This is a genomic window from Moritella sp. PE36, from assembly GCF_000170855.1.
GTDB lineage: Bacteria > Pseudomonadota > Gammaproteobacteria > Enterobacterales > Moritellaceae > Moritella.
Genome location: NZ_ABCQ01000003.1, coordinates 57,672 through 173,014, shown reverse-complemented (window position 1 = coordinate 173,014; position 115,343 = coordinate 57,672). Strand labels below are relative to the sequence as shown.

Genomic DNA, 115,343 nt, shown 5'->3' with positions numbered 1-115,343 from the left:
CATTCACGACCAATCGGTAAGAATGTTAAATGCGGGCTTAACACCAAAAGAAATAGCCGAAGAAATTGAAATGCCGCCAGAGTTAGCTAAGACTTTCTCTAGTCGTGGTTATTACGGCACTGCTAAACACAATGCCAAAGCAGTTTATCAGGCTTATCTTGGCTGGTATGACGCAAACCCGGTAAATCTTGATCCGTTACCTGAGTATGAATCTGCGGCGAAATACGTGAAACTAATGGGGGGTGCGAAAGCGGTTATTATTAATGCCCAAGCGGCCTATGATAAAGGTGAATACCGTTGGAGTGCTGAGTTATTGAATCATGTGGTTTTTGCCGATGCTGATAATGACGCGGCCAAAGAATTGCTGGCGAGCAGTTATGATCAATTAGGTTATCAGGCTGAGTCAGCACCTTGGCGTGATGTTTACCTTTCGGGGGCGTATGAATTACGTCACGGTGCGGCGGACAAAGTGATCGATTTAGCGTCAATGAAAGCGATTCTATTACAAACGCCTGTCGATAAGTTCTTTGAAAGTATGGCTGCACGCGTTATTGGTCCTGATGCATTCGGGGAAGAGTTTACCTTAAACATTAACTTCACTGACTTGGAGCAAAACTATGTGTTAACACTGAATAACGCTGTATTACGGCATAAACTGGCACCTAAAGATGCAGCGGCTAATGCGACATTAAATATTAATCATGAGCTATTCATTGATTTGGTGATTGGCGTGGCGGGTGTATCTGAAGTATTACTATCAGATGATTTAAGTATTGAAGGCAGTACACTTGGTTTAATTAGCTTCTTCTCACTACTTGACCAACCAGAAGGTGTGTTTAATATCGTCACGCCTTAACGGATATTGCTGTGCCACGATTGGCTAATAGAAAGCACGCTATGTAGCGTGCTTTTTTGTTTTCCGACTTTAATGACTAGTTAGGTTTTTGTCGCTGTATATTGAACATAGGCTGATCTGCTACATGACGACCCAACAGCAAGCTCTAATAAAATCCGGTTTTTTTGAAAACTTCTTTTATTGTTGTTGAAGTTTTATCTGAGTAACCCAGATCGGATGCAGAAAGCATTAATCCGTTAACGAAATCTTTGCTGCTTGTGGAGGTATTAGAATGTGGTTTCCAAAATGCTTTTTCAGCATTAATATAAACTTTAATTAACTCGTCAATAGTAAAAACTCCATACGAATTATCTTCAATAAGAAGATAAAAGGAATAGTTTAAGATATTTGCAATAATATGTATTTTTAGATCATCTATATTACCTTTATATTCACCAGAAATTGCATCACTAACATTTGTATATTTCGGGTTTTTAAAATCTCTAACATTAGTAGAGCAATCAGGATCAGGTAAAGTACATTTTAGATGATCTGCACCATGAATAAAATCTGTCTTACCCGTTGTTTTAAATTGGTAGTATTCTGCCATTATATCTGAAAAATGTTCTGACCAACCTCCTAAACTATTCCTCAAACCATCCATGACTTCGAATGAATGTCCTGTTTTAGATGTGTAAGCATGGGTCAATTCATGTACTAAAACATCACTTGTGGCAAATGAATAACTATATTCACTTCCACTACCATCATTATGTATACCATCGGCAATCAAGATATGATTCTTAAATTGTTGATGCTCTATTCCAATATCAGAGCGAACATACTGACCGCTACTGCCATACCAATAGTGCGATATGATTGTAATTTTTTCAGATATAGGAGTCTCGCCTGCTAAGTCTTCATAAAAAGACACGGCATCATTTAAAATAAACCAAGCATCATTAATAGGAGAAAAGCTGCCATTTCTTTGGTCTGGATGATGCTGAATAATCCCACCCTCTTTGGGACAAGGAAAAGTTACAATTTTGAGTGGATAAGATTTACTCCAAAAACCTTCAGGGATAGGTTTGTCAACCGACGCATGTTCCCATCCATTCCTTAGTTCAAAGTTTTTATTGCTCATCTTACAGGTACCGGGAGTATCATCTTTGACTACTTTTAATGGTTTATTGCCAAGTTCATCCAGACCATAAGTATAAATTCCCGTAACTCCATTTCCTCCATGGCCTGATACTTCAACAATAGAATCGATACTATTATTGTCAGTTAAAGGGGAAGAGTCAAAGCATCCAGAGAGTAAAAGCGGTAGACCCAAATAAAAATAAATAGGCAGAGACATATTTAAAAACCTTATATAAAATAATAATTGCTTGTTTAGTTATCAAGATAGCTTCATCTATCGTTGAATTTTGGCTAAACATGATGTTTTTTACAAATGAAAGGTTACCTCTAGGGCAACGACATTAAATTAACAATTTATTAACAATAAAACAACAATTACGTATTAATTAGATCGGTTATTCAAGTTGGTGTTTTTTATATGTTGGCAAATTACATATATATCAACTGGTAAAGTATAAGGCAACCTAGGTGTTGAGCATTTCAATGTGTTTATACTATATAACTTTTTGGTTTCATTACCCCGGCTTGATAACATGCTGTTAACTTTGTGGGTGGGGTGTTTAATGAAAAGACAAATGCCAGGTAGTTAGACTCAGCCTCTTCAAGCCTATAGGTTTGGACCTAAACGTTTAAAATCTGTTGATCCTAATACTGGTGTGAACGTTAGTATTAACTCGCAAGTAGCTCGAATATCTTCGCATTACAAGATTTTGCTAATTCATTAAAATTTCATCGAGTGGGTATTTGTAATGATGCAAAATATAAATTAACAAGCGCAAAAATTTAAGCCGGAAATGTCGCCATCATCATTGATTTATTCATTTTATTAAATAATGTATGTTTTACATATAATAGCGTTCAGCATCCCGGATTTTCTCTTACTCGTTTGTTTTTTTACCTTTGTCTAATTTTTAAATGCAGCACTACACTTCAGATGTACAAGGCATAAAAAAGCACGCCATCAGACGTGCTTGTTAGTTTTACTATTCGGGCATTAAATGACTAATACGTGTAGCTCACTTTAATACCAAAGGTACGTTCAGGACCAAACACACCAATGACGGGGCCAGATGTCGCACCTGAACCATAACCGTATTTAGCTAGCGTATATTCTTCATCAAGTAAGTTCTTAGCCTAAACGTTGACCGCCAGTTCACCGGTTTTTAAAGGTATTTCGGCCAGTGTTAAATCGAGGTTTAACAGCGAAAAACTGTCATTTTTTAAGATCTCTAAACCATTATTACTGCTGTAAAACGCACCGCGATAGATATTGGTTAGCAGTACCGTTGGTTGGCCAAAATCGGTTTTATCAAAGCGGTAAATAAACGAGGTCAATATAGTCTGCTCTGGTGATTGCGGGATCATATCAGGCACCTCGCGTGTTATCGGGTTAATGATCGTTACGCCATAACAGCAAAACTCAATTGGTACTGGCGTAGATAACTAAATTGGCGTTGGTATGTATGCTGAAGCATAAATTGTCACCGTATTAATGTTTGACATCTTATGCTTCAAATTGGACGGTTTGCATTATTGACACTATTGCTAAATTGAAATTAAGGCTTAAATCAGGTGCGTCGTATTGATCACTCGGATTTACTTGTTAATTCTGGTTCAAATTCGTACTGAGCATAACGGGCGATACACGCATCTAATAAATCATCATCATCATAAAATTCAAAGACCATTTCAGCAATTGTATGCAATGCATCTTTGTCTTCACTATGAATGGTAAACATTAGCGTTTCATCACCAAAACTCAGTTTTTCTAATAAGCTTGGATCCTTTTCTGAAAGCATATTTTCTAACAGCAACGCCCAATCTTCACCATCGCCTAAAAAGTCATGAGATTCAAAAGCTTTCCATTTTAAATCACTTAGCATCAGGCTATGATCTCGCTTGAAAGTTGAAAACAAAAACGGAAGGTAAGGATTTACTTGCTTCATAATATCTCTCTAATGTGATGGGAATAGTGATTAAATAACTTCTCCGAAACGAGCAAGAAGTTAGTCTCTCTCCACCTTACTCTCTGTATTTTAATTAAATGATAGATGCATCATGTTTTGCCTTATTGCCATTCAGAATGGCATATTGAAACAGCGCTATTTATGAAATTTGTGAGAGCAGTGATGCATTAACTAAAAGTGGGGAAGTGGTTCCCGCCTGATATTAAATTACTAATACGTGTAGCTCACTTTTATACCCAAGCTACTTCAAATGCACAATCAGCAAACCTAATGAAGGGTATATTAAACATTAAATGAATGAGCGATGATTACAGTTTAAGTGATCATCGCTTTTTTTATGGGAAAACATGATGTTAATAAGGAATCGAATGGTAATTTATATTAGACTCGTAAGTATATATTAGAGTGTTGAATTAACTCATGGAGTAATAATGGCTTTTTATGATAAACCAGCTGAAGTCTCAGCGTTTAATGCAAAGTTCGAAGCACAGAAGATTGCCTTTGCACCCGTTGCATTTCAGGTGGCGCGTTGCCTATTAAAGTTTGGTATTTTAAAAGCAGTTGATGACGCAGGTAAACAAGGCATCAGTTTATTAGCATTGACAGACAAGCTGGATACCAGTGAATACGGTATCAGTGTATTGCTTGATATGGGACTAAGCATGGGTTTAGTGTGGCAACAAGATGACAACTTTATTTTAGATAAAGTGGGTTACTTTTTGCTTCACGATGATATGGCATTAAAGAATCTCGATTTTACCCACCATGTTTGTTACCAAGGTCTGTTTGATTTAGATAAAGCCATTGAAACCGGTACGCCAGCTGGCCTGCATGTATTTGGTGATTGGAAAACGATTTACCCAGGTTTAAGTCAATTACCGGAAGAAGCGAAAAGAAGCTGGTTCGAATTTGATCATTACTATTCAGACCATGCCTTTCCTGAAGTACTGGCATTATTGTTCGAGCACAAGCCAAAACACATTTTAGATGTGGGTGGCAATACCGGTAAATGGTCATTAGCGTGTACCAAGCATGATGAAAACGTCAACGTTACTATCATGGATTTACCGGGGCAGCTTAATGTGGCGTTGGCAAATGCGAAAGAGGCGGGTGTTGACGATCGTATTCACGGCCATGAAACTGATTTACTTGATGAAAGCCGAACCTTCTTTGCTGGTGCCGATACCATCTGGATGAGTCAGTTTTTAGATTGTTTTAGCAAAAGCGAGATCTTAAGTATTCTTAAACGTGCTGCTGACGTAATGACTGCCGATAGCCGTTTATATATCTTAGAAACGTTCTGGGATAGACAACCCTACGAAGCGGGTGCTTATTGTGTTAATGCTACTTCGATCTACTTTACTGCTATGGCCAATGGTAATAGTCGTATGTATCACTCTAAAGATATGATGCGTTTGATCCAAGACGCGGGTATGTATGTCGATCAAGATACCGATGATTTAGGTCTCGGTCATACGCTTCTCGCTTGTAAGAAGAAATAATCGAGAATATTGACAGTAATATTTTGTAAGCGAAAGTAAGCGTTGTTATTGTTGCATTTACAATCAAATAGTCATTATCAGCTTATAAAATAGAATAAACCATCCTTTGTAACCAATTGATAGTTATTGCGTTTTAAATTTAGCTGTTGATTTATTGTTAACGATTAATTATTATGGCGGCATATTTATTGCCGCCATTTTAGTTTTAGGAGAAACCGTTGAAGTTACATCTAGAAAGTATTAGCTCTTGGTCAACTTCCTGCGCTGAAAAAACTAACAAATCCGACGGCATTCAACAAAAATCATCAGTTTGGCCAAAGTTAGAGTTTGTGCCTGCAATGCAACGTCGTCGTTTAAGTCCTTTCGCTAAAATTGCACTTTATACGGCAGAAAATGCGCTCTCTGCACCTTCTACATTGCCTGAAACATCAGAGTCTGAAACACCAGAACTTGAAATGTCAGAACTTGAAATATCAGAAAAATTAGCACAAATTGATATTGTATTCTCGAGTCGTCATGGTGATTTACACAAAACATCAGCATTACTGACTGATATTGCTGCAGAACAAGACATTTCACCCACCGCATTTAGTACTTCTGTCCATAATGCAGTGCCGGGTTTATACAGTATCCTCAAGCAAAACAAACAAGCAATTAACGCCATTTCTGCAGGTAAAGATAGCTTCTTTTATGCGTTTGTTGATGCCTACGCGCGACTAAAATCGGGTCGTGCGAATAAGCTACTTATCGTACATGTCGACCGTGAACTGCCAGAATTGTATTCCCAGTTCCAAGATGAACAGCAAGTGGACCACGCGGTTGCTATGGTGGTGACGCTAACACCTACGCCAGCGACAATTGCCAATATCGACATTAATTTTAGCGCCTTCTCGGGCTCTGAAAAAGGCGCTGAAAGCGGCGATAAGCAAGGCGTTCAACAAGATACGGCTGAATTGAACTTGCCCGCAGCCTTGTGTTTTATTAACTGGTTTGATACCAACTTAGGTTTAACACCAAAAATAGTACCAAAATCAACGTTACAGTATACGTCTGATCGCCATGTTTGGACTTGTGATTTAATCTCTGGAACGATGGATGTTTAAGGCGCTTAACTGTGTTTATAAAGCGCTTAATTATCTTTGGCGTTTATTTGCTACAGCCACGTGCTTTAGCTTATTTGGCGTGGGTGGGTTGATACTGACGGTGTTGGTATTTCCGCTACAGAAATTGTGTATTCGTGGTGAACAAGCACAGAAACGTGCTGCGCGTAAAACCGTACACTACAGTTTCCGGTTTTTTATTGCCATGATGGCGTTTACGCGGATCTTCAAATTTGATCTGCGCGATCGCGCTGAACTGGCGCAGCTACAAGGGCAACTGATTCTTGCCAATCACCCGTCATTGATTGATGTGGTGGTATTGCTTTCTATTATCCCCAATGCTGATTGTGTGGTTAAAGCGCATTTATTTAGTAATCCCTTTATTCGTGGGGTGATTAAAAATGCCGGTTATATCAGTAACGCCGACCCCGAAGCCTTGCTCGATGCGTGCAAATTATCATTAGAGCAGGGTAATAATCTGATTATTTTCCCAGAAGGCACACGTACCGTACCGGGAAAAGAATTAGTTTTTCAACGTGGCGCAGCCAATATCGCCTTACGTTGTCAGGCACCCATTACCACTGTATTAATTAATGTAACGCCAAGTACATTAACCAAAGCAGAATCTTGGTATCAAATTCCAAGCGAAAAAGCTAAATTTATGCTGCAGTTAACACGCAATGTGCCGTCAATTTCAACTGCAGCAGGAACACCCATGAGTAAACAAGTTCGCCATTATTGCCGTGAACTTGAAAGTTATTTTAAACAGGAACTACTGACCCATGACTGAATTAAAAACTGAGCTAAAGAAGCTTATTATTGCGGAACTAGACCTTGAAGATATTGAAGTTGAAGATATTAACGATGCGGATGCATTGTTTGTTGAAGGCTTAGGTTTAGATAGCATCGATGCGCTTGAATTAGGTCTGATCCTAAAGAAACATTACAACATCAAAATCGATGCAAACTCGGAAGAGATTAAACACCATTTTTCATCGATTAATGCATTAAGTGCATTCATTACTCAGACTCGCGCTGCGGCTTAATTAAGGATTTCCCATGCAATCTAGAGAACAGATCTACCAAACATTAGCCGATATCTTAGTTGAAGAATTTGAAATTGAAGCCGATGATATTAGCCTAGAAGCTAATTTATATACTGACTTAGATTTAGACAGTATTGATGCCATTGATTTAGTGATTAAATTACGCGACATTACTAACGAAAAAATTGAACCTGAAGTGTTTAAATTAGTACGTACAGTAGAAGACGTTGTTAACGAAATCGAAAAACTAACGTTAGCGAAATAATCGCTGTCTGCTTAGTTCATCGTGCTATGACATGTGAAGAAGCTATGTTGAAGACTTTATGTTGAAAAACTTATGTTGAAAAAAGTAGTTACTGTGCTGTTGGGATTGTGCTTATTACTCTATCCCTTTGCTGTCTATTTAGGACTAAATTATGTTAGTCCTTTTTGGCTTGCCTTGGGTTTGTTAGCCTTATTAATGTCGCGTTTAGTGATGTTACGTGGTGTCTTAAATAAAATGCCTTGGTTGTTACCTGCTACCGCACTGGGTGGCTTGGCGATAGTTACCTCGTTATTCACGGACTCTGATATTGGTTTTAAGCTATATCCGCTGATGGTCAATTTTGCCATGTTGGCGGTATTTGCGTATTCATACTTTAAACCGCCCACCGTTATTGAAACGTTTGCGCGATTACAAGATCCGAACTTACCTGAACATGCGGTGGGTTACACACGTAAAGTTACCTTGGTGTGGTGTGGTTTCTTCATCATTAACGCCAGTATTTCATTGTACACAGCGTTATATTGCTCATTTAAAGTGTGGACTATTTATAACGGTTTCATTGCCTATATTCTGATTGGCAGTCTATGTGCGGTTGAATTTGTTGTGCGCCTGTTTGTGCAGCGTCAACACGCTAAGAATAATGCCGATAACAGTGACAACCCAAGCATTGAAACTGCGAACAAGGAAGCTTAAGTAATGACGGGACAGTCGCTATGTCAGCGTGATATTTGCTTTTATCTTAACAAGCAAGCCTATAGTTTTGAGCAGTTTAGTGCTGATATTCACGATGCAAGGCAGGTGATTCGCCAAACTGATGCAGATAGTGTGTTGTTATTTCATCAATCCAGCTATCAGTTTAGTGTTGGTTTTTTTGCCCTCGCACTAGAGGGTCGCCACATTGTTATGCCACCGAATGCACAGCAGCAAACGCTCATGCATATCGCGCTGCAATGTCAGGCTACGTTAGGTGATATTAAAGTTGATGGGCTAGATGCGATAAATGTAGCATTAATCGACACGCCTTTAATTAATACGAACAGTATCGCCGGACATGATGTGATTGCTGCTCAGATCCAGCCATTACAAAATAGAACGGATCTGTTTACGCCATTAGACTGTCAAATTACCTTCTTTACCTCAGGCTCGACCGGACAGCATAAACCTATTGTGAAACAGTTTAGTCAGCTTAACTGCGAAGTTGATGTATTGATTAATACCTTTACTGCGCGTTTAGATACTTCACAGTTATTATTAAGCACGGTTTCCCATCAGCATATCTATGGCCTGTTATTTAAACTCTTGTTACCGTTAAAATCTGGCTTGGCCATTGTTAACGATACCTTTGAATACCCAGAACATATTAGTCAGCTGTTAACTGAAGAGTTAGGTGACAAGTTAACAGATGATAACCGCCAAACTGCATTATTGATCTCAAGCCCTGCGCATCTAAAACGGCTGAGTTTAGACAATGTCTTGATGGCTAACAAAGCGCAATTACAAGCTGTGTTTAGTTCTGGCGGCCCGTTACCGTTTGAAATTGCGAAAACGTTATTTAAGCAATTGTCACAAGCACCCATCGAAGTGTTTGGCAGCACTGAAACCGGTGGTATTGCCTGGCGACAGTGTCAAGGTACTACCCCAAGTGCGTGGCAGGTTTTCCCTGATATTAGTTATCGTGTGATGGCTGAAACTGCGCAGTTGGTGTTAACATCTCCCTACATTAATGAAGCGAATTACGTGACTGAAGATCGTGTTCAGCGCATTGATGAGCAGCACTTTGAAATGTTAGGCCGTGCTGACCGCACGATTAAACATGAAGAAAAACGTATTAATCTCGATCATATGGAACGCTGTTTACTGCAACATGTGCTGGTTAATGAAGTGCGTGTGATCGTACTTGATGGCGTCAAAAAACAAGTGTTAGCGGCAGTTGTTGAGCTGACAGCTGAAGGGCAAGCATTACTGAACGAACAAAGTAAAAAGTCATTGAATGATAGCTTTAAACAGCATTTACTCAGTGAGTTTGAACGTATCTGTTTACCTAAGAAATGGCGCTACCCAGCGCAAATGCCATTTAATTCTCAAGGTAAATTAGTGATTAAAGAATTGGAGAAATTGTTTGACTGAATTAGTAAAAGTGGATGCAAGGATCCTGAATAAAGTGCTAAGCGATGAAAGCGCTGTATTAACCTTGCATATCCCGGCAGACCTAGATTACTTTAAAGGTCATTTCGATCAAGCACCAATTTTAGCGGGTGTGGTGCAATTGCATTGGGCGGCAAAGTTCGCACAACAATACTTAGACATTAGCGCAACAGATGTGATGGATATTCAAGTGCTGAAGTTTCAGGAAATGATCTTACCGGGTCAAGAAGTCGTGCTCACGCTCACTAAAAAATCAACCGAAAAAGTGCTATTCAGTTATCAATCGACAACGCCAAACGGTGATATTAAATCCAATTCTTCTGGTCGACTTATTTTTGCTGAAACAGCGGTTAATCATGTTTTAGAAGAAATAACGCTAACTATTTCAGAAGACAATAAAGCAGGTGAAGTGTGAGTTATTGCATTGTCATTCCTAACTATAATCACACGGTCGTGATTGATAAGTTATTAGGGTCTTTAGCGGAATTCCAGTTACCTGTGATCATGATTAATGATGGCAGTGATGCTGATAGTAGCGCATTTATGCAGGCATTGGCGGAACGATACAGTTATGTGACGCTAGTCAGTCATCCCTATAATCAGGGGAAAGGTGCGGCGGTGCAAACGGGCTTAAAACAGGCTGATAGCATGGGATTTACCCACGCGATTCAGGTGGATGCCGATGGCCAGCATGATATTACTGATATTAATCAGCTGGTGGCATTATCACAGGCACAGCCAAATCAGCTCATTAGTGGCCGACCAATTTATAATGAATCGGTACCGAAGCATCGTTATTACGCCCGTTATTTAACCCATGTTTGGGTATGGATTGAAACGTTATCATTTGATATTAAAGATACCATGTGTGGTTTTCGGGTATATCCACTGGCTGAGACGTTAGGCTTGTTAGCGAAACATGGCACTCTTGGCCACTACATGGCGTTTGATACCGAGATCATGGTACGTTTATATTGGGATGGCGTAGAAACGACGTTCTTACCAACCAAGGTTAACTACCCTGAAAATGGCGTATCGCACTTCCGTTTATGGGAAGACAACGTGGCTATTTCATGGATGCACACCCGGTTAGTGTTTGGCATGTTAAAACGTTTACCGCAGTTATTATTGCGTAAATTTAGAACCTGATTTAGAGCTTATTTTAGAAAATTAGTTAGGAAAGAGTGGCAATATGGCAACCACAAAACACTGGTCCAAAATGCAAGAGCGCGGTACCTACCTTGGTATGAAAACATTACTGTTTTGCTACCGTATTCTAGGCCGTACCGGTTTATCTATTATTCTTTATCCCGTGATTGTGTATTTGTATTTCACCGGTGGGGAAAGTAAAAAAGCCTCGTTAAATTACCTTGGCAAAATTGCCAAGCGCAAAGGCAGTTCGAAACAGCCGGGTCATCGAGAAGGTATTAAACATTTCTATACTTTTGCCCAAGGTGCATTTGATAAGATCGATGCTTGGACTGGCAAGATCACTATCGATCAAGTGCAGTACAGTTATGACGAAAAATTTAAAAAATTACTCGAAGATAATAAGGGCGCGGTATTTATTGGCTCGCACTTGGGTAATTTGGAAGTATGTCGCACGCTCAGTGTGGGTAAGTATAAAACCCGTATTAATGTATTGGTTTTTACTCATCATGCGATTGAGTTTAATAAGATAATGCAAAAAATTAACCCCAATGTGAATGTTAACTTCATTCAAGTGTCAGATGTGGGTGTTGATTTAGCCATTTTATTAAAACAACGCGTAGAAGCGGGTGAGAAGGTCGTGATTGTCGGTGATCGCACCAGTACGACATCTCCTGGACGCGTGGTTTATGCCGATTTTTTAGGTCAGCAAGCGCCGTTTTCACAAGGGCCATTTATTCTCGCTTCGTTGCTGGAATGTCCTGTGTATTATCTGTTTTGTTTGAAAGACGGTAACAAATATCACCTTATTTTTGAGCATGTATCAGATAAGTTGAAGTTTGCACGTAAAACCAGACAAGCCGATATCGGCGAGTTAATTAATCAATATGCGCAAAGGTTAGAACACTTTTGTCTGCAATACCCGTATCAATGGTTTAACTTTTTTGATTTTTGGCAAGAAGACCATAAAGTAGAACGTAAGAAATAGTTTGGAGAAGTCAGTGGCTACCACTAAAGCAACAATTAAGTTTGGCGAATCACGTTTAACGATTGAAGATATCGTTGCAATTTCGAAACAAGAAAAGCATGTCAGTATCAGTAATGCACCAGAATTAACCAATAAGATTGATTCAGCGTTAGCCTTTTTAGACAGCTTATTAAAAGAAGATGGGGTTATTTATGGCGTAACCACTGGTTATGGCGATTCAGTGACAGTCAAAGTACCACTTCATCTCGTACATGAATTGCCATTACACCTTACCCGTTTTCACGGTTGTGGTTTAGGGCAGTTATTCAGTGTTGCCGAAGGCCGTGCTGTGTTAGCGACCCGTCTTACTTCGTTAGCACAAGGTTATTCTGGCGTAAGCTGGGAAATGCTGCATTTACTCGCAGCATACTTAGAACACGATATTATTCCAGCTATCCCACAAGAAGGCTCGGTAGGCGCAAGTGGCGATTTAACCCCGTTATCTTATGTTGCTGGGGCATTAATTGGCGAGCGTGATGTGTATTACAAAGACAAGATCCGCAACAGTGGTGAAGTCATGCGCGAGGTGGGTTTAACACCATTGGTATTGCGACCTAAAGAAGGATTAGCGATCATGAATGGCACAGCGGTCATGACGGCTGTTGCTTGTTTAGCGTTTGATCGTGCTAACTATCTTACTAAACTGGCGGCGCGTATTACCGCTATGGCGAGTCTGTCTATTCAAGGTAACAGCCATCATTTTGATGAGATCTTATTCTCGGTAAAACCACACCCAGGCCAGCAACAAGTCGCTACGTGGATCCGTAATGATTTAAATCATGCAGAACACCCGCGTAATGCTGACCGTTTACAAGATCGTTATTCTATTCGCTGTGCGCCGCACGTTATCGGGGTATTACAGGATTCACTGCCTTGGTTCCGTCAAATGATAGAGAACGAGCTGAACTCGGCAAACGATAACCCGATTATTGATGGTCAAGGTGAGCACGTATTACACGGTGGTCATTTTTACGGTGGTCATATCGCGATGGCAATGGACAGCATGAAAACTGCGGTTGCTAACCTAGCCGATCTTGCTGACCGTCAGTTAGCGTCTTTGGTTGATACTAAATATAGTAATGGCTTGCCATCAAACTTATCCATGAGCAGTGAAGAACGTCGTTATATTAACCACGGTTTTAAAGCCATGCAGATTGGCGCATCAGCCTACACTGCAGAAGCATTAAAACAGACCATGCCAGCCAGTGTGTTCTCACGCTCTACTGAATGTCACAACCAAGACAAAGTAAGCATGGGTACGATTGCCTCGCGTGATGCAATGCGGGTGTTACAGCTTACTGAGCAAGTATTAGCGACGACATTATTGGCGACAGTACAAGGTTTACGCATTCGTATTGAACGTAAAGAGTTAGATTTAGCCAGTTTACCTGTCGCTGTTCAAGCGATGTATAACGACATTTGCAGCTTCTTTGAACCGCTAGTAGAAGACCGACCAATGGAAAGTCTATTACGCTTTACAATTGACGCTATTCAAACCCAGCGTTGGGCGCTTTATCAATAATTCATGTAAAAGATATGAGCAGGTAATAAATAAATGAGCAAAAATAGTCTGTTATCAGAATCCGTTATTATTGACGTACCGTTTCATGATTGTGATCCGATGCAAGTCGTGTGGCACGGTAACTATGCGCGTTACTTTGAAGTGGCTCGCAGCGCGCTATTACGTAAAATGAATTACGATTATGAAGATATGAGTAAATCAGGTTACGTGTGGCCGATTGTCGATATGCGCGTGAAGTACATTGCTTCGGCGCGTTATGCGCAGAAGATCAAAGTGGATGCACATTTAGTTGAAGTGGAATCGCGCTTAAAAATGGAATACCTGATCACTTGTTTAGAAACGGGTAAGAAATTAACCAAAGCATCGACGATCCAGCTTGCCGTTGATTTAGAAACACAAGAATTGCAATTTGTGACACCTACTGTCTTTACTGATAAATTGAACGGTGAATTGAATGGGTAGTTGGTTACGACTACTGCTGTTAATGTCATTGGCCAGTAATGTGTTTGCTGGCGATGATGTTAAAGGCCTAAGCTCAGATTCAAGTAACGGTACGATTGAAGCGCCGCTGGTATTATTATCACAGTTTAAACCGCTGACAATAGCCAGTGGCACGTTTGTGCAAAACAAGTATTTTACGGTACTGAAAAACCCTATAACCTCAACGGGTGAGTTGTATTTAGATCAAGCCTTGGGTTTTGTTTGGCATACCAGCCAACCGATTGCCTCGACCATGATACTCAAAGACGAGGGGTTATTTTCCATTGACCATCGTCAGCAGCAGAAACAAATCAATAATGCCACGCCCATTGCAACTGTGCTCATGAGTGCCTTGTCCGGGGACCTTGCTGCGCTAGAAAGCCAATTTAGTTTGGCCGCTTCTTCATCAACAAAAGCATCATTAACAAAAACAGCATCTTCAAACCAAACCTGTATTGAGTTAACGCCAAAAGACGCGACGATAGCCAAAGTTATGCGGGTGATTGAGTTATGCGGGAAGGATACTGTCGAGCATTTAGTATTGTTTGAAACCTCGGGTAACCGTACCGAGATTACGATTAATTTGACAGCGGTTGATGAACTGCCAAAGGCTATTCGTGAGCAACTCTAATCTTAGCGCGAACAGTCGCAGTGACAGCCGTGGCAGTAATAACCGAGATCTTAATAAAAAGCTTGGGCTGAAATGTTACTTGCTGCAATTGGCTATGGTATTGCTGTTAGCAGGTTATCAGTTAGGTTGGGGGCAATGGCAAATAGAGACTAACATTCTGTCGTTATTACCGACCGACAGCCAAGCGCAAGCCAGCCAGCAATATAACATACAGCAAGCCAAGGCTGCATTATTCCAACAAGCTAATCAACGGGTGCTGGTGGCTATATCGGGTGAACAGGCGATCCCGGCATATCGCCAGTTAGCTAATGAAATTACGTCATTTGATGGCATTGAAAACGAATCAATGACAGTCCCTGATATCAGCGAGGTGATTGCGTTTTATCAGCCTTATCGTGACAGTGTCATGACCGATGACTATCAAGCTTTGTTAAGCACTCCTCAAGCCATCAATAACTTCGTGTTAGGTAAGTTAACCCAAGTAAGCGATCCGTTCGTTAGCGGTAGTTTAGCTATTTCCCCAAGACTGAATTTGGCTGATTTTTTGGCGACAGGTTTAACCCAGTTACAATCGTTTGAAACTGAACAGGGCATTATTGTCGTCAATAAAAATGGATTAAAGCATTACATCATGCCAATTAAGGTTGATGTTGATGGTTTCTCGGTGAAGCAAACTCAAGCATTTTCGCAGCAGTTGCAAGCAGAGTTCCGACGATTAGAAAGCAAGTTTGATGTGGATGTGCTTTACAGTGGGGTGTTATTCCACACGGCAGAATCCAGTCAGCAAGCTGAATATGAAATGTCGACCTTTGGTGTTATCTCATTACTCGCCGTGTTATTGATGATCTTGATGGTATTTCGCAGTGCAAAACCGGTGAATTTAGCGCTCATGGTATTAACCATTTCAGTGGTTTATGGCTTAACGGCAGTCGTTACTTTATTCAATCAATTGCATTTACTCACCTTAGTCTTTGCTGTGACCTTAATTGGTATTGTGATTGATTACTGCTTTCATGCCTTTGTGAGCTTAAATACTCGTGGTGGTATTAAATCGATCCGCACCGCCTTGTGTTTAGGCTTTATCACCACTGCGCTGGGTTATGCGGCCCTTATCATGTCGCCGTTATCCTTATTGAGTCAAGTGGCCGTATTCATGATCTTTGGCTTGTTCGGTGCACTGTTAACTGTGCTGCTATTACTGCCTTATTTTAATCTAACAGGCAAAATTAGCGTAACGCCAAGTGTTTGGGTGTTAACAGATAAGCTAAATGTTTGGTTAACAAAACTGCACCAGCAACGCCGACTCGTGTTTGTCGTATTGAGCTTAGGGTTAGTCAGCGCGATTGTCATCGATGACATTAATTTTAATGACGATATCCGGTTACTTAATTCCAGCCCCGCGTTTTTGATTGATAACGAGATCAAGATGGCGAAGTTAATGGGTTACCAACACAGTCAGCGTATTGTGATCACTGCTGATGACAGTGAAACCTTATTGCAGCGTCAAGAAGTCTTGCTTGCACGATTACAGAATTCACAACTGCAAGGTTTAACCGTGAAGAGTATTGCCAGTTTATTACCGTCGGTAGCCAAGCAGCAAGCAAATAATGAATTGCTTAAAGACGCTGAGCAACAACAGGTTTTCCAGCAGGGGTTAGCGATCTTAGGGTTAACCGATACGGTAGATGAATTTAAGCCGTTAACGTTAGCAGCGTTTAATGCAGGTCCATTGCAGGCTTTATCTGAAGTGTATATTTATCAATACCAGATTAGTGATGACAATGAGAAGTACGCCTTGTGGGTTGAAACTTCCGGTGTGGCATTAAATACTGACTTACAGCAATGGATCGCAGCACAACCTGACATGAGCATTGATAATAAACCAGCGGAAGTGTCTGCGGCATTAAGCCATTATCGCCAAGCGTTATTGTTACTGTTCGCAGGGGCAATATTAGTGGTGACGATGGTATTGTGTTTACGTTTTGGCTTGATGCAAGGCTTGTTAGGGTTATTAAGTATTGTGGTCAGTGCTGGCGGTGCCTTGCTATTAACGCAATTAACCTTAGGTCATCTTAATATTTTCAATTTGTTAGCGGTATTACTTATTCTCGCCTTAGCCATTGATTATGTTATTTTTTATCAAGAGCATGGATTACAACGTAATACCGTTTTAGCGATAACCTTGTCGGCTATTTCATCTGCGCTGGTATTTGGTGTGCTTGCGCTAAGTGTGACGCCTGCGGTAGAAAGTTTCGGTTTAACTGTTATGTTTGGCATTTTGTTAGTCTTTCTATTAGCGCCGCTAAGCGCGAAACAAGTAGCGTCACTGGGTGCTAAGCAGGTTGAAATGGAAGAAACTGACAACGATCTGAATAACAAGGAAATTGAGGTAGCAAAATGAAGTGGACCTGTTTACCGAGATTACGTGTACTGAGGTTAAGTGTATTGAAGTTAAATGCACCGCGATTAAGCGCTGTGTTATTCACGGCCTTATTATTAACTGGCTGTATTAGCATGCCACAAAGCCATTTAGTCACTATGGCTCCCGGTGTCACCTTACAACTGACTGCGCCGCCAGCAGCATTACAGATGCAGGCGAAAACACAGCTAATTGAAGCAGATTTTGATGGTGAAATTCACAGTTTATTAGCCCAAGTCGAGTTTACTGAAACGCAAATTAAATTAGTCGCAATGACACCATCAGGTATCCCGCTGTTTGATGTATTGTGGAGCGTGAATGACGAAGCTGTGATTAATCAATATGTGCCCGTACCGGGATTAGATATCAGTTATGTGATTGCAGATCTGCAATGGGTGAACTGGCCATTTGCGCAATTACAGTCAGCGACCAATGGCTTGTTCAAACAAGAGTTTAGACATAGTTCAGGTCAAACTGCAACGGATTGGACGCGTACATTAACCCAAAATGGTCAGGTTATTTTAACCGTCGAAAAGTTCGATAATCGTTATATCCTTAAGCATTTACTGCGCGATTATCAAATAACAATAACAGAATTAACTAAGGTGTCACTGTGAGTATCTGTCTAAAAGATTTTGGTGTGGTATGCGCATTAGGCGATTCGAAAGCATCTGTGACCGCAGGATTACTAACAGGTAGCCGTAGTGGTTTAGTACTTGATAGCGAGTTGCCAAACGCAGAGCCTCAATATGTGGGACGTGTACCTGATGCAGCTTTTGATAAAACAACTTTTAATAAAACAGGCTCTGGCTTAGAAGCGGATACTAACGGTAAAATGCTTACTCGTAATGATAAGCTTGGTCAGTTGGCTTATTTACAAATTGCCGATACGCTAGCGCCGTTAATTACTGAGTTTGGTCAACAACGTATCGCAGTAGTGATAGGAACCAGTACCTCGGGTATCGAATACGGCGAACAAGCATTAAAGCAAAAACTCGCGACAGGCAAATACCCAGATAACTACCATTACAAAATGCAGGAAATGGGCACCACAGCGCAGTTTATTGCTGATCTATGTCAGGCTAAAGGACCGGTTTACAGTATTTCGACAGCCTGTTCATCCAGTGGTAAAGCCCTGGTGAGTGCGCAAGCATTATTGGAAGCTGATTTAGCCGATGTAGTGATTGCGGGTGGTGTTGATAGCTTAGCAAAACTGACTGTTAATGGTTTTAAGGCATTAGCCTCAACAGCGACCACACAGACTAATCCGTTTGCGGCAGACCGTGATGGCATTAATATTGGTGAAGCGGCAGCGTTATTTGTCGTCACTAAAGAGCAGGGCGGTATTCAATTATTGGGGGCGGCTGAAACCTCTGATGCTCACCATTTATCGGCACCGCATCCAGAAGGTGAGGGCGCATTACGGGCGATGCAAGCAGCATTGGCCGAAGCGCAGTTACAAGGCTCACAAATAGATTATGTAAACCTGCATGGTACCGGCACGCCAAAGAATGATGACATGGAAGCCAAAGCCATGTTTAACGCTTGTGGTAGTGAGGTATTGTGCGGGTCGACTAAGGGCATGACTGGGCATACATTAGGTGCCGCAGGTGCATTGGAAGCGGGTATCTGCTGGTTATTACTGAATGATGAATATAACCCAGCGCATAAAGTGCCGGTTAATGTCAGCGATGGTGAGGTAGATAACAACCTTGCGACGATAAACTTAGTGAATGCCAAGGCCAATGCCGAGCGTACAGCTAAGAATAAGTTACAAACCTGCATGAGTAATTCATTTGCTTTTGGCGGTAACAATATCAGTTTAGTGATAGGAAAATAGCAGTGAAAAAGTACCCAATAGCGGACGTATTACCGCATAGCGCACCGATGATCTTAATTGATGAGTTGGTGAGTTATGACGACGAAAACGTCAGTTGCCGAGTGACTATTACGCCCACGAACCCTTTCTTTGATAGCGCCAAACAGGGCGTACCAAGTTATGTTGGCTGCGAATATATGGCGCAGACCATTGCGGCTTATGGTGGTGCACATGCATTAGATGATGCGGGTGAAGTGAAAATTGGTTTCCTGCTTGGCTCCCGTAAATATAACGCCGAAGTGGGTATATTTAAAGTAGGGAAGACCTTGTTAATCGAAGCCAAAAAACTAATTCAAGACGAATCAGGACTGTGTGTTTTTGATTGCGTTATAAAAGATGAAGATAATGCGGTACTAGCAAAAGCTAACATCAATGTATTCCAACCGCAGGATCCAGCACAATTTTTAAAGGATAATCATGAGTAAACGTATTCTAGTAACTGGCTCAAGTCGTGGACTGGGCAAAGCGATTGCGCTGCAATTAGCCAAAGACGGTTTTGATATCACCGTGCATTGCCGTTCGGGTGTTGAGGCTGCGCAGGATACTTGTGCTCAGATTGCTGAACTCGGTCAACGCACCAGCTTATTACAATTTGATGTGTGCGACAGAGCCGCGGCAAAAGCCAGTATCGAAGCGGATATCGCTGAACATGGCGCGTATTATGGCGTAGTCTGCAATGCCGGTATTACCCGTGATATGGCATTCCCATCCATGGAAGGCGAAGACTGGGATGACGTGATCCGTACTGGCTTAGACGGTTTTTACAATGTGATCCACCCAACGGTAATGCCGATGGTACGCGCTAAAAAAGGCGGTCGTATCGTTACTATGGCATCTGTTTCTGGCCTAATGGGTAACCGTGGTCAAGTGAATTACAGCGCTGCCAAAGGCGGTATTATTGCGGCATCAAAAGCGTTATCACTTGAGCTAGCAAAACGTAAGATCACGGTAAACAGTGTCGCACCTGGTTTAATCGAATCAGACATGACTAAAGATCTACCGCTCGATGAAATCAAAAAAATGATCCCATTAAGACGTATGGGCAAACCAGAAGAAGTGGCGGGTACCGTGTCATTCTTAATGTCTGATTGTGCGGCTTACATTACCCGTCAAGTTATCTCTGTAAACGGTGGACTGATCTAATGAGAAGAGTTGTTGTAACAGGTATGTCTGCGATCACCGCGCTTGGTGATGATTGGCCTACGTTTAAAGCTGGATTAGAACAAGGTAAAAATGTCGTTAAAGTGATGCCTGAATGGGATTATCTTGATGGACTTAATACCCGCTTAGCGGCGCCAGTGCTGCATTTCGAAAAACCAGCACACTATAAACGTAAACAAGTGCGTTCAATGGGGCGCGTATCGTTAATGTCGACACGGGCAACAGAATTGGCATTAGAACAAGCGCAGTTATTAGATCACCCCGCATTAACCGATGGCCGTACGGGGATCTCGTATGGTTCATCTGTGGGTTCTACTGAGCCACTGATTAATTTTAGCCGAATGATGGACACGGGTAACATGTCTGGCGTAACAGCGACCAGTTATATCCAAACTATGTCACACACAGCGCCAGTAAACGTAGGCGTATTCTTCGGTTTGACGGGGCGTGTTATTACCACCAGTTCGGCCTGTACGTCGGGTTCACAAGGCATTGGTTATGCGTATGAAGCGATTAAATTTGGTCGTCAGGACTTGATGGTTGCTGGTGGCGCTGAAGAGTTGTGTATTACCGAAGCGGCCGTATTTGATACCTTGTATGCGACCAGTGTGAAAAATGACACACCTGAATTAACACCGCGACCATTTGATGCTGATCGTGATGGCTTAGTCATTGGTGAAGGTGCATGTACGCTGATCCTAGAAGAGTTAGAACATGCCCTGGCGCGTGGCGCGAAAATTTATGCTGAAATTATTGGTTTTGGTTGTAATTCTGATGGTAAACACGTTACCCAACCAACCGCTGCTACGATGCAAATTGCCATTGAACAAGCGGTTGAAGATGCCAATATTGATATCGCTGAAATCGGTTATGTGTGCGCCCACGGTACCGCAACCGATCGCGGTGATATTGCCGAAACCAACGCCACCGCTGCTGCGTTAGGTAAAAAACCAATCAGCTCATTAAAGAGTTATCTCGGTCATACCTTGGGTGCTTGTGGCGCAATTGAAGCATGGGCATCAATCAACATGATGCAAGATAACTGGTTCGCACCGACTATCAATTTAGACAATATCGCGCCTGAATGTGGCGATCTTGATTATATTCGCGGTGAAGGCCGTGAGATCCACACTGACGTTGTGATGAGTAATAACTTCGCCTTTGGTGGCATTAATACTTCGTTGCTCTTTAAGCGTTGGAATAAGTAACGATCAGTCAGTCGTAATACTCAAAATTCAAAGCAAATACAAACGCGCCTTACTTTTCATTAAGTGGCGCGTTTTTAATATTGTTTACGATTATTTTTTTGCCATTAAATAAACAAAAAAACCACCGCCAATGACGGACGTTACTATGCCAACAGGTAAGTCTTGTGGGGCTATTAATGTCCGGCCTAAGGCATCAGCCCAAACTAACAGCAAAGCCCCGACCAAAGCACTGATGGGCAATACTTTGTTGTTATCGGCACCGACAAAGATCCGCACGATATGAGGCACCATTAAACCGACAAAGCCGATCGCACCACTAAAGGCAACCATGGTTCCCGTGACTAAAGCGGATAATAAGAAGACCATAAAACGCAGACCATTGACGTTAACCCCCAGTGTGATAGCAGTTTCATCACCCGCCATGATGGCATTAAGTGAGTTAGCCCAAGACAACATAATGGGCAATGCTAAACACAATGCGATAAGCGGATAAATAAGTTGCGACCATTGCGCAGCACCTAAGCCACCTAACATCCAAAATAACGCTGAACCCGCTATCTTTTGATCGCCAACAAAGATCAAATAATTAGTGATCGACATCAGCATGAAATGGATGGCGACACCGCTTAAAATGAGTTTGTGTTGTGACAATGATTGTCCTTGTTTAGCGAGGTATAGCACCATTAACATTGATATTAATGCGCCGATAAATGCGGCTACCGGGATACTCAGAGCATTGTCAAAGGGGGCAATAAAAATACCTGCATATGAAATAACTGATACAGCCCCAAGTGATGCACCTGCCGAAGCACCAAACAGGTAAGGGTCAGCCATTGGGTTACGCGTTACAGCTTGCAAACAAGTGCCAACCAAGGCTAAACCGGCACCAACAAGCACCGCCAGTAAAATGCGCGGTAAACGAATAAACCAAACTATGGATTCTTGTCCCTTGCTCCAAATAACAGGCATACTATCGGGTATTAATTTATTGATTATAATCGAGATGATCGTTTGCATCTTTAGATCGCTCGAGCCGAATGTAGTACTGACTACAACAGACATAAATAACAGAAAAGTTAAGATGAATAAGATCCACGCTAGCTTTATTACGCGTTTATCTTGGCATTGATTATGCTGCTGTGATCTTGGGCTTATCACGTTGTTACAAGGTTGATTGTTCATTTATTTAAAACGCTCTGGATGTAAGTCTCGGGCTAATTTATCAATCGCATCGATATTTTCGATGCCGGGTGTCGCAGCGGTGTAATCGATAATAGTAAAACGATTTTGTTGTACCGCAGTCAAGTTTGCGGTGGCAGGAAAGCGTTTTAAGAACGCAATGTTGTCTTCAGCTTTGGAGCTATTATAGTTAATTATAACGATGTGTTCAGGGTTTGCATCAACAACTGACTCCCAGCTAACAGCCCCCCAGCTAACGGCTAAATCACTGAGAATATTAACCCCACCGGCAGCTTCAATAATGGCATTTGGCGTGGCTAATTTACCGGCTGTAAATGGCTTGTCGATGCCACTGTCATAAACAAATACCGTGGTTTTATCAACGCCATTTAATTGTGCTTGGAGCACTGATAAGCGCTGCTTAAAAGAGGCAATTAATGCCTCCGCCTTGGCTTCAATCGCAAATATCTTACCCAACGCCCTAATATCGTAAAACGTATCGTCTAAGCTGGCGTCAACCTTGTGTTGTACGTGGGCACAAGACTCTTTAATCAGATAAGTTTTAATGCCAAATTGAGCTAATGATTTAGGTGTCGTCGGACCGCCTACAGGCATACCGTAATTCCAGCCGGAAAAGAAAAAATCCGCCTCGATATTAAGTAAATTTTCAACCGAGGGCTGTTTTATCGCTATCTCGGGTAAACCGGTAATTTGTGCCGCGAGTGTTGGTGGTATTGTGTTGTATGCTGTGACGCCGGAATAAGCGACCATATTGTCTTTGAGTCCTAGAGCCACCATAATATTGAGCATATTAATATCATTAGCTACGGCTCGAGTGGGGACGTTAGGGTAATCTACCATGTTACCGCATACGTCAATCGATACGGCTGCCCCTGCGATGGATGGCATGAGTAGAGCAATCATTCCAATTTTTTTTAAGTGCGCGTTAAATTTGTTCATAGTTAATTCTTTTTATGAGTGATGTTTAATAAGGGGTAGCAGAGGATTTAATCGGCGCTATATAACGAATGTAAGGTATATCGTTATGACTTTGTTGACGAACAATGGCGTCCATTGAAAAATAGCGTTGCAATGTATGCTCGGTTAGTACTTGATTTGGTGAACCTTGCATCACTATTTCACCATCATCTATTAGGTATAAATGATCGCAATAACGTGCCGCGATGTTTAAATCATGCAAGGTACACAACACCGAAATATCAAGTGATGCGATAAGATCAAGCAATTCATATTGATAATGAATATCTAAATGGTTTGTTGGTTCATCCAAAATAAGCAATTGTGGTTGTTGCACCAAGGCTCGCGCTAATAAACAGCGTTGTTTTTCGCCACCTGACAGTAGGTCGAAACATTGGTTTTTGTTGGCTGTTAAATTGACTTTATGTAATGCGTCATCAATACGGTGTTGGTATGTTGTGGCATTTGAAAACAACCCTTGGTGGGGGGTTAATCCCATCGCGATGACTTCTTTAACGGTGAAGCCAAATTCAGCAGGCATCTCTTGTAATACGACCGCGACATGTTGAGCGACGTATTTTGCAGATAAGGTATATATATCTACTTGATTTAACAATACCTGACCTGAATCTGGCTGGTAACGGCGATAAGCACAACGTAATAATGATGACTTACCAGAACCATTAGCGCCGATCAAACCGACAAATTGACCGTGTTTAACAGTCATATTTATATTTTTTAAAATGGCTTTATGGGTAACAGACCAATTAAGTTGATTAATCTGCAGGTGCATAAGCTCTCCCAATCATAATTAAAGGCAGTGAATTTTTATTCCAAGTAAGTGCTATTTGGAAATTGTCATGTGATAGTGAGTAAACGAAGCGTGGAATTATCACGGATAATATGCTGATTATAAGAACCAATATGGCGTAAATGTTTCTATCACCGACGTTTATCACTAAGTGTATTGAACAATAAAGTGATAAATTATGCAAGTTAAGTCAATCATTAGGAGGTAGTGTTGTTGTATTGCAAACGCTTCTTTCTTTTCAGCATTGCGAGTTGGAATAAAATTGCGATAAACTACAGGTATATATTGATACAGGTTATAAACACTAATGGAATCATTCGACAAAATATACCACCGAGCTGCTGAACGCAAAGGCGGGGAACAAGCATTAGCGTATTTATTATCGCAACCGCTGACAAATGCCGAGCTTGTTAATGTACAGAACAGCGATGTGTTGGCGGAATTTACCCGTGCCATCTTTAAATCAGGCTTTGTATGGCGGATTATTGAAATTAAGTGGGCCGGCTTTGAAGAGGTATTCTGGGGTTTTGATATCGATAAACTGATCTTAATGCCCGATGATATGTTAGAGCGTAAAGCGGCCGATACTAAAATTATTCGCAACTATACCAAAGTAAAAACAGTGCGTGATAATGCGATGTGGTTAAAAGAGATCTGTGATGAGTATGGGTCTGTGGCGAAGTGGTTAGCACAATGGCCTGCAGATGACGTGGTGGGTTTGTGGCAATACATGAAAAAACACGGCAGCCGTTTAGGTGGTAATACCGGCCCGTATGCATTACGCCGATTAGGTAAAGACACCTTTATTTTGAGCTCGGATGTTGAAGCTTATTTCCGTGGCCATCAGCTTATTGATGGGGGGTTAATGACCAAACGTAGCTTAACCGCGATCCAAAATGCTTTTAATCAATGGCAGAAAGAGTCTGGGTATAGCTTACAAGAATTGAGTCAAATTATTGCTTATTCTGTGGGTGATAATCGCGTTGGTTTTAGTGCTAACACGGAGAGTTAAAATGATGAATAAGCTAATACTAATAATATTTGTAATCTGCGCATCGATATTACCGGCACAGGCACTCACGGTTAAATTCACTGAAGCTGAGTTGCAAGAGAAAGTCGCTAAGGTGATGCCGCTAGTAAAGAAAACACCTTTTATAACGGTTGAGTTAACTAACCCGGTAGTCAAATTAGCAAAAGATAAAAATGAAATTGAATTACAACTCAATGTTAAGTTATTAATGGCGGGATTAGAAAAACGTGGTTATGCGCGTTTGACGGGGTCACTGAGCTATCAAGCTGAAGACGCTGCATTTTATGTCACCAATATGCAAGTGCATGAGGTGACTGTTGACGGCATGCCTGAATTTTTCACCCCACAAGTGATTCAAATAGCTGAACAAGTTGTTAATCCTGTACTTGACAAAATGCCAATCTACAAGCTTAAAGACGACTTAACCCAAACCATGGTTAAAGCCGTATTAGAGTCCATTGAAGTACATAATAAAGAATTAGTAGCGACGCTTAACGTTATTTAATTGACCACTATAGATGTCTGGTTGTAATACTGTATTACTGTGGCAGGTGTGTCACCTCCCAATACAGAGCGTTCAACCAGCTATAAAAATTGCTAGTGTTCTTTGTGCCGGTTATTCGTATCCGCAGCTGACCTTGCGTAGAAATATAGTGAGGGATATTCGTGCCGATAATCCAAGAGACCGTCACGTCATCCTCATTATCAACAATTGAGGTGTCAACGAGTTCCCAAGCGCTATCTTGAAAGTTATAGATATAAAAGCTTTGGGAAACACCAGCCAGTGAATATTGGCCAGTATTAATCACCTTGATCTGAGTGATATTTTCAGGCAGTTCGGTGATCGTGGTTGTCACATACCAGTCAATAGTCTGGTTACCTGAAACAGCGGTTGAATAAATGTCATAGGTATCACTATCTGGTGCGAGGAAGCTCGCCATCGTTCCCCAATCATAACTGCCGGTGATTATATTCGCAACATCCGGATAATAGAGCTTCGTTGAAGGTGCTGATTGAATATTGATCGTAACAGTGTGGGACACATTGCTGGTCGCAGTATCGTCATCGGTCACGGTAAGGCTGACCGTATATGCTCCCTCTGTCGCATAGGTATGATTCGGGTTCTGCAGTGTAGAGCTAGATCCGTCGCCGAAATTCCAACTCCACGCTGTGATGTTACCGTCATTATCGGTGCTCGCATCGGTGTAATTGCAGCTAAAGCCAGTGCAAGCCGAAGTGAATGCAGCTGTCGGCGCTTGATTCTCTAGTGGCACGGTGCTGACCGTAACGCTATTCGATACAGTGCTCGTCGCACCATTATTATCCGTTACAGTAAGGCTCAGTGTATAGGTTCCACTGCTGGTGAAAGTATGGGCAGGGTACTGTTGTATCGAGCTTTCACCGTCGCCGAAATCCCAGTTCCAGGCTGTGATACTGCCGTCAGTGTCGGTACTTATATCGGTGAGATCACAGTTGAGGTTTGTACACGCGGATGTGAACGCTGCGGTAGGTGCTTGATTCACTGGTGGTGCGGCGCTGACTGTGACGCTATGTGATACGCTGCTGGTACTGCCATCGTTATCGGTCGCGACAAGACTAACAGTGTATGTCCCCGCCGTCGCATAGCTATGGTTCGGGTTCTGCAGTGTAGAGCTAGACCCGTCGCCGAAATCCCAGTTCCAGGCGGTAATACTGCCGTCATTGTCGGTGCTGATATCAATGAGTTCACAGTTAAGGTTTGTGCACGCCGATGTGAATGCTGCGGTCGGAGTTTGATTTACCGGAGGTGCGGTGCTGACCGTGACGCTATGCGATACGCTGTTGGTGCTGCCATCGTCATCTGTCACAGTAAGATTTACCGTGTAGGTACCCTCCGTCGCATAGGTATGGTTAGGATGTTGTAGTGCAGAGCTGGATCCGTCGCCGAAATCCCAGCTCCACGCAGTGACATTGCCGTCAGTGTCGATACTTGTATCTGTGAGATCACAGTTAAGGTTTGAACACGCCGATGTGAACGCTGCGGTCGGCGGCGTGTTTGTTGGTGGTGTTTCGCCTCCAACCGACTGCGTTACCTCCCAGTACAGCGAATTAGACCAGCTATAAAAACTGCCTGCATTATTGGCGCCTGTGATTCGGACCCGCAGCTGACCTTGCGCGGAAATATAGTGAGGGATATTGGTGCCGATAATCCAGGACACCGTTAGGTCCTCCTCATTACCAACAATGGAAGTGTCGACGAGTTCCCAGACAGAATCTGTAAAATTATAGACATAAACGTTCTGGGAAACGCCAGCCAGTGAATATTGGCCAATATTAGTCATCTTGATCTGAGTGATATTTTCAGGATTTTCCGGGATCGTAGTCGTCACATACCAGTCTATAGTCTGGTTACTTGAAACTAATGCAGAATCAATATCATAAGTATCACTATCTGGTGCTAAGAAACTCGCCACAGTCCCCCAATCATAGCTGCCGGTGGTGATATTCACCGCATTCGGGTAATAGACCTTCGTAGAAGGCGCTGATTGACTATTGATCGTAACAGTATGGGTCACATTGTTAGTTGCACCATCGTTATCGGTTACGGTGAGGCTTGCTGTGTATGACCCCTCCGTCGCATAGCTATGGTTCGGATTTTGTTGTGCAGAACTGGATCCGTCGCCGAAATTCCAATTCCACGTGGTGATAGTTCCGTCAGTGTCGGTACTGGTATCAGTGAGTTCACAGCTAAGGTTTGTACACGCAGAGGTGAATGCAGCGCTAGGCGCTTGATTCAGTGGTGGCGCGGCGCTGACCGTGACGCTATGTGATACGCTGCTTGTGCTGCCATCGTTATCGGTCACGGTAAGGCTAACCGTGAACGTTCCGCCAGCGCTAAACGTATGGCTGGGGCCCGGTTGTGTAGAGCCGCTACTGTCGCCGAAACTCCAGTTCCACGCGGTGATAGTGCCATCAGTGTCGGTGCTTGTATCAATGAAATTACAGTTAAGGTTGGTACACGCAGAGGTGAATGTTGCGGTCGGTACTTGATTCACTGGTGGCGCGGTGCTGACCGTGACGCTATGCATTACGCTGTTAGTGCTGCCATCATTATCGGATACAGTAAGGTTTACTGTATAGAGTCCGTTGGCGCTAAACGTATGGATAGGGCTCTGCTGTGTCGAGCTGCTACTGTCGCCAAAATCCCAACTCCAGGCCGTCACGCTGCCGTCAGTGTCGGTGCTTGTATCGGTGAAATTACAGTTAAGGTTGGTACACGTAGAGGTAAATTGAGCCATCGGCGGGGTGTTTGTTGGAGGTAAGGTTTCGCCAGGGGATTGGGTGACTTCCCAATACAGTACATTAGACCAGCTTTGCAGGCCGTTAGTGTTCTTTGCGCCTTTTATGCGAACGCGAAGCTGACCTTGCGCAGAGATATAATTTTCTATTGCAGCGCTGATAACCCTGGATACAGGTACATCATCATCGATGCCAAAGATGGTCGTATCGACAAGCTCCCAGCTTGCCGCCTGGAAATTATAGACATAAAGATGCTGTTCAACACCGGCTTTCGAATATTGCCCAATATGGGTAACCTTGATCTGAGCGACGTTTTCAGGTTGTTCGGAGATAGTCACTGTTGCGTACCAGTCGGTTTCTCGACCACCTGAAACAGCCGCTGAGATAATGTCATAGGTATCATTATCGACCGAATTGAAACTTGCCATGGTTCCCCAATCATAACTACCAGTCGTGACGACCACGGCCTCTGGGTAGTAGATTGTTGACGATGGCGCGATATTGATATTGATAACGGCTGAATCGACACCGCCTTTACCGTCTGAAATGGCATAGCTCAAGGTGTCAGTGCCGACAAAATCCAGGAGGGGAGTATAAGTGTAATTGCCTCCCCCCTGATTCGTGAACGAACCATTTGTATTTGTCGAATTAACCGTTGTGATTGTTAAAGGATCCCCATCAAGATCACCATCGTTGGACAATAACATGGTATCTGTTATGACTAATGCAGTGTTGATATTGGTGTTAAAATCATCTTGTCCGGCGATCGGTGTGTTATTAAACACAGGCGTTTGCGCACCATCAAAAGACACGACCACTAATGCGTATTGGGATAATGACACATTAAATGTAACCTTTTGATTTGAAACTGTATAAGCAATAGGACTAAGTGCAGGTTGATCTGGTGAAGTTAACGCCACCCCGGTAACCTGTTTGCCCGCTGGAATGTTAAGGCTGGTAGAAAATGTGGTCGGCACTAACGAGAAGCTGCCATCGACACCAATGAAATTAACGAACTGCAGCACGGTCTCATCACCAAGGTGAGAAAGCTCAAAATGTACTCGTCGGTCGGCATTGGTGGTGAGAAGAAGGGTACTTGATGCCAGAATGCGAGAGGATAATATCTGCAGTGCGGAGCTGTTATTTGATACAAAATATGCTTTACCTAACAAGGCGGAAAAGAAACTCACTTTACCACCATTAGGGTGTAGCATTTCATGTTCGGCAGGCAGAGGTTCATTGTTATTAAACCCGAGTAGCTCAGCCAGAGCGTAGTCAGAACGCGATGTTCCATACCTATCCAATCCTGTCGGGTTTGGTCCTGTTACCAGTAAATTACCTCCATTGGTCACATATTGTCGTAGGATCGCGGCTTCTGAGTTCGATATTGCTTCGACATTCGGTAGGATCACCACGTCATAGCGCGAGAGCTCTTCTACATCAGCTGGGTTAACGACACTGTCGAAGGGAATATGTTCGTGTACCAGCATTTTAACCATACCACGGTATTCAGCGAGATATTGGCGCTGGTACGCACTCTCAATGGCATCGCCCGCCCACCAGAGTGGATCTCCGCCCGATTCCCACGTGGTAAACATACCTAGTCCCTGGTATTTATCGACATAATCTCGGCTTGGCGATGAGTAAAGTACAGCAACGCGTGCACCGGTTTGCGCTTCAAACAGATAAGGAGAGTACTTTTGTGCCCAGTCGAACATGCGGGTTCTGAAAGCCGCGCCGACAGTCGTTGTCATTTCTGGCACTTGTAATTCATAAGGGTTGTTACCTGTGGCAAGTGCCGCGGCCATCACTAGCCCAGCATCATCAACCTGCTTGCCATAATTGAACACCCAAGATGGCTTTTCGCCTGACGCGGCACGGGTATATTTAAATGCGGAAATAAATGAAATCCAGTCATCCTCTTGGGCATTCCTCATCCCAACAGTATTGCTCATTGTATCGACTTCCCATACGTGGGTAAGGCCTTCGATGTGTTTTAGATAACTGCCGTCAAGGCCGTAAATGGTTGCCCCGTTATAGTCGGTTGGAAGGGTTTCGGCAAAAATTGGAAATTCAGGGTCTTGAGAGCGTGCCGCCGTTGTTACATCACTCAGGAAGCGAGCGAGCTCCTCATGACGCCAAGTGATCCAACGTCGCCATACCGGATCATCCCAGTTTTCTACGGCGGGGGCAGTAAAACCTGTGTCTGCTAAAAATTTTGCCACCGCATGGGTATTAAAGCCACTCCATTTGGTCGGGCCGAAGTCGGCATAGATAGGTACATCAACCCAGAGTCCATCAATGCCCGTCGCTACTATCTTGCGAACGCGATCTAAAAAATAGTTACGATAGCCGGGGGCACTGGGTGACATCCAGGCGCTTTCATCGTCCTTTTCAACCCAGAATACCTGGCCACCGCCTCCATAGAAGACATTAGGCGTTCCATTCATCCCGATCTGTATCCAGTCCGGATGCTCTTTAGCCATTGTTTGTGAGATATTCTTGCCGTTCACTGTCACCACTTCCAGGCTCGGATAGTACCAAACGACTCGCAATCCGCGCTTATGTGCTGAGTTTACAAACGTGCGCATCAATGACAACTGCAGCTCGAACTGCGCATCAGTCAAATAGTTTGAAAGGGAGGAGTCAGCCTCAATGACGCTGACTTTCTGCGCCTGCAAATTCGAAAGAAGCAGATCGATTTCACCCTGTGTCATACCAGACCAGACCGCGGCGCCGCCAAGCTTGGCTGTTTTGGCCCAAGAACTGAAAGCAGAGGGTTCCGCTGCTAGGGCAATAGTAGAGAGACCCAAGGTGAAGATCTGCACAGACAATAGAAAAAATAGAATAAGTGATTGAATTTTCATTGGATTTCATCCTTAGTTACGGATTGAAATGCGCCTGAATTGAAATTCCAATTTTCACACTACTTCCAAATTATAACAACAAGCATCAATATTTATGCTCTTGAATTCCACAGATATAACACCACTTAATCAACCGCGGTTTATGGAGTAAAGAGATTAAACTGAATAAGTACATCGCTATCATGGCTAACGATACCAACGTCTGCAGAGTATAGGAGAAGAATCACGCTTTGTGAAAGTTAATGGGCTAGTTACCGGCATATCGGGTAATACTATGCTAAGGGGCGTTAAAGAGAAAATTAACCGACGATTAATAATGATCACATAATAATAGTTACATAATATGATTGAGATCTAGGTCACATTTAAGTATTATCCCTATAGAGGTAGTTTGGGTTTGCTGGTTAGCCAAGTACCACCTGTTATCGAGAATCTGATTTCTAAAGTAAGGATATTTTATTTTGACAATTCAACAGTCTACACAGGATCGTAATCGGCATTGTTCTGAACTGAATGGTGGCAATACTCAACAAGTTAACTGTAAGGGTGACAAGATAGAAAATATTGGTCAACTGTTAATGCATTTAGGCATGGATAATATAAAGAACAAGTGTGACGATTGTGATGCTAAAACCCGTCATGCTTGTTTAGAAAAACAAAGTCAGTCAGACAACCTGAATAGCGCTAAGCAGTTAAATGATAATACCATCAACGAGCGCCTGTTAACCGCACGTCAATGTCCTGAGCAGAACTTATTTCAGACTAAATGGACTAGCGACATTAAGCGGAAAGTCGAGCGTAAACTTATTTTAAGTAGTCTTTTCGCCAGTGTGCTCGTGGTGGTGATGACCTTACATTAGAGTGATGTCATTATATGAATAATAAGCCCGTATTACCGGGCTTATTGAGTTCAGCCAACCTGGCCGTTGTTATAATTTAAACACCCCAACCATGTCGCCAAGACGGACCGATAAATCACGCAGCTCGTGGCTTGATTTAGCTAAACCTTCAGCAGTATCCGCAGTACACTGCGTTATCTCATTAATCTCGACAATATTCTGGTTTATCTCATTCACCACCGTAGATTGTTCTTCAGTTGCCGTTGCAACTTGGGTGTTCATGTCAGAGATCAGGCAAATACGCTCACCAATAGAGACCAAGGCTATCGAGGTATCGGTTGTCGCAATAGTCCCCTGTGTGGTTAACTCACTGCTTCTCAGCATCGCCGCGACGGCACTGCTCGCTTCATTTTGTAAGTTATCAATCATGGTTTGAATTTCGTTGGTCGATTGCGCAGTACGACTGGCCAAATTACGCACCTCATCGGCAACTACGGCGAAACCACGTCCTTGTTCACCCGCACGCGCAGCTTCAATTGCTGCGTTTAAAGCAAGCAGGTTGGTTTGCGCCGAAATGCTGCTAATCACGTCTAAAATACTGCCAATCGCTTGGGTATTATTGGCTAATGAATCGATGACTTGGGTCACCTCTCCGACATCACCGGCAAGTTGGTTGATAACATTACTGGCTTGCGTGACCACCTGCTGACCATCTTTGGTTTCAGCTTCAGCATTTTGGGCTTCAACGGCAGCTGCTGATGCGTTATTGGCGATCTCATTCACCGTGGCGCCCATTTCATTGATCGCAGTGACCACCAGGAAGGTGCGGTCGCGTTGTTCATGACTATTATCTAAGGTAATCTGTGCTTGGCTGGCAACCTCTGCAGCGGCCTGCTGGAGTGCTTCACCAGTACGTGATACTTCTTGCATGGCATTGTGGATCTTAGTAATAAAACTGTTAAAACCTAATGATAGTTGCGCAATTTCATCTTGGCCTTGTATTTCAATACGCTGACGTAGGTCGCCGTCACCATTACCAAGTTCCGAAAACACGGTCGCGATACGTTCAATTGGGCGAGTAATGTTGTTACCTAACCAAATTGCGATAAACGTAAAGATCAGGGCAATAGCCAATGTCCATAGCATGATCTTGTTATTGGCTTGCGATAAGCTGGCGAATGCTTCCTCGGTTGGTAATTCAGCAACCACATACCAATCCATTGATGGAATATAACTACTGGCAATTAATGTTGCATGATCCGAAACGGTCGTTTCCGTCAGATTGAACGCCGTCTTTTTAAGTAGGGTCGTGGCCAATTGATTATCATATAGCTGGCTTAAGCTGGTATTTCCCATAAGCGCATTGTCATTATGTAAACGGATCATGCCAGCCGCGTCCACCAGATAAACAAAACCGCTCTGCTCTAGCTTAAATTGATTGATAAAGTCGACCATTTCATCTAGGGATTTTGACAGGCCAGACATGCCTTGCCCATTACGTTGCTGGTAGTTAATAAAGAGTTTCATCTCACCGTTACTTTCTCTAAATACACTCACAGACTGCTGTTGATTACTGTTGGTAAAGTCGAAAAACCAGCCATCTTGTTGACGATTCAGCTGACGTAAAAACCCGTTTTGATTCCAGTAGTCACCAGTCATACGGTTAGCAAAGGAAGCATCAATAAGCTGATATTGGCTTTTTACATCGTTAAGCACTTGCACTAGCTGAGCTTCTTGTGCAGTGGTACGTTCAGTTTTCAATAATTCAAGCATAAACCGATTGCTCGCCAGTTGCTGGGCGGCCTGCTGTAAGGTAGATATCTCTTTATCAACCTGATTGCGGATCTGCATTAACTTTGCTGGTAGTTCTGATGTGGTTAAGCGTGTTTCGATAACTTCTCTGGCTAAGTTTTGACTTACGAATCCGACGAGTAAGGTCGCGGTAATGACGGCACTAATCATGGTGATGATCAGTTTTTGTTTGATACTAAATTGACTGAAATTCATTCGGGTGTGTCCTAGCCTATCGATAAGGAAATGCAAGTGTCAAAAATGTTTAATAATTAACTAATGGCCATTATTTTTAACGTTGCAAGTGTATTTAACTGGTTAACGGCTGGAATGGAGAAACCTTTAGTTGTATAAGTCAGTTTTATAGGTCTTTTTAACTAATTAAGCCACCTGGTATTTAAAAAATGGCATATTTATAGTATAAGAGCGGGTTGAATTAAGAATATCCCAAAATTAGGAACTACAGATGTCTAAAATGTTTTTCAAAGGTCGTATCGACGCGAGACAAAATTACGTTAAAGCTGGCTATAATACTAAACGCGATATTAAGCTTGGGACTGACGAGTTACCTTTAAACTTGGTTGTGCAAACGGCAGAGCGTCAAACTGAAGTTGAGGCTATTTTAGCGGATACAAAATTAGTTGCGAACATTGAAGTGAATGCAGACAAAGAAGAAAACATCCGTGATTTAGACGGTATGTTAAATAAGCCAAAAACAACAGTATCTGAAAAAACGCCTAACCGTAATGAGCCTTGCCCATGTGGTAGTGGTAAAAAATACAAAAAATGTTGTGCATAATTAGTTTTCCCCATAAACTATTTTAGTATTTAAACTATTTATTATTAAGCCCTTAATTTTTTTGATTAAGGGCTTTTTTATTACTGTCAATAAATCTCCATATCGACCGCAGATTGCCGATAATAGCTGATGTTACTGGTAACATTGGCCACTTAACTTGCCATATCGCCGCTGACTTAATCAATCCTATTAATATGGTTTTATTTTACTAAAATCACGTGCATATAAATAAGGAGATCTATATGAGTTTGTTGTATTTTTTTTGGTGGCTGGCGGCTATCAATTAAACTCGTACAGCACTGTTGCTGACAAGGATGCAAAGAAGATTGGATATAAAGTCAGCCTGGCAGGGGTGAAAAGAAGTGCTTCTACACTTAAGTAATGTTTCTTTATATTCAGTCTTTAGCATAAAAATAGCCTTACTCACGCTAGTGGTAGGGCTATTTTTTTGTGTCAGTTTAGATAATGCCTAAGCTTTGTTTTAACAGTTTTAAATAACGGCGGCTAACGGGTAGCTTTTGACCACTGTTCGTTATTATCTCGGCTAAACCATTATCCAATAACTGGATCTCTTTAATGGCTTTTAGATTAACCAGATATTGACGATGGCAGCGGATCAGTGGCGTTTTTTCTTCCAATACTTTTAATGTTAACTGACTTGTCGCTTCTTGCTGGGCAGTATTTATATATACACCAGTCAATCCACTGTGTGCAAACTCAATATCTTGGGTGGCGATAATCAAAATACGATTATGACCAATACAAGGCACACGCTCTAAATATTCGAGTGTTATGGCGTTATAATTTGGCTGTTGTGTTGATTTGACCAAGCGCTCAACGGTTTTTTGTAAGCGGGCTGGATCAATCGGTTTAAGCAGATAGTCAAACGCATTTTCTTCGAACGCCTGTACCGCATACTGATCATAAGCCGTTGAAAATACCACTTTCGGCATGGTCTCAGTATTCAACATCGACAGCATTTCGATGCCGGTTATTTGTGGCATCTGAATATCTAAAAATATAATGTCAGGTTTAAATTTATTAATTAATTGTAAGCCTTCGATTGCATTTTCTGCTTGTTGAATTACCTGAACTAGTTTGGTTTCATGTAATAATTCGATTAACTCTTCACGCGCATATTGTTCGTCGTCAATGACGATGGCATTAAGCATGAGTTAGTGTTCCTTATTAGTTGTTATCGTGCTGGTTGGCAGTAAAAAGGATACTTGGGTCAGCTTATTTTTGGTCGTTGAAATCTGTAAACTTGAGTGCTCATTAAAGTGATTAATCAGTCTCTTATCTACTATTTTAAGTCCTAACCCCGTGTTTTCTTCTTTGCTAGTGACAAATGTACCGGCATTATCGGTGACAAAAATACGTGGACCCTCAGGCGTTATTTGACTGTATATCTCTAATTTACCCGCACTCAGCATGGTTGAAATACCGTGCTTAATCGCATTTTCGATGAGGGGCTGCAGGGTAAAACTAGGCAGTTTGATATCCATTAATTCAGGGGCAATATTAATACTAACGCTAAGACGATTAGTGAGTCGCGCTTGTTCTATGGTCAGATAAGCATTCACATGGGACAACTCTTCGCGCAAGCTAACCGATTCAATGTTTTGTTTTAGATTTTTGCGGAAAAATTGGGCAAGATGTTGGATCAACATCCGCGCTTTATCGGGTTCTCGGCGCGTAACGGCACTGATAGTAGTTAATGCATTAAACAGAAAGTGCGGGTTAACTTGCGCGTGTAATAATTTCAGTTCAGCTTGTGTTAATAAGGTTTGCTGCTGCTGATAATGGCCCAGTAATATCTGACTAGACAGGAGTTGGGCGATACCTTCTGCCATTGATATATTAATGTTAGACAGTAGTTTTCGGCGTGGTTCGTATAACTTAATGGTGCCTACAACCTTATTATCCCCATTACGTAAGGGTAAGATAAACGCTGAACCGAGTCGACATTTGTCATCAATTGAGCATTGATAAGTATTGGTTGTACTGTTTAAATCTATGATGCGATTTTCATCTATAGCTTGCTGAATATAGCTAGAAATAGGCACATTGACATGATGATGTTGTTCGCCGATGCCAATAAAGGCCAAAATATTGTTGGTATCCGTGATCGCGATGGCGCCGACATTGGTTTCTTCATAGATAATGTTAGCAATGGTCTTAGCACTTTCAGGATTTAGTCCTTGACTGAGAATACCAACACTGCGATCTGCAATTCTAAGTGCGCGTTGTGAAAATGCGGTTGAGTACTTTTCAAAAATTGATTTCCTATCTTCGATGATACTCATGAATAATACTGCGCCTATGGTATTTGCCGTGATCATTGGTAGTGCGGCCACACTCACCAGTGCATACGCTTGCTCATAGGGTTTTGCAACAACCAGCAGTATTGCCATTTGTGTCAGTTCGGCAAATAGCGTAACCAGAAAAATAATGTGTGGTTTAAATATGTAGTGGATCTTATTCTTGCGTAATAAATAGACATGTAACAAACCACCAATCAATCCTTCAACCGATGTCGAAATTGCACAGGCAAGGTCGGTAAAACCACCCATAAAGTAGCGATGTATTCCACCAGTCATACCGACTGCTAACCCGACAACCGGACCACCAAATAGACCGCCCATTACAGCGCCGATTGCGCGAGTATTAACTATCGCATCGCCATATTGCAGACCAAAATAACTGCCCATCATACAAAACATTGAGAATATTAAATAACAACTAAGCTTGTGCTCCCAACGTGAGGAGATATTTAATAATGGTATGAAAATGGGTGTTTTGCTGAGCAGATAAGCCAACACAAGGTAGACACACATTTGTTGTAATAGAGAGGGGATCAAATCCATCATGACATCTCAATTTTATTTATGTATAACAAACAGTAACGCCATTATTTAACGTTACCTGTCTAACATTAATGGGCTAAATGCGCTGTTTATTTATGAATTAATTAGCATACACACACTTACCAAAAAAACCTATTAAATATAAGCGTTTAGATGTTTTTTAGTGCTATTTTGAGTGAAAAATAACTGTTCGCTCAAATCAGGAACAGTGTTGTATGCTTTTTATATATAACAAAAGGAGTAATTGTAACCTTTTCAATAATATAACTGGATTTTTTATAGGGGATAATAACTATAATTGGTTATTTGATGTTATTTGATGTCATTTAATGTTTTCTGCTGGTTAGCATAGCTTGATGTACTTTATTCGGGAAGGAAGTCTGGTGGGAATGGTGAACAGCACATCAATATGCTGCTCACTTACATGATTAGAATGCTAATTCGATATCTGTCTTTAATTGTACTAACTCACTACATACCGATGGTGAGCCTTCATTAAAATCAAAGGTCTTATCGTTTAACGCGCAGATCGTACCGACAACTACGCCTTGATTTACTAACGGAAAACCCAGGTAAACGCCTAAGTTAAATTTTACGTAATCTTCGTTACCTTTCCATTCATCATCAATACTGGCATCTGGAATGAACACTGGCTGCGCCGTATCAACCACACGTTCGCAATACAGTTCGTGACAACCAGGCTGTCTACTTTTGGGGCCACAATCACCGACATGGTAAATAGGCTGTTCATTCGCCACGACAACTTCCATCGTATCGGGTTTTGACTCCATAATCAGGATGGAGTGTAAGCCTGAATGCTCCGCGAGCGTATTAAGGCGCTCTTGCCATTCAGAAAATGACTGTTTGATGTTAACAAATGGCATATTTAATTCCCTATATCCTTATGTGGAGTTATCGCTAATTATACGTTTTAGGTGTGAAATTTTAGTAGATTAGATCTCATTTTTACACACCAGAGAGTAAATTAATGTCAATGCAGAGACATATAATAAACATCTTAACCCTGCCTTAACCCGCTATTTTGTATACTTACCTCAGTAGAATTGAGGAGAAAAAAATGGCTATTTCAAGTCCATTACGATATTCAGCGTTATCACTACGATCGTCAGTATTAATACTTACTTTAGCAGCTGTTGTTGGTTGCAGCAATACTGCGGTTGATTACCAACAAGGTGCAGAAACAGCACTAACAGCAACAACACAGTGGCAATATCAACAGCAAAATGCGGTTGAACTTACGCAATTAACTGAATTGATTCAGATACCTGAACTAACTAGTTTAGTCGAACAAGCTATATTTCAAAACCCAAGTTTGCAACAAACCGCGATTGCGCTGCAAATTGCTTATGCACAACGTGGTGTGACCACAAGTGGCCGAATTCCGCAAGTGAATGCCGGATTTAATGCCGAGAGTGAAGAGGGTGATGCGAGTTATAAAACCGATAAGCTAACCACTCGCTTTAATTGGCCTCACGAACGGCTAGTTTGATACCCTGACGAAGGCTAAAACGGTGCAGGATAGCGTTTAAACACCGATTCTATATCCGCTAATGCTTGTGGTGTTAGCGGTGTTGCAAAGGCACTGATGTTTTCTTTTAGTTGCGGCAGTGTTGTCGCGCCAATAATCGTCGACGTGACACCATCAACTTGATCGCACCAGGCTAGGGCTAATTGCGCGGGTGTGATGCCATGCTGGTGGGCGATGTCAACATAGTCAGCTGTCGCTAAGTGCACGTTGTCAGTGTTTCTGTATAATTTATTGGGTTGCGAGAAAGTCCAGCGGCTGCCTTCCGGTCGCGCATTGTTCAAGTATTTTCCCGTTAATAATCCCGTTGCCAATGGCGACCAAGGTAAATAGGCGATATCTTCATGCACACAATTTTCGATTAAATACGGCCAGTCTTTAGCGTGCAACAAACTGAATTCATTTTGAATCGATACCATGCGTGGCAGGTCATATTGCTCACTGAGTTTAAGGTAGGTATTAATTCCCCACGTCGTATCATCAGACAGACCACAAAAGCGGATCTTACCTGCGTCTACACAACGTTTCAACCCTTGTAAGATATCGAGCATTTGCGCGGTATGATCAGCCGCGTTGATATCACTAAAACGGATCTTGTTAGGGTTATGCTGATTAAAATGCGGGTTAGGGCGGTTCGGCCAGTGCAATTGAAACAAGTCGATATAACTGGTCTGCAACCGCTTTAACGAGGCGTCTACCGCTTGTACGATAGCATCTCCAGTAATGGGGTCGCCATTGCGCACCCAAGGTAGCCCCGGACCTGCAATTTTAGTCGCTAATACGATGTCTTTACGGCGCTGCGGGTTTGCCGCTAGCCAATTGCCGATAATGGTTTCTGTTTTACCGTAGGTCTCTGCTGACGGCGGCACTGCATACATCTCTGCGGTATCGATAAAGTTCACGCCCTGTGACAGTGCGTAGTCAATTTGTTGGTTGGCGTCTTGCTGGTTGTTCTGAAATCCCCACGTCATGCTGCCTAGGCAGACTCGTGATACAGACAAACCGCTACTACCGAGTATTGAAAATTGCATTGTCATCCTTATGCTACTTGTTCTTTTTCATCATTATACGTTAAGGCAATACTAACAAACATTTGTTCACAATTAATAAATGCTTCTACCACCGCTGGGTCGAAATGACTGCCATTGCCAGCGAGAATGATCTCTTTGGCCTTATCGTGGCTAAATGCCGGTTTGTATACGCGTTTAGAAATCAGCGCATCATAAACATCGGCCAGTGCCATCAAGCGACCCGATAGCGGAATATCATCACCACTTAATTGATAAGGATAACCGCTGCCATCCCATTTTTCATGATGGCTTAAGGCTATTTCTCGGGCGATAGCCAGGAAGCTGTTGGTGCCCATTTGTTTTTCAGCCACCGCGAGCGAGTCCGCCCCTATCATGGCATGGGTTTTCATGATGGTAAATTCGTCATCCGTCAGCTTACCGGGTTTAAGCAAGATCGCATCGGGGATCCCGACTTTACCTATGTCGTGCAAAGGTGCAGATTTATAGAGTAACTCAACGGTCTCATTGGTTAAATAATCGCGGTATTTAACGTGGTTCTGCAGTTGAATTGCTAATGCGCGCACGTATTCTTGGGTACGTAAAATATGGCCGCCGGTTTCGTTATCACGGGCTTCTGCTAAGGCAGACAAACCCACAATCGCGACATCACGAGTTTGTATGACCTCGTCTTTACTTTCAGCCAGCTTATTGAGCATCTCATTGGTGTAATAAGCAATAATGCCCAGCTCACCTTGGTGTGAAACCGGTACCCGAGCAGTAAGGTCGCCATTTGCCGCCGCAATCAATACCCGTTGCTGGTTATCTAATAATAGCCGTAATAACTGCAACCAGTGGTACATGATAGTGCAGGTATAAATAATCAGTATCACAGCGACAAACACAAATTCTTTGACGATACTAATTAACGCCGCTTGTTCTTCGATTTTGCCTATGTTTTCGGTTAACCAGCGTACATCTTTTACCATGATCATCGTGAGAACCGTGGTGAGCATCATCACGATAAACACCACTAATGTGGCGAGTTGGCTGGCAATAGAATGACGCATGTGTGTCATCTGCTCTGGCAACTGTTGGTATTCGGTGTGTGGGTAATGTTTTACTTGTGCTTGTAGGGCTAAATCGAGACTAATGAGCGCCCCTAAACAACCAATACCAAACAGCACTTTTAAACTACTTTCGATTGGAAAGTCATAGTAAGCGATATACCAACTCGCCAGCGCGACTGCACCTAGGATAAATATACTCAGTTCGCGCAGTACATTTGTAAAACCCGCGCGATCTTGGATCACCTTATTTCTCACTGCAAACATGATGATGAAGACGACAAAAGAATAGGCGCTGGTCTGCCAGATTGAAATGGACTCAATAAATGGACATACGCGGCCACCATAAATACTGAAAATAACAGCAGCGAAGAAATAGTGTAGCGCAGCGCGTTGTTTTGTTAGTGTTAACATCGTCATAGGTGCATTCCTAGGCTTAAATTACAGCCAGTATACGGACTTTATATCGAGATACTATGCTCCTTGTGGACTATTGTTCTGTGCTTTTTTGGAAACGTTAGCGGTAACTTTATAAAATATACAATAGTCTTAAAAATCACTGTCTTACGTATTATTTTGTATGTATGAAATGGTCTTTTTTGCAACCTTGACAACTCCGACCTGATATTATTGATGTCCATTTTTTGATCTGCTGCACACAAACGTGAAACTGTGTCGCCTTATTTGTTCTCAATCTAATTAATACCTAGTTATCGGTACTTCTGAGTGTTCTAATGTTTGTCTAGTACTCACCATTACAGTATTGAATTTGAATATTTAACTGAGGTTAAGCTGTTAGCACTTTAGAGGATAGATAAATGGATATATCTTACGAATCAAACGCGCTGGATGCTTACCTGCAACAGGTCAATAAGAAGAGTAAGTTATTGACGAAAGAAGAAGAGTACGACATTGCAGTGGCGGTTGCGAATGGTGACTTACGTGCCAAAAATCGCATGATTGAGGCTAATTTACGTTTAGTCATTAGTGTTGCCAAACGTTATCAGTATAGCGTTATTCCGCTTGTTGATATTATTCAGGAAGGCAATACAGGGTTAATCCGCGCCGTTGAAAAATTTGATCCGAATAAAGGTTTCCGATTTTCAACATACGCAGTTTGGTGGATCAAGAATAATATTGAACGCAGCATTATGAACAGTGATCGAACCATCCGCATTCCGATCCATGTTGGTAAAATGCATAAAAGTATTGCTAAGGTAGCCAAAGAACTCGGGTTAGATGTTGGCAGTGATAATGACCTAGTTGTCATTGCCAAAGTGTTAGAAACGGATGTTGATGAAGTGATGGATGTATTGTCTTATTACTTCAGTGAATTAAGTTTAGATAAAGGTATTGTGACTGATAATGAATCTGTCACCACACTTGTAGATATCATTGAAGACCAATCGATTCGTACCCCCAGTGCTGAAATTGAAGGCGGTAGCACACGAGACTATCTATTGGCTTTATTAGAAAACTTGCCAGCATACGAACGTCAGGTCGTTGAACTGCGGTTTGGATTAACAGGCGAGGAGCCGTTAAGTTTGTCCCGTATTGGCGAACGGTTATCCATGTCGCGTGAAAAAGTACGTATTATCATTCGCACGACGCTTAGAAGGTTGAAACCTAAGTTATTAGTCAATGATGTACAGCGGCATGACTATATATCGTAACGTTTAGCTGAGTTGCGTAACATCTAACTGAGCTGCGTAATACCTAACTAAACAGTATAACGTCTAACTCATTTCCGCTTGGTTATAGCAAGCGGCATCATATTTGAGATAGCTAACAGCCTTATTCGACAGCGTTAACTGCGTTGTTCAAGCGACAGTAACTGTTGCTTTAACTCTAATCCGTACGCATAACCCACTAGCTTGTTATTAGCGCCAATCACGCGATGACAAGGGATGATAACCGGGATTGGATTTTTGTTATTGGCCATGCCAACCGCCCTTGACGCGTTGGGATTGCCTAGACCTGCCGCAATGTCTTTATAACGACGGGTTTCCCCATACGGTATTTTGATTAATTGCTGCCATGCATGGCGCTGAAATACCGTGCCTGCCGGGTTAAGTTTCAGATCAAATGTTTGTCGCTTATTATTAAAGTATTCACGTAATTGTTGCTTGGCATCATTGAAAAACGTACTGGAATGCATCCATTCTGCAGCAATATTGATGTCCTTGCTGCCGTTATCAATCATTAGTTGGGTGATACCTTCTTCATTACCGACTAAAATAAGATGAGACTCTTGTTCACCAGTGGCAGAGGTGTAGGAGACGATGAATTTATCGTAATACATAAAGGCTGACAACTTAAATTGTAGGATCATAGATACCTAAAGTTTAATTGAAATTTACAACATTTGTTGTTACCTAGGTCTGATTAATTACACTTAAATAGCGTTCGTAGTGAGCCTTCGGAAATCAGCGCTACCATCGATAGGTTATTGAATCGATCTATACAGTATGTTATTTTTCTTTATATTCAAAATACAGTATTTCCTCTTGCCTATATAACATATCGTAATAAGTTGATTCTTTTATGGATAATAATTTGAACAAAAAATTGTTGAGAATTATTCAGCTAATACCGATTATCTTAAGTACGGTATTTACGCTGATTATCATTGCGCAGCTGCTCATCGATAATAGAATCGAACTCAAAGAAAAGATCAGAAACTTGCGTACCGAGTTTAATGAGCGTCAAAAACAGCAAATTAAAAACCGAGTTGATACTATTTACCAGCAGGTCAGTTACGAACGAGACCGCACGGAAAACGTATTAAAGGCCGATATTAAAGAAAAAGTGTATCAGGCATACGATATTGCCCACGCTATTTACAGTGATAATACAGATAAATCGGCTGAGGATGTGCATGCGTTGATCGTAACCGCACTAAAAAACATTCGTTTTCATCACGGTCGTGGTTATTATTTTATCTATGATCTGGAGGGCAATAATATCATGTTGCCTCATCACCCGGACAAGGAGAAAACCTATCTAGGTGATATGCAAGACAGTCGCGGTACTTATTTTATCAGGGAATTCATTGCGCTGGTTAAAGATAAGCACGAGGGTTTTACTAAGTGGTGGTTTTATAAACCTAATAACAATAACAATAACAGTGTTGATGATCGGGAAAAGATTGGTTTTTTGAAACACTTTGAACCTTACGGCTGGATCATTGGCAGTGGCGAATATGTCGAGGACTTTGAGGCCTCGGTAAAGAAAGACCTACTGCATTGGATATCGACGATTCGATTTGGGAACAATGGATATATGTTTGTGCTTGATGCCCAGGGCGTGATATTGGCGCATCAAAGTAATGAGTTAATTACTCAGGATTATGGTCATTATCAGACCGAAGCGCAAGTTCTGGAAATGTTTACTACGGCAAAAAACAATGGCGGATATGTAAAATACTCCAGCGTGTACCAGCCTGATAATGTGCAGGGCCCGGATAAACTTAGCTATGTTAAGTGGTACCCCGACTGGGGATGGATGATGGGTTCTGGAGTATATGTCACCGCGATGGAAGAATATCTACAACAAAAAGAACAAATCATTGTGAAGCAGAACCGCAAGAAGCTGCATGCATTAATCGGTTTTAGTCTCGCACTTATCCTCGTCGTGGGCTTTTTGACCTATTATCTGAGAAAGTTAGTAGCGCGACGCTTCGCCCAATTTGAGCTGAAAATAGAAAGCAATTTTATTAAACTAAAAAGTGCGAACAATGCGATGAGCCATATGGCGCTGCATGATCCGCTTACCGGGCTTCCCAATCGTGCATCGCTGGATAAATTTGCCCAGCAGATACTGACCGGTGGCAATGAAAAATATATGGCTATCGCCTTTGTCGATATCGACAATTTTAAATATGTGAATGATCTATATGGGCACACAGTCGGTGATGAGCTGATTTGTGCCGTCAGTCGGCGTTTTGAAAAAATCTTAGGTACGGGCGATATGGTCTGCCGCTTTGGCGGTGATGAGTTTCTGTTTTGCTTTTCTGGGTTTAATACGCAAGCGGAGATCGCGACTAAGGTTACAAAAATTAATGATATATTTAACACGAAAATGCGATGTGGCGAGCGAGAAATAAAATCAAACTGTAGCGTTGGTGTATCGGTCTTTCCTGATGATGGGCAAACCCTAGAGGTGTTGATTGGTAAAGCGGATGTTGCCCTGTATAAAGCGAAGGGGCAGGGTAAAGGTAGGCTCTGTTTATTTGAAGCTGAGTTTGATGCTCAGCTCAAACGCCAGCGCGCCATGAAAGAAGAGCTTTATAAGGCGCTAGAGCGGGATGAATTTGAGCTCCACTATCAACCCCAGGTGAATGCAAAAAATAAACAGGTGATCAGTGTTGAAGCGCTCTGTCGCTGGAACAGTCCTGTTTTTGGCCAGGTTAATCCCGCGGAATTCATTACTATCGCTGAAAAATGTGGCGCTATCCATGCGCTGGGTTTATCGGTCATTAAGATCGCCTGTGATGAGATCTTGTCTATATCACCTAATGGTAATGGGGCTTTAGAGCTATCTATTAACATCTCGCCGATACAGATTATTGAACCTGATTTCTTTACTGATATAAAACGTGTCGTTAAAGCGACCGGTATAGACAGTTCGAGAGTGACTTTTGAGCTGACGGAAAGCGCCGCAATCGACAGCATATTAAGCCTGTCGCCGCTGTTTCATGAATTAAGACAGTGTGGTTTTGGTTTATCTCTTGATGATTTTGGTACCGGTTTTTCTTCACTCAGTTATTTGAGTGATCTGCCTTTTAACGAGATTAAAATTGATCGTTCATTTATCGATAAATTTTTAGACAGTGACCAAAGTGATGCCTTGGTAAAAACCATCATTGCTATCGGTAACTCATTTAACATGACAGTGGTTGCTGAAGGGGTCGAAACTCAAGCCCAATATGACAAACTAAGACATTATAATTGTGATTTATTGCAGGGCTATTTCTTTGCTAAACCGTTACGTTTGAATGAGCTTACACAGTATATTAGCAGAGTGGCTGTGGTGTTATAGAATAATCACATGTCTGCAGTTCAAACCATTGCGGATGAACTGCAGACACGGATGGCGAGCTATTGGTTTTAGCTTGCAGGAATAAAGGTTTTTGCCAGGTTACTAATGGTGTCGATATCGTTTTTCAATTCATCCATTTGGGTGATCACTGTGGTGGTATGTTGCCAGTTAAGCTCAGACCCTTGTTTAATGTCGATAACGTGATTATTGATCTCGTTTGATACCATGCTTTGTTCTTCAGCCGCCGTTGCTATCTGCATTGATAGCTGAGACAACTGCTGCATTTTTTCATGGATGATCGCAATCGCTTGATCGGATTGTTCTGCTTTATCAACACATAAATCGGCGTTTTCTTTGTTTTTCTTCATCATGATCAACCAATCATTAATGGTTTCTAACATGGTCGATAAACTGGTATGAATGTGTTTAGCGGTATCTTGGGTACGCGATGATAACGTACGGACTTCATCTGCGACAACCGCAAAACCACGGCCTTGTTCACCGGCTCGTGCGGCTTCAATCGCGGCGTTTAATGCCAGTAGGTTGGTTTGATCGGCAATCGCTTGAATGTCAGTCATCAAGCTACCCACATTTTGTGCTTCGGTGTTTAGTCGGTCTGCTGCGGAAGAGGCTTGTTGCACTTCATCGGCTAGCAGTCTAATTTCGATGGTGGTGGTATTGATGCCACTTTGGGCTTTTTCACACAGATTAAACGTGGCATTAATTTCGTCAGAGGTTTCCACACTATTACGGACAATTTCTTCGGTCGAAGTCAGCATTTGCGACATTGCTGCACTTACTTCGGTTAATTCTTGTTGTTGATGAACTAGGTTAGTTCGGATCTTTTCGGTACCAGCTGAAACCGTTTCAATGACGTTTTGTACTGGTTTTGTCGAATCTAATGTACGCTCTAAAATGGCTTTAATTTTGGTTTTAAGCATGCCCATATTAAAGTCAAAAACACTGGCAGTGCCTTTGCCGAAATAGACTTGGCGACTGACACTGTCAAATGTGGACTGCATGCGTTGGGCTTTTTGTGCCATGGGGATGATATCTTGCCAGAAGATAAGCATAGGCGTGATTGCAGCAACCAAGGCAATGACTGACGTAGCGAAACCAAAATTGATGTAGATAAAAACTTGCGCGATAACACTCACCAAGGTTAGCAACATAAAGCGTTGACTACGGGTAAACTCAAACAACAGCCCTTTGCCCTGCAGGTTTTGATAGACGTTATTCGCACGGCTGACCATTTGCGGGGTAGCGGGGGTGCTTACTTCTTGATGACCGACTATGGTACCGTTTTCAAACTGTGGGGTGATAAAGGTATCGACCCAAAAATCAGACCCACTTTGGGTTGTTTTACAGATAACACCTTGCCATGAGAAACCTTGCGCTAAGGTTTTTTTCACTTCTGCTATCACGGCAGCTGGTATGGTTGATGAGTCTAACTCGCGGCTATTGCGTCCTAATAATGCATCTTGCGAATAACCTAATGCGTCACAATAGTGATCGTTGACATAAGTGTATTCACCTTTGCTGTTTACTAATGAAATTAATTGCGCGGAGTTATTGGCCATCAAGCTACCTATTAATGTGTAAATCGTAATAAAAACAAAATAACATTGAAATTGCTCTTAGTCATCTGATTGTTAAATTTTATGTGGAGATTGTTGCGGTTTGATACAGATTCTTTGCGATAGAACACTTTTGGCTAAAGAGCATCAAGTTAAAGGGAAGTATAAGAAAAGCATACGAGGGCGAAATAGACCGCCGCTATCTATCGAATTACCAATAAGATATGGGCGGGTTATTAAGTAATGTGATGTTATTTTTTACGTTAATGACTCTATATAATCAAATAATCCTAACGTATCTAATAAGGCCATTAGCACAAACGCTAATCCAGCACCCGTAAATAACCAGTAAAACACTCGTGCCAGAATACGGTCAAATCGGGTGGTATGCGCTAATAATTCATCGGTATGAGCATACATCGATGATATCGGGCTTTGCTTTAGTTTGTCTGTGATAAACCGAGGCAGTGCAATTGCCTGTGCAACATTGAGAATACTCCAACCACTGGTAAACTCAATGCCAAGCTTGTCTTTGGTGGCAGGGTTTATTCTGAGTTTTCGAACGGTGACTTGACCAAAGATGACGTATAGAATTAAAGCCACAAAAAGGGCCGCTGCATTTAACGCAAAAAGTGTCGAAAGTAAACTCATGATTAATCAATCCAGTCCATTATGTTATCGTACCAAGCGCCCGCATCTTCTTTAGCGAAGTCATTTACCCACATAGAGGCACCTGCAGAAACGCCTACAACTACTAACCCTCCGACTATCAGACCCACCCAACCGATAGGTGTTGCAACCATTAAAAAGCCCAGCGCCGCAGTGCCCGCATTTACAGTGGCAATACCCGCACTCGCACTTAAAGCAAAACTGCTGGACTCTATAAACATCTTGCGCTCCCAGTTTTGTCCCGCTTTGTAACTGTTGTGAATATTACCGACGCGACTACCAACATCGATTAGAGCAAGGCCATTACCGAGGTATTTAGCATGTTGGCTAAATTTAACTAAGTTAGTGGTTTGAATTTGTGAGGTGATATTTAGCTTAGCAACGTTACGACTGCTTCTGGCTATGTTAGTCCCGCGAGTGCCACTGGTTAGCGGTGTGCCACGAGAGGATTTAACCGCACCGGTTACCGATTTTAATTCATGATGAAAGCCTTGTTGCATCTTTTGTAACGCTGCCATCGCTTTCTGTTTGGCTGCGGTTTTAAGTGCAGAGTTGGTTACTTTGTTCTCGATAACGTGGCGATATTCCATTAAGGCTGCTTGGTAGCTTTTTACTGCATCGGCAAAACCGCCAACTCTATTACCGTAAAAGCTGGTGGATGCCCCCATCGAACCGACACCTAATGCTTGTAGTTTTGCTGATATGTCTGCGATAGCAAGGGTATTGTCACCCCCGAAGGAAAGCGCAATATTAGTGAGTTCTCGATTCTTTGCGGTATTGGTCAGCTGGTTAACCATGCTTTTTGCGGCATTAGATGGTTCTGAACCAAGAAGGTAGGGGGTATAAGCACTAAGCATAGATGGTTGGCGGCATTGAGCGCCAAAAATCATACTGCTGTCGATGCCACATTGACTAGCTAGCGCATCGGCTTTAATTGGCTTGTTGCACAATAAGATCTCACTCATTTCAATTCCTTTTTGTCTTGTCTAATCAAGTCCTTTGATTAGCTGGGATTAGTTTAACTTAGATGTGAGTTAATATGGAAGTGAAGGGCTGTGATATAAGGGGAAAACCAGTCTTTGTTGGTGATTATGGTAGTTTCGATGACAGCGTTTAATCTAAATTTAGATTAAAAAATGTAGTTAAATAAGTTACTTAATGTTGAGTTATTGAGAATCATAAATTATATTGTATATCCTATGTAACACTTTGAAAAAAGGATGTTTGTTTTGAATGAATGGGAAACAGTTTGGAAATCTTATATGAATGATTGCACCAGAACGAAAATTCTAAAGGATGCTTATAGATCAATAAAAGCGTTACATAAGGTCTTATTGTTACTATCGCTTGTATCCTTCATAATATTTGTGACTGGAGCTTTTTATTCAATATTTAATCCGGAACAAATAGATAGGGATATGATGTTTTTATTGTTTGCTTTATTTGAAGGGATTTTTTTACTTATGGCTGAAAGAGCTGTAAAAAACTTAAGTATGACTAGTTACAGTTTTCAGGAGCAGGCTCAAGTCCCTCCTGAAGATACTAATCATCAAAAAATAAGGTATTTGAAATTCCGTTTTCAGCTTAAAAAGTCAAAAATAGAAGCAAAAAATATTACAACCTTAATTGATATTTTAAAGGCTCGTGAAGAGCTTGAAGAAGTTAAGGGGACATATGTAAATAGATTTTTTGGTTTTTTAATGGCTTTAATTATTGCACTTATTGTATCTGTTATTAAAGTCGTTGAATTAGATGTCTTAGTATTAATTTGTGCATATGGATTTTTTATCGGCTTCTTGGTTTTTGCTATAGCGTCGATGGTTCCTGCCAAAATAGAAAGGATTCGAGAACTTAAATATTTTCTAGTTATGTATGAGAAACAGGATCAATATGAAACTGTTTCATCTAATCAAATTAATAAGAATGACGATTTGGTGTCAATAGTATAGCTAATTAACTGTAATAACTTATTTTTTTACAATCCCTAATATGCTAATTTAACGATGGTTTTGATTGTGTTGTTCAGCCATTTGGAGTTGTAATGGAAATAAAAATTAATGATATTCTTAGATATAAAAAACCTGCGTGTCATGAAAATGCTTATGAAGATGGTCATCTAAACTTTCATTTCCTTACTAATGTACCCACCTCTAAAAAGTTACAGTTAGAAAAAGGAATTAACCCATCTGCAGCACTCAAAACATCGGATAAAGAGCTGGTTAGGCCTGTAATTTTAATATCAAGTAGTCCGAACAAAAAAGGTTCAGCCGAAACACCATGGCAGGATTTCTATGATACTGATAATGGTCACATTCGTTATTTTGGTGATAATAAAGAACCCGGTAAAGATCCTACTCAAGCACCTGGTAATAAGGCTCTGTTAGAAGCATTTCGACTTGCACACTCACATGATATTAAAGAGCGTCAGAAAACACCACCTATCGTATTTTTTAAACGAGTAACAGTTAATGGTGTACCCAAAGGCTACCCTATGTTTCAGGGACTCGGTATTATTAATAGTATTGAGCTAGTTACGCAATGGGATAATAACAAACAGCAGTCATTTACTAATTATGCATTTGATTTTACCGTCTTATGCATGGCTAAAGAGCATGATACTTTTGAATGGGACTGGATTAACTCAAGACGTCATCCAAACTTTTCGATTCAGGATACGAATAAGAAAGCGCCTGCCAGTTGGAATCAGTGGTTTAAAAGCGGTGCTAATGAGTTAAATACTGTAAGACGAAGAGTGTCTAAATTACAAATTGTTAAAAGTGCGGATCAAAAGCCAACAATAGGCTCAGAACAAGACGCGATTTTGAATAAGATTTATAAATTTTATGATGGTAGGAAACATCATTTTGAAGCGTTGGCTGAATTTATAACAGAGCGTGTGATTGGCAAAGAGTTAGGGATATATCACAAAGGCTGGATAACACAAGGTTCAAGTGATGGTGGTGCAGACTTTATTGGTAAAGTTGTACTGGGGAGTGGCTTCTCTAAAGTGGAGCTAATTGTGTTAGGCCAAGCTAAGTGTGAATCATTGACTACTCCAACAGGTGGGAATCATATTGCTAGAACTGTTGCTCGGTTGAAAAGGGGGTGGTTAGGTGCCTATGTTACAACTAGCTATTTTTCAGATTCAGTACAACGTGAAGTGATAGAAGATAAGTATCCTATTTTACTGATCAACGGCAAAAGAATCGCGGAAGAAGTATCACAATTACTTCACGAGAGCGATACATATTCTGACATCGATGAGTTTTTAGCTTATATGGCAGAAAGGTATCCTAAGAGGTTAAAGCAGCGCCAACCAGAAGAAATATTACATGTTTAGGTGTGTTCATCGCCATTGACCGCCCCTCAATCATAAGGCAAACTCACAGCCAATATAATTCAACACTGATTTAACAGGAAAACAAATATGAGCGGAACGAACAGATCTGATATCAAAAAGGGCTTAGCGGTATCAATTGTACTGAAACAAGATCAACGCAGTGGTAACTTGACTGACGGGATCGTGAAAGACATTTTAACGAATTCACCGAACCACCCGCATGGTATTAAAGTACGTTTAGAAAGTGGTGATGTTGGACGTGTTAAAGTGATTAACGACTAATCAAACGTACTGATCTACCTATATATATTTAGAATGCCTATTATGCTAATCTTCCTCAGTCTCCACGCATTCAAATCTGAGGTTAAGATTAGCTATGCACACCAACTTTTATGACGATCATGCTCAAAAACTTGCCGAGCAATACCTATCAAAAACCTTCGAAGAAGTGCATGCCGCGTGGTCTGAATTCTTACCGCCAATTTTAAACAAACCCAACGCACGTATTCTTGATTTAGGTGCTGGGGCTGGGCGTGATAGTCGATATCTCGCTGAGCAAGGTCAAGTAAACGACATTAGTATTGTTGCTGTCGAACCAGCCAAATTATTAGCTGAAATAGGCCAGCAACAAACACTGGGGTTGAATGTAAAATGGGTGGAAGATTCATTACCCGCACTGGATGTTGTCTGTCGTCAAGAAATCAGTTTTGATCTTATCCTGCTTAGTGCTGTGTGGATGCATATCCCAAAAAGCGAGCGACCTCGTGCAATTCGAAAACTAGCTAATCTACTCAAGCCCGGTGCTAAATTAGTTATCTCGCTTCGTCATGGCCCAAGTGGCGACGAACGTAAAATGCATGATGTCAGTACTGAAGAGCTAGAATTATTAGCTAAGACAGTCGGTTTGTCAGTCGTGCTAAAAACAGAGCATGATAGCGACAAACTTGGCCGTGATACTGTTCACTGGCAAACCGTGGTATTACAGCTTCCAGATGATGGCTCGGGGGCATTTCCTTTTATTCGTCATGTTGCGATTAATGATGATAAATCCGGTACGCATAAGTTGGCTTTAATGCGGGTATTATTACGTATCGCTGATGGTCATCCTGGTGCGGTTATTCGTCGTGAACATACTCCGCAGGGAAACCGAGTCATATTACCGGTTGGGCTGGTGGCTTTATATTGGTGTCATCAATACAAAGTGCTTATCGACGATCATGGTTTATACCAAACCCCAAACAAAAAACCGAATATGGGATTTATGAAAGACGATGGTTGGCATAAGTTAACCCATCGTTCTGCCTCGGATTATCGTATCGGTCATTTATTTGTTGGCGATGATGCAAAAGCATTACACCGTACGTTAACGAAGGCGGTTCAAAATATTAAAGAAATGCCATGTACACATATAACCTTACCTAATAGTGATGTCTGTGTATTTGAAGTTGAAAATAAAAAAGTACGTGCCAAAGAGAGTTTGTTTTTAGATATGGAATCTTTGTCGCAATGGGGAGAGTTCTCACTGCCAGAAACAGTATGGAATGCTTTTACACGTTATGCTTGCTGGGTTGAACCCGTACTTGTCAGTGAGTGGGTAAAAACCATGAAGGGCTATCAGGGTAATCAAAGCCCTAGGCAGCAGCTGGCTATCGTAAACTCTCTGGATTGGTTAGAAGCCAAGCGCTCAACAGTAGAGAGCCGAAATCGTTTTGAATTACTACGACAGCAACAAGAGCTGCAATGTGTCTGGTCTGGTAAGGTTTTAAAACAAGAGTTCGCAATAGATCACTGTATGCCATTTGCACGCTGGCCGAATAACGATCTGTGGAATTTACTGCCGAGTGATAGCAAAGTGAATGGTCAGAAAAGCGATAGTCTCCCCACAGCCAAAAAGCTAAAAGACGCTAAATTTCGTATTACGGACTGGTGGCAACAGGCTTGGACTGATGATGATACGCAATCGACCCGTTTCTTTGCTGAAGCTAATATTGCTCTGCCGGGACTGACTATCAACAACACGTCTATTGATGATCTTTTTGAAGCGTTGGAGTTACAGCGTGGACGGTTAAAAGAAATGCAGCAATTGAGGGAGTGGGGTTAGGATCGATGGCTTAAGTTCAAAATGTGAAATATGTCTTAGTGAGTATAAAAATACATATGAAAATAATGGTTAAGTATAAAGTAGTATTTTAATATGATATTATTCAATGAGTTAATATTTATTTTGGAATTAAAATGGAAGACTTACAACCTATCAATGACGATAAAGATTGTTCAGATACATTTTCTGGAAGCAAAAACTTAATTGTTCCCGAAATTACACAGCCGCAGACAACCCCTTTAATTCTGGTAAATCCAGAACAACTCCCTAGGGAAATTGAATTTCTCAGACGACATCGGAACAAGACTCGGCTGTGTGACCCGAAAGGCGTGTACGAATTCAGGCATATCCAACAAACTTGGCTTCAGTTTTTAATTCAGTTAATGACTTTGCTCATATCTATGGCCTGTATAGTGGGTTTGTATTATTTGTACTATCTCGAAAGTAAAGAGATTATGGTTGGGGTAGGTGAAGTATCTGAACTTACCTGGATTGATGCATTCGAAGTGGTCATGATTATAGGCATTATCTTTATGGCGATAAAAAATATTGCTAAGCAGTCCCAGCTACATCCTCAAAAACGGTATTGTTTAGCTATGTTTGCCAATTGCTTTAATCGAATGTGGCTTAATACTTTTTGCCTGCACTTATCTGTACTTGTGTTAATTCTTTCTATCAGCGCAATACAAGACCCAACATTACAATCGGTTAATATTGAAATGTTTGAAGAAGGCTCTGCAGCAGATTTAGCCAATGCAGTATATTCGTTGGTTCTTATTACTATTTGTTTTAGAGCATTTAGATTTTGCGGTAAGGAGCTAACAGCATGAAACAATTATTATTTTTAATCGCCCTTATGATTTCATTTAATAGCATGGCGAAGGTAAGAATACCTGTACGTTGTGAAGAGGGTATCGAGCAGATCAGTAAAACGAACCTTATGTTTTTTGATACGACTGAGGTGATTAAAGTCGGTGAGTGTGTAGGGATTGAACTTGCCAAGAAAGGTGCAATGAAACATTTACCAAAAGCTTGTGATGAAGTTGTGGAAAATAAAAATAATTTGCTAGGCGGCTTAAGTTTGAGTAAAAAAGAAGCGTTGCAAATAGGTCAATGTATGGGGGTTATTAATTATGTTTATGATCGCTATAACGGTGAACGGTACAACCTTAGTCGATATGACAGTTATGACTTAAGATACAAAAATTCTATTTACCAATGCGATACTGGTATGACAGCGGTGATTAAGTTGGCAGCTACGAATGCCACAGTAAGTTCACGCAGTAAGATCCGCGATGTGTTATGCGAAGCAGAGTTGGAAACGTATTGATGTCGAAAAAAACGGAAACTGGTTCAATAAACGACTATGCGAGACAATTTTTAAAGCTTGAGAATAAGACGTTACCGATAAAATTGCATAACGCATTAAACACGATTTTTACCAAAGAGAGAGATAATAGTACTGAGGCCACAAAGAAATTCAGACGGCAAGTTGTTACTGAAGTTAAAACTACTCACGGCAATCATTATGAGATTTTAGCAGGTAAAAGTAATGCGATTTATAATGCGTTATGTTTGATTGCTATTGTTGGCGTTGGACCGACAAAAAAAATATTCCAGTACCGATACCTAGAACCTAAAACTGGCCGTATTTCTAGTCTGCTGCAGCAAACGCAGGAGCAAGCATTGATCTTTTTTTGTCTTGGCATAGATACCCAAAATATGGCTGAAATTGCTAATTGCTTAGAGTCTAACAACTTTGATCTTTTCACTGAACGATTGCCGTCGCCTTTTGGTTACTATCAAAATGATAAATTCAACCTAGCACCGATGCTTGTTTTTTATGAAGCTAAAATCCCTTGGCAGCATTATGCCAGTCGTTATCAGGCTGCGGAATCACGCTATGCAGCCAAAGATATGAATGGTGCGATATTACAACTAGAGGCATTAGAGCAAGAAGCTCTGTTACCTTTACCCGTAGTAACGTCGTTAAAAGAAACAATCATTGCAAAACAAGCTGATGCAGAGGAAGCCGCGAGTTATTTACAGTCATTACTAAATTATAAATAAAATAACCCTTTTTTGTGCCCGGAACAAATTCATTATAACTCCTGTTAACCAAATAGGAGTTATTTAATGAAGACATATACAGCCTCATTAGCATCGTTTAATGATCTAGCGCTCAATATCTGCCTTATTAAATATTCGAAATCTATTAGTTAATAAAACTATATAAATTCAATTATTTTTTAAGGATAAATCAATGGAAGCATCAATAAATACAAGTGTAAACGGTATTCATTCATATGTGGAAACGCTAAATTTTGAACAATTGAAATGGAAGCTTTGCGAATCGAGTGAAGCTGAAATGACAAAAGAAGAATGCGCACTAGCCGAACAAGAATATCGTCGTTATTTAACGCTTAAATTACTCCACCCTAAAGATATCCTAGTACCTAATAAGCTTGTCGATAAATTTTGGCATGCGCATATTCTTGATACACGTTCATATCGTGATGATTGCGATAACGTGTTTGGTTTCTATCTCGATCATTTTCCGTATTTTGGCATATATGGCAAAGATGATAATGAGAATCTAGAGGCGGCATTTGAAAATACTAAAGCCAATTATGAACGTCATTTTGGTCAATATCCTGGTGAATTAGCTAATGCAACCCGTTGCAGTGGTCATGCTTGTCATGCACCTTCGACTTGTGCTTGTCGAACTCCTGGTGCATGTAAATAGTATTTTGGATTATCAAAGCCTGACGTAATAAAAGTGGGACAGACATGAACCATGAATCTATGACCGCAAAAGGCCGTGATATGTCTGTTCCCGTATTATCTTATCAAATAGCAATAAGTTGTTCCTCGTAAGATAAATAGCATAGATGGAACGAGAAGCGGTGTCGTTGCAAAGTACGATCATTAAGGATTTAAAATGAGTATATATTCGACAGCTGAAATTACAGCACTGATGAAAAAATATAATGAAATTGAAATGGATTCAATAATTCAATACGCCTCAAAACCTGAACAGTTTTTGTGTTATCGCCTTGATGGCATTAAGGCCAGTAAAAAATATTTAAAAGATACGTTATCGAATGAAAGATACAATCGAGGACTATCAAAAGCGACCAAGGAAGTGCATTACTCATTGAAAAATAAAAAAGCCGCAACTGATAGTAGCTTTTTCTATTGTGCGTTTTCCGCTTCTGATGAAGTGTCATTTGTTCTTAATCAGGGCGAAAATTATTATAACAACCGTATTTTTAAGATCGGTAGTATGCTTTCTGGAATACTATCAAGTGCGATGACTATTCACTTTGAATCATTGAATCCAAATAATAAAAAGGGTAAACGAAAACATCAGAAAAAAGAACCGCCACATAAAATGGCTTTTGATTCAAGACCATTAGTTTTAAATACAACGGAAGACGTAAAAGAATATATTAAATTTAGGTGTGCGCTAGCTTGTCGAAATGCCGCCTGTAAAGTGTTACGCCTTGAAAGTGAACTTGATATTTATGAAGCTGGTATCAAAGACGATGTAGAAGCTCTATTTTCTAAGATAGCAGAGTACGACTTGTTTGATTCATATAACAAGGTTATAGGATCTTTTTCATTGTATGTGCCAGACATCAATGGAAAATTAATAACCTTTAAACTTAATGATTATGAAAGTGTTGAGATTATGCTGTCACGTTTAGATGAGACTTTAACCGAGAATATGCCATGTTTTGATGATGTTAGTCAAACACGAATAGCGTGCTCAACCAAGAGTGAACAGTCTGCCGTTCTCGTTTAAATAATTAATAGTTAATTTGTTATTACAGACATTAAAATTAAGGATAATCATAATGAAAACAGAGTTAACTTTTGCGGTACTAGTTGATGCTGAAAATGCTTCACACAACGATTATTTAGCGATGTTAGAGGAAGTTGAAAAATACGGCACTGTCGCGATTAAGTGGGTGTACGCAGATTGGACCGACCCACATCAAAAAGCATGGAAAGATATTTTACACGAAACGGCATCAAGCCCTAAACAGCAGTTCCACTATGGTAAGGATGCTGCGGATCATGCGTTGATGATGGATGCAATTGAAGTCACTAATAATAACTCGCGTGTTAATGCTGTTTGTATCGTGTCTAGCGATGGCGGCTTTTATAGTGTCGCACAACGTATTAGAGAGTACGGCATACATGTGATGGCTATTGGTAAGAAAAATACCCCAGAACGCTTTAGAAAAGCATGTCACAACTTTGTATTCATCGATAACTTATTCGAAGTCACTCAAAACAATAATGATGATTTAGATACTTTATTACTGAATGCTTACGATCGCTGTGTAGAACGAGATGATCCTGTTTATCTTGGTGATATGGGCAGTATGATTAAGCAAATTAACTCTTCGTTTGATCCGCGAACTGAGGGTTTTCAGAGCTTAAAAAAACTGATTAAAAGTCGAGATTCGCTCTTTGATATTGTGCAAGAAACCAGTGATCGCTGTTTTATTGCATTAAAATCTAAAAGTACGGCAGGGGACTTGCGTACATACAGCGGTAAAGTACGTAAATGGGATCCTAAGAAAAGATTTGGCTTCATTAAATCGAAGGATGGAGACTATTATTTCAATGCCCGAGAATTACAAAGCAGCGTGCGTGATATAAGGGAAGGTATTACGGTTACCTTTAATGCTGTAAATGTATCTGAGGTAAGAGTTCAAAAAGAGAGTGCAAGCCCGTCTGCGTTTAATGTCTTTATTGCTTAATATTATGGATGTCCTATTTACAATAAATAGATCTTTTATAAGCTTTATTTTATAAACGAAATAGGCACACATTAGGATATTTGTAATACTGATGCGAACTGCTTGGGTTGTGGTTATGGTTATGTGTTAACTGACGATTAACTATCTGTTTTTATGTCCACTGCCTATTATAGTGTTTCCCCTGCATTTTAAATCATGCTTTTACCGTGCTTAGTTTATTTGTTTTTTTTATATAATGGATTAATTACAGGTCGTAACTAATTTAGTTTTTTGCTTGAAAATCAAAATAATCACGTTGCATATAAGGATATATAATGCCAACTAATAGCGGTAAATATTGGGTGTCATGGGCTAATACACATGCGAAAAATAGCATTAAAGTGGATGATTTAGATGTGCTATTTAAAGCAAATGTTAAAGCATTTATAAAAGCGTTAACTGATGCTGGTGCGCAAGTTGTCGTATCAACCACGAAAAGAAGTAATAAAAGAGCTTACTTATTTCATTGGTCTTGGAAAATATCTCAAGGAAAGTGCAAGCCTTCAGATGCAGCGAAAATGAGTGGTGTCGATATTGCTTGGGATCATGGAGAGCTAACCAAGAGCAAAGCTGGAGCGCTGGAGATGGTTAGAGGGTTCGGACTCGCTGTACCGCCTCGAAGTATCAATCCACCGTCATTAACAAGTAATCATATTGCTGGCAAAGCAATTGATATGACAATCACGTGGACGGGAACAATTAATGTCAAAAAAAAAGATGGCAATGAAGAAGCATTAACTTTTTATACAAATGCGAATACCAATATTGCATTGCATAAAGTCGGTGAATCTTTTGGTGTCAAAAAATTAAAAACTGATGCACCTCACTGGTCTTTTAATGGAAGGTAACATGAAAAAACAGTCATATTTCGGATTGCTCACTAGCGCTATGTTATTAACAGCGTGTGCTGAACCAACTCACATTCAGCCTACGGAAGTCATGGCTGATTTTGAACATAATGTCGGCTGGTTACATGGCAGCTGTTTGGCGATTAAAAATGATTCTATTGTTAATAACACGAAGTTAACGTTGGTGCCGCTGGACAATTCAGAGAACGTGATTACCGCTCGTATCGCTAGACCAGCCGAAACGGGTAAGGATTGTTTAGCATTACTAGAGGATCGCGCAACTGTTAATTTAACTAACGGTTATTCATTTTATGCCATTAATACAGATACTGATATCGATCTTGCTATAGGCGTAATCGATATGGATGTAAAGCTGTATGGTTTTGATTATTGCAGTACAACAGAAGGCCTCGTTTTTAAGCTGACAAATGCAGGCCAATCACAAGCGTTATGGCGCGGATATTACTATCTTGGTTACGATACAGAAACTACGTGTGAATAGTCAGAGTCATTCAATCCTTTTCTGGCAACACTTATTAAGCGGGCAATGCTGACACTGAGGTATCTTAGTGCAGTAGCGTTTAGCGTGTTCAACCAGCAACGCATGGTATTGCTGATAGGTGGTAATGTCTCGTGGGATGTTCTGCTCTAGCAGCAATCGGAGTTTGTCATAACCAGTTGGCAGTTCGAACCCGATGCGGTGCAGGATGCGGCGGGTATAATTGTCGATGATGAAAAAAGTCTTATCCAGTGCATAAACCAAAATACTGTCAGCCGTTTCCGGGCCGATACCATTAACGGCGAGCAGTTCATTACGTAAAATAGTCCCCTCGATACAACGGGCTTGGCTGATGTCAAAATCATACTCTTGATACCAGAGTGTCAGCGCTTTTAGTTTGATGGCCTTTTGATTGTAATAACCACTGGAACGGATAAGTTGTGCCAGCGTATCGACGGGCATCGCCAGTATTTGTTGCGGTGTTAACTTTCCGGCTAAATTCGCCAGTGCCTTTTCCACGTTTTTCCAGTTGGTATTCTGGGTCAATATCGCGCCCACCATCATTTCATATTCCGTATCCGCGGGCCACCAGGGCAGGTGCCCATAGTGCCGCATTAGCTGAATGAAGATATCGTTTAACCTTGTTGGATCCGCTGCTTTCAAATTATTATGTATCGTGTTGTGGCCTGTTGTTTTAAGCATAGTCTGTAAGACAGTTTTGTTTTATTTGAGGGCTGTGAGCATATACTGCGGTGCTATCCTGACTGGGAACATGACATGAATAGAGAGTGATTGTTAAGTGTTTAAATCATTGTAATAAAACAGCCTCACGTATGAGGCTGCTGGTTATCTTGTATGCTTAAAGGAGAATACCTTCAGCTTTTGCTATTTCATGAATTGGCTGCATTTCTCGTTCACGATCATGGTAAACCAGATCTATTTTTTGATAACCGAGTGCATCTTGTAACGCTATTTTGAGGTAAATACGAGATTCTAACGGCTTATTGATAGGATCACTTTCAATATAAAGATCGATATCACCACCAGATTTAGAGTCGTCACAACGTGAACCAAACAGCCAAACTTTAGCGTCGGAGGCAATGTATTGATGAACATTTGTAACGATAATATCTCGTTCTTGACTAGATAAGCGCATCAATATCTCCATCTAATTCAATATCAATTGTTTGTAAATATCGTTTAAGATTAGACAGAATAAGCAGTAACTGGTCTGCGTGCTGCCAAGCTAAATTAAGTGCTTCAGAGCGTTCATGTTCTGATTCAGGATAGTCATGTGAGAATGCATTTCTGACTTCTCTTAATAACTTCCACTGTTGAGGGGAAGATAGAACAGAACGCTTCTCCATCATATTTAAGACATCAACCATACTAATCGGTGTTTCATCTTCTAACTTCAATAAGTTACGAAATAGTTTATGCCTAATACAATCTAGTAAATCAGTAAACCGGATTCTAAAAGCATCGATTTTATCTTGTAGATCTTCATCGGCACTCGTTAATTTTTCCGATGAAATTGGGAAGTCGTTAGATAAACGCTGTAGTGATGAATGTAATCGCTTCGCGGTTCTTAAGGCTTCTGACCAATTCTTCTGATATAAGACAACATATTTTGAATTTGCGTAACTCATTTTTTTCTCTATTTGGTTGCAAGTTTATGCATTGCTCTTAGTTTACGTGATGGGAGGGAAACCCACAATTTGTCAAATTATATCTCTGTCTAAACTCGACAGTTGAGAGCTGATTTGATTTTATTACCTCGGCATATACCGTAGAGTAGTCATATCAAACAACAGAAATAGCGAGAACCCATGGACGGTATTCACGGAAAAGTCATCATAGTTACAGGCGCGTCAGAAGGGATTGGTCGTGCACTCGCCATTAAGCTGTCCCGGGCTGGCGCAAAATTAATGTTAGCTGCGCGTAATCTGGAACGGTTACAACAAGTGGCGGATGAATTAGACGGTGACGTTGGTATTTATGCTTGTGATGTCAGTGACCAAGCACAATGTAAAGCACTGGTCGCGGCAACCTTGGAACAGTATGGTGGTCTCGATATTTTGGTGAATAATGCTGGGATCACCATGTGGGGGCGGTTAGACGAAATGGAGGACTTAGCCATTTACGAACGCATGATGCAAGTGAACTACCTTGGCGCTGTTTATCTGACCCATGCTGCGTTACCTGCACTAAAAGCGAGTAAAGGCAGTATTGCAACGGTTGCCTCGATAGCCGGATTGACAGGCGTTCCTTATCGTACCGGTTATGCGGCATCGAAACATGCCGTTATTGGTTTCTTTGATTCATTACGCATTGAATTAAAAGATGATGGCATTGATATTACCGTTATTTGTCCAGACTTTGTGGTAACAGAAACACATAAACGTGCCATTGGCACTGATGGTAAACCCTTAGGCGCAACGCCTATGCAGGAAAGCAAGCTGATGACTGCAGAGCAGTGTGCACAATTATGCCTGCATGCAATTAGTCACCGACAGCGATTACTGATCACCTCGTTACGTGGTCGGTTAGGGCGCTGGTTTAAATTGCTGGTGCCGAGTTTAATTGATCGTATCGCCGATCGCGCAATACGAAATCGACATTAAGCATGATGGTCGCGACTCTTTCTACTATCTCTACTCTCGTGTAATCAAATTACTCTAATCCGGGGAAATGGCTTAGCGCGAGATCGGCAATGTTCTGTAACTCTGCTGCGCTGCTGCAGTTCGTTGCCTGGATTGTCATGCCCTGAATAATGGTCGCTAAGTATTGAGCAAGCGATTCAGCACTGTACTCCGTGGTCAAATCCCCTTGTTGTTGGGCAAGTTCCAAGCGTATTTTAAGTTCGTTTTGATGATCCCGGCGGCGACTTATCAATGCCTGCTTGACTGATTCACAGTCATCACTGCCGGTTAACGCACTTTGAATAAGCATGCAACCTTGGGGGTTATTGTGATCGGCTAAACTTTTTGCCGCCCCATTGAGCATGGCTGCAATAACCGCTTTGGCAGTCGCTTCTTCTAATGCTGGACGAAAATAACCACAGGGTCTTTGTTCATATAAATCCACTGCTTTAAGGAATAATCCTTCTTTATTACCAAATGTTGAATACAGGCTGGGCTTGTTGATCCCCATTGCTTTGGTGAGATCACTCAGTGACGCGCCTTCATAACCTTTAGCCCAAAATACTGCTAATGCCTTCTCTAAGACGTCATCAACATCGAAGCCCTTAGGGCGACCAACGCAACTTGTTTTAGACATATTTTTTAGACCTTTTATTACCTTCATTTATGCGCATAGGATAGACAGAGTGTTGTCTTCTGTCCAGTGTCTTTACAGACGAAAACTATTGACTCTATTTGAAAAATATATACCATACCGATCGGTACGTAACAATTTGTACCAATCGGTATGTAATAATGCGTACCAATTGGTATGAAATGATAGACCAATGCTGCGTAATAAGCGCTGTATCAACTGACACTCATTATCTTGATTTGCTGATTGCAAAACAATGTAACGAAGGGACATCATCACATGACAACAAGTAATATATTTCGCACATTTATGATCACCAGCTTAACAGCGCTGGTATTAACCGCATGTGGTAGTGAACAATCGCCACAATCCCAAGTCCAGAGTAGACCCGCACCAAAAGTAAGTGTTGCCAAGGTGATAAACGAACCTGTCACGGAGTGGGACGAATTTACTGGCCGCTTAGAAGCGCCAGAACAGGTCACCTTGATCCCTCGGGTGTCTGGTTATATCAATTCAGTGAATTTTGATGAAGGGGCCTTAGTGAAAAAAGGCGCTATTTTATTTCAAATTGATCCCAGTGTCTTTGCGGCAGAAGTACAGCGCTTAAAAGCGAAATTAAGCAGTGCGACAGTGGCTGAGAAATTGGCGAAAAATGATTATCAGCGTGCCTTTAAATTATTTAATAAAAATGCTGTTTCAGAAGAGTTAATCGATACCCGCCAAGCGAATATGCATCAAACTACGGCGGAAGTCGCGTCGGTTAAAGCCGCGCTGATGAGTGCCGAACTCGATCTTGCTTATACTCGCGTTAAAGCGCCTATTTCGGGGCGTGTTTCTTATGCCAACGTCACTATGGGTAACTATGTGACAGCGGGAAAAACACAGTTAACCAGTCTGGTGTCTACCGCGCATATGTATGCCTATTTTGATGTTGATGAACAGACTTACCTTAAATATGTGCAGTTAACGGCGCAGAATAAACGTAATGATCAACGTTCTGACGGCAACCCGGTATTTATGGCGCTGGCGAATGAAAGCGATTTTACCCATACCGGTGTGATTGATTTTGTTGATAATGCGATTAACCGCAACACGGGTACTATCCGGGTCAGAGCGCGTTTTGCTAATCTCGACAGTGATTTGTTACCGGGTTTATTTACCCGTTTACGTATTGCCGGCAGTGCAACTTACGATGGTATTTTAATTGACGATAAAGCCATTGGTACTGACTTAAATAACAAATTTGTGTTAGTTGTCGGTGCTGACAATAAACTGCAATACCGTGGTATTTCACTGGGTGAAAAAGTGCAAGGCCTGCGGATCGTGACCCAAGGCTTATCTGCTGAAGATAAAATTGTGGTGAATGGATTGCAAAAGGTACGTGCAAATATGGTCATCGAACCGAATATGGTGGAGATGGCCACCGCCGATAATTTATCGGCATTACGCCATGACCAAGCGGTATTAGAACAAGCGCGCGAATTAGTATTAACACGAGTAGCGAGATAAATATGTTTTCTCAATTCTTTATTAAAAGACCCATCTTTGCGGCAGTGATCTCATTGCTGTTTTTCATCTCGGGTGCGATATCCGTCGGTTTAATGCCGATCACTGAATATCCCGAAGTGGTGCCACCAACTGTAGTGGTATCGGCAAGTTATCCGGGTGCGAATCCGAAAGTGATTGCCGAAACCGTCGCATCACCCTTAGAGCAAGCCATTAACGGGGTGGAAAACATGTTGTACATGTCTTCACAAGCCACCTCGGATGGTCTGTTAACATTAACGGTCACGTTTGAGATCGGCACCGATGTTGATAAAGCCCAAAGCCAGGTACAAAGTCGCGTTGATCGTGCGGTACAGCGATTGCCTGAAGAGGTACAGCGTTTAGGGGTTGTAACAAAAAAATCATCACCGGATTTAACCATGGTGGTGCATTTAATTGCGCCTGATAACCGTTATGACATGTTGTATTTATCCAACTATGCCGCATTAAACGTAAAAGATGAATTAGCGCGTATTGAAGGCGTCGGCGCAGTAAATTTGTTTGGGGCGAGTGAATACAGTTTACGTATTTGGCTCAATCCCAATAAAGTGGCATCGCTGGGACTTTCGCCAGCAGATATTTTAAAAGCGGTGCGTGAACAGAATAAACAAGCGGCAGCCGGTAGTTTAGGTGCGCAGCCAAGTGGCGCAGATTTTCAGTTACTGATCAATGTGAAAGGGCGTTTATCGACGCAAGAAGAATTTGAAGACATTATCATTCGTGTGGGCGGACAAGGCGAGATCATCCGCTTAAAAGATGTAGCCCGCGTTGAGATCGGTGCGCAAACGTATGCACTGCGTTCATTACTCGATAATAAAGAAGCGGTTGCTATGGGCGTGTTCCAAGCATCCGGCTCTAATGCGATCCAGATATCGGATGATGTACGCGCCACTATGGAGCGTTTATCACTGAACTTCCCGGATGGTTTAGACTATGCCATTGTTTATGATCCGACAGTATTTGTCCGTGGTTCGATTGAAGCGGTAGTGAAAACCTTGTTTGAAGCGGTATTGCTGGTGGTATTAGTGGTGGTGCTGTTTTTACAAACATGGCGCGCGTCTATCATTCCATTAGTTGCCGTGCCTGTGTCCTTAGTCGGTACGTTTGCATTCATGTATCTCATGGGCTTTTCATTAAACGCCTTATCCTTATTTGGGCTGGTGTTAGCCATTGGTATCGTCGTCGATGACGCCATTGTGGTGGTGGAAAACGTCGAACGTAACATCGAAGAAGGGCTTGATCCTGTTGCGGCAACGCAAAAAGCCATGAAAGAAGTAACCGGACCGATTGTGGCAACAACCTTAGTGCTTGCAGCGGTATTCATTCCTACGGCATTCATGAGTGGTTTAACAGGGCAGTTCTATAAGCAATTTGCGTTAACGATCACTATCTCGACCTTTATTTCGGCGATTAACTCACTGACATTAAGCCCAGCATTGTCGGCGTTATTGTTAAAAGGCAGAGATGAGCCGAAAGACAGATTAACCCGTGCGATGGATAAGCTGTTAGGCGGTTGGTTATTTACCCCCTTTAACCGTTTGTTTAATCGTGCCTCGAATCGCTATACCTGGCTAGTGCGTAAAGTCATTCGTTTTGGCGGCATTATCGGCATCTTGTATTTTGGTTTAGTAGCGTTAACGGGTGTGCAATTTGCGCAAACGCCGACGGGTTACGTACCGGGACAAGACAAACAATACTTGGTGGCATTTGCCCAATTACCCGATGCATCATCGTTAGATCGCACCGAGGCGGTGATCCGTAGAATGTCCGATATTGCCCTTGATCATCCTGGGGTATTACATTCGGTGGCGTTTCCTGGATTAAGTATTAACGGTTTCACTAACAGCCCTAATTCAGGCATTGTTTTTGTTACTTTGGATGAGTTTGAAAATAGAACCACGGCTGATCTGAGTGCCAATGCCATTGCCCAGCAACTGAACGCAAAATTTGCCGGTATTGAAGATGCCTTTATTGCCATCTTCCCACCACCGCCAGTGCAAGGACTTGGGACGATTGGTGGTTTCCGTTTACAAATTCTGGACAAAGCCAATTTAGGCTATGAAGCCTTGTATAAAGCCACGCAAGCGGTGCAATATAAAGCGTGGGCAACGCCAGAATTGGCCGGGATATTCTCAAGTTATCAGGTAAATGTACCGCAACTTGATTTAGAGATTGACCGTACCAAAGCCAAGCAACAAGGGGTATCGTTGGATCAGATATTCCAAACCTTGCAAACTTATATGGGCTCGACATACGTTAATGATTTTAACTTGTTTGGCCGCACCTACCAGGTGACGATGCAAGCCGATGAAGCCTTCCGACAAACACCGGAGCAGGTCAGTCAGCTTAAAGTCCCTAATCAACAGGGTGATATGGTGCCACTGGGTTCATTTATTACTATTACGCAGTCATCAGGTCCTGATCGTGTGATGCGCTATAACGGGTATACCACCGCCGAGATTAATGGTGGACCAGCACCGGGTGTCAGCAGTGGTCAGGCGCAGGCGGCGATTGAAAAGATCCTCGATGAGACCTTACCGGTTGGGATGAGCTATGAATGGACTGAAATTACCTACCAGCAGATCATCGCCGGTGATACTGGTATGATCGTGTTCCCATTGATTATCTTGTTAGTATTCTTGGTGTTAGCTGCGCAATATGAAAGCTTGAGTTTACCATTGGCGATCATCTTGATTATTCCGATGACGATATTGTCAGCCATCAGCGGGGTACTTCTGTATGGCGGTGATAACAATATCTTCACTCAAATTGGCTTGATTGTATTAGTCGGACTGGCCACTAAAAATGCTATTTTGATTGTCGAATTCGCCAAAGAGAAACAGGATTCGGGGATGAATACCATAGATGCAATTTTAGAAGCGGCAAGATTGCGTTTACGCCCTATCTTGATGACGTCGTTTGCATTCATTATGGGTGTTGTGCCTATGGTGTTGTCAACCGGTGCCGGTGCTGAAATGCGCCAGGCGATGGGCGTTGCGGTATTCTCCGGGATGATAGGGGTGACCGTCTTCGGTTTAATTCTGACCCCGCTATTTTATTATGCGTTGGCCAAGCGTGGTGAACGGAATAGTCTAGTAACTCGTACTACGAAGGATGTCGAGTTAAGAACTGATTAAGATTCAACGGCGTAAAGTAAAACGGCGATATACTATTTGTATCGCCGTTTATTGATCTTGGTGTAAGCGAGCATTAATGTGAACTTGATGTGCGCATTTAGTACATATACTTAGATTTGTTTAAAGTATATACATAAATAAAACAGAGATGCAGGCTGGGCCACAAAGTTATAAATTAACAAATAATAGTATAATAATTATTATTGCGTTCAAATGCGTCACATCCTGTTTAATACACCATTGTAATGTCTTTAGTTAATAATTGGTTATCAAAATCCCCCATATCTAGGTATGAAAATCCTTGTCGAAAAGCATTAGAAAAGTACCAACCCTCAGTTTGACTCAATTTATTCTTTTCCATACCGTGCACTAATATTATTTTTACTATTTTTGAACATTTTAGGAATCGACAGGATGAAAAAAAAGGATTTAGTGATTGCGCTAGGACTCACTAGTAGCATGGGGTTAGTCGGTTGTGGGGGGGATTCATCTTCTGATACATCTTCTAATATACCTGCTGTTCAAACAACCTATTCAGTTAAAGCAATCGATGGTTATTTAAGAAATGCTATCGTTTGGTTGGATTTAAATGGTGACTACCTGCTCGATAGCGACGAACCACAAGCCATTTCTGGTGAGGGCGGTATTGCAAACCTGAACGTGGAAGGTATCGACAACCCTAGTCAATATAACGTAGTGGTCCAGGCAACCACAGAAACTGTCGATGAAGATACCATCACAGAAAATAATCCGGACGGCGAAAAGGTTGCTTCACCTTATATGATGTCGGCACCAGCAGGTACGCAAACAGTCACTCCGCTGACAACAATCGTAAACCTGGTATTAGAAAAGAAAAAAGCAGAAGCGACCTTTGCCGATCCAACGACTGAACTTACAGATGAAGAAATTGAAGTTCTGAAAGAAGCCGCAATCTATGAAGTCGCCGGTGATAAGCTTGACCCAGAATTAATAATGGGTGATTACGTTGCAAATAAAAAAACGGATGATAATGCAGCCCGTCTAGCGTATGAAGCTAAAGTACTGGTTGAATCAAATGTACTGCCTTCAACTCCTGAAGAACTGGACCAAGCTATTAATGCAGTGAAACAGGCTGCTAGAAATAGCTCAACAGATGATGCCACTTTCGACTTGCTTGAAAAACTTGATGCGGTAAGTGAGCAAACACAACTTTCGATCGAACGCGTGATCAAAGACGCCGAAACCAATGATGCAGCAACCAATCTGGATTACAATGCTTTAGAAATACCTAAATTCATCGAACTGGTGGCAGATTTCACTGATGACCGAGACGGCGATGGCGTACCAAATGCTTTGGACGCGTTCCCTGATGATGGCTCTGAATGGAAAGATAGCGATGGCGATGGTATAGGCAACAACGCGGATCCTGATAACGATAATGACGGTTTCACCAACGATAACGATGCATTCCCACTTAATGCCAAAGAATATATCGATACTGATACTGATGGTATTGGTAACAACGCGGATCCTGATGATGACGGTGACGGCACACCAGATGAGTTAGATGCATTCCCATTAGACGCAGCTGAATTTGTCGATACTGACCGTGATGGTACAGGCAATGTTGCTGATGACGATGATGATAACGACGGCATCTTGGATGACGATGACCCATTCCCACTTGACAGTGACGAGTCCGCTGATTATGACCGTGATGGTATCGGTGACATTGCTGATGACGATGATGATAACGATGGTGTTAGCGACGCTGAAGATGCCTTTCCGTTCGATAGCTCAGAAACTCAGGATACAGATAAAGATGGTCTTGGTGACAATCAAGATCTCGACGATGATAACGACGGTTTTGCAGATGATGTTGATGCGTTCCCGACAGATCCTTCTGAATATCTGGATAGTGATGGTGACGGCACTGGTAACAACGCGGATAAAGATGACGATAACGATGGCGTAAACGACTTGCGTGACTACTTCCCTTTTGACAGTTCTGAGTCTATGGATACTGATGGTGACGGCATCGGTAACAACGAGGATACTGATGACGACGGTGACGGCACACCAGATGAGTTAGATGCATTCCCATTAGACGCAACTGAATCTGTCGATACTGATCGTGACGGCACTGGTAACAACCAAGATGAAGATGACGATAACGACGGAATATTGGATGACGTTGACCCATTCCCATTTATCAGTGACGGTCTGGGCGATTTTGATAACGACGGCATCATAGATCGTGATGATCCCGATGATGATAACGATAATGTTGCCGATGAGATCGATGCATTCCCATTTGACAGTGACGAGTCTGCTGACTTCGACCATGATGGTATCGGTGACAACGCGGATAAAGATGATGATAACGACCGTGTACCAGATGATGTCGATGCACTACCAAATAATCCAACCGAATATCTAGATAGCGATGGTGACGGTATTGGTAATAATGAAGATACCGATGACGACAATGACGGCACAGTCGATGACGAAGATGCGTTCCCATTTAACCCAAATGAAACTGCAGATAGCGATGGTGATGGTATTGGTGATGTCGCAGATACGGATGCGGACGGTAATGGTATCAAGGATGCTGTTGAAGCCGCTGCACTTGAGTTTATCCGTGATGCGGACTCTCTGTATGAGCTCCATTCTAATGATTACCACGATGAAAGTGGTACGGCGCATGAAAAACTGTATGTTAGTGCAATCCTAGTCAACGACAACATCGGCGTAACTCAACCTGCTCAGGAAGTTAACTCGGATGGCAGCCTGACAAATATTACAGAAGAAAACGAAGATCTGATCCTTACCTCTGAAGGTTGGGTACAGGTCAAAAGTTATAGTATGGATGTGACTACTGATATACCTGTAGCATACCCAACAAATGTGCCTGCAAGCACACTGGCTATTACGCTGGAACTCGTCGATCTTGAAGGACAAGCTATTTCTAAAGCAACTGTACCATTCTGGTCTGAATTCAAGTCGACCTCTGCTCTTGTTCCTGTTCCTGTTCCTGCTCCTGCTCAGTTCCCACCGGGTTCTCGCGCTGTTAAGTTTACTCCGGTAGCAAACCAGGATATCTATTCTCTTTGGACTGGTTCTGAAGTATACGTAAGTACGGCGGTGGAACCATATCACGCTCTAGCAACGACTCTGGAACAGGTGATCTCTACAACCGCTGCCGACGTTTCCAATGGTGCAACACATCCAAACCTGGTGTACTTCGGCTGGAATGTCGGGGTTGAGCTAGTTGAAGATGGTACGGCAAACTACTATATGGAGAGCAATTTATCTAGCGCTACCACAGGGAGCTCTGTAACCAAGGTCGCTGCTGGTGAGTGGAGTCGCGCTACGACTGAAAGTGGTGTAGAAATTCTTGAATTCACGGTACCTTATTTGGCTATCATTGCCTTTGGTGAGAAGTGGGACCAAGACTCTCCAGCTATGTTCCTGAGCGTATTCGACGACGGAGATGGCAGCTATGTGCGTATGGGCCAAATCGAACGTCAGGGTTCGAGCTTTGATGAAGTGGTTTATCTGTATAGCGAAGCTGCGAAAACGGCCATTCTTGAACAAGTTGTTGTAAAAGCATCAGATATGGATAACGACGGCGTTATTGACAGTGAGGATGCGTTCCCTACTGATGCATCTGAAACCGTTGATACCGATGGCGATAATATCGGTAACAATGCAGATAGCGATGACGACGGTGATGGTGTTGCTGATGATATGGATGCATTCCCACTGGATGCGACTGAATCGTTAGACTCTGACGGAGACGGTATTGGCAATAATGCAGACCCGGACGACAACAATAATGGTATCCCTGATGTTGATGAAACAGTGCCAACCGCGTCTGATGCTATTCAGTTTATTCGTGACGCTAGTTCGCTCTATATACTGGATGCCGACGATGAGTATGACGATTCGACCAATATACGTCATGAGTATCTATACGTTGAGGCCATTCTAATCAGTGAAAACAAAGGGATAACTCAAATTCCGCAACTGGTTAGCACTGATGGAACCTTAACAACAGTAACAGCAGACGATGATCATGATGCTATTTTGACTAGCTCAGGTTGGACTACTAGCAACAGTTACACTATTGACGTAACCACAGATAATGCTGTTGCATACCCAACCAATATTCCAGCTAGCGTGCTGAATCTGTCTCTGGAACTGGTTGACCTTGAAGGCTTGGTCATTTCACCAAGTACAGTTCCCTTCTGGAGCGCTTACAAGTCTACGGATACTCAATTCCCTCCAGGCTCACAGGCTGTTAAGTTTACGCCATCAGCGGCTCAGGACATCTATTCCCTATGGATAGATTCTGAGGTACACGTAAGCACAAGCGTTGACCCATACCACGAAGCTGCCACGACATTAGATCAGCTGATTTCTGCAACAGATGCTTCTTCTAGTTCTGCCGACTCGGTAAATCCAAATCTGGTTTATTTCGGCTGGGATATGGGGGTTGAACTGGTTGAAGGTGGTAAAGCTAACTATTACCTAACTGGCAGCAGTACTTCTAAAGTCGGCACTGGAACCTGGACTCGCTCAACAATCTTCGGTGAGGATATCCTGCAGTTTACGGTACCGGATCCTGTGATCACAGCCTACGGCGAGAAGTGGGATGAAGATTCCCCAACTTTGTTCGTTAGTGTTTACGATGACGGAAAAGCCAGTTATGTTCGTATGGGTTCAATAGAGCAACAAGGTACAAGCTTTGATGAAGATATCTACCTATTTAATGAAACGGCGAAAACCGCCATTCTTGAGCAGGTAGTAATAACATACACTGACGGTCCCACCGATGGTTCTGACAATGGTGATAACTCCGGCGGTTCAGAGTCAGGCAATGATGGTTCAAATGACGGTAGCAATTCTGATGATTTCGGTGACAAAAAGACTATCGCAGACGGTGTCGGTATAACGGTTGACGCAACCAACGATGGCATAGTTCATTTTGTTGATGCGACCAGCGGTCTTCATGAGTTTGAAGAGGATGGTGAAAAAGGGTTGGATCTGCTAACCGTAGATACCTTTACTGTAAATGGTGATTTAGCAACATCACTGGGCTTTAAGGTTGTGCTGCAAGACGGCACGCTGGGTAGTGTCATCAATGACGGAGACCAGATGATACTGGCAGGCTCCAGCTGGGTAACTCCAACAGGTTACACATTGGATATTTCAGGTGCCACTGCTATCGCTTATCCGACTGGATACTCTGAACTGGTTTATTCTCTGGGGACACCAACGATCACCACCCTAGACGGTGAGACTATCAATGCGACTAACCTGCCGTTCTGGTCTTCTTATCAGACGGGCATTGCACAGTTCCCGGTAGATTCCAACGCGCTACAGTTTACCCCTGTTGCTGCTCAGGATATTTATTCTCTTTGGATAGATTCAGACGTCCATATGAAGGTAGTTGATGCAACGTCAGAACCATACCATGAGGTGGCAGTAACGCTGGATGATCTGACATCGAGTTCTGCCGCTACAGATTCGGATCAGGTTAAGCTTATCTATCTGGGATGGGATATTGGTGTCGAACTGGTTGATGACGGAGCTGTAAATTTCTATAAAGGGGAAGAAAATAGCGTTCAAGAGAGCGGAAGTAGCTATCAACTGTTCAAAGTAGGAGAAACAACCTGGAGTAACAGTGAGGTGGGCGATAAGACTGTCTACCAGTTCACTGTTACTGATGAAGCGATTGCTGCCTTCGGTGACCGTTGGTATGGTGATCCGGTAACCGTTCTGTTGGCAGAAAATGACGGCATGGTTATCCGCGGAACGGTAGAATTGGCTAACCAACCTAACGATTACCAGGTGACATTCTTTAACGATACGGCGTACCAAGCTATCTTGAATGAAGTTGATATCAGTTGTGAGTTTACTTACGCTAAAGGTGACAGCATCGATGACTTCTTCGAGAAGGTAGCACTCTATCAGGTTTGTTATGACTCTGCGTTACCCGCTATCTCTGAGACGTCTATTGCTGGCCTTGCACTAAACCGCTTTAACAGCGAAGGTCTGTATCGTCGCAAGTTTTTCTTCGAAGACAACACTATGCTAAGCAAGAAGAAGAAATTCGACGAGTTTGGTAACAAGTACACGGACAAAACTCGCAGAGACTGGAGCATTAAGTCTCAGGATGGTATCAATTATATTGAGACCAGGGTTACAGACACAACTGACCTGAACTCAATCCATGTAATGCTAAGTGAAGATGGTGATAAGAAGACATTTGCAGTCTACTCACCTGAAGGTCATGCAGCTGATGGTAGCTATGAAAGCAGTGAAACTGACCAAGTCACCTACATCGATGCGACCTATGCTGGTGAGCTAATGGAGTGTGTAGATGATACCAACGACTTATGGTGGGAAAATAGCAGTGATGCTAACTACAAAACCAAGGTGGACTATGATGAGCTGGCTAACGCATGTCGTGCTGATTCTGGCGTAACTGTAACCTACAAGGATATCAATCTTAATGGTAGCAGTTGGGTAATTGGTTATATCGACGTCCAGAAAAACAGTGCCGGCACTGATACAGTGAAAGCCTATGTTGCTGAAGACGAAGTAACTATGAACGCCGATAATAGCGGTTATGGTACGAGTCTGAGATATGTAAATGAGAGCTTTACTTTCGCTTGGTCAATTAACAGTGACGGACAGTTGGTGGTTACTTCGGATGGTGAGACTTCTCAGGATGTAAACACCATTACTGGCATGGAAGGTGACTTCTACACCCAAGAAGTTTACTGGCAGCATGACGGCGATGGTGAGGGTGAAATTTACACCTCAACTATTATGAAAAAATAAACCGATGAAAAAATAAATCCATGAAAAAATCAATCGTCATGCAGTGATTGATTAAACTCAATACTTAATCAAATGAATAAGCCCTGGTAACTTAAGCTAGGGCTTTTATTTCATTCACCAAGACCGGACATCGAATGTTCGATGTTGCTCATGCTGCGGGCACTGATTTTATGTATTGCGGTTATCGCAGCTCAATAGGAAAAGTATTTTAAATCGAAATTAATAGAGTTACTTCACAGTTAATGTAATAACAGTCTTTATTCATCTTGATATTTGTGTTTATGGAGGCAGTAGCTTGTTTTTCAACCTAGTCTAAATTGCATATGTAAATTATTTTGAAGAAAAACACAAAGTTCATATCAATGGGTTGTAAGTGTTAATCATCTGTATTTTATTGTTATTTAAGCGTTTTTAATTATTTTTTATGATGATGATACTATTTAACAATATACTATATCTCCTGCCTTTGTCGTAAATGACATAGTTTATCGTTTTTTAGCAGGGTAATATGTACTCAATATTGTTGTAATCTTGTACGTTTGATTGATCCTGCATTATCTATTCGGGCTAAAAGGTCACTGAAACTGTAAGATGAGTATTATTTTATTTATGATGAGGTGTTATAAGCAAATGAGCGATATCATGGGAACTGGTCCAAACACCAGTAAAGTTAGGGATGATGATGTTGATGACCTGGGCAAGCATAGTCGATTTTTACGTAGGATCGCCTGGTTAGTTGAGATTATTGTGGTATTTATCGGTCTTTGTATATCAGTATCATTAATGACAAGTGATAATGATTTAGCCAGTGCATTCACATTGGCTGCGCCTTTTGTGATGATCTCGCTGGTGGAATTAACCAAGATCCCTTTTGTGATAGGGCTTTGGCATTCACGTAAATCATTTCCTATGTATTTGTTGATCATTAGTTTCTTGTGTCTTATTACCTTTGAAACCTTACTCAATGGTTTTGAAAGAGCATTCTCATCGATTAATAGTCAAATTAATCTCAGTGAAATTGAGATCAGCAAAATTGAAAACCAGATCAAAATTAATGAAGATAATATCGTGATTGCCCTGCAAGATTACAATATTAAAACGCAGCAAATTGACAGCGATAAAACGGCGGTTAATGCGAACTATCAATCGCAATATGCCTATGAAGTACGACGTAATAAGTACTTATCAAAGAATGTCCCGCAGTTAAGAAAGGCGCTAGCAGAAAAAAGAGAGCAGTTAATTCAGCTTAAAGTGGAAAAGTCAGAGATGCTACAAGAGCTATCTGAAAAGAAAGAGCAACGTTTTAAATCATCGATGGCACGTACTCAAAATAGTAATGATTTAGTGCAGACTGAGCGTACCCGTTTATTAGCCCAGCTTGATAAGCTGAATGCCGATAAGATTGTCGCATTAGATGATTCGAACTTCTTTACTTCACCGGGAGTGAAAAAAGATTACGATGAAAAGATCCGTTATGTTGAAACACAAATAAACAACATCAATAACAACACCATTATTGCTAAAGATAATAGCCCAGATTTAGAGTCGGTTAAGTTCCTTGACGGTTATTATGCTGATTTACTCGGATTAAAAGATGACATGATCCAGCAGAAGAATGACGAAGTGCAACAACTTAGCCGTAGTTATAAAAATGCGGTGAGTGCGAGTAATAGCAATTTAGCCGTTAAACAAAGAAAACTGGCTAAGAATAAAACCACAGAGTTACGCAGTTTAGAGATTAAGCGTGATCAAGCGGATGTTCAGTTCTTAAGTGAGAAAGACTACATTAGAGAGATTAAGCAAAATAATATGAGCTTACGTTATGATATTCGCGTGATTGAAATCGAAGCGAACACGATGGCCTTATCTAACCAGGTTTATCGTATGGCGTCTTATATTGATAATGTTGACCACTACAAAGATGTGAAAACAGAAACCTTAACATTGGTTGGTTTGGTCTGGTTTGGTTCATTAGCCTTAATCGGTTCGATTACTGGTATCGCCTTGACCTTGTCAGGTTTACACCTTAAAAGCCTTGCTAAAAAACGTGAGCAAAAAGCAAGGGTATATATTGATAACGAAGCTTAACTAGCACCACTAAATGTAATCAATACAAATTAAGCCTGCACATATAATGTTATTTGTGCGGGCTTTTTTATTTCTTTCGTTATATAGATCACTAGCTTGATGCCTATAAAGAGGTGAATATTCAGTTTAAGTAGTAAATAACCATTAATTTCAACGATTTCCCTTATTTTATTCCATAATAGTAAATATAGTTGAGGATATGAAAGGGAGAGCGCATGAGTCAGACTATAAACCGTAATGACGATATGGTTCGCATTACAGTATTATCATTTATGGAACAACATCCTCTGTTGGTTGATCTCGAAAATAATGATGATATCGATCTGCAAACCATTACCGCTGAACATGAAGTCATGCGTGATAGCAATTTATTACAATCAGATTTAGTGGTGGTGATTTACCAGCACACGCATATGCGTTCTGCTGGTTTTACCTCTGGGCGTAAGATTATTGGTGATAACTACATCGCTACGATTTGGTTAAACCTTGATGAGCTAAATACATACCATACGCTCGCTGCACTGCGCTTTATTAATCATATGGCGTCGATGTTAAATCAAAATAAGCTACTTAAATTTAATATCAGTGACATTTCGTCATTAATATCAAATTCTAAGTCGTTACGATTTTTGGAAGCCAATGGTGAAGAAATTGCCGATGTACTAGCAGCAAATGATAGTACGATGAGTCAGAAGATGGTGAAAAACGTTATTCCGGATCCTACGATTGCTGATTCTGCTGCGATGATTATCGTCACTAAAGAGCCTATTTCAATACGCAAAATCAATGCGGGCTTTGATGTGATCAATCAAGTCTGTGAACACAAGGTGCCTTGTTATTACGGCGTCCACATGTCCCCCAAATACAGTGCTAAGCATACCTATTTATATTTGGTTGGCGAACGCTAATCGCTTGCTGCTCAGTAGAATAAATAAGTAGGTGCTAGTGGGTAACACCTACTTATAATTTAAGTCTTTAATATTGTTAATTAATACCTAACTCAGATTTAGTCGCTGGCGTTTGGCGAGTTGGTGCCGTGATCGTGGTTAAGAAGGTTTGTAATGCCTCTGCTTCCGAGACCGTCAGATTTAATGGTCTAATCTGTTTTGATAATACTGGATAAGTTGGATCGTATTTATTCCAACCAAACGGGGCATTATCTGCCATGCCGGCTGAGTACATTGAGATAACGCCTTCCATCGTATCGAGTAAACCATTATGAAACCATGGATGGTTGTTCATCACATCGCGTAATGACGGAGTTTTAAATTTACCGACACTGCTTGGTTTACCATCCACATTATACAATCCCAGATCTTCATAAAAACCCTGGTAATAAGTCAGTCCGACATTTTGCATTTTGTGGTCAGTAAATTCAGCCCCCATGTGACAATTAACACAACGGCCATTACGGCGGAAAATGTCTAATCCCCACAGTTCTTTATCAGAAAGTGCGCTAGTATTACCTGTGCTATCAGCCTGAGTAATGAAGGTATCAAAACGGCTGATGTTACTAATAATCGTACGCTGGAAGGTTGCGAGTGCCATCCCTAACTGCTGCTCTGTGATATCTCCATCTTCAGAAAATGCTTGTTTAAACAAGTCTGGATATTGTGGATGCATATTTAATCGTGAGAGTAATCGTGGCAGAGTCTCAGCCATTTCCACTGGGTCTTGAATTGGCATTAATGCTTGTTGCTCTAATGTTGCTGCGCGACTATCCCAAAACAACACAGGTAAGAATGCACTGTTTACAATCGTCGGGGCGTTACGCTTGCCACGTTGACGGTCATGGCCAATGGAAACCTCTTGCCCATCTCCCCAACCGAGCTTTGGATCGTGACAGGTAGAGCATGACACATCACCCGCACGCGATAAAAAAGGGTCAAAGAAGAGTTTCTCACCTAGCGATACCTTTAACTCACTATAAGGGTTGTCGTTAGGGAAAATTGGTTTAGGCATCGTGCCCAACTCTTGATAATTATCCGTATCATCGACAAACGGTTTTGGCCAATAATCACTATTACTGGCGTAATCTTGTCTTAGGCGATTGAAGTCAGGTTGAGCGTGGTTGTTAATGGAGCGGGGATCTTCTGTCGCTCTGTTTTCAAATTCAGTCGCAATAAATAATACACGTCCAGTATCTGCATCAGTCGTTGATTTGGGCTGTAAAGTTACAGTCATGGGTAAGCTATATAAGCCATAACCAGAGGCTGTTTTAACCCAATAATCACCGCTTTCAGGTTGATTTAGTGATGTTGCATATAACAAGCTGTAATCACTGTCTTGCTCGCCTTTATACAGTAACATCGCTAGTTCATCGGCAGTGGGTAGCCTCCAATCATTTCGACCACAAAATTGTGCTTGATTAACGTCATCAATAGCCTTAGGTACACCTGCTTGTATTGCTAACTGCTGGCTGGTGTTAGTGATATCTTGTGGATTTGGCGTTAACCAATATACATAGGAGAACTGCTTATCGCGTAAATAGAAATTATCACGTACTAATCCACGCATATCGTCTAAACAACGCCAAGGGCTATCAATGTAGTCAGCATCTTGTAGCGATTTAGGTAAGGGGCTACCGTCATTGTCTAAGCGGATGAAACTGTCTTTCTCTGCCTGTGGTTGTTTTTGCTCAGAAGGTAATGTGGTATCACGTTTGATACCACTAACAAGCATCACTGATTTAGGCTTACGCTTGTTTTGCATCACAGTCGTATGGCGACCAGTTGTAAAGTCTAATGTCGGTGCAATATTGTCAGCATGTGGTTGACTGTTATCATTTGCTAACCAGTAAGTCTCAAAACCAGTTGTAGAAAAAAAGTAAGGGTCAATGGCGGCTTGATTATTATCGAGAGCATAATCTTGTTCACTGACCAACCCTTTTACTTCATAGCTTTCGGGTAAGCGCCAATCATTACGATCACACCAGTTCTGTTGATTGGCGTATTCAACCAATCTGTCTGTCGAGCATGCTTGACTGTTACCGTCACTATCGGTGAACTGACATTGGGCTTGAAAAGCCGGTAAGGTCGGCGGCCAATCACCCCAAGCGTAAGTTTGTTTTGTTGGTTGTTGTGGGGTTGCCCAAATAACACCTTGATGGGTCTCATTATCGCTGATGCATTGCCATTCCTTATTCTGACTGTTGTCACCGAGCGCTAATGTTGCAAAGCGAGGCGTTGGCTGATTCACTCTAATCAGCCAGTTGATAGTCTCAATTTTATCATTTGATATTATGGCCAATTTTACATGGTCGGACCCCTGTGTGTCGGCATTTGCCTGATAGGTAAACGTATTGCCTTGCACACTGGCATTACCATACAGGCCAGGCTGAATCAGTCGTAATTCTTGCGTTGGCATTAAGGCGTACTGCTGAGTAGTCGTACGCCCTTGGGTTAGCTGTATACGAGGGTTCAATACCAGCGGTTTAGCTGTATTGGTATTATCTGTTGAGTCTGGACTACCAGTGCCAGAATCAGTGCTAGAACCAGAACCTGAGTCACTACCACACGCAGCTAGCAACGCACAGCCAGTGATGATCACTGACAGGCGTTGTATACTTTTTAATGTATCTTTTATCATTATGGTTGCAATCTCGTTGTTGAGATTAGGCGTACGTGATGCAGTTCTGTATTTGCTATACCACTGCTTTCTGAGAATGAATCTTGGAATGCAACCGCGATTTGTTTTGTTTCTGGCTTGTATGCATCAGCTATCGAAGTCCAGTAATAGCTATCATAGTCTACGTTTGTATCATCAAGTACACTGGTTATATAGCTTGCTCGTTGACTTGGAAATACCATGCCAGGCCCGTATGAGATTGGTGTATTCACAAGTAGGCTTTTTAATTCATTTTCTGTGGGTAAGCGCCAGTTAGTTTGTCCACACAGTGCAGTTTGGTTGACTTGTTTGGCGTACTCAACGGCTTGTGCGTAATCTTTCAGTGGTGCGTCTTTATTGATCCGTTGCCATAGGATCTGTGTATTCGCTAACACTGATCTGTATGCAAGGTCAGATGTACAAGTCCAGTTTGCTGTGTCTTGATCTGCAAGTGCTTGGCCTGAATTACCATGCTTAACAAAGCGTGATTGCCAATTAAGATTTTCGTCAACACCTTCGGCTATATTTTGCGGTGTTAATTGTGTTGATAATTCTGGCACGTCATTGTCTTTTATATCAGGGATAACAGTGCCGTTTACTAGCATGGCGAAATGAGGTTCGTTTGTTGAGCGGGGCGGCATGTTTGCGAAATCAAAATCTTCGCTCATCCACATCACGTGTGCATCACCAACAAGGGCATTTGAGCCTTGCCAATCACCAGCCGTTGGTTTGTTATCATGACCATTTGCATAAATAGTAAATGAATCAGTCCAGTACGCTTCATCGTAATTAGAATCAAGGTAAGGGAAGTAGAAGTTGTTAACTGGCGATTGTTTTGAGTCTTCATCAAACAGTTTTTTATCTAATAGTGTTTGCCATTCAGTACGGGTCGCTAAACGCCAGCCTGAGCGACCACAAAGTTGCTGCTTGTCTGCTTCTGCAACCAGATTATCGGTATTACAGTCACCGTCAAGTATACAGCTTGCTTCGCTATAGTCTCGGTTATTGATCGTGCGATCACCCCAGTAATAGGTTTCATTGAATGCATATGTACCATTGGCTTGCGGTGCTTGCCACATGAGTTCGCTGCTGTTATCTGTTACGCAACTCCAATCACTTGTATTGGCTGGGCGTGCTTGATCTTCTGGTGATAATAGCGTGCCATCTAGACTTATTTTGCTAAAACGTACTGCGGGTTGATTCGCTTTATCGTTATATAGCGGTAACACCGAACCATCAAGTTGATAAATGTTGTTATCAACTTTGTAGCTAATTTCAAACTTATAATCGTGCTGAGCGGCAATGATTTCAGCGCTTAATACGTTTGTTGCAGATGATGCATAAGGTTTGAAGGTCATGTCACCTGTCGTTTGGTCAATGCTCACATCACCAAAATTTGCTGTGATATCTGTTATTTTACTGGCATTGCTAGCGGTAATACCTGGGGCTGAAAAACTCACCATCGTTGTAGATACTGGCGCTATATCACTGGTTTTGATATGTGCAGTTATCGTAGAAATTTGTGGTGTAGTTATTTGTGGCGAAGTTGAATTAGAATCGTTACATGCACTGATGAATATACCCATGAAAGCGATAGATAATGCTGTTTTTTTCATTTTTTTTAGTTTATTTGTTATGTGAGGCGGAGGATAATAAAGAATCATCAACGAAGATGCAAGTGTAAATAATAATAATTATCATTTACACGTGTGGATTTGATTATGTAATTTAGGTGAGAGGGGTTATTTGGCTAGGTGCTGCTGTAATTCTGTGCCCGGGATCGAACTGGCGGTCGCGACTGCAATCGCGGCCCATTCAGCGCCTGTTTTCATAGCCTGCGCGATCTCTTGCTTGGCGAGTAGGCCATCAATTAACCCCGACGCAAATGCATCCCCAGCCCCTGTGGTATCGATAACTTGTGCTGCAATGGAAGACACACTCACCGATCCTTTTTCACTGTAAGCGACAGCGCCTTGATCGCCATCGGTAATGATAAAATAACGTAAGCTGTGACTGGCGATCTGCTGACCATACTGCCATAGTTCGTCACTGTTATTGACTTCTACGCCATGGTTTTTCATATCTGATTTTGACGAGATCAAGACATGGCAAGGACGTGGTCGATTATCTTTGGCTAACTGAGCAATCACTAAGGTATGTTCAAGTGCCGCTTGTGCCCACAGCTCGCAGCCGACTGCTGAAGAGTTAATATATAACACCTGCCATTGGGTAAAGTCGGGGGTTGGACCTAAAGTAAAAATAGGACGCTGTGGACGAATAATCGTGCGCTCACCATCCGGTGTCATGACTAATAATAATTCCGGTGTATCCAGATCATTGCGTTGTAGCAAACTACAATCTAGCCCCTGAATACTGGCTTCTGCCAATAACCAATCGGCGGTCTTATCATTACCAACTTGGCTCACTAAGGCCACTTTGTGACCCGCATAAATCAAACCTAACCCGGTATTGGCTCCACCGCCACCTAAGCGTCGACCATTATCGGCATAATAATGGCGGCCACCAGTGGATAACGGTCGATCCAGCTGTAACACCCGGTCACAGTTGAGGTTCGCAAGTAAGAGGATATTTGACATAGTTAGTGGCCTTGAATGATAGGTTGATGATAATTATCTATTAATCATGCCAAAAAGGAAATAACGCAACGCTGTCGAGTTATAAAATTGAGCGATATGACACAGTATAGCGGTTTGTTAGCGTATCACTACTTGTCGCGAGGCGGTTGATGCTGGAGAGTAAGTCATAGGACTGCCTGTCACAAAGCAGTGGTAATTAAATGTTCATTTACAGCGAGGGTGATACACTCATTTCCATGCTTTAGTATTATACCAATCACAATAAATAGATGATCATTCTTTCTGGTTAAAACTGCCACTAACTGCGTTGTACTTGTTGTTTAATAAAAGTTGCAATTAGAATAACTAGTTACGGCAATTAACGTCTTGATATTGTCAATTTTTCCGGCGAAATAATTGATCACTTATTTAATGCAATTGGTATTAGTCCTTCTCATGCTTGGTATTTACGACAGTTAAATAGGGCATTTGATTTTGACAGGGAGGTTGAATGAAAAGAATAAGGGCTCTGATGTTTACATCTATACGCGCGAAGTTGAATTTGCTGATGGGCATTTTTATATTTTGTTTGCTGTTTTCTATTTATGAAGGCTCTCGCCTGATTGATTATGGTAAAACCGCGGTTGATCAGCAGTCAAATGTTTACCGGCATGCCAGTACGCTTATTCTTAACGCAGACCGCGATGCGTATCAGGCTTACTCTGCTTTTCAGCAATACATTATTGATGGTGACGTTACTGCGTTCACTGTGATAAATGACAATTTAGATCAAATTAAAACCCGTTACGGCAAGTATATTGAGTTGGGCGCGACCACCGATAGTTATAATATACTGTCGCTGATGGCACAGTGGCGTCAATTAACCCAAGATTATATCGACAGTAATGATGAGGAAGAAAAGACTATCATCCACTGGGCGATAACCCAAGAGTTTCAAGTATTAAGACAGCGTTTGAACCAAGAGTACGATCAAATTAATGCTGAATCAGAGCAAGCCGTCAATGATTTTCACCTTCATTTATTTAAGGAGTTTACCTGGCTTTTGGTGGTATTTACGATCTTATTAGTAAGCATTACTTGTATTTATGGCCTGATTAAACGCAGTATTATTGCCCGCCTAAATGATTTGAATCGCCACATAAGTTGTATTGCTACTGGCGATTACGACACTTTTATTAACAACAATCGTATTACTAATAATACCGATGATGAAATGAGTGACTCTTTTGCGCATCTTGCGGTATTACAAACCCAGTTAAAGCAAAATATTGCCACAATCACTCAAGAGAAAGATAACGCTAATAAAGCCAACCGCGCCAAGAGTACGTTTTTAGCCAATATGTCCCATGAGATCCGTACGCCGCTTAATGGCATTATTGGTATGGCTGAGATCTTGAAAGACTCGCCATTGTCTCCCATCCAAAAAGACTATCTGATGACGATTGATTCATCATCACAAACCTTGCTGATGTTGATTAATGATGTGCTCGATTTATCTAAAATTGAATCGGGTAACTTGGTTATTTCGCCGCACACATCCAACGTTAAAGAAGTGATGTTTGATACGGCGTCATTAATTGCAGTCAAGGCACAAGAGAAAAATATTGAACTCGATATTCAAATCGACCCTGAATTACCTGAGTTGGTGAAATTAGATGAGCATAAGCTGAGGCAAGTGCTGATGAACCTGGCCTCCAACGCGGTTAAGTTTACAGCGAAAGGGAAAATTACGCTGACCTTGCAATCTAAAGTGGTGGATGCTGATCATATAGCCTTGTCGTTCTCGGTCAAAGATACCGGCATCGGTATTGAGTCAGGCAAGCATAGCAAAATATTTGAAGCGTTCCAGCAAGAAGACAATAACACCACGCGTCACTTTGGTGGTACTGGTTTAGGACTTTCTATTAGTGCTAAGATTGTCAGTTTGATGGGCGGATACATTGCGATCACGTCGATTAAGGGGCAAGGCAGTGATTTCCATTTTACCATTACTGTTGGCGTCGAGAAAATTCAGCCGAAACAACCGGTATCCCCGCATCAAGCAATTATCATTAATGCTAAAAATACCCAGTTTTTACAACTTGAACTCAATAAACTGGGGATATCGACAACAGAATGTCGCGACATTAACGGTGTTGCTGCCAGTGTGAATGCCAATTCGATTATTATTTATAATCAGCAAGAAGTCGAACTGGCAAAAATAGAGTTGCAAACACTGCGCCAAAAGGTCGGTAAAACACCGATTTTAGTGTCGCGTAGTAATCATCATGAACAGTTTAATTATGCTCACTTGGTTGATGGCTATATTCATCAGCCATTGTTAGGCCTTAGATTGATAAATATGATTAATGATCTGGATCTGAGCGTTAACGCTGAAACCGATGAGATCACGTACAAGACCAGCCGTGCTATTTTGTTAGTGGAAGATAATTTAATTAATCAGAAAGTCGCGTCGATTAATATTAACCAATTAGGGTTGGACGTCTTGGTCGCAAAGAATGGCCAAGAGGCGATCGATATTTATGCCGAAAACCATCAAAACATTAACTTAGTGCTGATGGATTGCATGATGCCAGTGATGGATGGCTTTGATGCGACTATCGGTATTCGGGAATATGAAGAGGCTTATTCTCTGTCTCGCATTCCCATTGTCGCGTTAACCGCGAGTATTTTAGAAGATGATATTCAGCGTTGTTTCGATTCCGGTATGGATGATTATTTGCCGAAGCCTTTCAAAAAAGAGATATTTAGAGAGAAAATTAATAAGTATAGCTAGAAACACTCGGGGTTGCTGTTAACTCATATTGCATTGTTGAGCATCTGCAAACCGTATTACGGCCTGCTGATTTAGCTTGATACAATGCCGTATCTGCCGCATTCATCATGGCATGGATTGACTGCATCGCCGCTGAAGATTGGACAATACCGATGGACGCGGTGAGTTGCAGATGTTGCTCTTTGTGGTCGATTTTCATTTTCGCGATGGTGTTTCGGAACAGTTCTGCAAGTGGTAAGCTTTCGTTGCAATCGGTATTGGGGAGTAGGATTGCAAATTCGTCACCACCGAGTCGCCCAAATATATCCCCACTGCGTAGTTCTGTTTTTATATTCTGCGCAAATGCTTTAAGCACCATATCGCCGGCAGCATGACCAAAGCTATCGTTAATGATTTTAAAATTATCGATATCGATGAGTAGTAACGTCAGAGGTTTTTGTCCGTGTTGCGCGTTGATGAACTCTATTTCAGCCATTTCATAGAAATTACGGCGATTGCTGATCACGGTCAGTTCATCGGTTGATGCTCGCGTATGTAGCTCTTTGGTTAATGCTTGTAATTGTATTTCTGTTTGTTTTTTTTCAGTTATGTCAATGCAGTTAAGATAGATGATGTTGCCATTTACTAGCTGTTCTGTAACCAAATGCCAGCGTCCATCTTGAGTGTCAACTTCGAAACTACGAAACGGTACACTGCGTCTTTTATGATTGGCGGCTTCTAGCCATTGTTCGACGTTATCGGATTCAATATTGATGCCTTTAGTGCCATTGAAACATTGTCTGACTAGTTCACTAAAGGTTCTGTTTAACGCCTGCTGTGCAGTGCCACCAAATAGCTTAGCCATGCTGTCATTGCAATATATGACAGTATCATTGGCATCAAAGATCGCAACGCCGTCATTGGTTAATGACAAGGCATCAAATATAATATCCTGCACTTGTTTTGCTGGAAGAGTAAACATCCATGTACTCCAAAGTGATTTTTAGTATTAGTTGTTGTTAAAGATACAATTATTCAAATTGTTTGTGGTGTTAATGGTAGTCATAACTCCCAAGATGGCAGATATTTAATGTAATTATGCGATCCAGATGCCTTATTAGTAATATGCTTATACATTACACAGAGAATTGGCTTTCACTTGCCAATAATATTAAGGCATTCAATAGCATGGCTGGTTACTAAAAAGTGGCTAGCGCCCGGTATCGTATACTGCTTGCTGTTGGGTAATTCATTACTAAGATGATCAACAATAGCTTGTGCCACCGGATTTGATGCCGAGCCACACACTAATTTTGTTGGTATGGTGAGTAAGTTGAGACTGGTACGTGGGTGATCGGTATTTTCACACAAGGTCCAGTGGCGATTATTATTCGCTGTTAACGGCTCCATCCCATCTTTGATAAAATCGGGCAGGGGTTCAAATGCACCTTCTCCGGCCCAAAAGTCGATCACTTTGCCGCATATATAAGGGGCATTATTACGGATCCCTTGACGGTAATTTTGAATAAATGCATTCACTTTCTGCGTCATTGCTTGGTCGCCAACGGATTCAAATACCCAGGTTGATACGGGTTCAAATAAGGTTAACTCTTGTATAGCGACAGAGCCTTTTAGCGCTAAGGCTAATGCCACAACACCACCAAAAGAATGGCCGATAAGGTGGATGGGCAATTCAGTCAGTTCGGTAATGACGGATTCAATGATCTTTAGTTCGGTATCGATGTTTGGCGCGGTGAAATCATCGGGGTCTGGCATGCCACAGTGACCGGGTAATTTTATCGAGATGCAATGATGTGTACTGGCGAGTTGTTGGACTATCTTCTTCCATGTAGACGTTGTTGCGTATGAGCCGTGAATAAACACAATCGGACTGCCGCTGCCTTGTTGTTCATAGTAACAAGGTGCGGTGATACTATTTTTACTATTTTTTTCAGTATGTTGCTCTGTGTTATTGCTCATGTGACGTCCTGTCTAAGTCTCTGTGAATACTAGTCAAGTGTAGCATGATGGTTAAAATCACGTACCTAGGCTGTGGTTTAGACAAAAAAATACCGCAGACTGGCTGCGGTATTACATGTTTACGTTTAATTTAATTAAGTTAAGCGTTACTTTTTGCTTTGTAGGTCTAAGCTGTATACCGCGAAGCCAAGTTTGTCTTCTTTAATAAACTGCATCGGGTATTGGCCTTTGTCCTTGATGAACTGCGCGGCTTTGTCACCTGGTGCTGTTTCGAAGGTAATGGTTAGTTTCTTATCGCTTTGTAATGGCGTGAAGTACCAGTTGTTATCGGCACTTGGTGTCACTTGACCTTGTTCTTTACTTACGCGGCTAATGTAACTAGCAAGCACTGTGCGGTTTTCATCTGGTGCAGCAAAGGCGACAAATGCTTCACCGGTACCGGCAAATTTAGCACTGTAAGCACGGTAGTTATTGGTCGCCACAATGAACGGCTGTGCAGGGTCTACTGCTTTACCTTCAAAGGTTAAGTCGGTAATACGATTTGAATTAGGGTTGATCAGTTTACAGTTACCGTCATAACGTGCAGGTTGCGATAAATCGATGCCGTAATTAACACCGTCAATCACATCATAGTTATAAGTGCGGAAACCTTCCCAGTTAATTAAACCTTGTGGTGCCGTGCTGTTTAGGTCGATTTGATTAAATTGTCCGGCAGAGCATTCCAGCCATTCTTTTACTTCTTTACCTGTTACTTTCATTGCCACTAGGGTATTCGGGTAAAGGTAAAGATCGGCAGCGTTACGGAAGGTTAACTGACCTGACTCTACTTCAGTAAAGTTAGTTGGATCGTTACCACGGCCGCCAGCTTTAAACGGTGCAGCGGCAGACAGCACTGGAATACCATCTAGATCTGGGTCGCCTTGAATAAAGCGTTCTACATAATCTTGTTGTGCCAGGTTAACAATTTGAATGGTTGGATCGTCTTGTACTAGCGCTAGGAAGCTGTACATCACGTCACTGGCTTTACCGATTGGTTGGTTTACAAAATTACGCGTTGCTTTGTGATCATCTTGTAATACTGCCAGCATTTTTTCATCAGCGGCTACTAATGGCTTTTTCGTGAACTTATCAAAAATAGGGCGCGCTTCTGTTTGTGCACTCGTCACTTTCCAAGAATCACCTTGTTTGTCTAATACCAGATCCATGATACCCACATGATCACCCCAGCGACCAGGCATAACAGCTGGAATACCATTGATGGTGCCTTTTTCGATATCGACACCCGGTATTTTAGCAAATGTTTTACTTGGGAATACGGCGTGTGCATGACCAAAGGCAATGGCATCAATACCCGGTACTTGTGTTAGATAGTACACCGAGTTTTCAGCCATTACTTTATACGGGTCTGCAGAGAGACCTGAATGTGGAATAGCAATAATAATATCGGCGCCTTCTGCTTTCATTTGCGGCACAAATTTTTCTGCGGTTTGTTTAATGTCTAACGCTTCAACTTTACCTTCTAGGTTTTTCTTATCCCAGATTAAGATTTGCGGTGGTACAAAACCGATGTAACCAATTTTAACTTGGTGCTCAACACCGTCTGTATCGGTAAAGGTATTGGTGTTGATGATGTAAGGGGTAAACATGTTTTTACCGGTCTTCAGATCGATAACGTTGGCATTGATATACGGGAAGTTCGCGTCATTTGTCGCTTCTTCTAAGAAATCTAACCCGTAGTTAAATTCGTGATTACCTAAATTACCGACGTCATAACCAAGCTGATTCATTGCTTTGTAAACCGGGTGTACATCACCGGGTTGCAGGCCTTTATCTGCCATGTAGTCGCCCATTGGACTACCTTGTAATAAATCACCGTTATCAACAAGTACACTATTCTGTACTTCTGCACGGGCTTCTCTTACCAGTGTTGCAGTACGTACCAGGCCGGTTTTCTCGGTTGGCTTGTTTTTGTAATAGTCATAATCCATTACGTTGGTATGAATATCCGTCGTTTCTAGAATTCGTAATTTGATGGTTTCGGCATAAGCAGGACCAGCCATGGTAAGTAGCCCGCCGAGTACTGCGATGGCAACTGGCTTGATAGATAACGACATGATTTTCTCCAAATTAAATAGAAGTAGATACAGAAAACGCCAAGGTAGCATAAATGCACTGCACTTGGCGTTTAATTGTCAATAATAGCTTGTTTTATCACTTGTTTTTATTGATTACGGGTAGGTTTTTATCAATCTATAAAATATAAAGCTGATTCGATATGGGTTATTTCGCTACACGAGTCGGTACTCTGTTAAGCATTGAGTGCATTACCGCATAAATATTCTTTTTACGTTCCTCGGTTGAGACTTTATTTTTGGCGATGCCTTGCGCTAATACTTGCCATTGGGGCTGCAGTGTCTGCGGTTGATAAAATGCAATAAATGCGCTGCCTTTTTGGAATTCTTTTGGATCAAGGTGATTAAGGACTAAGCCAACCTTATTACCGACTTTATCAAAGATTTCTTCATCAGATAGCTCGGATTCGATCGCTAAGCCATAACCGATAAGAAAGTCAGCTTGTTGGGGGGCGTCAACTAAGGTGTAGCCTTTATCTTGCATTATTTGGGTGATAGCACCTTGGGTATATTCAGTAAACAAGGTTTTATTGACACTGTCAGGCAGGAAGGTTTTGCTGCGGTTCGGGTACCAAGCAAAGGTATGTTGTTGCTGGGCAAAATTGCTCAGATCGCCAGTGACAATTTTGGTTAGTGGCGTGATTTTTACGTATTTAGTTGTTGTGCAGCCAGCTAACACTAACATTAAAATAAAGGGCATAATTTGTTTAATCATGAAATTACCTTTGACTATAAATGTTTGTTTGAGTTTTATTAACAATACCATTACAACTGTAATGGCACACGAAAAATAAACCCTTTAGTTGTTATAGCTAAAGTTCTGATCACCAACGCCGTGCAGCAAGTCTAATTGCTACTGCTGTTTAAATTCCCGATCCATTTTATAGGAAAAAGAAATAACATAATTTTCCATTTTCTGTAGACCGTTATCAATATCATCAAGCTCGGCGGCTATGTTCTCGAGCAGCTTCTCGGCAGAATGCCCTTGTTGCCATGGTTTGGTTTTCATCGAGTGGTTGGCATAAATACTTTGTTGTTGCTGCTTTTTAATTGGCATCTTTTCGAGCAGTAAACAGGCAATGATATAGATTAATATGGCAAGGAAAAAGCCAGTGAAGAAAAACAAGGAAACAAAGATCAATCGGACCAGCCAGACTTCAGCACCAAAGGTCACCGCTATGCCTGCGCATACACCACCTAACTTGCCATTTTCTGTGTCTCGATATAGTGGTTTTGTGCTCATCTGTCTCTCCATTTTGGCGATTCTTCGTCTAAAATCTGCTCTAGTGAGATAACGCGATCTTGCAATTGCTCGGTACGGCTAATTAAGGTTTGTAGCTTATCTTTGTCTTTCGGAGTCAAACCTTGATTGCTTTGGCGTCTACTGCGGTAGTATAAAACTAGCCACAGTGGTGCGACGAAGACTAAGAATACGGTGATAGGTATTTGTATAAAATCCATGGTGATTCCTTATTGAACACAGATAGCGGCAAGTTAACGAAACGGTAACGCACAATTAATTATGGTTTATTACTGTATTTTATACATATACCCAAACTACTTCAATGCTGATTGTACATCTTGAAGTAGCTTGGGTATATATGGGCAGTTTGTATTGCTTTAAAGTCTCTGGCTTGTACTTTCTGATGCTAATGTGATGATAATAAAGACACGGGGAATTGGATGGCGTGTTCAATAGAACCGAAAACGCACCTCTATTGCTCTTTTTGTAAGTAAGAAGAAGGTGCGTTTTGTTAGTCAATATAAAGGAAGTTATGAATCCAAATCTAACTCATCATAAGTATTATCAATATCTTCTAGAGTGGATAGTTCATCAACAAAATAATCGCGACTTGGCTTTTTTGCACTGCGCTTAGTGATTGAGTTGCGTAATGTATTGGGATGGGTGATCTTATGATTATATTTGCGCCAGCATCGGGCAAAATCAGAGGTTAATTCGAATTCACCATCAAGTTCTGCGAGAAAGAAATGTTCGTCAGCAGTGGCGGGTAAGATCTCGCCTTCTTGTAGCCGTAGCATTGTTAAACCGTAATTTTCTAATAACTGTGATTCATCTAGATTAAATGCGTTTTGTTGTTGAAAACCAAGCGGAAAATGCACTTCATCTAAAAATATACCCATGCTTCTCATATCGATTACCTTTCGTTAAATTATCCGTGTTTATCACTGCGCTGGAATTATCAGGCTGTCACCGCAATGTCATATTCACTCTTTATAATTTTTAACTACAGACTTAGTTGGTCTCTAAAGTAACGGCGGATGTTGACAGTTTAATGACAATGATAAATTTATTTGTCATCAGACGTCACAATTGTAATTAATGATTCTAATAAACGCACGCGTCGTGATCATCTTGGTTAAAAAGTAAGTGATCCTGTAAAATATAATCGATTATATTTCAACGTGTTAAATATTAATTTAAAAATATCGCGATTATTTACTTGAAAATAAACCTCAGCATCCACATCTATTATTTAGGCGCTTTCGAGGCCTAACCGAAAAAACTAAAGTCACAGCAACTGCCTAACGGAGTTAGTTGTGCTTAATGAAAACACACAGAAAAGAAATGAAATACATCATGACTAGGTGCAAACTAATTTGGCTTAGTGACAATGATGATATTGCTCAATGGAGAATATACTTATGCGTACTTTTGACTTTACTCCCCTATACCGCAGTGCAATTGGTTTTGAACGTTTAGCAGCACTTGCTGAAACGGCTGCATCAAATCGCCAGTCTGGCAATAACTTTCCTCCGTATAACATCGAACAGATCGATGACAATAATTACCGTATTACCATGGCTGTTGCAGGCTTTGATGAAGCGGAAATTGATATCTCAACCCAAAATAATGAGTTATTAATAAAAGGCACCAAAGCAACCGTGGCCAAAGAAGACGATCAACGTACTTTCTTACACCGTGGTATTGCCGAGCGTAATTTTGAACGTAAATTCGAGCTAGCAGATCATGTTTTTGTCAACGGGGCAGACATGAAAAACGGCTTGTTGTATATCGATTTAGAACGCCAACTGCCAGAAGCAATGAAACCACGTAAAGTTGTCATTAACGGCGCTAAAACCCTATCTGCAGAATAATACTGCATAAACACTGTTTATAGATTAACAGTGTCATGAACCCTTATAAATTATATTCGTCTTAGTGGGGATACTCTCGCTAAGCTCGTTACACCCAAGTACCTGAAGGGCTTGGGTATATAAGTGCTGCTCAGCAGGCTTATCGCTATCTATTGTTTGAGGAAAATAGAGATGACTACAATGACTACATTTGATTTCGCTCCCCTATATCGCCACGCTGTTGGCTTTGATCGCTTTGCTAATATGGCGCAAAAAATAGTTAAACAGCAAATAGTTGAACAACAATTAGCTACGCAGCGTAGGTCTGATGCGTGCAAGGCTAAAAAGTCGATGGCAAAAAACGCAGGTGTTAGCAGCAGAGCCACTGCTCCAGCGGTGAAAACACAGATTGATACCAACTACCCACGTTATAACATTACACACGTGGGAGAGTTAGATTATCAGATCACGTTGGCGCTAGCAGGCTTCTCACTTGAAGAGATAGATATTACCGTGACAGCTGATGAACTTGTTATTACTGGTAAAAGACAGCCAGTCGACGTCACATCAACATGGTTGCATCAAGGTATTAATCAAGCAGATTTTAGCCGCAAATTTGCACTCGCCGACCATGTACAGGTATTGGGTGCTGAGATGGCGCAAGGATTACTGACGATTAATCTACAACGTCAGATACCAGAAGCATTACAACCACGTAAGGTGACCATTGGCGCTTAACTTTAGCCAGTAACACTTTGTTTAACTCTTAATGTAAATAGTGAGTTTAAATAGACCTAGCGCATCAATCATGATGCGCTTTTTGTTTTTTAGGCTAGGGGGTAGCAAGCAATTATTGAGGATTAAACTAAACTATCAAACGCAGCCATCGTCGAATCACATTGGATCACACGGCCATGACCTTGTCCTTTCGTTGGTATTAGATTGATATTGCTGGCTGCATTCGCCGCTGATTCAGAGGTTGCGAAATCAGCAAATCTATCCCGCTTGTCATGCACAATAATGGTTTTATGCTGGCGAGAGATTAATTTTTGGTAAGGATTAATGGTATCTAAGCTGTATTGATATTTATCTTCAATATTCTTAACCATAGCGCCAAACAATTTCATTGAATAGCCTGATTTACCCACCATGTCATACAAGTTATCCACGTAGTTGAGTACCGGTGCAATTAATAACAGTGGCAGCGCATCTACTTTCGGATGACGGCTTTCGAGTACCGATGCCGACCCCATGCTGTGAGCAATAATACCCGCAACATCATCGACGTTATCAACAAGCTCATCAAAGGCTTGCACAAATGCAGGCAAGTGAGCATGGCGACCTTCGCTTTGCCCATGTGCGGGGTGATCATAAGCCAGAGCGGTAAAACCTTGGCTGGCGATGTGCTCCATTAACGGGAAGAATTGACTCGCACTTCCAGACCAACCATGGCTTAAGATCCAAACCGGACCGTTACCCATTTGATAGGTATTTAGACGACCTTCTGATGTCAGGAGTGTCGAGCGTAATAGACCCACAGGATCGTCATTCTTAGAGGTGCTACGTACTGGCGTTAGCAGTAAGTTTTGTGCTGTTTTTAACGCATGAGCGGGTGCAATGCTGTGATGTAATCGAGTACCAATATTGATCATGCTACGGCGGATAGTAAATTTGTTGCGGGTATTAAAATAAATATTACTGCTCATGATAAATTCCTCAAATAACACCTTAAAAGAACGGTCGTGCTATTTCAATTGTGTTTAAAAGGCGTCACCGCCCTTTATTTATTAAATCTAAGTTAGTTTATTGTGTCGGTGTTTTGCCACTGCTTATAAAGTTGTGTTACGCCTTGCCAAAATAGCGTTCGTTCATTGTTTTCAAGTTCAATCGAATGGAACAGGTGACTACTTAAATACAGGCCGTAAAATTGAAATACGGCTTGTCTTGGCACTAAGTCTTGGCGAAATAACCCACTTTGTTGGCCTTTGCTAATCTGTATTTCTAAATAACTGATCCAAGTTTGTAGTTGCTTACGTAATGTTTGCTGTAATACATCTTGGTTACTATTGCTTTCTTTCCAAGCATCCATAAACATGCAGCTGCCTTGGAACGAATGGTTCCAGTCTAACCAGTGGTGTAACAATGATTGTAAGCGCGTACTCACGTCGGTATGTTGCTCGCGTCTAACGGCCACTATTACACGTTCGTTAAAGCATTCTCCGGCATATTCAATCACCGCTACTTGCAGGTTTTCTTTGGAATTAAAATGTGAAAATAAGCCACTTTTTGACATGCCACACGCTTTGGCAAGTAGACCAATTGTTAAACTCTCTAACCCCGTTTCACTGGCAATGGTGAAGGCGATATTTAGGATATGTTCTCGGGTTATACGGCCTTTACTCATAAGCATCACTTTTATCGTTTTGGTGCGGTGAATCGGTTATTATTTTGATTAATTCTATTTCGTTTTTAGCGCTAAACACATTTTTAGCACGACCGTTCTTTTAATGCCAGTGTCTTGCTTAGTTATCGTTTAAATTATAACTAACGAGGTAGGTTGCAGGTGTGAATGAAGGATGGATGTTGCTTTTTTATTTTTACTATTCACCCTTACAGGTATTTATAGGGAGTATTTTGAGCGTTAATACATGGTTGGTTATGACTGATTCATCGTAATTTGTGTTGCTTTTGTGCTGGTTTTTGTTAAACGCTAGAAATTAAATAAGGAATTTTTCAGTTTTAATAAACATCTCCTCTACCCAGTTACAACGGGATCGTTTATGCTTAAGTCAATTTCAAATATGAATTAAGGAAGTCGTATGCGGATCACCGCCAATTTTGATGCTGGTAATATTGAAGTCATTAATTTAGATGACAAAAATGATGTACAACTTGCGATCCGTCCGGATGTGGGTGAAGAGTTTTTCCAATGGTTTAACTTCCGTATTGAAGGTGTAGTCGGTGAGCAATACACACTGAATATCCTAAATGCAGGTGAAGCGTCTTACCTAGAAGGTTGGGATAACTACCAAGCAGTAGCATCATATGATCGCCAGCACTGGTTCCGTATTCCGACTTTCTATAAAGATGGCAAATTAACGATCATTGCTGATATGGATTGTGAGTCAATGCAAATTGCTTACTTTGCCCCGTACAGCTACGAACGTCATCAAGATCTGCTAGCGGCAGTGCAAATGCACCCATTAGTAAGCCTAGAGCACCTTGGTGAAACGATTGATAAACGTGACTTAACCTTGGTTAAGATCGGCGATGGCGCTGAAGGCAAACGTAACATCTGGATCACTGCGCGTCAGCATCCGGGCGAAACAATGGCTGAATGGTTAGTTGACGGCCTAATGCATAGCTTACTTGATAGTGATAACCCAACGGGTAAAGCATTATTAGACAAAGCTAACTTCTACATCGTACCAAACATGAACCCAGACGGCAGCGCACGTGGTCATCTACGTACCAATGCACTGGGTGTGAATCTTAACCGTGAATGGTTAAACCCAAGCTTAGAAAAAAGCCCAGAAGTATTCCACACCATCAATAAGATGAAAGAAACTGGCGTTGATTTATTCTACGACGTACACGGTGATGAAGCACTGCCTTTTGTATTCCTTGCGGGTTCACAAGGTACGCCAAGTTATAACGACAGATTAGCGAAACTACGTGATCGTTTCTCTGAGGTGTTCAAACTAGCAAGTGCAGACTTCCAATCTGAATTTGGTTATGACGTCGATGCACCGGGTACAGCCAACATGACAGTGGCAACCCACTGGGTTGCAGAGACATTTGATTGTCTTGCTAATACCATGGAAATGCCATTTAAAGACAATGATAACTTACCAGATCCAATGATGGGTTGGTCACCAGAGCGTTCTATTAAGCTTGGTGAAGCATCATTAGTGGCAATGCTAGCCGTGGTTGACGATTTACGTTAATCCTAGCGTTATAAATATAGTGTTATAAATAGCGTTGCAAATGTAATGTTATGACTAATATCCCTGCAAAGGATCGTTCGCGATCTTTTCAGGGATTTTTTATATTCTCTACAGAAGCTTCTGCAGAGAATATAATGATTAATTTAATTAATGATAAGGTTATGAGCTTGCTAGGCCAATTACTTTTAGCTATAACGTTTGGCTTGGTGCTAATGTGAGATGACAATGTCGTGGGGGGATTTAAATGAAAATAGCAGTCATAGGGCTAGGGGCTATCGCTGAAAAAGCGCACTTACAGGTACTAACTCAGCTGGAAAATGTGGAGTTAGTTTTTTGTACCCGGAACCCAGAAAAGTTAAAGCAGTTAGTGGATAAATACCGTATTGCTGATTACTATACGAATTATCAAGATGTATTAAAGTCTTCTGTGGATGCTGTGATGATCCATAGCGCCACGTCTTCTCACTTTGAGATTGCTAGCTTCTTTCTAAACCACGGGATCCCAGTATTTGTAGATAAGCCTCTCGCGTCTACGTATGCCCATTGTGAAAAGCTCCACAACCTCGCGGAGCAGAAGAGTACGCCTTTGTTTATGGGCTTTAACCGACGTTATATTCCGCTTTACAAGCGATATTTACCTACGTTATCAGGCTCGGGTGACATTGATAATCCGCTACTTTCTTTGCGTTGGGAGAAAAACCGTCTTAACTTAACTGGAGACATCCGCACGTTTATCTTTGACGATTTCATCCATCCTCTTGATAGCGTAAATATTCACGCTTCGGTTCAAGCTGACGATCTCCACATCATGGCTCAATTCGATAAGCAAGGTCAGGTATCAAACCAGTTAGCGCGTCTTGATGTTCAGTGGCTGCAGCATAATGCTATTTTTCATGCGTCAATGAATCGATTGAATGGGGCAACTAATGAGACTGTTTCGGCACATTATCGTAACCAGAACTACAGGTTTGACTCTTTTGTTGAAGGCATTCATTGGCAAGATGATGTTGAGCGTAAAGTAAAACTCGCTGACTGGACGCCTATGCTGACCAGTAAAGGCTTTGCTGGCATGGCAGAACACTGGCTGTCTGTGATCAAATCAGGCAAGCAAGAACTGGCTTATACTCAGCGTAATCTACATTCGCATTTGTTAGTTGAATTAATCGCTCAGAGAGTCAGTCAATCGATTAAGTGAGATTTTAAACCTAAGAATACATGATATGGATAAGGCCTTTGGTCAGGGGGCTTATCCTATATGTATCCAGCTATAAGCCCATCTTTAAGCCTCCATTGATAACCTTGTTATAACCTTAATGTCATGTTTTAAATCTTGATTACTTGTCATATGGAAACAATATATCCACTTTCTCTATATTAATCTTGTTTCGACTTTCAATTAGACTGTATTCATTACAGTCGATAACGAGATTTTTATATGGAAATTCGAGCAACAACATCTACAACACCAACAACATCTACAACACCAACAACATCTACACCATTCGCATTTTGGCCATTTGTGATCTTAATGGCGATGATTTTTTCGTTATCGCCTTTTGCTATTGATATGTACTTACCGGCGCTGCCGAGTATGGCTACGTTTTTTAATACCAGTATTGATGCTATGGAAGCATCTGTTGCTATCTACCTTATTTTCTTTGCGATGGGGCAATTAGTCCTCGGAGCATTAGCTGATTCAATCAATAAAGCAAAATTGCTGATCAGTGGTTTAAGCTTATTTGCTGTCGCCAGTTGCATGATTGCTTTTGCGGATACTGTTGATGAGCTCTATTTCTGGCGCGCTATTCAAGCATTCGCCAGTGGTAGTTCTGTGGTTGTTTTTGCCTTGGTCTATCAATTTTACGGTAATCAAAAAAGTAACCAAATTATCAGTTATGTTATGGCATGTGTGGTTATTGCGCCGATGATCGCACCTATGATTGGCAGTTATATATTAATGGTTGGTACTTGGCAGTGGATATTTTTTGTTCTAGCCGGATTGGCCATTATCACTCTGTTGGCGCAAATACGTTTGATACCGCCAAAGAAGGTCACATCAAGTCGTCAGCCATTTAATTTAGCAGTATTGTTAAAGGGTTATAAACAGACCTTGGCAAATAGCATGACCATGGCTTATATCTTAGCGGGAGGCAGTGCGTTTGCTGGTTTGTTTGCTTTTGTTGCGGGTTCGCCGTTTGTTTATATTGAATATTTTGGTGTATCGCCGACACAGTTCAGTTGGTTGGTTGCATTGAATGCAGTGGCAATGATCGTGATGAACTTAATTAATGCGCGTTTATTAAAAGCTGTAGACCCAACGACAAAATTGATTGTTGCGGGGGGATTGTTGTTCATTGTCGGTATGTATCTCGCGATGGTAGCATTTTTAGAATTATCATTGGCTTATGTGGTGGTTGGGGTTGTCTGCTATGTCGGTTTATTAGGGCTGACCGCGGCGAATGCCATTTCTGCGGCGCTGGCTAATTCACAAGGTAATACTGGCGTTCTTTCTGGTGTAAACGGGGTATTACAATTTGGGTTAGGCGCGTTATCGAGTGCTGTCGTGAGTATTAGCCATAGCGTTGACGCAAGTACTATGAATTACACCATGGCTGTGTGCGCAGCGTCCACGTTATTTTTTGTCTCGGTGTTGTATTTCAAATCACGCTATTAAATTTCGGCTTTTTCGTATCTTAAATACATAATAAGCACATTTTTGTGAGTCATATCAGTTTGTTGAGTAAATTAATGTGGCCGAAATAGCGAAAGCAGACATATACTTAATAAATAGTGACCAAATTTGATAAAGGAAATGGGTTTATGTCACAACAAGGTAATCAGATTATTGTGCATGGTCGAGTGCAAATGGTTGGCTTTCGATATGCGACAGCGCAGCAAGCTCAGCAACTTGGCTTAACAGGGCATGCAATTAATCTGAAAAATGGTGATGTAGAAGTGCAGGTTTTTGGCGATAAAACGGAATTGGATAAGTTAATTATTTGGTTACGAGAAGGTCCAGATACTGCGCAGGTTGATGCGCTAGAGATTAGCGCCCTGGATTATAAAATGCTATCAAGCTTTACCCAGGGCTAGTTGCTCACATTCGGTATTTTTTTAATGAAATAGTACCGTGTGCGGATAATAGAATACCTTCTGCGGCGAGTTGCTGCCTTTGATAATCACCACGATCATCTTGTAGCGATATTTTGCCTTGGCTATTTACAATACGATACCAAGGCAATTTAGTATCGGCTGGTAAGCGACTGAGCACTTTACCAACCTGACGAGCATGGCTTGGCATTCCCGCTAATTTAGCGATATCACCATAGGTGGCAACCTTACCTGCTGGTACTTGATACACACAAGCAAAAACTTGCTGAGCAAAATAATTCACATTAAAAACGCAGTTTAGTCACCAATTGTTCACCTAACTGAACATTATTTGCTGAACCACTTAATGCTTCACGTGTATCACTAATCAAGGCTTCCATACCGCTTTGGATCGTGTGTGAATGGCTTAATTGCTGTTGAACCTGACTGATTGTTTGTTCAACTAAACTTGAGCTTGAATTCGCTTGTGATACCAACTCTTGTAAACTCTGCATTGTCACTGTCGCAATATCCACGCTGTCATCAATAATACTGGTTACTTGTTTTTGTTTATTGATGATCGCTGCCGAAATATCCATGATTTTTTTCATTTCACCTTGGATCTGATCGGCTGATTGGTTTGCGGTATTGGCAAGTGCACGTACTTCATCGGCAACCACGGCAAAACCACGGCCATGTTCACCCGCACGTGCCGCTTCAATGGCTGCATTTAACGCTAATAGGTTAGTTTGATCGGCAATGCCTTTAATAGAGTCAACTAATTGACCAATGTTCTTATTGTTCTCGTCTAGGTTCGCTAACAGAACGGTGAACTCAGCAATGAATTTAGCAGAGTCGGTAATGTTTCCTGTTAGTTCTTGAAGTTGTTGAATACCGGTCTGAGAGATACTGGCCGTATTTTGCGCAGAACTGAAAGAGTCATTAGAAAGACTTTCAATGCCTTTTGATTGTTCCATAAAACCCTGAACTAAATCGAAATTTTGTTCAATATTACCTAATCTTTTCGCTGATGAGGTATTTACCTGTTGTGCATTTGTAGTGATTTCTTGAGCAATCGACAGTGCGCCACTGCTCTGTAATTGTTCTAACATATTGGCTTTACTTTGCAGTGCCGCTAAGTTTGTTTCTGAGATAAGAACTTGTCCAAGAGGGACTTTATTTGAGTTGAAAAAATTAAACATAGCTTAAATCTGCCTTATTCTGGTCGTTTATAATTTATAGCGGCAAATTTTGCTTCCGCTGAATACTGTTAAGCAATAATTAGACCGTAATATTAAAAATCTAATATTTATTTTTGTTATTAATTATATAGTTATTTTTTATTGTTACCGTGACGTTTAATGACGAATCAGAGTGTCACATTGATTGCCACCGAATAGGTAAAGAGTATAGGTAAATAGTATCGGTAAAAAATGGACCAAGTATTGCTGTAGATATTATCGGCAGCCAGCGCTATTTGTTTAGCGCTATTTGTTTAGAGATAAGGTGCTATGTGTTTAATGATATGTGGATTAGCCGTTATAATGTTAACTGTGATGTCGTATGGATATTTCTGCAAAGCTATCGACATTTATAAAAGTTAAGTATATTGTGCGCAAGTCAATTAAGAGAGGTTACCCTGATGTCAGAATTTAATGAAGAGACGATGTTACACTTAGATAATCAGGTCTGTTTTGCTTTATACAGTGCAACGAATGCAATGGTACGAGCATATCGCCCAATGTTAAAAGCGCTTGATCTTACTTACCCGCAATACTTAGCTATGCTGGTGTTTTGGCAGCAAGACGAAATTAGTGTCAAAGTATTAGGAGAACAATTACACCTTGATTCAGGTACGTTAACACCCTTGTTAAAACGCTTGGAATTGAAAGGACTTATTCGCAGAGAACGCAGTAAAGAAGACGAGCGAGCGCGTATTCTTTGTTTAACAGATGCTGGATTAGCATTAAAAGAACAAGCGAAAGCAGTACCTTTAAACATGTTTTGTCAGGCTGGTTTACCCAAAGAAGAATTGTTGATGATGAAAGCCAGTTGCGAAGCATTGTTGAGTAATTTAACGGATTAATTGTTACTGGTTATAGCGGTGATAATGACAGGGCTGTCGATCACCGCCCTGTTATTTTGATCCGATATTATCATGCCATGACAATAATCTCGGTTATTCTGGACGCCAGCTTAGTGCACTTGCAATCGCGCCTACTACGATCAGGTCTTGCTTGTCAGCCGTTAGGTCAGGTAGTGTTTGTAAGCTCAGTAAACCATTGGTTTGAACGGCGGCAATACTTTGCGTACCTTGCTCAAATACGTAACCTAATGGTTTTTCCACTGTCATGAATAGGTCATCTGATTTATGCACTGATTTTACATTTAAGTGTTCGTTGTTGATACGGACAATACCTGATTCATATTTTGCTACATCCAGTGTGATTGCCGCGCTTGATGGTTTCATTTCATATTCGCCCACGGTGTTACCATCGATGCTAATATCACAACGGTATGGGTTGTTACCGCCGAATGATAAACCGCCAATATTCACACTTGTACCGCCACCACTGCATACCAATATCCACGTTTTGCCATTATCTGTACGGGTAATTTCGGCAACCATGTCGCCTTCTGTAGTGCTGATCGTGTTAAACCAAGTTGAGCCTGATGAGCTACGGTCGTATTTACCTGTGTATTTCCCTACCACATCAAAGCTACCTTCTTGGCCTAAACCCCAAAAATCGCCATCTGTTTTGATTAACATTTCGGGCTGTGCTTTTAGTTCGCTAGTTTTGGTCATGAGTGCAACGCTACCACAGCCTGAAAGTAGGGATGCAGCAAGTACTGAAAGAATAAGTTTTTTCATAATATGTCCATTATATATACCGAATAATGACTGGAGTAGTCGTAGAGGCGGGGCATTATCATTATAAACATATACTAAGTCTAGTTCGATGGGTTGGTTAAATGTAAGCGTGTGTAAGCGTCTGTCAGTTTATATTTAGGTGGGTAAATAGAGAGGTGAATAAGGTTACATTAATAGTCGGCAAAGTACTGGTTGAGTGCTTGTTGCCATTCTGGACTTTGACGAATATTAAGCAGAGCACGGTTTAATTGCTCGGTGTAAGGGCTATTATCTTTAATCGCTAAACCATAATTTTGTTTTTCAAATTGATAAGGTAATACTGATATTTGCTGATAACGTCCTTGCTGTTTTGCAAGTTTCAGTTTGTATTTTAAAACCGCATCATCATCAACAATAGCGTCAATCTCCCCGTTATTAAGCGCGCTGAGCATATCATCAAGGCTGGTAAACGTCTGATGTATTATACCTAAACTATCTAGATAAATAGAAGATGTGGTTGAAACTTTGGTGCCGACATTAAGCTTGATCAGGTCATAAGGACTTTTTATATCAGTATTCAGCAATCCCAAGGTAAAGGTACTGGCTAACATCGCGGTAATACTGGCAATAAATAAGGTGGATGCAATGGCTAAAAATACCGTCAATACCCGTCCACTCAAGGTTTTAAATTCAAAATAGTTGAAGGGGCCTTTGGTGATGAATAACAGACCAAGAATAAAGGCTTCTAATAACTGCGCCCCGGTTGATGGCATTGAATACAGTTTATGATTAACCTTATGTTCGAGCAGGTAAAAGATCCAGCCGATAAGCCCTGCGCAGATAAGGATAATGCCAACAACAAGTAATAATGTAGTATTGGTGATGATATTGATAAAAGAAGCGAGGTAGCCTTTTTGTTTTACTGCAATGGCCAGATGCGTCTCATAAAATGAGTGTGAAAAATCCATGAGTAATTCACGTTCAGGTGTGATCGTAATACAGGATATACCCACTTCTATACTGCCATTCTCAACCGCTTCTAATAAGCCCTTTAAAGTGTAATCTTGCATCTCATATTGTAGGTCGATACTCTCGGCGATACGTTCCCACAATAAAATACTCAGTCCTGTGCTGGTGGGTTGTGGTCGGCTATTGTCTTGTATATTCATCACAAAAGGCGGGCAGTGATAACTGCCGACGTTAATGACAGTACTGCTGACAGAGTTGCTGACGTTATTAACTGAACTGCTATTAACCTGGGAACTACTTATATTAACGAGGGAGCTGCTTATATTAACAAGGGAACTACTATAGCTATACGATGCCATACTGTATAAATAACAAAATACACACAGTTTTATGAGTGAGCGTAAAAGTGGCGGCATAACAATCCTTAATGCTTGGTCAAAAGCGCGGAGCCAAAGACTCGCTGTATCTTGCAATTGGTATAAGTTTAGTGGAAAACGGAAAAAGGTTTATTAATATGAAGTTTAAATTGCCAGCATCTTTATTGCTAACTGGGTTGTTAAGCGGGTTACTCATCGGCTGTTCCAGCACAAGCCAAAGTGCAGCTGAAACGAATGATGCGAGTACTCATTATGATGAAAGTGCTAACACTGCAGCCGTTAAAATGGAAACGTATTGGGTTGCGCCTGAACGTGTTGCTTGTCAGGGGATCGCGCCGATGCAGTGCTTAGTGGTGAATAAAATGGTGGATGGAAAAACCAGTGAGTGGCAGTTCTTTTATAATGATATTGCCGGTTTTGAATATGTGCCGGGTTCGTTTTATAAATTATCGGTAGAGACTGCTGAAGTTAAGTACCCGGCGGCTGATGCCTCAAGCATATCGTACAAGCTGGTTGACGAAATAGACAAAGCACCACGACATTATTTAGATAACACCATGTTAACCGAGAGCCGCAAGTGGAATTTAAAGCAACTTGCTGGTCTGAAAGGTATTAGCCCGCAAGCGTTACCACGACCTGCCAATATTACCATTGCCGGAGGTGGTTTCTCGGGTTTTGCTGGCTGTAATAATATGTTTGGCCAGATCAAGCATTTGTTTGAAGCAACAGACTTGAATAATTCATTACTCAAATTAGGCCCTATTGGTTCTACGCTAATGGCCTGTGCCGATCCAAAGGCCAATGCGGTAGAGCAAAAACTACATCAAACACTTGGTATGGTGAATGCCTTGCAGGTAGAGTGGCCATTTTTGAATATGTATCAAAATGATGAATTGTTGATCCAGTTTGTCGCTGAGGACTGGGACTAAATCATCTAGCGCATAGGGACCTATCTGTAAGCTTGCTAGGCTATATTAAGCGCTATGCGCTCGATTAACTTTATGTCCCGACTAAATTTTACCGCCAGTAATTGTGTATCAGCTTCCCAACGCATTACTGTTGTCGGTATCACATCGGTAAAATAATTGTCAAACTTAATGATGATGTGTTCACCAACGCTAAATTTACTTTCGGTTTGAACTTTCGCTAACATCCCTGATTTTGAGATATTCATTACTTGAACAGGGATTTTGAAAAAATCAAAAAAACCGAGTTTATCTACATATAATACCGGATACGGGTCCCAATAATTATAGCGAGTGTGGTCACGATTTAGCTTGAATGAAAGATCTTTTGTTACGCTGAACATGCTATATCCGTATATATTTTCAAAAGCTCAAATTGAGTGTTCTAGATTTATCCAATATAGCTTAAACGCATAAATTATCCTAATTAACAGATTGTAAAAATAAGCTTTTCTGGTTTTCGTTATTGATCTTAATCAAGTGATGCAGAATGTTTGTTGTACTTAATGCTGTTCTTCATTAAAATACTAATACGAATTGTTATTATTAAGGTGTTTTTAACTGTGTCACAAATTCTCATCGTCGATGATGATATACAACTATGTGAATTATTAACTGAAGTATTAGTCGAAGATGGCTACCAGGTGCATAGCGTGCACTGCGGTGAAAGTGCGCTCGATTATATGCAGGCTAAACCTGTTGATTTGGTATTGCTTGATGTGATGTTGCCCAATATTAATGGGTTGCAAGTGGCTAGGCGTATCTGTCAGCGCTTTGCGACGCCGATTTTAATGCTAACGGCACTCGCGGATGAAAGTGCGATGCTGGATTGTTTGCAGGCCGGGGCTGATCAGTATATTGCTAAACCATACAGCGTGCCGGAATTATTAACCCGTATTCAAGTGATGTTACGTCGTGTTGGTCTAGAAAAGCAAAGACAAAACTTGGGTGGCGAGAGTTCAATTCTTACGCAGTTATCACGTTTGTCATTGACTGGAACCGAAGCTGAATTACTTGAGTATCTGGTTTCACGCCATGAAATTGTGGTGTCGAAAGCTGAATTGCAAAAACAAGTATTAAAGAAAGATTTATGTCCATTTGATCGTAATTTGGATATGCATATTAGTAATATCCGCCGCAAGATGGTGCAATCTGGTCTGTCCAAATTACATATCAAAACCGTACGTGGCAAAGGCTATAGCTTTTTTGAGCACGTAGGCAGTATGGCTGTATGAATCTAGCTTGTGTAAAAGCGGCAAGGCAGTTGTTTTTTTTAGGTGATCGTCAAGGATTGGCGTTTCGTTTATTCAGCTATTTTGCTATTACGCTGGTATTGATCCTTAGCTTACAAAGTATTGCTGAAATGGCGTTAGTACGGGTACTGTTACAGCTACCCGCAACTGTGAAAACGGAAATGCTAGATCTTGCCGAACAGGCTAATCGGTTACTTGATAGTAAAGACAGTGAAGGGAATGTAGACCGACCTAAACTGGCAGAATGGGAAGCGGCGCAATCAAGCTATTTATTTGTACTTAGCGATGATCTTGAAGAGGTGAGTACGCGTGTTATGCACCCACATTTTAAGTTCAAATTACGTTTTATTCGCCCGCTTAATACCATTTTAGAGAACAAAGTGAATAAGCCCGTTATTGCATTACCGCTACGGCCTGGTTATCAGTTAATCGTGCAGTTTTCTGATAAGCAGCATCCGGCCCATCATTTTCCTTATTATTTTGCTGCGATCCAATTTGTGATCACTAGTATATTACTCGCTATTTTTTCATTACTGCTTGCGCGGCATTTACAGCAACCCCTGCAACGTTTACAAGCTGCGAGTCGCGGTTTGGCTGAAGGTGATTTTAGTATTCGGGTATCTCATAAAGTCGGTAACAGTGTGACTGAGTTTAATCAGCTGGCACAAGATCTGGATGATATGGCTGAGCGTATACATGATTTAATTGCTAAACAGAAAAAGTTGATCACGGATGTATCGCATGAGTTAAGAACGCCGTTAGCAAGACATAGTTTGATCCTGCATTTATTACGCAAACGTTGTCCTGATGACGTCAGTGATTTATTAGATAAACTTGATAATGAATCAGCTGAAATGAATAACCTGGTGAGTGAGATCCTTGAATTTAGTCGTTTAGAGCATGAAAGTGTATCGGTTAACTTGGTGCCGATACAGCTTGAATCCTTGTGTCAGATCCAGGTGATGCAAAATGAAATAGATTTAAAACCCCAACAATCACTGCAAGTTGAGCTGGATAATGCGACGCCTATGGTACTTGCTGATAACCGCTTATGTTTAAGATCGATTAAAAACGTGCTCGAGAATGCCATTAAGTATGCGGGTGATAATGCAGCCATTGTATTAACTGTTAGTCAACAAGACCAATATGTAGAGATTGTTATCGCTGACGATGGCATCGGTATACCTGCACAGCAACTAGGCCGTGTCTTTGATCCGTTTGTACGTATTGAGCAAGCGAGAACTAAACAGTCTGGTGGTTACGGACTGGGGCTTGCCATTGTAAAGGAAGCGATGTTGATCATGCGCGGCGAAGCAGTTGCGGAACTTAATGTAAATAATGGCGTCACGGTAAAACTACGATTCCCTATCCAATAATAGCTATTAATCACTAAAGTTTTATGAATACGGCTTATTTCATATTGAAATGAGCCGTTTTTATGTGCGCTGCTGGTTAATAAGTATCCTATTTATGTGTTTCATTAAAGTTTACATTTGCTGCGAATGCAAAGAATGTAAATTTAATGAAAATGGTAATGATTATCAATTAGAATCCTGTTCATCAAGTCGACCTACAGCAGTAGGCGTAAAGTTTAATTTAATGAAAAAATGAATCGGAGATAACGGAATATGTTTTGTAAAACTCGATTAGCTGTCGTGATCGCGACGGTACTTGCAGCGCCAGGTGCTTACTCTACTGAAACAGTAGAAACAGATGAGCACATGGAAGTTGTAGGTCGTGATTATGGTTTTAAAGTTGATACTAATAGTACTGCCATGCGTGTTGAAGCAACACAGCTTGAAACACCGGGACAAGTCACTGTTATTGACGAACAGCTAATTGATGAGCAAAGAGCAAGCACACTAGGTAACGTACTTAAAAATGATTCAAGTATTTCTGCTGGTGGTGTGAGCCGTAACCGTGAATCGTTCAAGCTACGTGGTTTTGATTTACAAAGTAGTAGTGGTTTCCTACGTGATGGCAAGCAGCATTGGTCGCACTACCGTCAACCTATTGAACTACTAGAGCGCGTTGAAATACTTAAAGGCCCTGCAGGCCTACTTTACGGTAAATCAGCACCGGGCGGCCTAATCAACATGGTTGCTAAAAAGCCAACTTACGAAACCCAAATTAATATTAGCCAAGATTTAGGCTCTAACAATGATTCACGAACCACTGCGGATATCAGTGGTTCATTAAATAATGACCAAACATTACGTGCCCGTGCGATTGTATCTAAGCAGAGCTATGACTCATGGCGCACATACAGCGATGGTAGCACACCGTCGACGGAGCGTTTTGTTGGTGGTTTGTTTGTTGATTACGACATAAACGACAAAGTTACTGTATCAGTGCATTACGATAAGACTAACGATAACGGCAGTGTTGATTCTGGTGCTTACATTGTTGATGGTAAGCCAGTCGGCGGAGATCAGTTTATCTGGGACGCTGACTGGTCTACGATTGAAAATAATGTTGAGAATATCGGTTTTGATATTGCAGCCCAATTATCTGATAACTGGAATCTTAAGTTAGGTTATAACAACCAAGACTTCAAACGTCGCGATATTGAAAGCTTTACTAATCCTATTCCTAATGCAGTTGGCGACATTACTTATAGTGGTTATGATCGTTTTGATCACTGGGAATTTAATACTGCGTTTATTGATTTTGTAGGTGAATTTGATGCGTTGGGTATGCAGCACCAAACACTTATTGGTGCAAACTGGTTAGGTTATTATTACCTTGGTCAAACTCATAAAATTGGTGGCCAAACAGCTAAGCCGGGCGACCCTTTAGAAAAGCCAGATGGTTTGCATTACAGTAATGGTTCGGTAAAGGATCCGACAGAGCGTGACTCTTACGGAATCTATGTTCAAGATATGATTACAGTTAACGAACAATGGCAAGTGCTAGCTGGGTTACGTTTTGATCGTGAAGTAAATAAAGATAATACTCATAACAATGTACTCCCAAAATTAGGACTGATTTATCATCCAAAAGAAAATGGTTCTATCTACGCGACTTATTCTGAAAGTTTCGAACCGAAAGATCCTATTAATAATTTAGACGATATTAACAATGGTACGGAGTTAGACCCTGTTAAGGGTAAGCTATATGAGATTGGTTCGAAATGGGAGTTGATGGATAACCAACTGTTTGTGTCAGGTGCAATCTTCGATATTACTCAAGAGAACATCGTTATCTCTCAAGATACTGATAATAATCCTGGTAATTCGGACGAAACTGAAACAACACAAGCAGGTAAGCAAGTTCACCGTGGTGTTGAATTCAGTGCGATGGGTTATGTAACTGAAGCATTCTCGCTAAGCGGTTCTATGACTTACTTAGATGCGACGATTCATGATGAATTCAAACCTGATCGTGATGGTAATCGTCCAGCTGATGTACCTGAGTTTTCTGCAAGCATTTGGACTCGTTACTCTTTTGCTAATAACACCGATGTAAACTTAGGTGCTATCTATGTTGGCGAACGTTTCGGTGATGTAGAAAATACTTACAAGAAAGACGCTTACACACGTTTTGATACCGGTGTTGCGTATACGATTAATTACGACAAAGACATGGACCTAGTATTACGTTTCAACATCGAAAACTTGTTTGATACGGATTATCTAGCGGGTGGTAGTCAAAAGAAAACTATCGTTGGTGAAGGTCGTAACTACATGGCTTCAATCCAATTACGTTATTAATAATATAATCTAAGCCTCATCGCTAGCAACAATCGAGTCATTTCGGTTGTTGCTTTTTGTGGTTTTATTCCTTTTAAATTTAACTCGAATGTTGATTAATTATGCTTTTAAATAAATCTTACTCTCTCGTTCTCGTGGCTGCACTTAGCTGTGTTACGTTTAGCCATGTCGTGTCTGCGCAAGCTAATGATAGTGCGCAAGCTAATAACAGCGTACAAGCCAATGACAGTGCCCAAGCAATTAATAACGCCCAAGCACTGACTCACAAAATGAATAATACTGCGGCCAACAGTCAGCACAAAATTGATAAGAGTGCAGATCGAACTTTAAGCATGCAAGCAGAAATCGAACGCCTGCAGGAAGAAGTCGACAATTTAGCTGTATATCGCGACCATCTTGCTAAATTAGTGAACAATCAAAACCAAGAACTGGATAGTTTAGACGAACAATTACAAGGTATTCAAACTACGCGCCAAGGCATAGTACCGCTCATGTACAAAATGCTGGCTGGGTTAGATGACATCATCAATACTGGTAAACCAATTAAAAAAGAACAACGCCTAGCACGCCTAGCAAAATTAAATACCATGATGGGGCAAGCGAATGTCAGCGATGCTGAAAAGTACCGCCGTATTTTAGAAGCGTACCAAATCGAAATTGATTACGGCACTAAGTTGGGTGTGTATCAAAGCGAGATTGTATTGGCGTCATCAAATAACACTATCATCGTTGATCTATTACACCTTGGCCGTATTGCATTTGTTGCGCGCAGTTTAGATAGCCAAAATTATTGGCAGTGGCATGACCAACGTCAGGAATGGGTATCGATTTCTGAACAAACCAATGATATCGACAAGGCCTTCAAAATGGCCAATAAACAAATTGCACCAAGCTTAATTTCTCTTCCTGTGACAACTGCGCAACGTGTAGGTAATGCCCAATGAAACCATTTATTGCAATGAACCCTAGATTTTCAGTGAATAAAGCGAAACCATTTTTAACAAAGACATTGCTATTAAGCGCGCTCACCATTAGTGCATACTCTTTGATTGCTAATCCTGCACTGGCTGCGGATGCGCCGAATAACGACGCGCAAGTTGTAAGTGAAAAATTACTAACAGACACCAAACAAGATAATAAGCAGCTTACAAAAGCGTTAAAGCAACGAGAAGCAGGCTTTAAATTAACAGAACAAGAAATTAAACAGCAGCGTCAGGCGTTATTAGCGCAACAGCGTCAACTGCAACATGAAACAGAAACGTTAAGCGAGCAGTTTACGCGTAACGAAGAAACGTTAGCAAAGTTAGAAACACGTCTACGTTTAGAAACCGGTAGTTTAGGTGAATTGTTTGGTGTTGTGCGTCAATCTGCGAAGCAGTTAAGCAGTGAAATTAATACCTCAGTAACGGCTATTGATAGTGCGACGTTTGCACCGATTGTGGCGGATGTGGTTGCAGCAAGGACTTTACCGTCAATGTTGCAGCTTACGGGGTTGTGGTCTGCGTTATCAGAACAAATTAAAGCCAGTGGCGAAATCAAAACGGTGAATGTTGCTGTGATTGATGGAGCAGGGCAATTAGCAGATAAACAAGCTGTTCGTCTCGGTAGTATTGGTCTTGTGGATGAACAAGGTTATTTAGCCTGGAATGGTGAAAAGAAAACCGCGACAGCATACCTAAAGCTACCTAGCAATGGACCTGTCGCGACTAATCTAGTTAATCCTAATACGGTTGGGAATGTTGTTGTACTTGATCCATCACGCGGTGTGATGCTAGCGCAATTAGAAAATACCCCCACCTTAAAAGACCGCTTAGAAAATGGTGGCACAGTGGGCTACGTGATCATGTCATTGTTGGTGGTTGGTTTATTAATCGCGATAGTACAAGGCATGAAATTAGTCATTACACGTCGTCAAATCAAGCAACAACTAGCCAACCCAAGTCACATTGGTGACAACCCATTAGGTCGTATTCTACAAGTATACGTAGACAGTAATATTAAGTCGGCATTGCATAACAGTACTGAAGCGTTAGAGCTGCGCTTGATGGAAGTTGTTATTGATGAGCAGCAAGGTTTAGAGAAAGGTTTGTCGATGTTGAAATTACTAGCTGCGCTTGCTCCTATGCTGGGGCTACTGGGAACAGTAACCGGCATGATTGAAACCTTCCAAGTGATCACGCAGTTTGGTAATGGCGATCCAAAAGTAATGGCTGGTGGTATTTCAATGGCGCTGATCACTACTGTATTAGGTTTAGTTGCAGCAATGCCGTTATTACTTGCACATAACATACTGAGTACGCAAGCCGATAATATTCGCGATATTTTAGAAAAACAGGGCATTAGCTTAGTTGCACAAGAAGCTGAAAAACTAGCTGTTGCAGCCGTTAATGATACGAACGTGACACCTCTTACACAGCAAGTAGGCTAAGCGATGCATTTTGATATAACGTCAGTTGATTGGCTTGAAAGCGTCAATCAATTTATGCAACAGGGGGGACCAATACTGTATTGGCTTGCTGCTGTTGTTATGTTGTGTTGGTTTTGCGTGATGGAACGGTTGTTGTATTTGTATTGCTATTTCCCTGCCCTGCAACGTGACTTGTTAACACGTTGGCAAGCACGTTCAGAGCAAGGCTCATGGCATGCTCAAGCGATTCGTGGTGGTTGGTTGTTACAGGCACAGCAAGCTTTACAGCAAAACCTTAGTTTTCTGAAAGTGCTGGTGGCTATTTGCCCTATGTTAGGGCTGTTAGGCACAGTAACAGGCATGATCAGTGTGTTTGATGTAATGGCAACACTCGGCAGTAGTGAACCTAAGTTAATGGCCGCAGGGATTTCGTTAGCAACCTTGCCTACAATGGCAGGCATGGTTGCAGCACTTGCAGGTATGTTTGCGCATGCACGTTTAACCAAAGCTTGTGATACACGCTATAGCAGATTAGAAAAATTATTAAGACTATCTATTAAGGAATGAATATGAGATTTAATCGTCGTTCAGCCGCGCGTGAAGATGCACAAATTGACATGACCTCGATGTTAGATATCGTGTTTATCATGCTGATATTTTTTATTGTGACGAGTTCATTTGTGCGTGAATCAGGGGTGGAAGTTAACCGTCCGCAGGCCAGTAATGTGGTTAGCCAAGCGGGTGCGGGTATCTTTATTGGCATTACCGCTAACAATGATATTTATATTGATAAACGCATGGTTGATGTAGAGCGTGTTCAAGCAACATTAGAGCACTTGTTATTGTCTCAACCTGATGCTTCTTTGGTTATTCAAGCAGATGAACATGCGTTTAATGGCACCGTGGTTAAAGTCATGGATGCAGCAAACGGTGCGGGTGTTAAAGGTATCGCATTGGCGGTGGAGAAGTCTTAATGTTACGTTTTTTACTGGCTGTACCGCTGGCTTTGGCGATGACATTAGCTTTGTTTACGTTAATGGCGTGGATGGTGGATAACGGCAACGCTGGCAAGCCTGAAGAATCGACGGCACAAGCGTTCGACATTGTTATGGTCGAGCAAGAGCGTGATGTTAATCGTCGCCAGCGAGTCTTACCAGAGCAACCTAAAAATGCACCGCCACCAACAGACAGTGTACCTGTTGCGAATGCAGAGGTTAAATCATTAGCATTACCCGATATGCCGTTACTTGGTATCGATATGGCGGGTATTGGTGTCGAAGTGGGTTTACCTGCCATTGGTGAATTTAGTGCTAATCAGCAAGCAATGCCCTTGTATCGTGTTGAACCGCGTTATCCATCAAGAGCGTTAAAACAAGGTGCTCAGGGCTGGGTTAAACTGTCATTCACCATTGATACCTTGGGTCGTCCGGTTGATATTAAAGTGATGGATGCAAAACCAAGACGCTTATTTGAAAAATCGGCAGTGAAAGCATTAAGAAAATGGAAGTACCAACCCAAATTGGAAGTGGGGAGAGCTGTTATGCAAGTTAACCAGACTGTTACTTTGGAGTTTAAATTAGAACGATGAACCATTATCTAAACAAACTAAAAAGCAGTTGGTTGTTTGTCCTGATGTGTTTGTTTGCATCATCGACTTATGCTAATCCGCCACAGTTAACGCAGTTTATCGCTGGTAAGATCCAAGCCGCACAGGCTTTACAGCAGCAAGAACGCTATGGCGATGCGATTGAGTTATTGGCTGAGCTAACACCTCGCCAAGCGTACGACCAAGCTTTTGTACAACGTGTGTTAGGCATATTTCATTGGCAGCAAGAAAATACCGACCAAGCGGTAAAGTACTTATCATTGGCCGTTGAAAGTCAGTTATTACCGACAGAGCAGACTTGGATGACGCAGCGTATGGTGGCGGATATCTTGCTTAGTCAGCAAAAGTACAAACAAGCGTTGCCGCATTATTACGGACTCGTGAATAACTATGTTTTACTCGATGGTGTGCTGGTTAATTCGCCACTAAAAGCTAATCGAAAGGCGGATGGAAATAGTCATCAGGCCGCTAAACGTAATAACAAATCATCTAATATCAAGATTAAAGAATTTACAGAACTGTGGTTACGTATCGCGCAAACCCATTATCAGCTCCGTGAGTGGGACAAGGTACTCACTGCCGTACGTTCATATGAAGGGATAAGTACCCAAGGTGACCAAGTGCAGGCGTTAAATCTACAGTTGACGGCACAATCGCAACTGCAACGCTGGCCTGCAGCTATTGATACCTTAGGC

The 115,343-nt window shown here is 41.5% G+C and carries 101 protein-coding genes (2 of these 101 cut by a window edge); 63 read left to right on the top strand and 38 right to left on the bottom strand.

Annotation, left to right across the window (positions count from 1 at the left end; all coding sequences use genetic code 11):
* On the top strand, window positions 1-856 hold the 3' portion of the coding sequence (locus PE36_RS03695; RefSeq protein WP_043993855.1) for an alkyl/aryl-sulfatase. It extends 1,196 nt beyond the left edge of the window; only the last 856 of its 2,052 coding nucleotides appear in the window; the start codon falls outside the window, past its left edge; it ends in the stop codon at window positions 854-856.
* A gap of 145 nt (window positions 857-1,001) precedes the next feature.
* Here the strand turns inward: PE36_RS03695 and PE36_RS03690 are convergent, their stop codons facing one another.
* From PE36_RS03690 to PE36_RS03680, 3 genes are all read right to left on the bottom strand, one after another.
* The gene (locus tag PE36_RS03690) at window positions 1,002-2,195 is read right to left on the bottom strand and encodes a M4 family metallopeptidase (protein ID WP_006030618.1); all 1,194 of its coding nucleotides are present in this window, start codon (window positions 2,193-2,195) and stop codon (window positions 1,002-1,004) included.
* A gap of 917 nt (window positions 2,196-3,112) precedes the next feature.
* Window positions 3,113-3,343 (bottom strand): hypothetical protein, encoded by a 231-nt coding sequence (locus PE36_RS24695; protein ID WP_006030617.1) that lies wholly within the window; start codon window positions 3,341-3,343, stop codon window positions 3,113-3,115.
* 221 nt (window positions 3,344-3,564) lie between these two features.
* Window positions 3,565-3,924, bottom strand: coding sequence for an Imm51 family immunity protein (locus PE36_RS03680; protein ID WP_043993816.1), 360 nt, complete (start codon window positions 3,922-3,924; stop codon window positions 3,565-3,567).
* A 452-nt stretch (window positions 3,925-4,376) separates the two neighbouring features.
* On the opposite strand from PE36_RS03680, the gene PE36_RS03675 reads away from it, so the two are divergent.
* The 19 genes from PE36_RS03675 to PE36_RS03585 all read left to right on the top strand — a co-directional run bounded on the left by PE36_RS03675 (window position 4,377) and on the right by PE36_RS03585 (window position 21,479).
* Window positions 4,377-5,447, top strand: a complete 1,071-nt coding sequence (locus PE36_RS03675) for a methyltransferase (protein WP_006030615.1) — start codon at window positions 4,377-4,379, stop codon at window positions 5,445-5,447.
* A 218-nt stretch (window positions 5,448-5,665) separates the two neighbouring features.
* Entirely contained in the window at window positions 5,666-6,550 is an 885-nt protein-coding gene (locus tag PE36_RS03670; RefSeq protein WP_006030614.1) for a beta-ketoacyl synthase chain length factor, read from the top strand.
* Window positions 6,543-7,337 (top strand): 1-acyl-sn-glycerol-3-phosphate acyltransferase, encoded by a 795-nt coding sequence (locus PE36_RS03665; RefSeq protein ID WP_006030613.1) that lies wholly within the window; start codon window positions 6,543-6,545, stop codon window positions 7,335-7,337. The genes PE36_RS03670 and PE36_RS03665 overlap by 8 nt, the downstream gene beginning before the upstream one ends.
* The gene (locus PE36_RS03660; RefSeq protein ID WP_006030612.1) at window positions 7,330-7,593 is read left to right on the top strand and encodes a phosphopantetheine-binding protein; all 264 of its coding nucleotides are present in this window, start codon (window positions 7,330-7,332) and stop codon (window positions 7,591-7,593) included. The genes PE36_RS03665 and PE36_RS03660 overlap by 8 nt, the downstream gene beginning before the upstream one ends.
* Window positions 7,594-7,606: 13 nt before the next feature.
* Window positions 7,607-7,858 (top strand): acyl carrier protein, encoded by a 252-nt coding sequence (locus PE36_RS03655; protein ID WP_006030611.1) that lies wholly within the window; start codon window positions 7,607-7,609, stop codon window positions 7,856-7,858.
* 72 nt (window positions 7,859-7,930) lie between these two features.
* Window positions 7,931-8,551, top strand: a complete 621-nt coding sequence (locus PE36_RS03650) for a hypothetical protein (RefSeq protein ID WP_006030610.1) — start codon at window positions 7,931-7,933, stop codon at window positions 8,549-8,551.
* A 3-nt stretch (window positions 8,552-8,554) separates the two neighbouring features.
* Window positions 8,555-9,985, top strand: coding sequence for an AMP-binding protein (locus PE36_RS03645; protein ID WP_006030609.1), 1,431 nt, complete (start codon window positions 8,555-8,557; stop codon window positions 9,983-9,985).
* A complete protein-coding gene (locus PE36_RS03640; RefSeq protein ID WP_006030608.1) occupies window positions 9,978-10,418 on the top strand; it encodes a hypothetical protein in 441 nt (146 codons plus the stop codon). The genes PE36_RS03645 and PE36_RS03640 overlap by 8 nt, the downstream gene beginning before the upstream one ends.
* Window positions 10,415-11,152 (top strand): glycosyltransferase family 2 protein, encoded by a 738-nt coding sequence (locus PE36_RS03635; RefSeq protein WP_006030607.1) that lies wholly within the window; start codon window positions 10,415-10,417, stop codon window positions 11,150-11,152. Before PE36_RS03640 ends, PE36_RS03635 begins: the two co-directional genes overlap by 4 nt.
* Window positions 11,153-11,195: 43 nt before the next feature.
* Window positions 11,196-12,140: an acyltransferase gene (locus tag PE36_RS03630; protein ID WP_006030606.1), complete on the top strand. Its 945-nt coding sequence runs from the start codon at window positions 11,196-11,198 to the stop codon at window positions 12,138-12,140.
* 13 nt (window positions 12,141-12,153) lie between these two features.
* Complete coding sequence (hutH, locus tag PE36_RS03625; RefSeq protein ID WP_006030605.1) at window positions 12,154-13,701, top strand: histidine ammonia-lyase; 1,548 nt, start codon at window positions 12,154-12,156, stop codon at window positions 13,699-13,701.
* 33 nt (window positions 13,702-13,734) lie between these two features.
* Window positions 13,735-14,163, top strand: coding sequence for a thioesterase family protein (locus PE36_RS03620; RefSeq protein WP_006030604.1), 429 nt, complete (start codon window positions 13,735-13,737; stop codon window positions 14,161-14,163).
* Complete coding sequence (locus tag PE36_RS03615; RefSeq protein WP_006030603.1) at window positions 14,156-14,812, top strand: outer membrane lipoprotein carrier protein LolA; 657 nt, start codon at window positions 14,156-14,158, stop codon at window positions 14,810-14,812. Before PE36_RS03620 ends, PE36_RS03615 begins: the two co-directional genes overlap by 8 nt.
* The gene (locus PE36_RS03610) at window positions 14,799-17,213 is read left to right on the top strand and encodes an MMPL family transporter (protein WP_006030602.1); all 2,415 of its coding nucleotides are present in this window, start codon (window positions 14,799-14,801) and stop codon (window positions 17,211-17,213) included. The genes PE36_RS03615 and PE36_RS03610 overlap by 14 nt, the downstream gene beginning before the upstream one ends.
* Window positions 17,210-17,848 (top strand): DUF3261 domain-containing protein, encoded by a 639-nt coding sequence (locus tag PE36_RS03605; protein WP_006030601.1) that lies wholly within the window; start codon window positions 17,210-17,212, stop codon window positions 17,846-17,848. The genes PE36_RS03610 and PE36_RS03605 overlap by 4 nt, the downstream gene beginning before the upstream one ends.
* Window positions 17,845-19,071 carry a beta-ketoacyl-ACP synthase gene (locus tag PE36_RS03600; RefSeq protein ID WP_006030600.1) on the top strand — a complete coding sequence of 409 codons (1,227 nt, stop codon included), beginning with the start codon at window positions 17,845-17,847 and terminating at the stop codon, window positions 19,069-19,071. Before PE36_RS03605 ends, PE36_RS03600 begins: the two co-directional genes overlap by 4 nt.
* A gap of 2 nt (window positions 19,072-19,073) precedes the next feature.
* Complete coding sequence (locus PE36_RS03595; protein WP_006030599.1) at window positions 19,074-19,535, top strand: hotdog family protein; 462 nt, start codon at window positions 19,074-19,076, stop codon at window positions 19,533-19,535.
* Window positions 19,528-20,253, top strand: coding sequence for a 3-oxoacyl-ACP reductase FabG (gene fabG, locus PE36_RS03590; RefSeq protein WP_006030598.1), 726 nt, complete (start codon window positions 19,528-19,530; stop codon window positions 20,251-20,253). Before PE36_RS03595 ends, fabG begins: the two co-directional genes overlap by 8 nt.
* On the top strand, window positions 20,253-21,479 hold the full coding sequence (locus PE36_RS03585; RefSeq protein ID WP_043993814.1) for a beta-ketoacyl-ACP synthase: 1,227 nt from the start codon (window positions 20,253-20,255) through the stop codon (window positions 21,477-21,479). Before fabG ends, PE36_RS03585 begins: the two co-directional genes overlap by 1 nt.
* A gap of 90 nt (window positions 21,480-21,569) precedes the next feature.
* Here PE36_RS03585 and PE36_RS03580 read toward each other — a convergent pair whose 3' ends face one another.
* From PE36_RS03580 to PE36_RS03570, 3 genes are read right to left on the bottom strand one after another with little or no spacing between them, the layout of a single operon-like run.
* Window positions 21,570-22,661: an iron ABC transporter permease gene (locus PE36_RS03580; RefSeq protein WP_006030596.1), complete on the bottom strand. Its 1,092-nt coding sequence runs from the start codon at window positions 22,659-22,661 to the stop codon at window positions 21,570-21,572.
* A complete protein-coding gene (locus PE36_RS03575) occupies window positions 22,662-23,618 on the bottom strand; it encodes an ABC transporter substrate-binding protein (RefSeq protein WP_006030595.1) in 957 nt (318 codons plus the stop codon).
* A gap of 25 nt (window positions 23,619-23,643) precedes the next feature.
* Window positions 23,644-24,429 carry an ABC transporter ATP-binding protein gene (locus tag PE36_RS03570; protein ID WP_006030594.1) on the bottom strand — a complete coding sequence of 262 codons (786 nt, stop codon included), beginning with the start codon at window positions 24,427-24,429 and terminating at the stop codon, window positions 23,644-23,646.
* Between the two features lie 325 nt (window positions 24,430-24,754).
* Between PE36_RS03570 and PE36_RS03565 the strand changes: the two genes are divergently transcribed.
* Entirely contained in the window at window positions 24,755-25,459 is a 705-nt protein-coding gene (locus tag PE36_RS03565) for a DNA-3-methyladenine glycosylase I (protein ID WP_006030593.1), read from the top strand.
* 1 nt (window position 25,460) lies between these two features.
* Window positions 25,461-25,982, top strand: coding sequence for a DUF1439 domain-containing protein (locus tag PE36_RS03560; RefSeq protein WP_006030592.1), 522 nt, complete (start codon window positions 25,461-25,463; stop codon window positions 25,980-25,982).
* A 34-nt stretch (window positions 25,983-26,016) separates the two neighbouring features.
* Here PE36_RS03560 and PE36_RS23665 read toward each other — a convergent pair whose 3' ends face one another.
* On the bottom strand, window positions 26,017-31,347 hold the full coding sequence (locus PE36_RS23665) for a PKD domain-containing protein (RefSeq protein WP_198138574.1): 5,331 nt from the start codon (window positions 31,345-31,347) through the stop codon (window positions 26,017-26,019).
* Window positions 31,348-32,084: 737 nt separating this feature from the next.
* Here PE36_RS23665 and PE36_RS03550 point away from each other — a divergent pair.
* Window positions 32,085-32,483 (top strand): hypothetical protein, encoded by a 399-nt coding sequence (locus tag PE36_RS03550; RefSeq protein ID WP_006030590.1) that lies wholly within the window; start codon window positions 32,085-32,087, stop codon window positions 32,481-32,483.
* A 69-nt stretch (window positions 32,484-32,552) separates the two neighbouring features.
* Here the strand turns inward: PE36_RS03550 and PE36_RS03545 are convergent, their stop codons facing one another.
* Window positions 32,553-34,469, bottom strand: a complete 1,917-nt coding sequence (locus PE36_RS03545; RefSeq protein ID WP_006030589.1) for a methyl-accepting chemotaxis protein — start codon at window positions 34,467-34,469, stop codon at window positions 32,553-32,555.
* A 250-nt stretch (window positions 34,470-34,719) separates the two neighbouring features.
* Between PE36_RS03545 and PE36_RS03540 the strand changes: the two genes are divergently transcribed.
* Complete coding sequence (locus tag PE36_RS03540) at window positions 34,720-35,052, top strand: PBPRA1643 family SWIM/SEC-C metal-binding motif protein (RefSeq protein WP_006030588.1); 333 nt, start codon at window positions 34,720-34,722, stop codon at window positions 35,050-35,052.
* A gap of 458 nt (window positions 35,053-35,510) precedes the next feature.
* Here PE36_RS03540 and btsR read toward each other — a convergent pair whose 3' ends face one another.
* The 3 genes from btsR to PE36_RS03525 all read right to left on the bottom strand — a co-directional run bounded on the left by btsR (window position 35,511) and on the right by PE36_RS03525 (window position 38,803).
* Complete coding sequence (btsR, locus tag PE36_RS03535; RefSeq protein ID WP_006030587.1) at window positions 35,511-36,224, bottom strand: two-component system response regulator BtsR; 714 nt, start codon at window positions 36,222-36,224, stop codon at window positions 35,511-35,513.
* Between the two features lie 3 nt (window positions 36,225-36,227).
* Window positions 36,228-37,919 (bottom strand): sensor histidine kinase, encoded by a 1,692-nt coding sequence (locus tag PE36_RS03530; protein WP_043993811.1) that lies wholly within the window; start codon window positions 37,917-37,919, stop codon window positions 36,228-36,230.
* 428 nt (window positions 37,920-38,347) lie between these two features.
* Window positions 38,348-38,803: a GAF domain-containing protein gene (locus PE36_RS03525; RefSeq protein WP_006030585.1), complete on the bottom strand. Its 456-nt coding sequence runs from the start codon at window positions 38,801-38,803 to the stop codon at window positions 38,348-38,350.
* A gap of 194 nt (window positions 38,804-38,997) precedes the next feature.
* On the opposite strand from PE36_RS03525, the gene PE36_RS03520 reads away from it, so the two are divergent.
* Entirely contained in the window at window positions 38,998-39,429 is a 432-nt protein-coding gene (locus PE36_RS03520; RefSeq protein WP_006030584.1) for a TolC family protein, read from the top strand.
* A gap of 14 nt (window positions 39,430-39,443) precedes the next feature.
* Here PE36_RS03520 and PE36_RS03515 read toward each other — a convergent pair whose 3' ends face one another.
* Both PE36_RS03515 and PE36_RS03510 read right to left on the bottom strand, forming a co-directional pair.
* Window positions 39,444-40,496 (bottom strand): aldo/keto reductase, encoded by a 1,053-nt coding sequence (locus tag PE36_RS03515; RefSeq protein WP_043993809.1) that lies wholly within the window; start codon window positions 40,494-40,496, stop codon window positions 39,444-39,446.
* A gap of 8 nt (window positions 40,497-40,504) precedes the next feature.
* On the bottom strand, window positions 40,505-41,959 hold the full coding sequence (locus tag PE36_RS03510; RefSeq protein ID WP_006030582.1) for an HD-GYP domain-containing protein: 1,455 nt from the start codon (window positions 41,957-41,959) through the stop codon (window positions 40,505-40,507).
* 398 nt (window positions 41,960-42,357) lie between these two features.
* Here PE36_RS03510 and PE36_RS03505 point away from each other — a divergent pair, with 398 nt between their 5' ends.
* On the top strand, window positions 42,358-43,212 hold the full coding sequence (locus PE36_RS03505; protein WP_006030581.1) for an RNA polymerase sigma factor RpoD/SigA: 855 nt from the start codon (window positions 42,358-42,360) through the stop codon (window positions 43,210-43,212).
* A gap of 134 nt (window positions 43,213-43,346) precedes the next feature.
* On the opposite strand, the gene PE36_RS03500 is transcribed toward PE36_RS03505, so the two are convergent.
* Window positions 43,347-43,871: a methylated-DNA--[protein]-cysteine S-methyltransferase gene (locus tag PE36_RS03500; RefSeq protein WP_006030580.1), complete on the bottom strand. Its 525-nt coding sequence runs from the start codon at window positions 43,869-43,871 to the stop codon at window positions 43,347-43,349.
* A 224-nt stretch (window positions 43,872-44,095) separates the two neighbouring features.
* Here PE36_RS03500 and PE36_RS03495 point away from each other — a divergent pair, with 224 nt between their 5' ends.
* On the top strand, window positions 44,096-46,579 hold the full coding sequence (locus tag PE36_RS03495) for a cache domain-containing protein (protein WP_232286520.1): 2,484 nt from the start codon (window positions 44,096-44,098) through the stop codon (window positions 46,577-46,579).
* A 68-nt stretch (window positions 46,580-46,647) separates the two neighbouring features.
* On the opposite strand, the gene PE36_RS03490 is transcribed toward PE36_RS03495, so the two are convergent.
* The 3 genes from PE36_RS03490 to PE36_RS03480 form a co-directional block, all read right to left on the bottom strand.
* Window positions 46,648-48,159 carry a methyl-accepting chemotaxis protein gene (locus PE36_RS03490; RefSeq protein ID WP_006030578.1) on the bottom strand — a complete coding sequence of 504 codons (1,512 nt, stop codon included), beginning with the start codon at window positions 48,157-48,159 and terminating at the stop codon, window positions 46,648-46,650.
* Window positions 48,160-48,414: 255 nt separating this feature from the next.
* Entirely contained in the window at window positions 48,415-48,807 is a 393-nt protein-coding gene (locus tag PE36_RS03485; protein ID WP_006030577.1) for a hypothetical protein, read from the bottom strand.
* Window positions 48,808-48,809: 2 nt separating this feature from the next.
* On the bottom strand, window positions 48,810-49,790 hold the full coding sequence (locus PE36_RS03480; protein ID WP_006030576.1) for a hypothetical protein: 981 nt from the start codon (window positions 49,788-49,790) through the stop codon (window positions 48,810-48,812).
* 264 nt (window positions 49,791-50,054) lie between these two features.
* Between PE36_RS03480 and PE36_RS03475 the strand changes: the two genes are divergently transcribed.
* From PE36_RS03475 to PE36_RS03420, 12 genes are all read left to right on the top strand, one after another.
* On the top strand, window positions 50,055-50,774 hold the full coding sequence (locus PE36_RS03475; RefSeq protein WP_043993808.1) for a hypothetical protein: 720 nt from the start codon (window positions 50,055-50,057) through the stop codon (window positions 50,772-50,774).
* Window positions 50,775-50,866: 92 nt separating this feature from the next.
* Window positions 50,867-52,165, top strand: a complete 1,299-nt coding sequence (locus PE36_RS03470) for a restriction endonuclease (RefSeq protein WP_006030574.1) — start codon at window positions 50,867-50,869, stop codon at window positions 52,163-52,165.
* A gap of 87 nt (window positions 52,166-52,252) precedes the next feature.
* Window positions 52,253-52,447: a YwbE family protein gene (locus tag PE36_RS03465; protein ID WP_006030573.1), complete on the top strand. Its 195-nt coding sequence runs from the start codon at window positions 52,253-52,255 to the stop codon at window positions 52,445-52,447.
* 94 nt (window positions 52,448-52,541) lie between these two features.
* On the top strand, window positions 52,542-54,266 hold the full coding sequence (locus PE36_RS03460; RefSeq protein WP_006030572.1) for a class I SAM-dependent methyltransferase: 1,725 nt from the start codon (window positions 52,542-52,544) through the stop codon (window positions 54,264-54,266).
* A gap of 134 nt (window positions 54,267-54,400) precedes the next feature.
* On the top strand, window positions 54,401-55,096 hold the full coding sequence (locus PE36_RS03455) for a hypothetical protein (protein ID WP_006030571.1): 696 nt from the start codon (window positions 54,401-54,403) through the stop codon (window positions 55,094-55,096).
* Window positions 55,093-55,596, top strand: coding sequence for a hypothetical protein (locus tag PE36_RS03450; RefSeq protein ID WP_006030570.1), 504 nt, complete (start codon window positions 55,093-55,095; stop codon window positions 55,594-55,596). Before PE36_RS03455 ends, PE36_RS03450 begins: the two co-directional genes overlap by 4 nt.
* On the top strand, window positions 55,596-56,336 hold the full coding sequence (locus tag PE36_RS03445; protein ID WP_006030569.1) for a hypothetical protein: 741 nt from the start codon (window positions 55,596-55,598) through the stop codon (window positions 56,334-56,336). The genes PE36_RS03450 and PE36_RS03445 overlap by 1 nt, the downstream gene beginning before the upstream one ends.
* Window positions 56,337-56,529: 193 nt before the next feature.
* Entirely contained in the window at window positions 56,530-57,012 is a 483-nt protein-coding gene (locus PE36_RS03440; protein ID WP_006030568.1) for a hypothetical protein, read from the top strand.
* A 195-nt stretch (window positions 57,013-57,207) separates the two neighbouring features.
* Window positions 57,208-58,074, top strand: a complete 867-nt coding sequence (locus PE36_RS03435) for a tRNA(His) guanylyltransferase Thg1 family protein (protein WP_006030567.1) — start codon at window positions 57,208-57,210, stop codon at window positions 58,072-58,074.
* 52 nt (window positions 58,075-58,126) lie between these two features.
* Window positions 58,127-59,041 carry an NYN domain-containing protein gene (locus PE36_RS03430; protein WP_006030566.1) on the top strand — a complete coding sequence of 305 codons (915 nt, stop codon included), beginning with the start codon at window positions 58,127-58,129 and terminating at the stop codon, window positions 59,039-59,041.
* A 314-nt stretch (window positions 59,042-59,355) separates the two neighbouring features.
* A complete protein-coding gene (locus tag PE36_RS03425) occupies window positions 59,356-59,928 on the top strand; it encodes a hypothetical protein (RefSeq protein ID WP_006030565.1) in 573 nt (190 codons plus the stop codon).
* 1 nt (window position 59,929) lies between these two features.
* The gene (locus tag PE36_RS03420; RefSeq protein WP_043993804.1) at window positions 59,930-60,430 is read left to right on the top strand and encodes a hypothetical protein; all 501 of its coding nucleotides are present in this window, start codon (window positions 59,930-59,932) and stop codon (window positions 60,428-60,430) included.
* Between the two features lie 6 nt (window positions 60,431-60,436).
* On the opposite strand, the gene PE36_RS03415 is transcribed toward PE36_RS03420, so the two are convergent.
* From PE36_RS03415 to PE36_RS03405, 3 genes are all read right to left on the bottom strand, one after another.
* Window positions 60,437-60,991 carry an endonuclease III domain-containing protein gene (locus PE36_RS03415; RefSeq protein ID WP_198138573.1) on the bottom strand — a complete coding sequence of 185 codons (555 nt, stop codon included), beginning with the start codon at window positions 60,989-60,991 and terminating at the stop codon, window positions 60,437-60,439.
* A 295-nt stretch (window positions 60,992-61,286) separates the two neighbouring features.
* A complete protein-coding gene (locus PE36_RS03410) occupies window positions 61,287-61,583 on the bottom strand; it encodes a nucleotidyltransferase domain-containing protein (RefSeq protein ID WP_006030562.1) in 297 nt (98 codons plus the stop codon).
* Window positions 61,570-62,076: a hypothetical protein gene (locus PE36_RS03405; RefSeq protein ID WP_006030561.1), complete on the bottom strand. Its 507-nt coding sequence runs from the start codon at window positions 62,074-62,076 to the stop codon at window positions 61,570-61,572. Before PE36_RS03405 ends, PE36_RS03410 begins: the two co-directional genes overlap by 14 nt.
* A gap of 180 nt (window positions 62,077-62,256) precedes the next feature.
* Between PE36_RS03405 and PE36_RS03400 the strand changes: the two genes are divergently transcribed.
* Window positions 62,257-63,051, top strand: a complete 795-nt coding sequence (locus PE36_RS03400; RefSeq protein WP_006030560.1) for an SDR family oxidoreductase — start codon at window positions 62,257-62,259, stop codon at window positions 63,049-63,051.
* Window positions 63,052-63,100: 49 nt separating this feature from the next.
* Here the strand turns inward: PE36_RS03400 and PE36_RS03395 are convergent, their stop codons facing one another.
* Entirely contained in the window at window positions 63,101-63,706 is a 606-nt protein-coding gene (locus tag PE36_RS03395; protein ID WP_006030559.1) for a TetR/AcrR family transcriptional regulator, read from the bottom strand.
* A gap of 276 nt (window positions 63,707-63,982) precedes the next feature.
* On the opposite strand from PE36_RS03395, the gene PE36_RS03390 reads away from it, so the two are divergent.
* The 5 genes from PE36_RS03390 (at window position 63,983) to PE36_RS03370 (ending at window position 78,212) form a co-directional block, all read left to right on the top strand.
* Window positions 63,983-65,212 carry an efflux RND transporter periplasmic adaptor subunit gene (locus PE36_RS03390; protein ID WP_006030558.1) on the top strand — a complete coding sequence of 410 codons (1,230 nt, stop codon included), beginning with the start codon at window positions 63,983-63,985 and terminating at the stop codon, window positions 65,210-65,212.
* Between the two features lie 2 nt (window positions 65,213-65,214).
* Window positions 65,215-68,385 (top strand): efflux RND transporter permease subunit, encoded by a 3,171-nt coding sequence (locus PE36_RS03385; RefSeq protein WP_006030557.1) that lies wholly within the window; start codon window positions 65,215-65,217, stop codon window positions 68,383-68,385.
* 414 nt (window positions 68,386-68,799) lie between these two features.
* Entirely contained in the window at window positions 68,800-75,216 is a 6,417-nt protein-coding gene (locus PE36_RS24690; RefSeq protein ID WP_006030555.1) for a thrombospondin type 3 repeat-containing protein, read from the top strand.
* Between the two features lie 630 nt (window positions 75,217-75,846).
* Window positions 75,847-77,304 carry a hypothetical protein gene (locus PE36_RS03375; protein ID WP_043993802.1) on the top strand — a complete coding sequence of 486 codons (1,458 nt, stop codon included), beginning with the start codon at window positions 75,847-75,849 and terminating at the stop codon, window positions 77,302-77,304.
* A gap of 215 nt (window positions 77,305-77,519) precedes the next feature.
* Entirely contained in the window at window positions 77,520-78,212 is a 693-nt protein-coding gene (locus tag PE36_RS03370) for a hypothetical protein (RefSeq protein WP_006030553.1), read from the top strand.
* Between the two features lie 76 nt (window positions 78,213-78,288).
* Here the strand turns inward: PE36_RS03370 and PE36_RS03365 are convergent, their stop codons facing one another.
* The 3 genes from PE36_RS03365 to PE36_RS03355 all read right to left on the bottom strand — a co-directional run bounded on the left by PE36_RS03365 (window position 78,289) and on the right by PE36_RS03355 (window position 83,507).
* On the bottom strand, window positions 78,289-80,892 hold the full coding sequence (locus PE36_RS03365) for a cytochrome c peroxidase (RefSeq protein WP_006030552.1): 2,604 nt from the start codon (window positions 80,890-80,892) through the stop codon (window positions 78,289-78,291).
* Window positions 80,892-82,526: a DUF1566 domain-containing protein gene (locus PE36_RS03360; RefSeq protein ID WP_006030551.1), complete on the bottom strand. Its 1,635-nt coding sequence runs from the start codon at window positions 82,524-82,526 to the stop codon at window positions 80,892-80,894. The genes PE36_RS03365 and PE36_RS03360 overlap by 1 nt, the downstream gene beginning before the upstream one ends.
* 126 nt (window positions 82,527-82,652) lie before the next feature.
* Window positions 82,653-83,507 carry a PfkB family carbohydrate kinase gene (locus tag PE36_RS03355; RefSeq protein WP_006030550.1) on the bottom strand — a complete coding sequence of 285 codons (855 nt, stop codon included), beginning with the start codon at window positions 83,505-83,507 and terminating at the stop codon, window positions 82,653-82,655.
* Window positions 83,508-83,997: 490 nt separating this feature from the next.
* On the opposite strand from PE36_RS03355, the gene PE36_RS03350 reads away from it, so the two are divergent.
* Window positions 83,998-86,283 (top strand): ATP-binding protein, encoded by a 2,286-nt coding sequence (locus tag PE36_RS03350; protein WP_232286519.1) that lies wholly within the window; start codon window positions 83,998-84,000, stop codon window positions 86,281-86,283.
* Here PE36_RS03350 and PE36_RS03345 read toward each other — a convergent pair.
* The 7 genes from PE36_RS03345 to maoP all read right to left on the bottom strand — a co-directional run bounded on the left by PE36_RS03345 (window position 86,267) and on the right by maoP (window position 92,525).
* Window positions 86,267-87,244, bottom strand: coding sequence for a sensor domain-containing diguanylate cyclase (locus PE36_RS03345; protein WP_006030548.1), 978 nt, complete (start codon window positions 87,242-87,244; stop codon window positions 86,267-86,269). The genes PE36_RS03350 and PE36_RS03345 overlap by 17 nt on opposite strands.
* A 173-nt stretch (window positions 87,245-87,417) precedes the next feature.
* A complete protein-coding gene (locus PE36_RS03340) occupies window positions 87,418-88,242 on the bottom strand; it encodes an alpha/beta fold hydrolase (protein ID WP_006030547.1) in 825 nt (274 codons plus the stop codon).
* 146 nt (window positions 88,243-88,388) lie between these two features.
* Window positions 88,389-90,356, bottom strand: coding sequence for a bifunctional 2',3'-cyclic-nucleotide 2'-phosphodiesterase/3'-nucleotidase (locus tag PE36_RS03335; RefSeq protein WP_006030546.1), 1,968 nt, complete (start codon window positions 90,354-90,356; stop codon window positions 88,389-88,391).
* A gap of 166 nt (window positions 90,357-90,522) precedes the next feature.
* On the bottom strand, window positions 90,523-91,089 hold the full coding sequence (locus PE36_RS03330; protein ID WP_043993798.1) for a DUF4136 domain-containing protein: 567 nt from the start codon (window positions 91,087-91,089) through the stop codon (window positions 90,523-90,525).
* A 138-nt stretch (window positions 91,090-91,227) separates the two neighbouring features.
* A complete protein-coding gene (pspC, locus tag PE36_RS03325) occupies window positions 91,228-91,617 on the bottom strand; it encodes an envelope stress response membrane protein PspC (protein WP_006030544.1) in 390 nt (129 codons plus the stop codon).
* Window positions 91,614-91,835, bottom strand: a complete 222-nt coding sequence (gene pspB, locus PE36_RS03320; protein ID WP_006030543.1) for an envelope stress response membrane protein PspB — start codon at window positions 91,833-91,835, stop codon at window positions 91,614-91,616. Before pspB ends, pspC begins: the two co-directional genes overlap by 4 nt.
* Window positions 91,836-92,147: 312 nt before the next feature.
* A complete protein-coding gene (gene maoP / locus PE36_RS03315; protein WP_043993797.1) occupies window positions 92,148-92,525 on the bottom strand; it encodes a DUF413 domain-containing protein in 378 nt (125 codons plus the stop codon).
* Window positions 92,526-93,038: 513 nt separating this feature from the next.
* On the opposite strand from maoP, the gene PE36_RS03310 reads away from it, so the two are divergent.
* Window positions 93,039-93,491 (top strand): Hsp20 family protein, encoded by a 453-nt coding sequence (locus tag PE36_RS03310; protein WP_006030541.1) that lies wholly within the window; start codon window positions 93,039-93,041, stop codon window positions 93,489-93,491.
* A 171-nt stretch (window positions 93,492-93,662) separates the two neighbouring features.
* Complete coding sequence (locus PE36_RS03305) at window positions 93,663-94,208, top strand: Hsp20 family protein (protein ID WP_043993796.1); 546 nt, start codon at window positions 93,663-93,665, stop codon at window positions 94,206-94,208.
* A 122-nt stretch (window positions 94,209-94,330) separates the two neighbouring features.
* Here the strand turns inward: PE36_RS03305 and PE36_RS03300 are convergent, their stop codons facing one another.
* Both PE36_RS03300 and PE36_RS03295 read right to left on the bottom strand, forming a co-directional pair.
* Window positions 94,331-95,176 carry an alpha/beta fold hydrolase gene (locus PE36_RS03300; RefSeq protein ID WP_043993794.1) on the bottom strand — a complete coding sequence of 282 codons (846 nt, stop codon included), beginning with the start codon at window positions 95,174-95,176 and terminating at the stop codon, window positions 94,331-94,333.
* Window positions 95,177-95,268: 92 nt separating this feature from the next.
* Complete coding sequence (locus PE36_RS03295) at window positions 95,269-95,874, bottom strand: TetR/AcrR family transcriptional regulator (protein WP_043993792.1); 606 nt, start codon at window positions 95,872-95,874, stop codon at window positions 95,269-95,271.
* A 415-nt stretch (window positions 95,875-96,289) separates the two neighbouring features.
* Between PE36_RS03295 and PE36_RS03290 the strand changes: the two genes are divergently transcribed.
* The 4 genes from PE36_RS03290 (at window position 96,290) to yccX (ending at window position 100,510) form a co-directional block, all read left to right on the top strand.
* Entirely contained in the window at window positions 96,290-97,417 is a 1,128-nt protein-coding gene (locus tag PE36_RS03290; RefSeq protein WP_006030537.1) for a M14-type cytosolic carboxypeptidase, read from the top strand.
* A gap of 244 nt (window positions 97,418-97,661) precedes the next feature.
* Window positions 97,662-98,612, top strand: coding sequence for a Gfo/Idh/MocA family protein (locus tag PE36_RS03285; protein ID WP_006030535.1), 951 nt, complete (start codon window positions 97,662-97,664; stop codon window positions 98,610-98,612).
* A 240-nt stretch (window positions 98,613-98,852) separates the two neighbouring features.
* Entirely contained in the window at window positions 98,853-100,091 is a 1,239-nt protein-coding gene (locus tag PE36_RS03280; protein WP_006030534.1) for a Bcr/CflA family efflux MFS transporter, read from the top strand.
* A gap of 146 nt (window positions 100,092-100,237) precedes the next feature.
* Window positions 100,238-100,510: an acylphosphatase gene (gene yccX, locus PE36_RS03275; RefSeq protein WP_043993789.1), complete on the top strand. Its 273-nt coding sequence runs from the start codon at window positions 100,238-100,240 to the stop codon at window positions 100,508-100,510.
* Window positions 100,511-100,514: 4 nt separating this feature from the next.
* Here the strand turns inward: yccX and PE36_RS03270 are convergent, their stop codons facing one another.
* Together PE36_RS03270 and PE36_RS03265 are read right to left on the bottom strand one after the other, a co-directional pair.
* A complete protein-coding gene (locus PE36_RS03270; protein WP_006030532.1) occupies window positions 100,515-100,811 on the bottom strand; it encodes an MGMT family protein in 297 nt (98 codons plus the stop codon).
* 1 nt (window position 100,812) lies between these two features.
* Window positions 100,813-101,484 carry a methyl-accepting chemotaxis protein gene (locus tag PE36_RS03265; protein WP_369751260.1) on the bottom strand — a complete coding sequence of 224 codons (672 nt, stop codon included), beginning with the start codon at window positions 101,482-101,484 and terminating at the stop codon, window positions 100,813-100,815.
* Between the two features lie 665 nt (window positions 101,485-102,149).
* Here PE36_RS03265 and PE36_RS03260 point away from each other — a divergent pair.
* Window positions 102,150-102,593: a MarR family winged helix-turn-helix transcriptional regulator gene (locus tag PE36_RS03260; RefSeq protein WP_006030530.1), complete on the top strand. Its 444-nt coding sequence runs from the start codon at window positions 102,150-102,152 to the stop codon at window positions 102,591-102,593.
* 93 nt (window positions 102,594-102,686) lie between these two features.
* Here PE36_RS03260 and PE36_RS03255 read toward each other — a convergent pair whose 3' ends face one another.
* On the bottom strand, window positions 102,687-103,379 hold the full coding sequence (locus tag PE36_RS03255) for a hypothetical protein (RefSeq protein WP_006030529.1): 693 nt from the start codon (window positions 103,377-103,379) through the stop codon (window positions 102,687-102,689).
* Between the two features lie 170 nt (window positions 103,380-103,549).
* Complete coding sequence (locus PE36_RS03250; RefSeq protein ID WP_255348856.1) at window positions 103,550-104,686, bottom strand: ABC transporter substrate-binding protein; 1,137 nt, start codon at window positions 104,684-104,686, stop codon at window positions 103,550-103,552.
* Between the two features lie 155 nt (window positions 104,687-104,841).
* On the opposite strand from PE36_RS03250, the gene PE36_RS03245 reads away from it, so the two are divergent.
* Complete coding sequence (locus PE36_RS03245; RefSeq protein WP_043993786.1) at window positions 104,842-105,633, top strand: DUF4377 domain-containing protein; 792 nt, start codon at window positions 104,842-104,844, stop codon at window positions 105,631-105,633.
* Between the two features lie 35 nt (window positions 105,634-105,668).
* Here the strand turns inward: PE36_RS03245 and PE36_RS03240 are convergent, their stop codons facing one another.
* Window positions 105,669-106,013, bottom strand: a complete 345-nt coding sequence (locus PE36_RS03240) for a PilZ domain-containing protein (protein WP_006030526.1) — start codon at window positions 106,011-106,013, stop codon at window positions 105,669-105,671.
* 219 nt (window positions 106,014-106,232) lie between these two features.
* Between PE36_RS03240 and PE36_RS03235 the strand changes: the two genes are divergently transcribed.
* The 9 genes from PE36_RS03235 to PE36_RS03195 form a co-directional block, all read left to right on the top strand.
* The gene (locus tag PE36_RS03235) at window positions 106,233-106,904 is read left to right on the top strand and encodes a response regulator transcription factor (protein WP_043993784.1); all 672 of its coding nucleotides are present in this window, start codon (window positions 106,233-106,235) and stop codon (window positions 106,902-106,904) included.
* Window positions 106,901-108,298: an ATP-binding protein gene (locus PE36_RS03230; protein ID WP_006030524.1), complete on the top strand. Its 1,398-nt coding sequence runs from the start codon at window positions 106,901-106,903 to the stop codon at window positions 108,296-108,298. The genes PE36_RS03235 and PE36_RS03230 overlap by 4 nt, the downstream gene beginning before the upstream one ends.
* A 252-nt stretch (window positions 108,299-108,550) precedes the next feature.
* Window positions 108,551-110,635, top strand: a complete 2,085-nt coding sequence (locus PE36_RS03225; protein ID WP_006030523.1) for a TonB-dependent siderophore receptor — start codon at window positions 108,551-108,553, stop codon at window positions 110,633-110,635.
* A 101-nt stretch (window positions 110,636-110,736) separates the two neighbouring features.
* Window positions 110,737-111,579 carry a DUF3450 domain-containing protein gene (locus tag PE36_RS03220; RefSeq protein ID WP_006030522.1) on the top strand — a complete coding sequence of 281 codons (843 nt, stop codon included), beginning with the start codon at window positions 110,737-110,739 and terminating at the stop codon, window positions 111,577-111,579.
* The gene (locus PE36_RS03215) at window positions 111,576-113,063 is read left to right on the top strand and encodes a MotA/TolQ/ExbB proton channel family protein (RefSeq protein ID WP_006030520.1); all 1,488 of its coding nucleotides are present in this window, start codon (window positions 111,576-111,578) and stop codon (window positions 113,061-113,063) included. The genes PE36_RS03220 and PE36_RS03215 overlap by 4 nt, the downstream gene beginning before the upstream one ends.
* 3 nt (window positions 113,064-113,066) lie before the next feature.
* Window positions 113,067-113,609: a MotA/TolQ/ExbB proton channel family protein gene (locus PE36_RS03210; protein WP_006030519.1), complete on the top strand. Its 543-nt coding sequence runs from the start codon at window positions 113,067-113,069 to the stop codon at window positions 113,607-113,609.
* Window positions 113,610-113,611: 2 nt separating this feature from the next.
* Entirely contained in the window at window positions 113,612-114,016 is a 405-nt protein-coding gene (locus PE36_RS03205; protein ID WP_006030518.1) for a biopolymer transporter ExbD, read from the top strand.
* Window positions 114,016-114,630: an energy transducer TonB gene (locus PE36_RS03200; RefSeq protein WP_006030517.1), complete on the top strand. Its 615-nt coding sequence runs from the start codon at window positions 114,016-114,018 to the stop codon at window positions 114,628-114,630. The genes PE36_RS03205 and PE36_RS03200 overlap by 1 nt, the downstream gene beginning before the upstream one ends.
* A protein-coding gene (locus tag PE36_RS03195) for a lipopolysaccharide assembly protein LapB (RefSeq protein ID WP_006030516.1) crosses the window boundary here: on the top strand, window positions 114,627-115,343 show its 5' portion. 618 nt of this gene lie beyond the right edge of the window; the window shows 717 of its 1,335 coding nt (coding positions 1-717); it begins with the start codon at window positions 114,627-114,629; its stop codon lies beyond the right edge, outside the window. The genes PE36_RS03200 and PE36_RS03195 overlap by 4 nt, the downstream gene beginning before the upstream one ends.

What these genes read in the sequence shown, in the direction of transcription:
- PE36_RS03690 (WP_006030618.1), bottom strand. Translation starts at nt 2,195, where the DNA reads ATGTCTCTGCCTATTTATTTTTATTTGGGTCTACCGCTTTTACTCTCT.
- PE36_RS24695 (WP_006030617.1), bottom strand. Translation starts at nt 3,343, where the DNA reads ATGATCCCGCAATCACCAGAGCAGACTATATTGACCTCGTTTATTTAC.
- PE36_RS03680 (WP_043993816.1), bottom strand. Translation starts at nt 3,924, where the DNA reads ATGAAGCAAGTAAATCCTTACCTTCCGTTTTTGTTTTCAACTTTCAAG.
- PE36_RS03675 (WP_006030615.1), top strand. Translation starts at nt 4,377, where the DNA reads ATGGCTTTTTATGATAAACCAGCTGAAGTCTCAGCGTTTAATGCAAAG.
- PE36_RS03665 (WP_006030613.1), top strand. Translation starts at nt 6,543, where the DNA reads ATGTTTAAGGCGCTTAACTGTGTTTATAAAGCGCTTAATTATCTTTGG.
- PE36_RS03660 (WP_006030612.1), top strand. Translation starts at nt 7,330, where the DNA reads ATGACTGAATTAAAAACTGAGCTAAAGAAGCTTATTATTGCGGAACTA.
- PE36_RS03655 (WP_006030611.1), top strand. Translation starts at nt 7,607, where the DNA reads ATGCAATCTAGAGAACAGATCTACCAAACATTAGCCGATATCTTAGTT.
- PE36_RS03650 (WP_006030610.1), top strand. Translation starts at nt 7,931, where the DNA reads ATGTTGAAAAAAGTAGTTACTGTGCTGTTGGGATTGTGCTTATTACTC.
- PE36_RS03645 (WP_006030609.1), top strand. Translation starts at nt 8,555, where the DNA reads ATGACGGGACAGTCGCTATGTCAGCGTGATATTTGCTTTTATCTTAAC.
- PE36_RS03630 (WP_006030606.1), top strand. Translation starts at nt 11,196, where the DNA reads ATGGCAACCACAAAACACTGGTCCAAAATGCAAGAGCGCGGTACCTAC.
- PE36_RS03620 (WP_006030604.1), top strand. Translation starts at nt 13,735, where the DNA reads ATGAGCAAAAATAGTCTGTTATCAGAATCCGTTATTATTGACGTACCG.
- PE36_RS03615 (WP_006030603.1), top strand. Translation starts at nt 14,156, where the DNA reads ATGGGTAGTTGGTTACGACTACTGCTGTTAATGTCATTGGCCAGTAAT.
- PE36_RS03605 (WP_006030601.1), top strand. Translation starts at nt 17,210, where the DNA reads ATGAAGTGGACCTGTTTACCGAGATTACGTGTACTGAGGTTAAGTGTA.
- fabG (WP_006030598.1), top strand. Translation starts at nt 19,528, where the DNA reads ATGAGTAAACGTATTCTAGTAACTGGCTCAAGTCGTGGACTGGGCAAA.
- PE36_RS03585 (WP_043993814.1), top strand. Translation starts at nt 20,253, where the DNA reads ATGAGAAGAGTTGTTGTAACAGGTATGTCTGCGATCACCGCGCTTGGT.
- PE36_RS03580 (WP_006030596.1), bottom strand. Translation starts at nt 22,661, where the DNA reads ATGAACAATCAACCTTGTAACAACGTGATAAGCCCAAGATCACAGCAG.
- PE36_RS03575 (WP_006030595.1), bottom strand. Translation starts at nt 23,618, where the DNA reads ATGAACAAATTTAACGCGCACTTAAAAAAAATTGGAATGATTGCTCTA.
- PE36_RS03570 (WP_006030594.1), bottom strand. Translation starts at nt 24,429, where the DNA reads ATGCACCTGCAGATTAATCAACTTAATTGGTCTGTTACCCATAAAGCC.
- PE36_RS03565 (WP_006030593.1), top strand. Translation starts at nt 24,755, where the DNA reads ATGGAATCATTCGACAAAATATACCACCGAGCTGCTGAACGCAAAGGC.
- PE36_RS03560 (WP_006030592.1), top strand. Translation starts at nt 25,461, where the DNA reads ATGATGAATAAGCTAATACTAATAATATTTGTAATCTGCGCATCGATA.
- PE36_RS23665 (WP_198138574.1), bottom strand. Translation starts at nt 31,347, where the DNA reads ATGCGCACGTTTGTAAACTCAGCACATAAGCGCGGATTGCGAGTCGTT.
- PE36_RS03545 (WP_006030589.1), bottom strand. Translation starts at nt 34,469, where the DNA reads ATGAATTTCAGTCAATTTAGTATCAAACAAAAACTGATCATCACCATG.
- PE36_RS03540 (WP_006030588.1), top strand. Translation starts at nt 34,720, where the DNA reads ATGTCTAAAATGTTTTTCAAAGGTCGTATCGACGCGAGACAAAATTAC.
- btsR (WP_006030587.1), bottom strand. Translation starts at nt 36,224, where the DNA reads ATGCTTAATGCCATCGTCATTGACGACGAACAATATGCGCGTGAAGAG.
- PE36_RS03530 (WP_043993811.1), bottom strand. Translation starts at nt 37,919, where the DNA reads ATGGATTTGATCCCCTCTCTATTACAACAAATGTGTGTCTACCTTGTG.
- PE36_RS03525 (WP_006030585.1), bottom strand. Translation starts at nt 38,803, where the DNA reads ATGCCATTTGTTAACATCAAACAGTCATTTTCTGAATGGCAAGAGCGC.
- PE36_RS03520 (WP_006030584.1), top strand. Translation starts at nt 38,998, where the DNA reads ATGGCTATTTCAAGTCCATTACGATATTCAGCGTTATCACTACGATCG.
- PE36_RS03515 (WP_043993809.1), bottom strand. Translation starts at nt 40,496, where the DNA reads ATGCAATTTTCAATACTCGGTAGTAGCGGTTTGTCTGTATCACGAGTC.
- PE36_RS03510 (WP_006030582.1), bottom strand. Translation starts at nt 41,959, where the DNA reads ATGACGATGTTAACACTAACAAAACAACGCGCTGCGCTACACTATTTC.
- PE36_RS03505 (WP_006030581.1), top strand. Translation starts at nt 42,358, where the DNA reads ATGGATATATCTTACGAATCAAACGCGCTGGATGCTTACCTGCAACAG.
- PE36_RS03500 (WP_006030580.1), bottom strand. Translation starts at nt 43,871, where the DNA reads ATGATCCTACAATTTAAGTTGTCAGCCTTTATGTATTACGATAAATTC.
- PE36_RS03490 (WP_006030578.1), bottom strand. Translation starts at nt 48,159, where the DNA reads ATGGCCAATAACTCCGCGCAATTAATTTCATTAGTAAACAGCAAAGGT.
- PE36_RS03485 (WP_006030577.1), bottom strand. Translation starts at nt 48,807, where the DNA reads ATGAGTTTACTTTCGACACTTTTTGCGTTAAATGCAGCGGCCCTTTTT.
- PE36_RS03480 (WP_006030576.1), bottom strand. Translation starts at nt 49,790, where the DNA reads ATGAGTGAGATCTTATTGTGCAACAAGCCAATTAAAGCCGATGCGCTA.
- PE36_RS03470 (WP_006030574.1), top strand. Translation starts at nt 50,867, where the DNA reads ATGGAAATAAAAATTAATGATATTCTTAGATATAAAAAACCTGCGTGT.
- PE36_RS03465 (WP_006030573.1), top strand. Translation starts at nt 52,253, where the DNA reads ATGAGCGGAACGAACAGATCTGATATCAAAAAGGGCTTAGCGGTATCA.
- PE36_RS03460 (WP_006030572.1), top strand. Translation starts at nt 52,542, where the DNA reads ATGCACACCAACTTTTATGACGATCATGCTCAAAAACTTGCCGAGCAA.
- PE36_RS03455 (WP_006030571.1), top strand. Translation starts at nt 54,401, where the DNA reads ATGGAAGACTTACAACCTATCAATGACGATAAAGATTGTTCAGATACA.
- PE36_RS03450 (WP_006030570.1), top strand. Translation starts at nt 55,093, where the DNA reads ATGAAACAATTATTATTTTTAATCGCCCTTATGATTTCATTTAATAGC.
- PE36_RS03445 (WP_006030569.1), top strand. Translation starts at nt 55,596, where the DNA reads ATGTCGAAAAAAACGGAAACTGGTTCAATAAACGACTATGCGAGACAA.
- PE36_RS03440 (WP_006030568.1), top strand. Translation starts at nt 56,530, where the DNA reads ATGGAAGCATCAATAAATACAAGTGTAAACGGTATTCATTCATATGTG.
- PE36_RS03435 (WP_006030567.1), top strand. Translation starts at nt 57,208, where the DNA reads ATGAGTATATATTCGACAGCTGAAATTACAGCACTGATGAAAAAATAT.
- PE36_RS03430 (WP_006030566.1), top strand. Translation starts at nt 58,127, where the DNA reads ATGAAAACAGAGTTAACTTTTGCGGTACTAGTTGATGCTGAAAATGCT.
- PE36_RS03425 (WP_006030565.1), top strand. Translation starts at nt 59,356, where the DNA reads ATGCCAACTAATAGCGGTAAATATTGGGTGTCATGGGCTAATACACAT.
- PE36_RS03420 (WP_043993804.1), top strand. Translation starts at nt 59,930, where the DNA reads ATGAAAAAACAGTCATATTTCGGATTGCTCACTAGCGCTATGTTATTA.
- PE36_RS03415 (WP_198138573.1), bottom strand. Translation starts at nt 60,991, where the DNA reads ATGATGGTGGGCGCGATATTGACCCAGAATACCAACTGGAAAAACGTG.
- PE36_RS03410 (WP_006030562.1), bottom strand. Translation starts at nt 61,583, where the DNA reads ATGCGCTTATCTAGTCAAGAACGAGATATTATCGTTACAAATGTTCAT.
- PE36_RS03405 (WP_006030561.1), bottom strand. Translation starts at nt 62,076, where the DNA reads ATGAGTTACGCAAATTCAAAATATGTTGTCTTATATCAGAAGAATTGG.
- PE36_RS03400 (WP_006030560.1), top strand. Translation starts at nt 62,257, where the DNA reads ATGGACGGTATTCACGGAAAAGTCATCATAGTTACAGGCGCGTCAGAA.
- PE36_RS03395 (WP_006030559.1), bottom strand. Translation starts at nt 63,706, where the DNA reads ATGTCTAAAACAAGTTGCGTTGGTCGCCCTAAGGGCTTCGATGTTGAT.
- PE36_RS03390 (WP_006030558.1), top strand. Translation starts at nt 63,983, where the DNA reads ATGACAACAAGTAATATATTTCGCACATTTATGATCACCAGCTTAACA.
- PE36_RS03385 (WP_006030557.1), top strand. Translation starts at nt 65,215, where the DNA reads ATGTTTTCTCAATTCTTTATTAAAAGACCCATCTTTGCGGCAGTGATC.
- PE36_RS24690 (WP_006030555.1), top strand. Translation starts at nt 68,800, where the DNA reads ATGAAAAAAAAGGATTTAGTGATTGCGCTAGGACTCACTAGTAGCATG.
- PE36_RS03375 (WP_043993802.1), top strand. Translation starts at nt 75,847, where the DNA reads ATGAGCGATATCATGGGAACTGGTCCAAACACCAGTAAAGTTAGGGAT.
- PE36_RS03370 (WP_006030553.1), top strand. Translation starts at nt 77,520, where the DNA reads ATGAGTCAGACTATAAACCGTAATGACGATATGGTTCGCATTACAGTA.
- PE36_RS03365 (WP_006030552.1), bottom strand. Translation starts at nt 80,892, where the DNA reads ATGATAAAAGATACATTAAAAAGTATACAACGCCTGTCAGTGATCATC.
- PE36_RS03360 (WP_006030551.1), bottom strand. Translation starts at nt 82,526, where the DNA reads ATGAAAAAAACAGCATTATCTATCGCTTTCATGGGTATATTCATCAGT.
- PE36_RS03355 (WP_006030550.1), bottom strand. Translation starts at nt 83,507, where the DNA reads ATGTCAAATATCCTCTTACTTGCGAACCTCAACTGTGACCGGGTGTTA.
- PE36_RS03350 (WP_232286519.1), top strand. Translation starts at nt 83,998, where the DNA reads ATGAAAAGAATAAGGGCTCTGATGTTTACATCTATACGCGCGAAGTTG.
- PE36_RS03345 (WP_006030548.1), bottom strand. Translation starts at nt 87,244, where the DNA reads ATGTTTACTCTTCCAGCAAAACAAGTGCAGGATATTATATTTGATGCC.
- PE36_RS03340 (WP_006030547.1), bottom strand. Translation starts at nt 88,242, where the DNA reads ATGAGCAATAACACAGAGCAACATACTGAAAAAAATAGTAAAAATAGT.
- PE36_RS03335 (WP_006030546.1), bottom strand. Translation starts at nt 90,356, where the DNA reads ATGTCGTTATCTATCAAGCCAGTTGCCATCGCAGTACTCGGCGGGCTA.
- PE36_RS03330 (WP_043993798.1), bottom strand. Translation starts at nt 91,089, where the DNA reads ATGATTAAACAAATTATGCCCTTTATTTTAATGTTAGTGTTAGCTGGC.
- pspC (WP_006030544.1), bottom strand. Translation starts at nt 91,617, where the DNA reads ATGAGCACAAAACCACTATATCGAGACACAGAAAATGGCAAGTTAGGT.
- pspB (WP_006030543.1), bottom strand. Translation starts at nt 91,835, where the DNA reads ATGGATTTTATACAAATACCTATCACCGTATTCTTAGTCTTCGTCGCA.
- maoP (WP_043993797.1), bottom strand. Translation starts at nt 92,525, where the DNA reads ATGAGAAGCATGGGTATATTTTTAGATGAAGTGCATTTTCCGCTTGGT.
- PE36_RS03310 (WP_006030541.1), top strand. Translation starts at nt 93,039, where the DNA reads ATGCGTACTTTTGACTTTACTCCCCTATACCGCAGTGCAATTGGTTTT.
- PE36_RS03305 (WP_043993796.1), top strand. Translation starts at nt 93,663, where the DNA reads ATGACTACAATGACTACATTTGATTTCGCTCCCCTATATCGCCACGCT.
- PE36_RS03300 (WP_043993794.1), bottom strand. Translation starts at nt 95,176, where the DNA reads ATGAGCAGTAATATTTATTTTAATACCCGCAACAAATTTACTATCCGC.
- PE36_RS03295 (WP_043993792.1), bottom strand. Translation starts at nt 95,874, where the DNA reads ATGAGTAAAGGCCGTATAACCCGAGAACATATCCTAAATATCGCCTTC.
- PE36_RS03290 (WP_006030537.1), top strand. Translation starts at nt 96,290, where the DNA reads ATGCGGATCACCGCCAATTTTGATGCTGGTAATATTGAAGTCATTAAT.
- PE36_RS03285 (WP_006030535.1), top strand. Translation starts at nt 97,662, where the DNA reads ATGAAAATAGCAGTCATAGGGCTAGGGGCTATCGCTGAAAAAGCGCAC.
- PE36_RS03280 (WP_006030534.1), top strand. Translation starts at nt 98,853, where the DNA reads ATGGAAATTCGAGCAACAACATCTACAACACCAACAACATCTACAACA.
- yccX (WP_043993789.1), top strand. Translation starts at nt 100,238, where the DNA reads ATGTCACAACAAGGTAATCAGATTATTGTGCATGGTCGAGTGCAAATG.
- PE36_RS03265 (WP_369751260.1), bottom strand. Translation starts at nt 101,484, where the DNA reads ATGGAACAATCAAAAGGCATTGAAAGTCTTTCTAATGACTCTTTCAGT.
- PE36_RS03260 (WP_006030530.1), top strand. Translation starts at nt 102,150, where the DNA reads ATGTCAGAATTTAATGAAGAGACGATGTTACACTTAGATAATCAGGTC.
- PE36_RS03255 (WP_006030529.1), bottom strand. Translation starts at nt 103,379, where the DNA reads ATGAAAAAACTTATTCTTTCAGTACTTGCTGCATCCCTACTTTCAGGC.
- PE36_RS03250 (WP_255348856.1), bottom strand. Translation starts at nt 104,686, where the DNA reads ATGGCATCGTATAGCTATAGTAGTTCCCTTGTTAATATAAGCAGCTCC.
- PE36_RS03245 (WP_043993786.1), top strand. Translation starts at nt 104,842, where the DNA reads ATGAAGTTTAAATTGCCAGCATCTTTATTGCTAACTGGGTTGTTAAGC.
- PE36_RS03240 (WP_006030526.1), bottom strand. Translation starts at nt 106,013, where the DNA reads ATGTTCAGCGTAACAAAAGATCTTTCATTCAAGCTAAATCGTGACCAC.
- PE36_RS03230 (WP_006030524.1), top strand. Translation starts at nt 106,901, where the DNA reads ATGAATCTAGCTTGTGTAAAAGCGGCAAGGCAGTTGTTTTTTTTAGGT.
- PE36_RS03225 (WP_006030523.1), top strand. Translation starts at nt 108,551, where the DNA reads ATGTTTTGTAAAACTCGATTAGCTGTCGTGATCGCGACGGTACTTGCA.
- PE36_RS03220 (WP_006030522.1), top strand. Translation starts at nt 110,737, where the DNA reads ATGCTTTTAAATAAATCTTACTCTCTCGTTCTCGTGGCTGCACTTAGC.
- PE36_RS03215 (WP_006030520.1), top strand. Translation starts at nt 111,576, where the DNA reads ATGAAACCATTTATTGCAATGAACCCTAGATTTTCAGTGAATAAAGCG.
- PE36_RS03210 (WP_006030519.1), top strand. Translation starts at nt 113,067, where the DNA reads ATGCATTTTGATATAACGTCAGTTGATTGGCTTGAAAGCGTCAATCAA.
- PE36_RS03205 (WP_006030518.1), top strand. Translation starts at nt 113,612, where the DNA reads ATGAGATTTAATCGTCGTTCAGCCGCGCGTGAAGATGCACAAATTGAC.
- PE36_RS03200 (WP_006030517.1), top strand. Translation starts at nt 114,016, where the DNA reads ATGTTACGTTTTTTACTGGCTGTACCGCTGGCTTTGGCGATGACATTA.